The organism is Profundicola chukchiensis, assembly GCF_029664245.1.
Lineage (GTDB): Bacteria > Bacteroidota > Bacteroidia > Flavobacteriales > Weeksellaceae > Profundicola > Profundicola chukchiensis.
On record NZ_JANAIE010000007.1, the window covers coordinates 1 to 115343 of the forward strand.

General features: G+C 33.8%; 104 protein-coding genes and 2 tRNA genes (1 of these 106 running past the window's edge). 45 read left to right on the plus strand and 61 right to left on the minus strand.

Annotated features, from left to right (window positions below; translation table 11 throughout):
* Window positions 1–80: 80 nt before the first annotated feature.
* From NLM59_RS09415 to NLM59_RS09430, 4 genes are all read left to right on the plus strand, one after another.
* Window positions 81–1475: a leucine-rich repeat domain-containing protein gene (locus tag NLM59_RS09415; protein WP_304417529.1), complete on the plus strand. Its 1395-nt coding sequence runs from the start codon at window positions 81–83 to the stop codon at window positions 1473–1475.
* 194 nt (window positions 1476–1669) lie between these two features.
* A complete protein-coding gene (locus tag NLM59_RS09420) occupies window positions 1670–2716 on the plus strand; it encodes a DUF4932 domain-containing protein (protein ID WP_304417530.1) in 1047 nt (348 codons plus the stop codon).
* A gap of 155 nt (window positions 2717–2871) precedes the next feature.
* Window positions 2872–3261: a hypothetical protein gene (locus tag NLM59_RS09425; RefSeq protein WP_304417531.1), complete on the plus strand. Its 390-nt coding sequence runs from the start codon at window positions 2872–2874 to the stop codon at window positions 3259–3261.
* A gap of 140 nt (window positions 3262–3401) precedes the next feature.
* Complete coding sequence (locus NLM59_RS09430) at window positions 3402–4232, plus strand: DUF5694 domain-containing protein (protein WP_304417532.1); 831 nt, start codon at window positions 3402–3404, stop codon at window positions 4230–4232.
* Between the two features lie 1497 nt (window positions 4233–5729).
* Here NLM59_RS09430 and NLM59_RS09435 read toward each other — a convergent pair.
* From NLM59_RS09435 to NLM59_RS09475, 9 genes are all read right to left on the minus strand, one after another.
* A complete protein-coding gene (locus NLM59_RS09435) occupies window positions 5730–6383 on the minus strand; it encodes a TlpA family protein disulfide reductase (RefSeq protein ID WP_304417533.1) in 654 nt (217 codons plus the stop codon).
* 21 nt (window positions 6384–6404) lie between these two features.
* Window positions 6405–9062, minus strand: a complete 2658-nt coding sequence (locus NLM59_RS09440) for a peptidase associated domain and porin domain-containing protein (RefSeq protein ID WP_304417534.1) — start codon at window positions 9060–9062, stop codon at window positions 6405–6407.
* Between the two features lie 219 nt (window positions 9063–9281).
* Window positions 9282–10043: a GLPGLI family protein gene (locus NLM59_RS09445; protein WP_304417535.1), complete on the minus strand. Its 762-nt coding sequence runs from the start codon at window positions 10041–10043 to the stop codon at window positions 9282–9284.
* Between the two features lie 72 nt (window positions 10044–10115).
* Complete coding sequence (locus tag NLM59_RS09450; RefSeq protein ID WP_304417536.1) at window positions 10116–10268, minus strand: hypothetical protein; 153 nt, start codon at window positions 10266–10268, stop codon at window positions 10116–10118.
* A gap of 15 nt (window positions 10269–10283) precedes the next feature.
* A complete protein-coding gene (locus tag NLM59_RS09455; RefSeq protein ID WP_369426793.1) occupies window positions 10284–10820 on the minus strand; it encodes a GLPGLI family protein in 537 nt (178 codons plus the stop codon).
* On the minus strand, window positions 10799–11029 hold the full coding sequence (locus tag NLM59_RS09460; RefSeq protein ID WP_304417537.1) for a hypothetical protein: 231 nt from the start codon (window positions 11027–11029) through the stop codon (window positions 10799–10801). Before NLM59_RS09460 ends, NLM59_RS09455 begins: the two co-directional genes overlap by 22 nt.
* An 11-nt stretch (window positions 11030–11040) precedes the next feature.
* Window positions 11041–11793: a GLPGLI family protein gene (locus tag NLM59_RS09465; RefSeq protein WP_304417538.1), complete on the minus strand. Its 753-nt coding sequence runs from the start codon at window positions 11791–11793 to the stop codon at window positions 11041–11043.
* 59 nt (window positions 11794–11852) lie between these two features.
* Window positions 11853–12836 carry a glycosyltransferase family 2 protein gene (locus tag NLM59_RS09470; protein WP_304417539.1) on the minus strand — a complete coding sequence of 328 codons (984 nt, stop codon included), beginning with the start codon at window positions 12834–12836 and terminating at the stop codon, window positions 11853–11855.
* A complete protein-coding gene (locus NLM59_RS09475) occupies window positions 12833–13702 on the minus strand; it encodes a lysophospholipid acyltransferase family protein (protein WP_304417540.1) in 870 nt (289 codons plus the stop codon). The genes NLM59_RS09470 and NLM59_RS09475 overlap by 4 nt, the downstream gene beginning before the upstream one ends.
* 120 nt (window positions 13703–13822) lie before the next feature.
* Between NLM59_RS09475 and NLM59_RS09480 the strand changes: the two genes are divergently transcribed.
* Window positions 13823–15379, plus strand: a complete 1557-nt coding sequence (locus NLM59_RS09480) for an OmpA family protein (RefSeq protein ID WP_304417541.1) — start codon at window positions 13823–13825, stop codon at window positions 15377–15379.
* A gap of 123 nt (window positions 15380–15502) precedes the next feature.
* Complete coding sequence (locus tag NLM59_RS09485; RefSeq protein ID WP_304417542.1) at window positions 15503–16939, plus strand: MFS transporter; 1437 nt, start codon at window positions 15503–15505, stop codon at window positions 16937–16939.
* On the opposite strand, the gene NLM59_RS09490 is transcribed toward NLM59_RS09485, so the two are convergent.
* On the minus strand, window positions 16925–17326 hold the full coding sequence (locus NLM59_RS09490; RefSeq protein WP_304417543.1) for a type I restriction enzyme HsdR N-terminal domain-containing protein: 402 nt from the start codon (window positions 17324–17326) through the stop codon (window positions 16925–16927). The genes NLM59_RS09485 and NLM59_RS09490 overlap by 15 nt on opposite strands.
* A 43-nt stretch (window positions 17327–17369) precedes the next feature.
* Here NLM59_RS09490 and holA point away from each other — a divergent pair, with 43 nt between their 5' ends.
* Window positions 17370–18380: a DNA polymerase III subunit delta gene (gene holA, locus NLM59_RS09495; protein ID WP_304417544.1), complete on the plus strand. Its 1011-nt coding sequence runs from the start codon at window positions 17370–17372 to the stop codon at window positions 18378–18380.
* 115 nt (window positions 18381–18495) lie between these two features.
* Here holA and NLM59_RS09500 read toward each other — a convergent pair whose 3' ends face one another.
* Window positions 18496–19236, minus strand: coding sequence for a hypothetical protein (locus tag NLM59_RS09500; protein WP_304417545.1), 741 nt, complete (start codon window positions 19234–19236; stop codon window positions 18496–18498).
* 73 nt (window positions 19237–19309) lie between these two features.
* On the opposite strand from NLM59_RS09500, the gene lysS reads away from it, so the two are divergent.
* The 4 genes from lysS to obgE are packed head-to-tail and all read left to right on the plus strand — an operon-like array spanning window position 19310 to window position 23494.
* Complete coding sequence (lysS, locus tag NLM59_RS09505) at window positions 19310–20998, plus strand: lysine--tRNA ligase (protein ID WP_304417546.1); 1689 nt, start codon at window positions 19310–19312, stop codon at window positions 20996–20998.
* A 30-nt stretch (window positions 20999–21028) separates the two neighbouring features.
* A complete protein-coding gene (recF, locus tag NLM59_RS09510; protein ID WP_304417547.1) occupies window positions 21029–22105 on the plus strand; it encodes a DNA replication/repair protein RecF in 1077 nt (358 codons plus the stop codon).
* A 55-nt stretch (window positions 22106–22160) separates the two neighbouring features.
* Window positions 22161–22451, plus strand: a complete 291-nt coding sequence (locus NLM59_RS09515) for a DUF721 domain-containing protein (RefSeq protein ID WP_304417548.1) — start codon at window positions 22161–22163, stop codon at window positions 22449–22451.
* Between the two features lie 53 nt (window positions 22452–22504).
* Entirely contained in the window at window positions 22505–23494 is a 990-nt protein-coding gene (obgE, locus tag NLM59_RS09520) for a GTPase ObgE (RefSeq protein ID WP_304417549.1), read from the plus strand.
* Here the strand turns inward: obgE and NLM59_RS09525 are convergent.
* Both NLM59_RS09525 and NLM59_RS09530 read right to left on the minus strand, forming a co-directional pair.
* Complete coding sequence (locus NLM59_RS09525; protein WP_304417550.1) at window positions 23482–23904, minus strand: hypothetical protein; 423 nt, start codon at window positions 23902–23904, stop codon at window positions 23482–23484. The two genes, obgE and NLM59_RS09525, sit on opposite strands and share 13 nt — an antisense overlap.
* A 2-nt stretch (window positions 23905–23906) precedes the next feature.
* Window positions 23907–24455: a hypothetical protein gene (locus NLM59_RS09530; protein ID WP_304417551.1), complete on the minus strand. Its 549-nt coding sequence runs from the start codon at window positions 24453–24455 to the stop codon at window positions 23907–23909.
* A 94-nt stretch (window positions 24456–24549) separates the two neighbouring features.
* On the opposite strand from NLM59_RS09530, the gene NLM59_RS09535 reads away from it, so the two are divergent.
* Window positions 24550–24861: a YbaB/EbfC family nucleoid-associated protein gene (locus NLM59_RS09535; RefSeq protein ID WP_369426792.1), complete on the plus strand. Its 312-nt coding sequence runs from the start codon at window positions 24550–24552 to the stop codon at window positions 24859–24861.
* A gap of 107 nt (window positions 24862–24968) precedes the next feature.
* On the opposite strand, the gene NLM59_RS09540 is transcribed toward NLM59_RS09535, so the two are convergent.
* The 3 genes from NLM59_RS09540 to NLM59_RS09550 all read right to left on the minus strand — a co-directional run bounded on the left by NLM59_RS09540 (window position 24969) and on the right by NLM59_RS09550 (window position 27227).
* Window positions 24969–25625: a rhomboid family intramembrane serine protease gene (locus tag NLM59_RS09540; protein ID WP_304417552.1), complete on the minus strand. Its 657-nt coding sequence runs from the start codon at window positions 25623–25625 to the stop codon at window positions 24969–24971.
* A gap of 154 nt (window positions 25626–25779) precedes the next feature.
* Window positions 25780–26778 (minus strand): hypothetical protein, encoded by a 999-nt coding sequence (locus NLM59_RS09545; RefSeq protein WP_304417553.1) that lies wholly within the window; start codon window positions 26776–26778, stop codon window positions 25780–25782.
* Window positions 26775–27227, minus strand: a complete 453-nt coding sequence (locus NLM59_RS09550) for a DinB family protein (protein ID WP_304417554.1) — start codon at window positions 27225–27227, stop codon at window positions 26775–26777. Before NLM59_RS09550 ends, NLM59_RS09545 begins: the two co-directional genes overlap by 4 nt.
* An 80-nt stretch (window positions 27228–27307) precedes the next feature.
* Here NLM59_RS09550 and NLM59_RS09555 point away from each other — a divergent pair, with 80 nt between their 5' ends.
* Together NLM59_RS09555 and NLM59_RS09560 are read left to right on the plus strand one after the other, a co-directional pair.
* Window positions 27308–27958: an NRDE family protein gene (locus NLM59_RS09555; protein WP_304417555.1), complete on the plus strand. Its 651-nt coding sequence runs from the start codon at window positions 27308–27310 to the stop codon at window positions 27956–27958.
* A gap of 97 nt (window positions 27959–28055) precedes the next feature.
* Window positions 28056–30599: an ATP-dependent Clp protease ATP-binding subunit gene (locus NLM59_RS09560; RefSeq protein WP_304417556.1), complete on the plus strand. Its 2544-nt coding sequence runs from the start codon at window positions 28056–28058 to the stop codon at window positions 30597–30599.
* 54 nt (window positions 30600–30653) lie between these two features.
* Here the strand turns inward: NLM59_RS09560 and NLM59_RS09565 are convergent, their stop codons facing one another.
* Entirely contained in the window at window positions 30654–31475 is an 822-nt protein-coding gene (locus NLM59_RS09565; protein WP_304417557.1) for a UDP-2,3-diacylglucosamine diphosphatase, read from the minus strand.
* A 62-nt stretch (window positions 31476–31537) separates the two neighbouring features.
* On the opposite strand from NLM59_RS09565, the gene NLM59_RS09570 reads away from it, so the two are divergent.
* Entirely contained in the window at window positions 31538–32200 is a 663-nt protein-coding gene (locus NLM59_RS09570; protein WP_304417558.1) for a Smr/MutS family protein, read from the plus strand.
* Between the two features lie 315 nt (window positions 32201–32515).
* Here the strand turns inward: NLM59_RS09570 and lpdA are convergent, their stop codons facing one another.
* The 3 genes from lpdA to panB form a co-directional block, all read right to left on the minus strand.
* Window positions 32516–33916: a dihydrolipoyl dehydrogenase gene (lpdA, locus tag NLM59_RS09575; RefSeq protein WP_304417559.1), complete on the minus strand. Its 1401-nt coding sequence runs from the start codon at window positions 33914–33916 to the stop codon at window positions 32516–32518.
* A 653-nt stretch (window positions 33917–34569) separates the two neighbouring features.
* Entirely contained in the window at window positions 34570–35250 is a 681-nt protein-coding gene (locus NLM59_RS09580; RefSeq protein ID WP_304417560.1) for an RluA family pseudouridine synthase, read from the minus strand.
* Between the two features lie 45 nt (window positions 35251–35295).
* Window positions 35296–36111, minus strand: a complete 816-nt coding sequence (gene panB, locus NLM59_RS09585) for a 3-methyl-2-oxobutanoate hydroxymethyltransferase (RefSeq protein WP_304417561.1) — start codon at window positions 36109–36111, stop codon at window positions 35296–35298.
* 52 nt (window positions 36112–36163) lie between these two features.
* On the opposite strand from panB, the gene NLM59_RS09590 reads away from it, so the two are divergent.
* Window positions 36164–37267 carry a DUF3810 domain-containing protein gene (locus tag NLM59_RS09590; RefSeq protein ID WP_304417562.1) on the plus strand — a complete coding sequence of 368 codons (1104 nt, stop codon included), beginning with the start codon at window positions 36164–36166 and terminating at the stop codon, window positions 37265–37267.
* 2 nt (window positions 37268–37269) lie between these two features.
* On the opposite strand, the gene NLM59_RS09595 is transcribed toward NLM59_RS09590, so the two are convergent.
* The gene (locus NLM59_RS09595) at window positions 37270–37611 is read right to left on the minus strand and encodes a MerR family transcriptional regulator (RefSeq protein ID WP_304417563.1); all 342 of its coding nucleotides are present in this window, start codon (window positions 37609–37611) and stop codon (window positions 37270–37272) included.
* Window positions 37611–38642: a M23 family metallopeptidase gene (locus NLM59_RS09600; RefSeq protein WP_304417564.1), complete on the minus strand. Its 1032-nt coding sequence runs from the start codon at window positions 38640–38642 to the stop codon at window positions 37611–37613. The genes NLM59_RS09595 and NLM59_RS09600 overlap by 1 nt, the downstream gene beginning before the upstream one ends.
* Before the next feature lie 60 nt (window positions 38643–38702).
* On the opposite strand from NLM59_RS09600, the gene alaS reads away from it, so the two are divergent.
* The 5 genes from alaS to htpG all read left to right on the plus strand — a co-directional run bounded on the left by alaS (window position 38703) and on the right by htpG (window position 45007).
* Entirely contained in the window at window positions 38703–41306 is a 2604-nt protein-coding gene (gene alaS / locus NLM59_RS09605) for an alanine--tRNA ligase (RefSeq protein ID WP_304417565.1), read from the plus strand.
* Window positions 41307–41380: 74 nt separating this feature from the next.
* Entirely contained in the window at window positions 41381–41809 is a 429-nt protein-coding gene (locus NLM59_RS09610) for a DoxX family protein (RefSeq protein ID WP_304417566.1), read from the plus strand.
* A 139-nt stretch (window positions 41810–41948) separates the two neighbouring features.
* On the plus strand, window positions 41949–42509 hold the full coding sequence (locus NLM59_RS09615; RefSeq protein WP_304417567.1) for a hypothetical protein: 561 nt from the start codon (window positions 41949–41951) through the stop codon (window positions 42507–42509).
* Entirely contained in the window at window positions 42506–42940 is a 435-nt protein-coding gene (locus tag NLM59_RS09620) for a hypothetical protein (RefSeq protein WP_304417568.1), read from the plus strand. Before NLM59_RS09615 ends, NLM59_RS09620 begins: the two co-directional genes overlap by 4 nt.
* 180 nt (window positions 42941–43120) lie before the next feature.
* On the plus strand, window positions 43121–45007 hold the full coding sequence (gene htpG, locus NLM59_RS09625; protein WP_304417569.1) for a molecular chaperone HtpG: 1887 nt from the start codon (window positions 43121–43123) through the stop codon (window positions 45005–45007).
* Between the two features lie 105 nt (window positions 45008–45112).
* Here htpG and NLM59_RS09630 read toward each other — a convergent pair whose 3' ends face one another.
* Together NLM59_RS09630 and NLM59_RS09635 are read right to left on the minus strand one after the other, a co-directional pair.
* Entirely contained in the window at window positions 45113–45883 is a 771-nt protein-coding gene (locus NLM59_RS09630; protein ID WP_304417570.1) for a 3'-5' exonuclease, read from the minus strand.
* Entirely contained in the window at window positions 45876–46616 is a 741-nt protein-coding gene (locus NLM59_RS09635) for a CDP-alcohol phosphatidyltransferase family protein (RefSeq protein WP_304417571.1), read from the minus strand. Before NLM59_RS09635 ends, NLM59_RS09630 begins: the two co-directional genes overlap by 8 nt.
* Before the next feature lie 89 nt (window positions 46617–46705).
* Here NLM59_RS09635 and NLM59_RS09640 point away from each other — a divergent pair, with 89 nt between their 5' ends.
* The 3 genes from NLM59_RS09640 to NLM59_RS09650 all read left to right on the plus strand — a co-directional run bounded on the left by NLM59_RS09640 (window position 46706) and on the right by NLM59_RS09650 (window position 49519).
* Entirely contained in the window at window positions 46706–47776 is a 1071-nt protein-coding gene (locus NLM59_RS09640; protein ID WP_304417572.1) for a putative type IX sorting system protein PorV2, read from the plus strand.
* Between the two features lie 76 nt (window positions 47777–47852).
* Entirely contained in the window at window positions 47853–48887 is a 1035-nt protein-coding gene (locus tag NLM59_RS09645) for a GDP-mannose 4,6-dehydratase (protein WP_304417573.1), read from the plus strand.
* Window positions 48887–49519, plus strand: a complete 633-nt coding sequence (locus NLM59_RS09650; RefSeq protein ID WP_304417574.1) for a hypothetical protein — start codon at window positions 48887–48889, stop codon at window positions 49517–49519. The genes NLM59_RS09645 and NLM59_RS09650 overlap by 1 nt, the downstream gene beginning before the upstream one ends.
* A 7-nt stretch (window positions 49520–49526) precedes the next feature.
* Here NLM59_RS09650 and NLM59_RS09655 read toward each other — a convergent pair whose 3' ends face one another.
* The 4 genes from NLM59_RS09655 to NLM59_RS09670 form a co-directional block, all read right to left on the minus strand.
* A complete protein-coding gene (locus tag NLM59_RS09655; RefSeq protein ID WP_304417575.1) occupies window positions 49527–50807 on the minus strand; it encodes a Glu/Leu/Phe/Val family dehydrogenase in 1281 nt (426 codons plus the stop codon).
* A gap of 584 nt (window positions 50808–51391) precedes the next feature.
* Window positions 51392–52843, minus strand: coding sequence for a Fe-S cluster assembly protein SufB (gene sufB, locus NLM59_RS09660; protein WP_304417576.1), 1452 nt, complete (start codon window positions 52841–52843; stop codon window positions 51392–51394).
* 147 nt (window positions 52844–52990) lie between these two features.
* Complete coding sequence (locus NLM59_RS09665) at window positions 52991–53320, minus strand: HesB/IscA family protein (RefSeq protein ID WP_304417577.1); 330 nt, start codon at window positions 53318–53320, stop codon at window positions 52991–52993.
* A 163-nt stretch (window positions 53321–53483) separates the two neighbouring features.
* Window positions 53484–54425 (minus strand): NAD(P)H-dependent flavin oxidoreductase, encoded by a 942-nt coding sequence (locus NLM59_RS09670; protein ID WP_304417578.1) that lies wholly within the window; start codon window positions 54423–54425, stop codon window positions 53484–53486.
* Window positions 54426–54588: 163 nt separating this feature from the next.
* Between NLM59_RS09670 and NLM59_RS09675 the strand changes: the two genes are divergently transcribed.
* On the plus strand, window positions 54589–54810 hold the full coding sequence (locus tag NLM59_RS09675; protein ID WP_304417579.1) for a DUF2795 domain-containing protein: 222 nt from the start codon (window positions 54589–54591) through the stop codon (window positions 54808–54810).
* Window positions 54811–55104: 294 nt separating this feature from the next.
* Window positions 55105–58464 (plus strand): preprotein translocase subunit SecA, encoded by a 3360-nt coding sequence (gene secA / locus NLM59_RS09680; protein ID WP_304417580.1) that lies wholly within the window; start codon window positions 55105–55107, stop codon window positions 58462–58464.
* A gap of 89 nt (window positions 58465–58553) precedes the next feature.
* On the opposite strand, the gene NLM59_RS09685 is transcribed toward secA, so the two are convergent.
* On the minus strand, window positions 58554–59144 hold the full coding sequence (locus NLM59_RS09685; RefSeq protein WP_304417581.1) for a CHAP domain-containing protein: 591 nt from the start codon (window positions 59142–59144) through the stop codon (window positions 58554–58556).
* 286 nt (window positions 59145–59430) lie between these two features.
* Between NLM59_RS09685 and msrA the strand changes: the two genes are divergently transcribed.
* The 4 genes from msrA to NLM59_RS09705 all read left to right on the plus strand — a co-directional run bounded on the left by msrA (window position 59431) and on the right by NLM59_RS09705 (window position 64857).
* Window positions 59431–60099, plus strand: a complete 669-nt coding sequence (gene msrA, locus NLM59_RS09690; RefSeq protein ID WP_407986236.1) for a peptide-methionine (S)-S-oxide reductase MsrA — start codon at window positions 59431–59433, stop codon at window positions 60097–60099.
* A gap of 129 nt (window positions 60100–60228) precedes the next feature.
* Complete coding sequence (locus NLM59_RS09695) at window positions 60229–61395, plus strand: proline dehydrogenase family protein (protein ID WP_304417583.1); 1167 nt, start codon at window positions 60229–60231, stop codon at window positions 61393–61395.
* Window positions 61396–61530: 135 nt separating this feature from the next.
* Window positions 61531–63984 carry a replication restart helicase PriA gene (gene priA / locus NLM59_RS09700; RefSeq protein WP_304417584.1) on the plus strand — a complete coding sequence of 818 codons (2454 nt, stop codon included), beginning with the start codon at window positions 61531–61533 and terminating at the stop codon, window positions 63982–63984.
* Window positions 63985–64104: 120 nt separating this feature from the next.
* Complete coding sequence (locus NLM59_RS09705) at window positions 64105–64857, plus strand: hypothetical protein (RefSeq protein WP_304417585.1); 753 nt, start codon at window positions 64105–64107, stop codon at window positions 64855–64857.
* Window positions 64858–64909: 52 nt separating this feature from the next.
* Here the strand turns inward: NLM59_RS09705 and NLM59_RS09710 are convergent, their stop codons facing one another.
* From NLM59_RS09710 to NLM59_RS09720, 3 genes are all read right to left on the minus strand, one after another.
* On the minus strand, window positions 64910–66265 hold the full coding sequence (locus tag NLM59_RS09710) for an NAD-dependent succinate-semialdehyde dehydrogenase (RefSeq protein ID WP_304417586.1): 1356 nt from the start codon (window positions 66263–66265) through the stop codon (window positions 64910–64912).
* Window positions 66266–66406: 141 nt separating this feature from the next.
* Window positions 66407–67768 carry a tetratricopeptide repeat protein gene (locus tag NLM59_RS09715; protein ID WP_304417587.1) on the minus strand — a complete coding sequence of 454 codons (1362 nt, stop codon included), beginning with the start codon at window positions 67766–67768 and terminating at the stop codon, window positions 66407–66409.
* Between the two features lie 198 nt (window positions 67769–67966).
* Complete coding sequence (locus tag NLM59_RS09720; RefSeq protein WP_407986237.1) at window positions 67967–70093, minus strand: S9 family peptidase; 2127 nt, start codon at window positions 70091–70093, stop codon at window positions 67967–67969.
* Window positions 70094–70158: 65 nt separating this feature from the next.
* On the opposite strand from NLM59_RS09720, the gene NLM59_RS09725 reads away from it, so the two are divergent.
* The 4 genes from NLM59_RS09725 to NLM59_RS09740 all read left to right on the plus strand — a co-directional run bounded on the left by NLM59_RS09725 (window position 70159) and on the right by NLM59_RS09740 (window position 74491).
* Window positions 70159–70656: a TrmH family RNA methyltransferase gene (locus NLM59_RS09725; protein WP_304417589.1), complete on the plus strand. Its 498-nt coding sequence runs from the start codon at window positions 70159–70161 to the stop codon at window positions 70654–70656.
* Window positions 70657–70683: 27 nt separating this feature from the next.
* A complete protein-coding gene (locus NLM59_RS09730) occupies window positions 70684–71598 on the plus strand; it encodes a TIGR01777 family oxidoreductase (protein WP_304417590.1) in 915 nt (304 codons plus the stop codon).
* Between the two features lie 155 nt (window positions 71599–71753).
* The gene (locus NLM59_RS09735) at window positions 71754–72263 is read left to right on the plus strand and encodes a pyridoxamine 5'-phosphate oxidase family protein (protein ID WP_304417591.1); all 510 of its coding nucleotides are present in this window, start codon (window positions 71754–71756) and stop codon (window positions 72261–72263) included.
* Window positions 72264–72364: 101 nt separating this feature from the next.
* Window positions 72365–74491 (plus strand): catalase, encoded by a 2127-nt coding sequence (locus NLM59_RS09740; protein ID WP_304417592.1) that lies wholly within the window; start codon window positions 72365–72367, stop codon window positions 74489–74491.
* Window positions 74492–74542: 51 nt separating this feature from the next.
* Here NLM59_RS09740 and pdeM read toward each other — a convergent pair whose 3' ends face one another.
* From pdeM to NLM59_RS09790, 10 genes are all read right to left on the minus strand, one after another.
* The gene (gene pdeM, locus NLM59_RS09745; protein ID WP_304417593.1) at window positions 74543–75172 is read right to left on the minus strand and encodes a ligase-associated DNA damage response endonuclease PdeM; all 630 of its coding nucleotides are present in this window, start codon (window positions 75170–75172) and stop codon (window positions 74543–74545) included.
* A gap of 27 nt (window positions 75173–75199) precedes the next feature.
* The gene (locus tag NLM59_RS09750; RefSeq protein ID WP_304417594.1) at window positions 75200–77638 is read right to left on the minus strand and encodes a ligase-associated DNA damage response DEXH box helicase; all 2439 of its coding nucleotides are present in this window, start codon (window positions 77636–77638) and stop codon (window positions 75200–75202) included.
* A gap of 17 nt (window positions 77639–77655) precedes the next feature.
* Window positions 77656–79251 carry an ATP-dependent DNA ligase gene (locus NLM59_RS09755; RefSeq protein WP_304417595.1) on the minus strand — a complete coding sequence of 532 codons (1596 nt, stop codon included), beginning with the start codon at window positions 79249–79251 and terminating at the stop codon, window positions 77656–77658.
* Window positions 79252–79254: 3 nt separating this feature from the next.
* Complete coding sequence (locus tag NLM59_RS09760; protein WP_304417596.1) at window positions 79255–80262, minus strand: ligase-associated DNA damage response exonuclease; 1008 nt, start codon at window positions 80260–80262, stop codon at window positions 79255–79257.
* A 168-nt stretch (window positions 80263–80430) separates the two neighbouring features.
* Window positions 80431–80504: transfer RNA gene (locus NLM59_RS09765), tRNA-Asp, on the minus strand.
* Between the two features lie 330 nt (window positions 80505–80834).
* A tRNA-Asp gene (locus NLM59_RS09770) sits at window positions 80835–80908 on the minus strand.
* 186 nt (window positions 80909–81094) lie between these two features.
* Window positions 81095–82012, minus strand: a complete 918-nt coding sequence (locus NLM59_RS09775; RefSeq protein WP_304417597.1) for a T9SS type A sorting domain-containing protein — start codon at window positions 82010–82012, stop codon at window positions 81095–81097.
* A gap of 79 nt (window positions 82013–82091) precedes the next feature.
* A complete protein-coding gene (trxA, locus tag NLM59_RS09780) occupies window positions 82092–82406 on the minus strand; it encodes a thioredoxin (RefSeq protein WP_304417598.1) in 315 nt (104 codons plus the stop codon).
* 95 nt (window positions 82407–82501) lie between these two features.
* Window positions 82502–86854: a DNA polymerase III subunit alpha gene (gene dnaE / locus NLM59_RS09785; RefSeq protein WP_304417599.1), complete on the minus strand. Its 4353-nt coding sequence runs from the start codon at window positions 86852–86854 to the stop codon at window positions 82502–82504.
* Between the two features lie 250 nt (window positions 86855–87104).
* Complete coding sequence (locus NLM59_RS09790) at window positions 87105–88085, minus strand: amidohydrolase family protein (protein WP_304417600.1); 981 nt, start codon at window positions 88083–88085, stop codon at window positions 87105–87107.
* A gap of 411 nt (window positions 88086–88496) precedes the next feature.
* Here NLM59_RS09790 and NLM59_RS09795 point away from each other — a divergent pair, with 411 nt between their 5' ends.
* The 4 genes from NLM59_RS09795 to NLM59_RS09810 all read left to right on the plus strand — a co-directional run bounded on the left by NLM59_RS09795 (window position 88497) and on the right by NLM59_RS09810 (window position 93406).
* Window positions 88497–88829, plus strand: coding sequence for a PadR family transcriptional regulator (locus NLM59_RS09795; RefSeq protein ID WP_304417601.1), 333 nt, complete (start codon window positions 88497–88499; stop codon window positions 88827–88829).
* On the plus strand, window positions 88822–90513 hold the full coding sequence (locus NLM59_RS09800) for a PspC domain-containing protein (protein ID WP_304417602.1): 1692 nt from the start codon (window positions 88822–88824) through the stop codon (window positions 90511–90513). The genes NLM59_RS09795 and NLM59_RS09800 overlap by 8 nt, the downstream gene beginning before the upstream one ends.
* Before the next feature lie 187 nt (window positions 90514–90700).
* Window positions 90701–91546 carry a 1,4-dihydroxy-2-naphthoyl-CoA synthase gene (locus NLM59_RS09805; RefSeq protein WP_304417603.1) on the plus strand — a complete coding sequence of 282 codons (846 nt, stop codon included), beginning with the start codon at window positions 90701–90703 and terminating at the stop codon, window positions 91544–91546.
* 720 nt (window positions 91547–92266) lie between these two features.
* Complete coding sequence (locus NLM59_RS09810; RefSeq protein ID WP_304417604.1) at window positions 92267–93406, plus strand: acyl-CoA dehydrogenase; 1140 nt, start codon at window positions 92267–92269, stop codon at window positions 93404–93406.
* Between the two features lie 120 nt (window positions 93407–93526).
* Here the strand turns inward: NLM59_RS09810 and NLM59_RS09815 are convergent, their stop codons facing one another.
* From NLM59_RS09815 to folP, 11 genes are all read right to left on the minus strand, one after another.
* Window positions 93527–94135: a fumarylacetoacetate hydrolase family protein gene (locus NLM59_RS09815; RefSeq protein WP_304417605.1), complete on the minus strand. Its 609-nt coding sequence runs from the start codon at window positions 94133–94135 to the stop codon at window positions 93527–93529.
* 108 nt (window positions 94136–94243) lie between these two features.
* A complete protein-coding gene (mazG, locus tag NLM59_RS09820) occupies window positions 94244–95014 on the minus strand; it encodes a nucleoside triphosphate pyrophosphohydrolase (RefSeq protein ID WP_304417606.1) in 771 nt (256 codons plus the stop codon).
* Window positions 95015–95434, minus strand: coding sequence for a DUF5606 family protein (locus NLM59_RS09825; protein WP_304417607.1), 420 nt, complete (start codon window positions 95432–95434; stop codon window positions 95015–95017).
* A 15-nt stretch (window positions 95435–95449) separates the two neighbouring features.
* Window positions 95450–96022, minus strand: a complete 573-nt coding sequence (gene def / locus NLM59_RS09830; RefSeq protein WP_304417608.1) for a peptide deformylase — start codon at window positions 96020–96022, stop codon at window positions 95450–95452.
* 134 nt (window positions 96023–96156) lie between these two features.
* The gene (ruvX, locus tag NLM59_RS09835) at window positions 96157–96570 is read right to left on the minus strand and encodes a Holliday junction resolvase RuvX (protein WP_304417609.1); all 414 of its coding nucleotides are present in this window, start codon (window positions 96568–96570) and stop codon (window positions 96157–96159) included.
* A gap of 93 nt (window positions 96571–96663) precedes the next feature.
* A complete protein-coding gene (locus NLM59_RS09840; RefSeq protein ID WP_304417610.1) occupies window positions 96664–96969 on the minus strand; it encodes an ATP-dependent Clp protease adaptor ClpS in 306 nt (101 codons plus the stop codon).
* A 33-nt stretch (window positions 96970–97002) separates the two neighbouring features.
* A complete protein-coding gene (gene prmA, locus NLM59_RS09845; RefSeq protein ID WP_304417611.1) occupies window positions 97003–97830 on the minus strand; it encodes a 50S ribosomal protein L11 methyltransferase in 828 nt (275 codons plus the stop codon).
* Between the two features lie 3 nt (window positions 97831–97833).
* Window positions 97834–98598, minus strand: coding sequence for a triose-phosphate isomerase (gene tpiA, locus NLM59_RS09850; protein ID WP_304417612.1), 765 nt, complete (start codon window positions 98596–98598; stop codon window positions 97834–97836).
* An 88-nt stretch (window positions 98599–98686) separates the two neighbouring features.
* Entirely contained in the window at window positions 98687–98953 is a 267-nt protein-coding gene (locus NLM59_RS09855) for a hypothetical protein (RefSeq protein WP_304417613.1), read from the minus strand.
* 45 nt (window positions 98954–98998) lie between these two features.
* Entirely contained in the window at window positions 98999–99727 is a 729-nt protein-coding gene (rlmB, locus tag NLM59_RS09860) for a 23S rRNA (guanosine(2251)-2'-O)-methyltransferase RlmB (protein WP_304417614.1), read from the minus strand.
* A gap of 9 nt (window positions 99728–99736) precedes the next feature.
* Window positions 99737–100573 carry a dihydropteroate synthase gene (folP, locus tag NLM59_RS09865; RefSeq protein ID WP_304417615.1) on the minus strand — a complete coding sequence of 279 codons (837 nt, stop codon included), beginning with the start codon at window positions 100571–100573 and terminating at the stop codon, window positions 99737–99739.
* Between the two features lie 79 nt (window positions 100574–100652).
* Here folP and NLM59_RS09870 point away from each other — a divergent pair, with 79 nt between their 5' ends.
* The 3 genes from NLM59_RS09870 to NLM59_RS09880 are packed head-to-tail and all read left to right on the plus strand — an operon-like array spanning window position 100653 to window position 103401.
* Window positions 100653–101204, plus strand: coding sequence for a DUF1599 domain-containing protein (locus tag NLM59_RS09870; protein WP_304417616.1), 552 nt, complete (start codon window positions 100653–100655; stop codon window positions 101202–101204).
* Window positions 101205–101206: 2 nt separating this feature from the next.
* Entirely contained in the window at window positions 101207–102328 is a 1122-nt protein-coding gene (locus NLM59_RS09875) for a BT_3928 family protein (protein ID WP_304417617.1), read from the plus strand.
* Complete coding sequence (locus NLM59_RS09880; RefSeq protein WP_304417618.1) at window positions 102325–103401, plus strand: ABC transporter permease; 1077 nt, start codon at window positions 102325–102327, stop codon at window positions 103399–103401. The genes NLM59_RS09875 and NLM59_RS09880 overlap by 4 nt, the downstream gene beginning before the upstream one ends.
* 73 nt (window positions 103402–103474) lie before the next feature.
* Here the strand turns inward: NLM59_RS09880 and NLM59_RS09885 are convergent, their stop codons facing one another.
* From NLM59_RS09885 to NLM59_RS09900, 4 genes are all read right to left on the minus strand, one after another.
* Window positions 103475–103954 carry an inorganic diphosphatase gene (locus NLM59_RS09885; RefSeq protein WP_304417619.1) on the minus strand — a complete coding sequence of 160 codons (480 nt, stop codon included), beginning with the start codon at window positions 103952–103954 and terminating at the stop codon, window positions 103475–103477.
* Window positions 103955–103965: 11 nt separating this feature from the next.
* Entirely contained in the window at window positions 103966–104943 is a 978-nt protein-coding gene (locus NLM59_RS09890; protein WP_304417620.1) for a pyruvate dehydrogenase complex E1 component subunit beta, read from the minus strand.
* Between the two features lie 99 nt (window positions 104944–105042).
* Window positions 105043–106071, minus strand: a complete 1029-nt coding sequence (locus NLM59_RS09895; RefSeq protein ID WP_304417621.1) for a TlpA family protein disulfide reductase — start codon at window positions 106069–106071, stop codon at window positions 105043–105045.
* A 22-nt stretch (window positions 106072–106093) separates the two neighbouring features.
* Window positions 106094–106951, minus strand: a complete 858-nt coding sequence (locus NLM59_RS09900; RefSeq protein ID WP_304417622.1) for an acyl-CoA thioesterase — start codon at window positions 106949–106951, stop codon at window positions 106094–106096.
* 202 nt (window positions 106952–107153) lie between these two features.
* Here NLM59_RS09900 and NLM59_RS09905 point away from each other — a divergent pair, with 202 nt between their 5' ends.
* On the plus strand, window positions 107154–107636 hold the full coding sequence (locus tag NLM59_RS09905) for a hypothetical protein (protein WP_304417623.1): 483 nt from the start codon (window positions 107154–107156) through the stop codon (window positions 107634–107636).
* 35 nt (window positions 107637–107671) lie between these two features.
* Here the strand turns inward: NLM59_RS09905 and ung are convergent, their stop codons facing one another.
* A complete protein-coding gene (gene ung, locus NLM59_RS09910; protein WP_304417624.1) occupies window positions 107672–108331 on the minus strand; it encodes a uracil-DNA glycosylase in 660 nt (219 codons plus the stop codon).
* A gap of 85 nt (window positions 108332–108416) precedes the next feature.
* Here ung and NLM59_RS09915 point away from each other — a divergent pair, with 85 nt between their 5' ends.
* Together NLM59_RS09915 and NLM59_RS09920 are read left to right on the plus strand one after the other, a co-directional pair.
* Window positions 108417–110567, plus strand: a complete 2151-nt coding sequence (locus NLM59_RS09915; RefSeq protein WP_304417625.1) for an endonuclease MutS2 — start codon at window positions 108417–108419, stop codon at window positions 110565–110567.
* A gap of 6 nt (window positions 110568–110573) precedes the next feature.
* Window positions 110574–112550 (plus strand): S8 family peptidase, encoded by a 1977-nt coding sequence (locus tag NLM59_RS09920; RefSeq protein ID WP_304417626.1) that lies wholly within the window; start codon window positions 110574–110576, stop codon window positions 112548–112550.
* 88 nt (window positions 112551–112638) lie between these two features.
* On the opposite strand, the gene NLM59_RS09925 is transcribed toward NLM59_RS09920, so the two are convergent.
* From NLM59_RS09925 to NLM59_RS09935, 3 genes are all read right to left on the minus strand, one after another.
* Entirely contained in the window at window positions 112639–113808 is a 1170-nt protein-coding gene (locus tag NLM59_RS09925; protein WP_304417627.1) for a hypothetical protein, read from the minus strand.
* A gap of 207 nt (window positions 113809–114015) precedes the next feature.
* Window positions 114016–114456 carry a hypothetical protein gene (locus NLM59_RS09930; protein ID WP_304417628.1) on the minus strand — a complete coding sequence of 147 codons (441 nt, stop codon included), beginning with the start codon at window positions 114454–114456 and terminating at the stop codon, window positions 114016–114018.
* 117 nt (window positions 114457–114573) lie between these two features.
* Window positions 114574–115074 carry a hypothetical protein gene (locus NLM59_RS09935; protein WP_304417629.1) on the minus strand — a complete coding sequence of 167 codons (501 nt, stop codon included), beginning with the start codon at window positions 115072–115074 and terminating at the stop codon, window positions 114574–114576.
* Between the two features lie 145 nt (window positions 115075–115219).
* On the opposite strand from NLM59_RS09935, the gene NLM59_RS09940 reads away from it, so the two are divergent.
* On the plus strand, window positions 115220–115343 hold the 5' end (the start) of the coding sequence (locus NLM59_RS09940; protein ID WP_304417630.1) for a sigma-54-dependent transcriptional regulator. The gene runs 1061 nt beyond the window's last position; only the first 124 of its 1185 coding nucleotides appear in the window; it begins with the start codon at window positions 115220–115222; its stop codon lies off the right edge, out of view.

Genomic DNA, 115343 nt, shown 5'->3' on the forward strand with positions numbered 1-115343 from the left:
TTGTCGTACAAGGTGAATATAACAGCCATAATTCCATTAAGACTTCGTTTATAACTATGTTGTAGTGCATTAAAAAAATCGTGAAAAGAATATTATCAACACCATTAAAAATTTGTGGATTTCTAACAATCTTACTTGGAATTGCAGTTGCGATTCTGACTTTAGGGTATTTAATAATTCTTGCTTTATATTTTATTGGAATTGGACTTCTTCTTTACTTAATTGACTTTGTTCTTAAACGTAATATAAGCAACAAACAGATTTTTAAAATCAGTCAAACCAGTTTAACAATTGTTTATCTGTTATTTTCAGCTTGGACTTATTTAAAATGGCAAGAACATAATGAAATTACATTTCCAAAAGAATTTAGTGGAGAAGCAGGAATTATTTTTGGAATTGAGAATTATCCACAACTTCCTGAAACTGAATTTTGGACTAAAAAAATTACAATTCCAAAAAACGGAATTTTAATTACTTCAACAAAAATCGAAGAAATACCTAACAGATTGCAATTCTATATTGGAAATGAGAAAATAAGAGACTTTAAGCAAGTAGATTGGAATCCAAATTTTGAATTTGATTGTATCGTTAGTGACGCTAAAATTAAAGCGTGGTTATTTACAATTAACGGTTCAAAACAAAAAGGCGCAAGAGAAAAAATTACAGAACTTTGTAATGAAATTGGAGGTAATAAAATTTCAAGTAGTTACAAAAGTGATAATTCAGTTATTTCGACAGACAAAAAAGGTAAATACTTATGGCTTCAAAATAAGGACTTGACTTCATTGCCAAATGGTTTAGAGAAACTTGACATTTATAAAGCTATTCTCACGGGAAATGATTTAACAGAAATCCCAAGCCAAGTTTTAGAAATAAGTTCCTTACAGAATTTGATTGTTGCAGGAAATCCCATTAAAGAATTTCCTTGTAAACTAAACAAACTTGAAAAACTAAAAAGTATTTCTATTGCAGAAACAAAAATTTCAGAAATCAATTGCGACTTATCTAAATTAGATAGTTTAGAACATTTTGATATATCAAAGAACAATTTGAATAGTTTACCTGATGAGATTAAAAATGTACCGAATTTAAAATGGCTTTCTTTAAATGATAATTCATTTACTAATTTATCATTTATAGATAAACGCCTTGAAAATTTAGAAACACTTTATTTGTACACAAACAAGGTAAGTGAGTTAGGAACTGAAACTAAATATTTAACTAATCTAAAAGAGCTTTTGATTTTTGACAATCAAATTGAGAGTATTCCAAAGAATATTGGAGATTTAATTAATTTACAAAAATTGGAAATATGGAACAATCCGATTAAATCAATTTCGCCAAATATTAGCAAGTTGACCAACTTAAGAACATTAAGAATTGATGATGATTATCTAACTGAAAAAGACAAAGAAAACCTGAAGAGTTGGTTGCCGAATTGTGGAATAAAATATCAAACAAGAAGTGAAAAATAACGCACTACAACACCGTATATAAGCTATGGCTCGGTCTGTTCTCATTTGGAAAATCTTTGGATTTCCCAAAGTTAGTTTATATTTAGAGAGGTTCGTGCTAAAACACGCCACAGCTCATACACGAAAGCTTATTATCACCAATTTGAACTGTAATAAATTAAACAAAAAAGTGTCCTTATCTGAAAACAAGTTGAATGAATAAAGTAATACTACAAATCTTGCTTTTAGTCTCTTTAAATTGTTTAGGTCAAGAATCAAAACTGAACATCACAATAGACGAAAGAATTGAAACATTATATTCTGTAGCATATTTTAATGATTATTTTTTGGTTAATAATCACGAAAACCTTTACAAAAACACTTTAAAAAATAAACTACAGGGATTAAAAGAGCATAAGGCTGTTCAACTATTTGACAGTTTATCTACAAAATATAATTTTTCATATTATAGAACTGTAGAATGGATACTTCAATTTTCAAATTTTCCTGAATTGCAAAAAATCAAAGAAAAAGCAGATGATTATTCAACCGTTCCTGAAAACAAAAAATACTTACTTGAAGAATTCAGAAAAGAACTGATTAAATTTAATCAAGATACCCTTTTTCAAAAATACTTAATGGCTATAAAACCTTTAAATAAAAAAGTGATTACACAAGTAAGAAACTCTGAAACCATCGACAAATTACCAACATATTTAGAGGAATACTATGGCAAAAAACTAAACTCATATAATCTAATTCTTTCACCATTAATTCACGCAGGAGGCTTTAATTCGGAAATAATAAATGAAAAAGGAGAAAGAGAAGTTTATGCGCTTTTAGGTCCAAATGGAGAAATTGATTTTGTTCCGTATTTTGATAAAGACTTTATAGAAACTGACTTAATTCTTCACGAATTTGGTCATTCATTTGTCAATCCGTTAGTTGAGAAATATAACAAAGAAGTAGAGGAGTTAAGTTCCAAATACTACACAGAAGAATTGAAAACAACTGGGAATAACCAAGGGTATGGTGAATGGAAATGGGTTTTCAACGAGCTTCTTTTGAGAGCAACTACGATTCATATAACCGAACAGAGGTTTGAAAAAGAAAAAGCTAAAAAATTACTGGATTTTGAAAAATCAATTGGATTTGGGTTGGTCGAAGAAATTTTGGAGATTCTAAAAGATTATGAACTAAATAGAACGAAGTACAAAACTTTTGATGAATTCTATCCAATATTAATTGAACGAATGAAATAAAAACTGCTTACAACAACGTATGTAATTTATTGCTAGTTATAGCCTACTTTTGAAAATCCTCGCGGAATTTCCAACTAGATGTGTACTTGCAAAGTTAATTGCTAAACCACGCAACTAAACATAGCTGAGACGGTTAGCCAATATTAAGAAAAACCATGAAAATACTGACTATAATAACACTTTTTCTATTTGATTTTTGTAATCTCAATGCGCAACAACTGAACTGTGAAAAGTTTAAAAATGGTGAATTTGAAATTAGAAAAGACTCAATATCCAAAGGAAGTTTTATCAGCAGAAATGATAGTATTCAAATCGAAAGAAGTAATGGATCAAAAGATGCAACCGAACTAATAGTGAATTGGATTGACAAATGTACATATACACTAAAACCAAAAGATATAAACTTGGAAGAGTTTAACGACTTACCTGAAAATGCACTTTTGAAAGTAGAAATTATTGAAGTAAAAGAGGATTCGTATATTCAAAAAAGTAGTGCAAATTTTGCCGATTACGAAATAATAAAAGAAGTATATTTAATTAAATAACAGTAGCAAAAAAGGTATGCATGGGAAGTACTATACTGAATTTTATTCCCTATTGTCTACACCGTGACTTTGCAAAGACTTCTGTATCTATCTGTCGCTGTTGAGTCTATATCCAAACGTAGCTAATTAAATCAATATCAATGAATAGAGTATTTTGTCTTTTAATCGCTTTGCTGATTTTATCTTGCCAAAATGATGATAAATATGTAAGTTCATATAATGAAACAAACATTGAGTGGAACAAGTCAGAGAAAATAAAAGTTCTAAATTTTGGAACCTTTCATTTTGGTTATACTCCAGATAAAAATAAAACAGAATTTGATGAGAATAATCAAAATAATCAAAAGCAGGCTCATGAAATTGCTCAACTTTTATCAGATTTCAAACCAACAGTTATCATTGTTGAAACAGTACCAAGTTATAATTTAGAATTGCAAGAAATTTTCAAGCAATATAAGATGAACCCAACAATGGAATTCAAAAATATCAATGAGATTCAACTTATTGCTTTTGAAGTCGGACGTCTTTCCGAATCAAAAAGAATTTATGGAATAGATCATCAGCTGGGGTATAATTATATGATTGGGGATGAGATAAAGAATAATGATATTGACTCTGTGACATATAATTATTTTAAATCAAGTGCGGAAGCCTATAATCAGATTGAGAATATGTCATTGAAGAAAGCACTAACTCTTATGAATACCAATGATTATTTAAATTGGAATATAAATGTTAATGCAGATATTCTTACTTATGTTGGAAAGAATAGCGGACATCACGGAGCAGATGAAGCTTCTGAGTTTTATAAACGGAATTTAAGGATGTTTTCAAATTTAAATAGAATTCCTCTTTCCGAAGATGATAGAGTCTTTATTCTTATGGGAGCTGGACATACAGCATTTTTCAGAGATTTCATTTCAAGAAGTCCAAAATATGAAGGTGTTCCTGTTGAACACTACTTAAAATAACTGGCTTTAACAATGTATAACCGCAGTTTCTAGTGGATTCGATTGCGTTCGAATCCACTAGGAATTGCTAACGACAGTGCTAAACCGAAAATTAACGCTTATTAACCCGTAACTAAGGGTTATACGAGATCGTTGTGCGTTATTTGAGACTCAATATGCTGAATAAAAACAACAATTAAGCCGGCTGTAAATTATGAAGATAGAATATAATAAGATCTCTGTTTTAAGCAATTTTGTGGATAAGCAATTATATCGTGAATTAATAAAATGGGAAATCTTATTCTCGACACAAATTTTGTTTATTTTAAATCATAAAATTCACCCAAATTCACGAATTTTATAAAACGTATATAATTATTTATTAGGATTACGGAATTTAAAATAAGATTATAAAATCATTAACAAGTTGAAAAGAAAATTAACGAAATCAATTGTAGCTAGTTTATTAATGTTTTTAGCTTTATATTATTTAGCAAATTTTGAAATCTATACCTCCTTGTTTGTTTCAATTGGTGCAAGTGTATTAACATTCTTCATATTCTCTTCTGAAAATCAAAATCAATAGTACTCGTGAGCCGCATAACTAAAACGCTTAAAATTACCTTATAATTTAAGTTAAAAAATCATGCATTTAGAACAGTTTTTAGAGTCAAAATTTAGTCTAAAATCATTCAAAAAAAGAATAAAATAAAGTCAATTTTAGGTATAAAAAGCTAATAAATTGAGAGAAATCTGCAACGAAATATCAATTAAAAGAGCTTGTAATTGGAGGGAAATTAGATAATTTCACTTCATCTGCATGAAAAAATATTCCGTCTAGATGAAAAAATCATTTTATGCGCATGATGTTACAACTTTATGCGCATGAAATGACTAAAAGATGCGGATGAAAAAGTCAAAAGATGCGCATGATTTTAGGCAAAAAAAAGCCTGAAACAAAATTCCAGGCTTTTTAAAATAGGTTAGTAACTATAATTTATATTAAAATGCTCAGTTTTTGCATCGAAAACTGATCTTATTTTTCTGATATTTTTTAATTAAAATTCTTGCATTATCTGACTTTAAATTAACAGTTGAAGAACATTTAGAGTAATTCTCTCGAAGTTGTTTGTTGCTAAAATTCAAAAGAGATGTAAAGTTTAAATTAAAATGTACATTATTCACGAAATGCGTGATCAAACAAATCAACAAAACAGCAAACGTATTTGAAAAGTTTATTGATAAAAGATAGCGTTCAAATAGTATCATCACTTATAAATTATAGGTTTAGAGCTAAATTAAAAAGCATTGACTGATAAAACCAGGAGAAAACATAGAGTTTACTCGCAAAAACCTTGAGTTTACTCGTCATTTTTCCTAGTGATTGAAATACAATAAGTTATGTGTGTTTGTTCTACGGAATTCTATTGAAGAGAATAAAGAGTAAAAAATGAACAAACCGAAAACAGAAAACCGAAAACTGAGAACTGTGAACGGCTAACAGCGAACCGTCAAAGCTTACTTCTTCGCCTTGATTTCCTTATCCAACAACATTTCAACCTCCCATAGGGTGTAATTCAACATGCCATCGACATAAAGAATCTTTCCGTTTTTGTCTAAAAGCATGTTCATAGGATAACTTCTTACGCCAAAACTACCTAAAGCCGATTTTTGATTGGTGATGTGATTAAAGTTAATCGGACGTGTTTCTAGAAATTTATCAACCTGTTCCTGTGTGTTGAAAGTAATCGCTACAAATTGAGCTTTATCATCGTATTTGCCGGCTAATTCATTTAAAACAGGGATTTCCTTAATGCAAGGAGGACAACTGGTAAACCAAAAGTTGACGAAAATGGGCTGACCATTAGGTTTAATATTAAATAAATCTAAGGGAAAATCCTCGCCAATCATCTGCATAAATTTAGCATATGGATTTCTCTGTTTACTATAATCTGGCTTGATACCTACACGATAGAAAACTGTGTCATTTCTTTGAATAGAATCATATAACATGATGATGCCTTTTTGCTCCACAATTTCGGTGGCGACATTCTCGTATATTTCATGAGAAATAATCTGATTACCGGGCATTTGATATAATTTAACCTCTTGACCCATCAAGGGCAAAGCAAAAATAGCCAAGGTGAAAATGTATATAATTCTAAAAGACATAACTAGTTATTTGCTTGAAAGTTAAAATTTATATCTAACACTCGCAATAAAATATCTCCCCAAAGTATTGCGGGTATTGATGCTCGTATAGAAATCATTGAAACTATTACTCACAATTTTGTTATTGTCTAACAAGTTTCCAGCCATCAGATAAGTATATATTTTCCTAGCTGGTTTGTATCTAACACTAAAACCTAAATCATGGTTTTCGTTGATCTTTCCACCATTAGAAAATTGGTTATTAAAGTCATAATCAGCCTGTAATAAAATCGCATCCGAAAGCATCCAAGCCGTTTTTAAGAAAGGCTTCCAATTCACAAATTGATTTTCGTTTAATTGGTTGCTATAGTCGTTTCTAGCATAGTTTAATCCTGCATCAAGCTCAAATTTCTTTCTAAATTTAAAAGAGTTAGTTAGTGTTCCAGAATAAAAATCAGACTTATTCTCTAGTGTAATGTTGTTGTTTCTTGACTCAAAATCAGCAAAGCTTAAACTTCCATTTACTTTTAAGGTATAAACTTTATTGAATCTTTTAGAAGCATAAATAGAGTAGGACCAAGTGTTCTCAGGCGTTTCTGAGTTAAATGGTGTACTAAATTGAATTTGATCAGCGAAAAATCCTTCGGTTCTAATGTTGTCTGACTTTTTAGAATAACTAAGACTCGTCCAAAGGTTGAAGAATTTAAAATAATTAAATATGTTATAGCTCAAATTCACCTTTTGATATCTGGTTTCTCTTAAGTTGGCAGAACCTCTGTAAATATCAAAGTAACCTTGAATGTCATAAGCCTCCGTTAATTCTTTTATTTGTGGAATTTCATAGGTATGTTCGTAATTAAGCCTTAGCGAACTAGCATTACTAAATTTATATTCTCCATTAAAATGTGGTAGAACTCGTGTTAAATCAAGGGAACTATAGGTCTGTGTACCCATGTTTTCTGTTTTGAATTTGTGGATTCCAGCACCTAAATCAAATTTAAATTTATCGATTTTACGAGTATAAGTTGCGTCTGCATAGAGTTCGGTAAAGTCGAATTCCATTTGGGTTGGCGTAAATTCATTTTGAATTAACTCCGTATGGTTAAACAATGAATTCTCTAATTTCTGATCATTTTTATTTAAACCTAACTTAATTCTAATATTACTTAAATTGGTAATTAAATGATTGTAAATCGCCAATCCTTGAAACGTATTTGAAACTAATTCTTGGTTTTCGTTTAAAGTATATAAATCATTTATGGGAGTAAACTCAAAGAATCCAGCGAAGGGTTCTTCGGTAGCTGTTAATTGCAAATCAGGAGATTCTTTTTGGTGTGAATGTGTAAAATACAACCCAAAGTTATCATCTTTTCCGACTTTTCGGATATAGCTCAATCGCTGACTCACATTGGTGTTGTCCCTTCTTTGTTTTGTTTTTCTGATGATGCTTGGCTCGCTGTCATCATTCATAAAACTATTGATATCGCTTAAATTATCTTGGTTCTGCTCATTGAAGTTAATACGATATTTTAAATTTGAATTTGGGTTGATATTATAGTCTACTCTTAATCTAGAGATAAAAGAAAAAATATCTTGATTATTGGTCTTTTCGTCACGTTGGGTGAAGTCAGAATATATTCTTTCGGTACTGGATTCATAATTCAAGTTATTATCTGTTGCCAAGGCAAAAGCCGTAATATTTAATTTCTTGATGGGTTCATATCCAAAGTGAAAAGCACCCAAATGATTGCTCATGCTTGTGGCTTTTTGTCCCGAACCGAACATCACGCTCGTCATACTAGAACGCAAAGCATTAGAACCTCCTTCTTCCATAAACTCAGAGATTCCACCCAAGAATTGAAAGTAATCTTCGTTAGAGAAAACTGTTTTGCCGTAGGTATTGAAATCCGAAATCAATGTAGCATCTGTCTTGCGGCTAAACCTAAAGAGTTTCTCTTGTAAATCGTAATGCTTATCGGCATCTCCACCCATAGAGACATTCCCAAAAATGAGATTTTTCTTATCTTCCTTTAATACAATATTCAGCTCTGGTTGCTCTTCGTCTTGCATGGAATTAGCAAAAGGATTCGCCTTAAACTTTTTATTCAACTGTATTTTATCCACGGCATCTGAAGGTAGGTTTTTAGTTAAAAGCTTGGTGTTTCCCCCAAAGATTTCTCGGCCCTCTACTTTAATAGAATGAATTTGCTTTCCTTGATAAAATACATTTCCATCTTCTATTTGAATACCAGGTAATTTTTTTAAAACATCTTCTAAAGTTTCTTCGCTACCGGTTTTAAATGAATCTGCATCAAATTCTATGGTGTCGCCTTTCATTTTAATAGGAATTCTACCTTGTGCCACAATATCTTGCAGCTTTACGCTAGAGCTTTGGAGTATAATCTCCTCACGCATATTTTTGTTTAAAGAAATTTTCTTTAAAAGTGGCGCGTAGTTCACATGCTCAATCTCGATTTCATAATCTTTACCACAATCCATTTCTAGTTTAAATTCTCCCTCTTTATCAGAAAAGGTAAATCCAGCGCTTTTGTTATTTTCATCAAATGCCGAAATAGAGGCATCATATACCGGAAATTGTAATGAGTCTAAAACCATTCCGCGGTAGTTGCATTTCTCTTGTGCGGATAAAAAACTAAAAGATAATATTAGAAGTAGGAAGTAAAAATGAGTCTTTTGCATGTTTCTTTTTTTATAAAGCTAACCAACTATTTGATAAGACGAACACAAAATAATTCTGTTACATAAATCATCCTAAAATAGGAGGGAAGAAGTTCATTGGGTTTTAATTCGTTTATCCATGGAGTTGGATTTAAAAAAGTGAGTAAATCTCCCTTCGAAAATTTACTCATTCTATTGGTTTCTTTTAATTAAAATAATCTTTTGAATGCTTAATATATATTATTCGGTGTCAACGCCGCCACCCATCATTTCTTGAATTTTCTTTTGTATTTCTAGCATTTCCTTTTCAAAAGCTTCTTGGCTAAGCTGCTTGCCACCTGCAGGTTTAGTAATTTTAATTTCTTCATTTTTAACGGCTACCGAAAGAGCAGTAACATTAATATCTACACCATTGGTGTTGAATTCGGCTTTTAGGATTAAGCCTGGTAGTCCCCAAGTTCTATCCGGACCATCTTTAATAGTGATTTTCGGCGCAAACCAAGCTCTTGCAGAAATAGTATCGTTATATTGTCCCATAGCTTTTCTGGTGCTAAAACCAGCAATCTCTTCGTTCTCACGCGTGATTTCCCAAGTATATTCTGGTAATTTATCTTTTACCAAATATTTAGTTCCCATGATATCATAGGGTTTCAAGAAAGTCCCTTCTTTTAGGTCTTTGTAAAAAACACCTTTGTCCTGACTCATCATTTGTTGAGTAATCATTCCAACTGGAGATTGTGCATTGCTAATTTTTTCAACCATCTCATAAGTCGACTCCTGACCATTGGTTTTTAAGATATAATTGATTTTGATACCGTCGGCTAATTCTTGTCTAATCTGATCGGCTACCTGTGCACGATATTGCTGTGGAATACTTTGAATTACGGTTTCGGCATCCATGTCCATGCGCAATTCGTAGGTAACTTCTACAAATTCTGTAGATTTTTGTGCTTGGATAGTAATTGCTAAACAAGCAAATAAGAGTAGGAATATGTTTTTCATGATAGTAATTTTATACATAAGACGAACAAAACATTTTTATGTTACAACCCTGTATGTTAAATAAAACTCGAATTAATCGAGGTTTTTAGGTTTGCCAGAAAACAGAAGAGCAATCCCACCACCAATTAAAAATCCTAGCAAAAAATCATACTCACTATCCCAAGTAAACATAATTACAGCTCCAATAATGGCTATAATGAGCCCAATAATTCTATAAATATTCATGATTTGTTTTAGTGGTTAATCAGAAGTGTCAACCCCTTGAGAGTACATTTCTTCCATTTTTTTTGCTTCCTCCATGATTTGTTTTTGATATTCCTCTTGTGAGATAGCTTCAGAATCATCTGGGAATTTAATTTTAACATTATTACCTTCTAAATAATCTAGCTCTTTCGCAAAAACATGAATCTCATAATCATTATTATTTAACTTATATTCTAAAATTAACCCTGGAAGCCCCCAAACATCTTCTGGTCCAGCTTTGTATGGGATTTTAGGAGCATACCATGCTATAATTGAATTATTATCCAATTTCGCTGTTGCCTTTCTTACCTCAAGTCCTAGTATCTTTTTAGTATCCCTTGTTAATTGCCAGTCATAAGTAGGAAGGTCTTTTTTAACAGTTCTACTCGTTGAGAACATTGTATAAGTTATATACTGGATGCCAGTATCATAATCTGAGTAATGTTTGTTATCATCACTTCCAAAAGAAACGATGATGGGGGGCGGGCCATCTTTATCATATTGCTGATTATCTATTTTTTTACAAAACTGTATTCAGCTTGATTCCCTAATAGAATCAATTCGACATTTCTAACTTCCTCCATGGCTCTGAGTTCAGCTTCTGCTAACCTTGGGTCTTTTGCGGACTCTTCATTCATTTCCCATTTCTCTTGCTTACCATACTTAACCTTCAATGCATCTTGGGCAAAGAATGGACTTGATAGTAAAAGTATAAATGAGAGTAGCGTGATTTTGATTTTCATAGTTCTTAGATTTAATCAGAAGTGTCAACCCCTTGAGAGTACATTTCTTTTAGCTTTTTCATATATGCTTCAGTTTCTTCTTTATATTGCTCTGGAGAAATAGCTTTGCTTTCATCGGGTTTTTCTATGTTAACTAAGTTGGCATCCAATTGCTCTATTTCTTGCGCGAAAATATGAGTAGTTCTAATTCCTTTAGATGTTTTTCTATCAACCTGATATTCTAAGATTAAACCAGGTAAACCCCAAACATCTTCTGGACCTGCTTTATAGGTGATTTGTGGAGCATACCAGGCTGTTTCTTCTTTGTTTTCACTTTTTATAATAGCTTTTCTCACTTTAATCCCCAAAATCTCTTTGGTTTCTCGTGTTAATTCCCATTCATAGGTGGGTAATTCACTTTTGATAAGGGTATATTTACCATTAGCAGTAAAAGATCTGAAAGTTATCCCCGTATTATAATTGGAATATACCTTTTCGTCGGGCATACCAAAAGTTACAATTATAGATGAGCCTTCACTCATTTCAGTTTGATCATTTTTTATTTTTTCAACAAAAACGAATTGAGCTTCATTGTTATAGACGACCAGTTCATAATCTGTAATATCTTGCATGGCTTTTCTTAAAGCCTCAGCAAGGTCTTTATTTGTTTCTATGATTTTTTGAGAAATGTCGTATTTAGTTTGTTTCCCATATTTAATCTTCAATGCATCTTGGGCAAACAAACCTGTGCAAAGAATTAAACAGATAAAAGTAAGTACACGCATAAATGTATTTTTTTAATATTCAAGCGGTAAGTTACAATTTTTCAATAAATAAAGGAAAACTAATCTAAGTCTGTGATTTTTTTTCGGCCTAATATGAAATATTGCCAAGGAACAAATTTGTGCTTCCAAAAGCTTTTACCGGGGCTTCTTCTTGATTTTAGATAATGTCCCACTTTAGCATAAAAACTAAAATGAGCTTTTAAAATCGCCATAAAGTGTCCAAAACCTTCATATCGCCAAAACACAAATGCAGTTACGCCATCCAATACCATTCGAGAAAAAACAACCGGTAGAATTTTATAGGTTGGAAGATTTCTGACCAACATCCATAAACTGTTTCTGAAGTTAAGATAAGTTTTATTTGGACTATTGCTTAAAGTTCCTCCACCCACATGATACACAGAAGATTTTCCGGTGTAATATATTTTTCTATCGGCGTTGTTGAGTCGCCAACACAAATCGATTTCTTCCATGTGAGCAAAGAAAGCTTCGTCAAAACCACCTTGTTCCCAAAAATCTTTGGATCGAATAAACATACAAGCGCCAGTTGCCCAAAATATCTGAATTTCGTCGTCATACTGACCTTTGTCTTCTTCTAAAGTCCAAAACACACGTCCTCTACAATATGGATATCCAAAATTATCTAGAAAACCACCTGCCGCACCAGCGTATTCAAATTTGTTTTTATGATGAAAGTCTAAAATCTTAGGCTGTGCAGCAGCAATTTCTTCATTTTTAAATAAATCAAACATAGGAGCAAGCCAATTCGCCGTAACTTCTACATCTGAATTCAATAAACAATAAATATCCGCATCAATGTTTTTTAAACCTTGATTATACCCACCAGCAAAACCATAGTTTTCTGGATTTTGAACAATACGAACCTCTGGAAAATTTTGTTCAACATAGTTAATAGAATCATCGGTAGAAGCATTATCTATAATATATACATCAGCATCTTTAGAATGCTCGCAAACGGTCCCCAAAAACTGTTCTAGAAGTTTTCTTCCGTTCCAATTAAGTATTACAACAGCTATTTTCAATAGTGAATTCCTTTTTTGTATTTCCACCTTTTGTGTGTCCACATGTAATTGGCTGGGTCTTGCTGAATGTTTTTCTCTAATAAATCAAAGAATTTATGAACGACTTCATTCTCTTTAAAATCATCGCCATCGGGTGTGATTTCTATGACTTCGTATTCATATTTACCACGTTTGGGTTTGCTGATGTTTAAGTAAACAATTCCCATATTTTTTCGTCTGGCCAATTTATCAAAACCTTGAAATACGGGTGTGGTTTGATTTAAGAATTGTAAATCATATCTAATGGCTTTCTTATAAGGGCTCTGATCTGCTACCATTAAAAATAGAGAATCTCCATCATTTGGGATTCTTAGAATTCCTTCGGTTGCCTTTTGCATTGGAATGGTTTCGCCGTTGAATTTTTCTCTACTTTTCTTAATGATTTCGTTTACCAATTCATTTTTAGCAACATGATATACCGCAAAAATATTTGGTGTTGGAAGATGTACACCTAAACCTTTTAGCCATTCCCAATTAAAAACATGACCACACAAAACCATCACGTTTCGCTTTTCATCATAAATACGTTGCATCACCTCTATATTCTTCACAGAGATTCGCTGGTCTATTTCTTCTTGAGAAATAGTGATACCTTTTAAGGTTTCAACCGTAAAATCACAAAAGTTTTTATTAAACTGCTTAGAAATCTGTTGAATTTCCTTGTCTGACTTCTCAGGAAATGAGTTTTTTAAATTCTCAATAACTACTTTTTTTCTATACTTAATCACGTAGTTTTGAAGAAAATACAAAAAATCAGATAATTTATATAAGACTCCTAAAGGTAGAGCCGATAAACCGTAAAGTAGCTTCTTGTAGATTGTATTCATAGTGCTCAACAAAGGTATGATTTCTTTTATAATCAGCGATTTCAGAAGATGGAAAATTAGATTAAAAACGCATCAATTAAAATAACTATATTTGTTTTAGTTAATTAAAACCAAGAAACTATGAGTTTGAATTTATTAGACAGGGTTAAAAACGAAATTACCACCACGGTAATTGATAAAATTAGTAATTATGTTGGTGAGAGTAGAGGTAATACCTCTAATGCAGTTACGGGAGCTATTCCAACCATTTTAGGATTTATTACAGAGAAATCTAAAGTGGACAGCAGCGCCAATACTTTGATAAACTTAGCAACAAAAGGTGACTTAACCGACTTGTTTAAGGATAGTAATTTCACAGATGTTTATGAGCGTAATAGAGATTCGCTTATGGTGCAAGGAAAAACTTTGCTTACAGGTTTGTTTGGAGATAAAGAAGCTAAATTGAGTCAAGAAATTGCTAATTATGCTAGAATTGAAAAAGATGCCTCTTCTAATATATTAGCTGCTATCCTTCCGTTGATTATGAATGTGTTGGGTGGAGAGATTTCTAAACAAGGTTTAACCGCTGAAAGTTTATCAGGTTTATTTGCTGAGCAAAAAGAATCTATTTTCGCAGCTATTCCTTCTGGTTTAGAATCTTTGGTTGGAGCTTTAGGTCTAGGTAAAATGGGAAGTGTAGTTAGCGAAACTACTACGCGTGTTGCGCCTAGCATTCAAGGGAAAACTATGGAAACACAAGCAGAAGCGACTAAAAGAGTAAATGATAATATTGACCTTTCTGATGACGACGATGACAATGAAGCAAGTGGATTCACTAAGTGGTTATTCCCACTTCTTGGAATTATTGTAGCGCTTGGGTTGTTGTGGTTGTTAATGAAACAATGTAATGACGATACAACCGCAGATGCTGCAAAAACTGAAATTAATACAAGTGAAATTCAAAACTTCGCGACTTATACATTAAATGAAAATCAAGAAGTTGTAAACGCGCAAGCTTCTCCTTTATTAAATGCTGATAGCAATCCTATTGTTATAGATAATGATAATTATAAACTTATCGAAGATGGTTTTGTAGTAGACGCAAATGGTGATCTTGTTTATGATATGGATGGTGCAGCTATTAAAATCGTAGATAAAATAGCCATAGTTTCAAACGAAGTAAGTGGAGATTATGACGAGGCTAAGAATAGATTTGTATATGATATTGGAGAAACGACTGAAATTACATTAGCAGATGGAACAAAATTAAATGTAGGTAATAAGTCTACCGAATGGAAATTGTATGATTTCATCACAAATGAGTCGAATACAGTATCGGATGACAAAACACAAGGTTGGATCACTATGGACAGAGTTTATTTTGAAACTAATCTGAACACCTTAGATGCTGAATCTAGACAACAATTAGATAATATTGCTGCCATTTTAAAAGCATATCCAAATGCTCAAGCTAAATTTGGTGGGTATACAGATAATGCTGGTGCAGACGATGTGAATGTACCTTTATCAGAAGCTAGGGCTAAAGCTGTAATGGCAGATGTTGTAAATGCTGGAATTGATGCAGGAAGATTAACTGCAGATGGATATGGATCTCAACATCCAATTTGTCCTGCCAATGATACACCAGCTTGTATGGCACAAAACAGAAGAGTTGATATTAGAGTTACTGCAAAGTAATTTTGAAATAATTAAATCACAGCCCCGAATTTTCGGGGCTTTTTTTTAGGAATAAATTTAAAGTGTATTCAAAACACTTGCTTTAATTATTTAACTATATTTGTTAGACTTAACACGTTTTTCATGTCAGATTCAATACATACAACATCAAGCAATTCTAAGAAATTACCAAAGCCGGAACTTTCTATTTCTACCATTATCAATATGAGCATGGGGTTTATGGGAATTCAGATGGCGTTTGGTTTACAAAATGGAAATGCCAGTAGAATATTGGCCAACTTTGGAGCAGATGTGGGGCAATTATCTTGGTTTTGGTTGGTCGCACCTATTACAGGTTTATTAGTACAGCCATTAATCGGGCATTTTGGTGATCATACCTGGACATGGTTGGGTAGAAGAAAGCCTTATATTCTAGTGGGCGCAATTTTATGTGCTATTGGATTAATCTTTTTACCAAATGCGGCTTCGGTGACTCAATTTTTTGGAGCAAGTGTATTGTTGTTAGCCGTTGTCTTTTTAGCTTTAATGGATGCCTCAGTGAATGTAGCGATGGAACCTTTTAGAGCTTTGGTGGGGGATATGCTACCCAAAACTCAAGGTACAATCGGTTTCTCTGTTCAAACGATTTTAATTTGTATTGGTGCAGTGATTGGGTCTTTTTTGCCATGGGCAATGACCAATTGGTTTGGAGTATCTAATGTCGCTCCAGAAGGTTTTGTGGCTGATAATGTGATATGGTCATTTTATGTAGGTGCAGCTGTTTTGTTGCTAACGATTATTTACACCATTGTTACCATCAAGGAATATTCACCTAAGGAATTTGAGTTATATGCTGACGATGATAAAGAAGTTGAAAGCATTGAAAATAAAAATTTAAGCGCAATTTGGGATGACTTTAAAGCTATGCCCAATCGAATGAAAAAGCTTGGTGCAGTGCAGTTTTTCTCGTGGTTTGCTTTATTTACGATGTGGGTGTATACTACATCGGCTTTGGCTACACATCATTATGGGTTATTACCGTCAGATACTAATTCAGAGACCTTTAATATAGCAGGTGATTGGGTAGGTATATTGTTCGCAATTTATAATTTCGTGGCACTAGGATGGGCGTTTGTTATTCCCGCTTTTGTGAAAGCTACGAGTAGAAAGTTCGTTCATGCTTTCTCTTTAGTCATGGGTGCATTAGGATTATTTTCGATGTACTTCATTGCAAATCCGGACTTATTATGGATTAGTATGATTGGTATTGGTATCGCTTGGGCAAGTATTTTAGCATTGCCTTATGCTTTATTAATAGATAAATTACCATTAAAGAAAATGGGGGTTTATATGGGTATTTTCAATTTCTTTATTGTAATACCTCAAATTATAAATGGAATTGCGGGAGGCCCAATCGTGAAAAGCTTTTTTGATGATTATGCTATTCTATACTTGTGTCTAGGAGGGGTCTTCTTTTTAATTGCGGCCTATTTCACGATTCGCGTGGACGAGCCTTTGTTTGGAGAATATGAATATCTACAAGCTCAAAAAGAAGAAGCAGATAAATCAATAATGGGGTAGTTCATCAATGAATTCTACTTTGCGTTGATTGAAATCAATCTGTACAAAAAGATGTTGAATACCATTGGTTAGATAAATGAATGTAGTTTTAAGGACTTGTGCATAACGCATAGCTTGATCTAAAGTTTTTTGATCTATTTCTACTCTAGGTTCTTTGCATTCGCATAAAATAAAAGGTTGAGTATTTTTATAAACCAAAATATCTGCACGCTGATTAGATTGATTTATATTCACTGGATATTCAGCAACTAAATTGTTTAAAGGATAACCAAAAGATTTATGAATGAACTGAGCTGCATGTTGTCTAACCCATTCTTCGGGTGTGTTGACAAACCACTTTTTGCGCAAGGGGCAAAAGATTTGAACGCCATTTTCGGACTTTCTCAAACGAAATTGGTATTTTTCGGGAAAATTTAACGCTGCAATCTGAATGAAGGAATTCGAATCCATACGCAAAGATATTAAAAACCGGAAGTTCGCACCTATTTACTTTTTGTGGGGTGATGAGCCTTATTTTATTGATGCTATTACCGAGGATTTACAGAAATATGTATTGAAAGAAGAAGAAAAAGCTTTTAATGAACATATTTTCTACGGAAATGAAATTGAAATGAAAGATATTGTTTTGCAGGCAAGACAATATCCAATGATGTCTGATTATCAGTTAATCATTGTAAAGGAAGCACAAAATCTACGAAAGCAATTAGATCATTTAAGCGCTTATGCGAATGATGCACTGGCTTCTACGATCTTAGTTTTCAACTTTAAATTTGCCAAGCCAGACGGACGAAATAGTGCGATTAAAGCTATTAAGAAAAACCATATTTTGGCAGAGTCTGCTAAAATTAGAGATTATCAACTTCCTCCATATATTGCTAAGTTAGCTAAATCCAAAGGTTTTGATTTAGAAGAAAAAGCCAAAATGTTATTGGCTGAAAACATCGGTCAAGATCTTTCTCGAATTCATAATGAGATTGATAAGCTAGCAGTTTTATTAAAGAATGAAAAGAAAATTACTTCTGAGCTAGTAGAGAAATACATTGGTATCAGTAAGGATTATAATAATTTTGAGTTAACGAAATCCTTTTCAGAAGGAAACATCAAACGTTCATTTGAAATTATTGAATACTTCGGTAAGAATCCAAAAGATAATTCAATTTTTGCAACATTGGCGGTGATGTTTAGGTATTTTACTCATGTTATGATTTACCACGCCCTACCGGACAAGAATCCTGCAAAAGTAGCTGCTAAACTTAAAATCAATCCCTATTTCGTAAATGAATATCAAACTGCAGCAAAAAGATATCCCTTGAGAAAAGTAACTCAAATCATAGGATTCTTAAGAGAAGCCGACGTAAAAGCTAAAGGTGTTGGTGCTTCGGGTTCAGTTACCGAAGAGGATTTAATGCGTGAGTTGGTTTACAAAATTTATAGACTTTAATTTAAAATATAAGGGGCAATAAATAAATGCAATTGTGCTTTAATCAGTTGATAAAAAAATGGCAAAGTAAAAAGGTTTAACTTAATTACTTTGCCATTTTTTATTTTAAAATTTATCACTTAAACTTAACTTCAAAATCAAATGCTTTGGGGTCGTCTACAGCTATTGACATCGGTTTTTCGATGTAAACTGTTTTACCATTTGGGCTCAATCTTGCTGATTTATCCGAAACAGATTTAATAGGTCGTTCAAAGTGATATTCCAGTTTGAATCTAACCATATCCTTCAGACCTTCCATGCCTTTCATTTGTTCATTCTTAGAAGACTCTGTTATACTCTTAATAGGACCAGTTCGCTTAAAAGACTTTTTATTATAGCTTAACTTAGGCATTGAAAAAATAGGAATATCAATTAAATCTAGTTGAGCTGAGTCTGGTAATTTTTCATTTTGCTTCAATCGTTTGGTATTGATTCGCTCGATATCACTCGAAAGATTAGACATAAATGAATTAAATTCATTTAAGTTTTTCTTATCCAAAATCATATTCATGAAACTTTCGTCATCATCTAATTTTACATGAATTTTGAAGTTTTTCATGAGTTCTTTTTCTTCATCACCTTCGAAGCCTTTAGAAAACTCTGTTTGTGATTTGGCAATACCATCCACCGTAAAAATGGAATCTATAGGGTAATCATTTTCTTTGAGCTCATCCTTGGGGACCATTTCCATCATTTGAGTCAGGTCCATATTAGATGAATAGCTTACATTACCCTGTTTGTCGATGTAGACTTTTTCTGTAATTTCACAGGAAGTCAATAGGAAAAATCCTAAAAGAAGTATACTTAATTGTTTCATAATAGTAGTTTTGACTAATTTAAGCAAAATTCCCTATAAATTGTAGTAAATTTGCAGACTTAAAGATTTTTATATGGCATTATCGGAGCAGGAACAAATTAGAAGACAAAAATTAGCCGAGCTAAGAAAATTAAATATAAACCCATATCCAGCAGAAGGATTCGATGTGGACGCAACTACGGCATCTATAAAATCGAATTTTGAGGAAGGTAAACAAGTGAATATAGCCGGGAGATTAATGGCTAGAAGAATTCAAGGAAAAGCCTCATTTGCTGAATTGCAAGATAGTGAAGGTAGAATCCAGGTTTACTTTAACCGTGACGAAATGTGTCCGGGTGAAGACAAAACTTTATATAACGAGGTTTATAAGAAATTAATGGACATCGGTGATTTTGTCGGAATTAAAGGTGAATTATTCAAAACCAAAGTGGGCGAGATGACCGTTATGGTAAAGGATATGCAACTTTTAAGTAAATCTTTAAAACCATTGCCATTACCAAAAACAGATGCCGACGGAAATGTTCATGATGGATTTACAGATCCAGAGCAAAGATACCGTCAGCGTTATGCTGATTTGGTGGTTAATCCACATGTAAAAGAAGTTTTCAAGAAGAGAACTAAATTATATACAGCCATGAGAACTTTCTTTAACGATCGTGGCTATTTTGAGGTTGAAACTCCAATTTTACAAGCTATTCCTGGTGGAGCTGCGGCAAAACCATTCATTACGCAACACAATGCATTAGGTATTCCATTATATTTAAGAATTGCTAATGAGTTATATCTTAAAAGATTGATTGTTGGTGGATTAGATGGAGTTTATGAATTTTCTAAGAACTTTAGAAATGAAGGAATGGACAGAACGCATAATCCAGAGTTTACAGCGATGGAAATCTATGTGGCTTACAAAGACTACAATTGGATGATGGAGTTCACAGAGCAGCTTCTAGAGTATTCTGCTAAAGAAGTGAACGGAACTACCAAAGCGACTTTTGGTGAGCACGAAATCGACTTTAAAGCTCCTTATGCACGTGTAACTATGCGCGATGCTATTTTAGAGCATACAGGATTTGATATTAATGGAAAATCTGAAGAGGAATTACGTGCGGCTGCCTTAGAAATGGAAATCGAGGTTGATGAAACCATGGGGAAAGGAAAGTTGATTGACGAAATTTTTGGTGAGAAATGTGAGGCTAAATATATTCAGCCAACTTTCATTACAGATTATCCAAAATCAATGAGTCCGTTAACTAAAGAGCACAGAGATAACCCAGAACTTACAGAACGTTTTGAGTTAATCGTTTGTGGTAAAGAGGTTGCCAATGCTTATTCTGAGTTAAATGATCCAATCGATCAGCGTGAGCGTTTTGAAGAGCAAATGGCCTTGTTGGACAAAGGTGATGACGAAGCTATGTTCATTGATCAAGACTTCTTAAGAGCGCTAGAATACGGAATGCCACCTACTGCAGGATTAGGAATTGGAATGGACCGTTTGATTATGTACTTAACCAATCAGCAGTCGATTCAGGAAGTTTTATTCTTCCCTCAAATGAAGCCAGAGAAGAAAGCTCCAGAAGTTTCTGAAGATGCTAAAACAGTTTTAGATTTATTGAAGTCAGCAGAGAAAATTGAATTATCAGCTTTAAAAGATCAATCGGGTCTATCTAATAAAAAGTGGGATAAAGCTATTAAGGAGTTGACTAAAAATGAGTTAGCTAAAGTAGAAAAAACAGAAGATGGACTTTGGGTTAATTTAATTTAATCAGTCAAAGCCAAATTCAAGAATATATAAATGTATTTAAATCGCATCCATTTTAATAATTTCAAGAATTTTGAAGAGAAGACTTTTGACTTTTCTCCAAAGATCAATGCCTTCGTTGGAAACAACGGTAGAGGCAAGACTAATATCTTGGATGCGATTTATTATTTAAGTCATTTAAAATCTTATTTCAACCATTCAGATAAGCTGAACATTCGTTTTGGTGAGGAATTCTTTATGGTGGAAGGATGGTTTAATAAAGACGGCGAAGAAGACCATATTCAATGTGGGGTTCATGTAGCTCAAAAAAAAACAGCCAAAAGAAACCTAAAGGCTTACGACAGACTCTCGGATCATGTTGGGAAGTTTCCCGCCGTTATAATTTCCCCTTACGATAGAGATTTAATTAGCGAAGGAAGCGATGTTCGAAGAAAGTTTATAGACAGTATAATTTCGCAATCAGGCGCTACTTATTTGGCGAATTTAATTCGCTATAATAAAGTACTTCAACAGCGAAATGCCTTGTTGAAATACTTTGCAGCCAATCGAACTTTTGATGCTGTTCAGCTGGATATTTTTGATCAAGAAATATTGCAATTAGGTGAGAAAATCTATCATAAAAGAAAATATTTTGTCGAGGACTTCAAACCTATTTTCCAGAATTATTATGAATATATTTCTACAGGAAAAGAAATAGTTGAAATTGAGTATAAATCTGATTTAGATGAAACAACAACGGATTACTTAAAGCATAACTTAGCTAAAGATAAAGTTTTGCAATACACATCTTCTGGGATTCACAAAGATGATTTAAAGTTTAAGATATCAGATCATCCGATTAAAAAATTTGGTTCTCAAGGTCAACAAAAATCCTTTTTGATTTCATTGAAATTAGCTCAATTAGAAATCATAAAAACTCAATTGAAGGTAACTCCAATTTTGCTTTTAGATGATATTTTTGATAAATTAGATGAAAGCAGAGTAGAGCAGTTAATTAAGTTGGTAAACGAAGAGCATTTCGGTCAGATTTTCTTATCGGACACACATCCAGAAAGAACTCAAAATGTTTTGTCTAAAATCAACGAGAAACACGCTATCTTTGAGCTCTAAAATGAATTACTCAAAGAGCTTTTGCTCTATTCAAATGGTGTAATTTAAAGGCTAAATGAAAAAGAAAAACGAAGTAACCATATCAGAAGCGATTCGCTATTTCATTAAAGAACATGGAATGGAGGATAAAATTCTGCAAAGTATGGCGATAGATGCTTGGCATGATCAGATGGGTGATTTTTTGAAAAATTATACCGATCAGTTATTTGTGCGCAATCAAGTTTTGTTCGTTAAACTGAACTCACCAGCTTTAAAATCAGAATTATCCTACGGGAAATCAAAAATTCTGAATCATATTAATCAGTACATAGGGGAAGAATATATAAAAGAGGTAAAGTTTTTGTGAGTAAAACCACCGATTAACTGTATTCAACCTAAAATTTTTACTAAAAGAAATCCATGAACAACTTTATAGATCACGTTAAAATTAATGTAACATCCGGTAAAGGAGGAGCAGGCTCGGCTCATTTAAGAAGAGAAAAATATGTAGATAAAGGAGGTCCCGACGGAGGTGATGGTGGTCGTGGTGGTCATATTATTGTTAGAGCTGATCCTAATAAATGGACTTTATTTCATTTAAGATTTACACGACATTTAAAAGCCGAAAAAGGTGGAAATGGTGGTAAACAAAGGTCTACTGGTAAGGATGGAAAAGACGTAATTATCGAGGTTCCTTTAGGAACTGTAGTGAATGATGAACATGGAAATTTCTTAGGAGAAATCACTAATATAGGTGATGAGTTTGTCGTTTTAGAAGGTGGTAGAGGTGGTTTAGGTAACTGGCATTTTAAGACAGCAACCAAACAGACTCCTCGTTATGCACAACCTGGTGAACCTGCTAAACAAATGGATATCGTATTTGAGTTGAAAATTTTGGCTGATGTGGGGCTAGTAGGGTTTCCAAATGCTGGAAAATCAACTTTATTGTCTGTGATTACGGCAGCAAAACCAAAGATTGGTGATTATGAATTTACTACGCTAACACCCAATTTAGGGATTGTAGATTACAGAGGATTTGGGTCTTTTGTAATGGCTGATATTCCTGGAATTATTGAGGGAGCGAGTGATGGTAAAGGTTTAGGAATTAGGTTCTTGCGTCACATTGAGCGAAATGCAGCCTTATTATTTATAATTCCTGCCGATAGCGAAGATCACAAGAAAGAGTATGATATTTTACTTAATGAACTTGAGCAGTATAATAAAGAATTATTGGATAAAGATCGTGTTTTAGCAATTTCTAAAAGCGATATGCTAGACGAAGAGCTAAAAGCTTTAATCCAAAAACAACTTCCTACAGATCTTCCAACTGTGTTTATTTCATCAGTGGCTCAAACAGGACTTAGTGAGTTAAAAGATATTCTTTGGGAAAAGTTGAATCAAGAAGTATGAAGAAATTCATGAATATGGATATCTAAAATGGCATCCAAACGCTTGATATCCTTTTCATCTAAAAACATTAAATTAAATTTCTCCTCAGACTCATCTCTGAAGGATATTTTTAATTTATTATCGTCAATTTTATACTCTTGAATAGAGCTAAATGAAAATTCACGACTCTTTATCTTATTAATTTTTAAGGCTAAATGATCATGGTCATACTTTATGAAGTTATGGCTTAAATGTCTGCAAATTAAGCTGAAAACTAATAAAGATAGTCCAATTTCATTGGCTTTATCAATTGAGAAACCTAAACGAAATATTCTTCCGTTTAAGAAATGATATGTGATAAATAAAAATGCTACTACAGCAAGGAATGAAAATAGGTAAAGTTGGATGTTTTTAAAAGTAATCTTTGTCATTCTTAGTTTAGTTTCTCGATCATTTTAGACCAATATTTCTTGTACTTTTTATCTTTTTCTTGAGGATAGGTGAATTGTAGTGAATAGATAATATTCATAGGAGTTCCGTCGGTATATTTACCTGCCGTAGTGTCAGGTTTAATGAAGATTCTCTCCTTGTGTATAAAGCCAGTTTCTAGATCTTTACCTAAGATTTCGTAACCATTATCAATTTTGTTTTGATTTTCAATCTCTAAAAACTCTTTGTATAAATCTAATTGAGGTTGAAGTCCTTGGTTAGTTTGATCGATAAAACCATATAAAACTATCTCAGCCGAGTCTATTTCATTTCTAAAAGTACGACCATCTCCATTGGCAGGCTCGAGTTGAGCACTAAAGTTGCTTGGATAAATCATACATACATCAAATCTATCATTACAATAAGTGATGTAATTAATGATTTCATTCCCCGAAATTTCTAAGGGTTTAGATTCAATAACTTCTTGGGGGCCTTTATTTTCCGATTTACAGCCGATAATTGCAAGTAAAAGGACGAATATAGCTAAGCGCATGTTTATTTAATTATGAATTTACAAAGTTAATAAAACCACGCAAATTTAGATTGACATTTTTTTTATTTATCTTTAACTCCTTAAAACAACGAATATGGATATGATGAAAATGTTGGGGCAACTACAGGAGTCTCAACGCAAAGTAGAAGAGGCCAAGACTAGATTGGCGAATGAATATTTGACAGAAGCTACCTCTGATAAATTGTTAACGACCAAAGTTTCCAAAAATGGTAGAATCAAAGAATTAAATATTGAGGATGAGCTTTTAGAGGATAAAGAGCAGTTGGTTGATTATTTAATTTTAACTCTTAACAAAGCCTTAGATAAAGCACAAAATGAGTTTGATACTGAAATAGAAAATGTAGCTAAACAAGGAATGCCTAAGATTCCAGGAATGGGCTTTTAGTCTTTATTATATTTATTAAACACAAAGTTTAAATAAAAACCTGTAAGTATTTTTAATACAAAAATTTACGGGTTTTATTGTTTGTTTTAATCAAGTAGTTTTTCTAACTAAAATAAATCCTTGAATTTAGGCTTTTCTGGTTCTGGATCATCTTCTTCTTCCTCGGGATATTTCTCAAGATATCGCTGCCATAATTCTTCATCTTCCATAACATAATCACCACGTCGATGCCAAGAATATTTTTTATTTTGGTTACCAACGTTGCGCCAAATGAAAGCAAAGAAAACACCAACCACGGCTCCAAAGAAATGACTTTCCCATGAGATCCTCTCTTGTTCTTTGGTGTAAACAATTACTTCTTCTGGGAAGATTCCCCATAACATTCCGCCGTATAAAAATACCACGATAAGCGAAACAGCAATCAACGGAAGAGACTTACGAATGATACCACTCGCAAAAACAAAAAAGGCGAGCATATAGACAATTCCACTAGCACCAATATGACAACCAATATGGTTGTCAGAGGCAAGTATTCCTAAATCAGCAAATAGCCAAACTAAGGCCCCAGTTAATACCCAGCCAACGGTTAGGAGCAGGTAGGCTACTTTTTTGTAAAAGCTAAACACCATAAAGCCTAGCACTAGTATAGGTGCAGCATTATTAAAAAGGTGTTCCCAGCTTGAGTGGAAGAGTGGCGCTAAAAGAATTCCTTTGATACCAATTTCATAACGAGGAATAATGCCATAGCAGCCCGTAATGTTCATTAAATGAATAATAATCATTATGCTAACTAAGCCGATAGGCACGAAAATAGCCTCCTTATTGATACCTTGATTTTTCAAAAATCTATGTTTGGTTTTCAATATTCACAATTCGTTCCACAAGATTTTAACTGACAAACTTGCCGAAAGAGTTTGTTTAAGCTTTGAATAAGAAGTTAGCTAATTTAGGAATGAAATGTTTTAAACTCTCTGGTTTATGTCCAGCTTTTATGTTTTCTAATGCAATTTTATGCTGAACTTTCAGATGTCGGTAAACTTCTTTATATGCATCGATTAGGCTATAATTCTCATCAAATACATGGGTTGCTTCAGAGTTAGAGCCATTAATCTCGAGAATTTTAAAGTTTCCTTTTTCTAACTCCTCTAAACTTTGTGTCTTAATATCTACACGTCCAAAATAAAAGCCATCGATAGGTTTTAAGACCTCATTCAATTTCTGTTCGAGTATAGGTGAATTTAAATCACTTCCATCATAAAAATAGGTTCCTCTATTATGGTTTCCAATTTCTTCTAAAATGATTTTTTCTCCCTCTGGAAGTACTAATTCTTGCTTGTCATGAAACTTCATGTACAAATAAGATTTATTAAAATAAGCTCTAGAATCAGATTCAATAAACTCTCTTAAACTTGTTTTGCCATCTCCTACAAAATATAAAAATTTCTTAGCTGTAATAGAGATAATTTTTCCTTGTTCCTCATGAGGAAATCGAGCATAGAATAGGCCTAATTCTAAGGGTAATTCAATGTATTCTTGAAAAAGAATATCCTTTAAGTTGTAATTTAAGTAAGCATCTAATTGCTTTTGGTTTTCAATGATATCTACGTATTTACCTCTTTCGCCAAAGTCAGGTTTAGCAATGAAAGGAAACTCAAATTTAACTTTAAAGTTTTCTCTATCCTTTTGACCTAAAAATTGATGTTCGGGCCGATTTTTTAAAGGGATTTGTTCTTGTAGTTTAAACTTAGAATAATTGAATAAACCACCATGTTCTAACCCAGGATTTGTAGAAGTAAAGTATAACAAGCTTCTAGCTCTTAAACTCATCCACAAATAGATTGGAATCATAGGAATGTAAAACACCCAAAATGACCAATATTCATAATGTGTGATCTTTTTTATCTCGTGTTTAATCATGAATTCTGAAGATTTGGAGTAGAATAGGCAACACCTAATTCTTGTAGACTATTGAAGTCGGGATTGAGATTAGAAACACCGATTCTAATACTCGCTAAATGATGGGTTGTATGCTCTAATAAATATAAAAGTTCCCTAGAAACGGATGTTTTTAAATTATGTTTCTCACCTAAAATACAAGTTTTAAGCTGAAGTTCTTTATCCTCTAAATTGGAATCAAGTTGTTGGATAATTTCATCTAGGGCGAAAAGAGCATCATTTATACTGGTTTCTACGTTGATATTTCTACTTCTTTCGTCATAGCATAAATGTAGGCTATCATAAGCCTTAAGAAATAATTGGTAAAACTCTATGATGTGGCGGGTATGTTTGCCAATCGTACTATTAAAAACTTTTTCCATTGGGGTGCAATAGTCCTCCTCATTTAATTGATTTAACAATTCCCTCAAATCACTTAGTTGTTTAATAGCAAACTTTTGCAGCATATATTCTCTTTGCTACAAAGATATAATTTTATGACATTTGCCCTATGTGTATTCTGAGTATTATAAGAACCGACAATAAGTTCACGCTTACCCATAATAGGGACGAAGACGTGGCGCGTATAACGTCACAAACTTTAATTACCAAAGAGATCAATAATCAGCTTGCTACCTTTCCTATGGATATACAATCACAAGGAACCTGGATTTTGACTTCTTCAACTTGGTCCACCGCTATTTTAAATGGAGGATTCAAATTGCATCAAAGAAAACCGCCTTACAAACATAGTAGGGGATTGTTTCCTTATATGTTGCTAGCCCATGAAAACGCACTAGAATATGTAGAAAGTTTAGATTTAAATAAAATAGAACCTTTTACCCAGGTGATGTATAATCATAAAACCAAACAATTGCACCGTTTAGTTTGGGATGGAATTGAGAAGCATTTAAGTGAAATTCAAGATGATGTATTCGTGATTAGTTCTTCAACCTTATATGATAGAGAGGAGAAAAAATCACATGAAAGCGCCATTAAGGCTTTAAAATCACCTTCATCTGACGAATTGGCACGTTTGCACAAAGGGCTATCTTGGTCACACAATCCTGATATACCTATGCTAAAAACGACCTCCCAAGTGCAAATAATATCAAATAATGAAAATAAGAGCATGAAGTTTACGAAGTTCGTAAATGATTAGGATTATTAATAAAATGTTGAAAGATTGTCTTTATTCATGGCATAATTACTGCTTAATGTAGAGCAATACCATTATATTTGTTAGAGAGAGATACATTATGAACGATAATTTTTCACAAAGAGTAAAAGATGTCATTGCGTACAGCAAAGAAGAAGCCTTGCGCTTAGGCCACGATAATATTGGCACTGAGCATTTGGTTTTGGGCATTTTGCGCGATGGCGAAGGAAAAGCCGTAAAACTTTTGAAGTCTTTAAACGTAGATTTACAAGAGGTAAGACAGAAAATAGAAGTTTTATCGCCGCCAAAAGAGAAAATTGATACAACCAATAAAAATTTACAATTAACCAAACAAGCAGAAAGAGCTTTGAAAACTACCTTTTTGGAGGCTAAGTTATTTCATAGCCAATCTGTGAATACGGTTCACTTGCTGTTGTGTATTTTACGCAACGAGGGTGATCCGGTTACCAAACTGATCAATAAATTTGATGTGGATTATGATACCTTAAAAGATGAATTTAAATTTCATTTTCAAGAGGATACAACGCCACAAAGCCCAAGTATGGATGCATCTTATTCAGAAGATGATGATGACACGCCTAGACGTCCTGGTAGCGGAAGCACAGGAAAAGGTGGTGCAGCAGGTGCTCCTAAATCTAAGACACCAGTTTTAGATAACTTTGGTAGAGATTTAACCCAATTAGCCCACGAGGGTAAAATGGATCCTGTTGTTGGACGTGAAAAAGAAATCGAGAGAGTTTCTCAGATTTTGAGTAGACGTAAGAAAAACAATCCATTGTTAATTGGTGAGCCAGGTGTTGGTAAATCTGCGATAGCTGAAGGTTTAGCTTTAAGAATTATTCAAAGAAAGGTGTCACGTGTTTTATACAACAAGCGTGTGATAACTCTTGATTTGGCTAGTTTGGTAGCAGGAACTAAATATCGTGGTCAGTTTGAGGAAAGAATGAAAGCCATCATGAATGAGCTTGAAAAGAATGATGATATTATTCTTTTCATTGACGAGTTACATACGATTGTTGGTGCAGGTGGAGCAACAGGAAGCTTGGATGCTTCTAATATGTTCAAACCAGCCTTAGCGCGTGGAGAAATCCAATGTGTGGGTGCAACAACATTAGATGAGTACCGTCAGTACATTGAGAAAGATGGAGCTTTAGAAAGACGTTTCCAGAAAGTGATGGTTGAACCAACTTCACCAGAAGAAACGCTAGAAATCTTAAATCAAATTAAAGATAAATACGAAAATCACCATAACGTTACCTATACAGATGATGCTCTAAAAGCTTGTGTGAATCTTACGGCACGTTATATTACTGATAGATATCTTCCGGACAAGGCGATTGATGCTTTAGACGAGGCTGGTTCTCGTGTGCACATCAAGAACATTAAAGTTCCTCAAGAGATTTTAGACTTAGAAGCTAAACTAGAAGAAGTTAGAGAAGCTAAGGCTAAAGCTGTAAAAGGACAGAAATACGAAGAAGCTGCACGTTTACGCGATGATGAAAAGCAAGTTGAAAGCGATTTAAGCATTGAACAAGATAAATGGCAAGCAGATGCTAAGGAAAATAGAGAAATCGTTTCTGAGGAGAATGTTGCTGAAGTAGTTTCTATGATGAGTGGAATTCCTGTTCATAGAGTTGCTGAAGGCGAGATGAAAAAACTTGCTCACATGGCGAAGTCTATGAAGACCAAGTTAATTGGACAAGATACTGCTGTAGAGAAAGTTGTTAAGGCGATTCAAAGAAATAGAGCCGGATTGAAAGATCCAATGAGACCAATTGGTTCGTTTATCTTCTTAGGTACAACAGGTGTGGGTAAAACACAGTTGGCAAAAGTTCTTGCAAAAGAATTATTTGATACCGAAGATGCATTAATTAGAATCGATATGTCTGAATACATGGAGAAATTCGCGGTTTCTAGATTAGTTGGAGCACCTCCGGGATACGTTGGATACGAGGAAGGTGGACAATTAACAGAGCAGGTTAGAAGAAAACCATATTCAGTTGTATTGTTAGACGAGATAGAAAAAGCGCATCCAGATGTGTTTAATATCTTGCTTCAAGTATTAGATGATGGTCATATCACCGACAGTTTAGGTCGCAAGATTGATTTTAGAAATGCAATCATTGTATTGACTTCTAATATTGGTACAAGACAATTAAAAGACTTCGGAGATGGCGTTGGATTCGGTACTTCTGCTAAGTTAGGTTCTACAGATGAAAGAGCTAAATCTACAATTGAGAATGCATTGAAGAAAACATTCGCGCCAGAATTCTTGAACAGAATTGATGATGTGATTATTTTCAACGCACTTGAGAAAGAAGATATCTTAAAGATTATAGATATCGAATTGAACAAGTTATACGAAAGGTTAGAAGCTTTAGGTTATTATCTAGACTTAACTGAGGAAGCGAAGAGCTTTATTGCGGACAAAGGTTATGATAAGAACTATGGTGCAAGACCGCTTAAGCGTGCTATCCAGAAGTATATTGAAGATCCAATGGCAGAGGAAATTATTAACTCTGAAATCCACGAAGGAGATCGTTTATTGTTAGAATTAAACGAAGCTAAAGATGGAATTAGCATCTCTGTTAAGCAGAAATCATCTGCAGAAGAAGAGAACTAATAAGTTTTACATAAATAGATTAAAATCGGTTAGGAGCAGTCTTAACCGATTTTTTTATGATAGCATATCTTGCATAAAGTCTCTATAATCGAAATCGGTGAGAGAGGTAGGAGTTTCTTCTTCCTGAATTTTATCTTGCATAGTATCATAGAGAAATAATTTCCACTCACCTAGATCATATTCCAAAGCCGAAAGACTTTCTATCCAATCTCCAGAATTTAAATATAGAGTTGAACCATTTTTGGTAACAACTTCTCTTTTTTGTGGTTGATGAATATGTCCGCAGATTACATAATCATATCCATTTTCAATGGCTAAGTTAGAAGCCGTAATTTCAAAATCAGTAATGTATTTCACTGCATTTTTTACAGAAGATTTAATTTTTTTGGCTAAGGAATACTTTTCTCTTCCCATTTTAACCAAAGCCCAGTTGGTAACCGTATTAATGCGGATTAAAGTATCATAACCCCAACCACCAAGTCGTGCAAGCCATTTAGAATGCTGTATAGATGCATCAAACACATCTCCATGGAATATCCAGGCTTTCTTGCCATCAAGCTCTAAAACTACTTTATTGACCAATGAAAAATCCTTCAATTGGAAGTCTGTAAACTTTCTCAATAGCTCATCATGATTTCCTGTAATATAAATTACTTCAGTTCCTTCTGAAATGAAATTACTTAACTTTTTTAATACTTTGTGATGAGATTCAGGGAAATAACTTTTCTTGAATTGCCACATATCTATAATGTCTCCATTCAATACCAAGGTTTTGGGTTCTATACTGTCTAAATACTTTAGTAATTCACTTGCTCGGCAACCATAAGTTCCTAAATGTAAGTCAGAAACCACTACTAATTCTACTTTTCTTTTCATATGTTTCTTGTTGTGCTAATTTATCCATATTTTATTTTAAATTTGGAAGTATAGATTAAGTTATGATTAAATATAAGATAGGCGACAAGGTGAAGGTTATTGACGACAATACCCATGGCGTTATTAGAGAGATTAAAGAGAATGAAGTAATCATAGAAAGCGAGGATGGTTTTGATTTCACCTTTTATTTCCACGAAATTCTACCCGATATTGGAATGGAAGAGGAGATAGAGGAATCGCAAGCCGTAGAAGAGACTAAGAAGCCAAAAAAGAAGAAAAAGAAATCGACGAAGTTCAAAGAGTTCGAAACAAAAGGCGAGAAGGAAGATAGACTTCATCAAGAAGAGCTCGAGAAACTTATAAATGAAAATTTTGCTAAAAACAGCGATATCTATCGCGAGAAATTAGAAGCTAAGTACAAGAAAGAAATAAAGGTAAGCAAGAAACGAAAAGGAACTTTTGTACTAGACCTACACTACGGACAATTAGAAAATTATAGCTCGCAATTGCCTACGAATCATATTCTTAAACGTCAGCTAAATGCTGCCATCAATGGTATTGAAAAAGCTAAGAATGAGAATTATAAGAAAGTGATTTTAATCCATGGAAAGGGTAAAGGTGTACTTGAAGCTGAAGTTAAGAAATACTTAGACAGCGAAAATTATACACATTATGATGCCGATTTTAGGCAATATAAGCTAGGTGCAACTGAGATAGAATTATAAAAAGAAAGCCATTCAATTTGAATGGCTTTTTGTTTACCGTAAGTTATGTATTAAAATCTCTTACCAATATTGATTCCCATATGGGGGTAGGCTTCGATGTTAGAGTTCGAACCAAAGTTTTTACCTCCTCCTAAATAGATAGAACCTATCCAGTTTGAAGAACTAATTTGCTTATAACCAATGCCTAATCCTAAGGTCTTGCTTTAAATTAGGCTGACAGTCTACTTTTCAATATTTAATAAAAAAAACCTTGAAGAATTAAGTCCTTCAAGGTTTTGTAATATTTAAAAAAGTATAAAACTTTAGTTAATCATCTTATGCGTGTAATGCACGTTTATCCGTTGCATCAAGCGCAGCTTCTTTCACAGCTTCCATATAAGTTGGGTGAGCATGTGAAATTCTAGCGATGTCTTCAGCAGAAGCGCGGAATTCCATTGCCGTAACAGCCTCAGCAATCATATCAGCAGCTCTAGCAGAAACCATATGAACTCCTAATACTTCGTCGGTTTTAGCATCAGATAATACTTTAACCATACCGTCGATGTCTCCACTCGCACGAGCTCTACCTAATGCTCTAACAGAGAATTGACCTGATTTGTACTCAACACCTTCTTCTTTTAATTGCTCTTCAGTCTTACCAACTCCAGCAGCTTCTGGCCAAGTATAAACAACACCTGGAATCAAGTTGTAGTTGATATGTGGTTTTTGACCTACTAATTGCTCCGCAACTAAAACACCTTCCTCTTCAGCTTTGTGAGCCAACATAGCCCCACGAATTACGTCTCCAATAGCATAGATGTTGTCAACGTTAGTTTTTAAGTGATCATCAACTTTAATACGACCTCTCTCGTCAACTTCAACACCAGCATTCTCTAAACCTAATCCTTCTGTATAAGGTTTTCTACCGATAGCTACTAAACAGTAATCTCCTGTAATAGTTTCTAATTCACCTTTTTTATTCTCGAAAGTAACTTCAACTTCGTCACCTTTTCTTTCAACCTTAGTTACTTTAGAAGATAAGTTGAATTTCATTTTTTGTTTCTTCATCACTTTTAATAGCTCTTTAGAAACTGCTCCGTCCATTCCAGGAACGATTTTATCCATAAACTCAACTACAGTTACATCAGCACCAAGTCTTTTGTAAACTGAACCTAACTCTAATCCAATAACACCACCACCAATTACGATCATGTGTTTTGGAACTTCTTTTAAGTTTAAAGCTTCCGTAGAAGTAATAACTCTTTCTTTGTCTAACTCAATAAATGGTAAGTTAGCAGGTTTAGAACCTGTTGCGATAATGATATTTTTAGATTCAATCTCTACATCACCCTCAGCAGTTGCGATAGAAATGTGAGTTTTATCTTTTAAAGTACCTAATCCGTGAAAAACAGTAATTTTGTTTTTATCCATTAAGAAATCGATACCCTTAGTAGTTGTTTCAACCACACTGTTTTTACGCTCGATCATTTTAGATAAATCAACCTTAAGGTTATCTAAAGTGATTCCGTGATCTTCAAAATTTTTCTGTGCATTATGAAAATGTTCAGAGGAGTCTAATAATGCCTTTGATGGGATACATCCTACATTTAAACAAGTACCACCAAGGGTGTCATATTTTTCAATTAAGGCAGTTTTCAAGCCTAATTGCGCACATCTAATCGCGCTAACGTAGCCTCCAGGACCAGATCCAATTATAGTAACATCAAAATTTTGCATATTTCTTTATTTTGCGTCCAAATTTAAGGAATTCGAACTTAATTGCCTAAAAGAGATGAGAGAAAGATTTTAGAAAAAAATGGAAAGAAGAGTAATGAACTAAAAGTAAAGAAATGAAGAATTCTAAATTCTAAATTTTGAATCGGGTTAAAGTGAAAGGAGAAAGTATATAATATTTCAAGTTCTAAATGTGCAATTATTCTAGTCGCTAAAGATCTGAAAATCGCGGACCGTTAACTGTGCGTAATTAACCTAGAGCTTTCAACGCTTTACCAAATGGTCTCATACAATTATGCGTATAATTAGAAAAAAAGCTCTTGTACTTTTATAAAAAACCTCTTGAGCTTTTCGGAAAAAGCTTTTGAACTTTTTTGAAAAAGCTTTTGAGCTTTTATTTAGAAGATGCGCATGTTTAAACAAAAAGCTTTTGAGCTTTTTTCTTAAAGATCTAGATCTTTAAAATGATTTATTAGGATAATGAAATATTACATCTAGATAATAACTCGTAAAGTAAAGGAAATGATGAATTTTAAATTTAGAAATCTGAATTATTGAGAACCGCAAACCGTAAACGTAGAACGGAAAACTAAGAACTAAGAACTGAGAACTGAGAACTGAGAACTCTGAACCCTATACTCTACACCCTAAACCAACTACCCGCAGGCATTCCAAATAGGATCATCTGGAGTTGGAGCAGTTACATCTACAATTTCTTTGGTAGTTGGATGTTCAAAAACAACTTTTCTAGCATGTAAATGAATTCCGCCATCTGGATTAGAACGTTTAGCGCCATATTTTAAATCTCCTTTAATCACAGCTCCAATCTTCGCCATTTGTGTGCGAATTTGATGGGACCTACCAGTTTCTAAATTAATTTCAAACAACCAATAATTATCTAATTGTTGAATTAATTTATAATGTAAAATTGCTTTTTTAGCTCCATCCGTTGGTTTGGTATAAACCGTTACCAGATTTTTCTTCGCATTCTTTTTTAAATAATGCTCTAGCGTATCTATCGTAGGAACATTTTTAGGCAGTGGGGTAGTCACTGCCCAATAAGTTTTGTCTACTTCTCTTTTTTTGAACTTTTCGTTCATGCGTGTCAAGGCCTTACTCGTTTTTGCAAAAATTACGATACCACTTGTTGGGCGGTCTAAACGATGCGTTAAACCTAGATAGACATTACCCGGCTTATTATCTCTAACTTTAATGAAAGCTTTGATATCATCCATCAGGGTTTTATCCCCAGTTTTATCACCTTGAACCAATTCCCCACATTTCTTATTTACAATCATTAAATGATTGTCCTCATATAAAATATCAGGTGATGTCATAGTAGTATTGATTTTTTTAACTTTTAAGGATATCGAAACTCGATTTTAGTATTGCTCCTTTTTATTCGGGAAATCTAATGTTTTTACATCCTCCACATATTTAGCTACAGCTCCCGTGATTTGGCTATGAAGTGATAGATATTGTCTTAAGAACCTTGGGTGGAATTCATGTGTCATACCTAACATATCATGTACCACTAAGATTTGTCCATCTACTTCAGAACCTGCACCAATTCCGATAGTTGGAATGCTCACAGCAGCAGTAACTTTAGCAGCTAACTTAGCAGGGATTTTTTCTAAAACAATCGCAAAACATCCTAACTTTTCTAAAAGTTTGGCGTCTTCTATTAGTTTTTGAGCTTCTTCCTCTTCTTTAGCTCTTACTTTATAGGTTCCGAATTGATAAATACTTTGAGGTGTTAAACCTAAATGTCCCATCACTGGAATTCCTGCATTTACAATTTTAGAAATTGATTTTTTAACTTCAGAACCACCTTCTAATTTAATGGCATGAGCACCACTTTCTTTCATGATTCTAACGGCAGAATCCAAAGCTTTTTGAGGATCTGATTGATAAGAACCAAAAGGTAAATCAACTACCACCAAAGCTCTCTCTACACCACGAACTACAGATTGTGCATGGTAAATCATTTGATCTAATGTGATTGGAAGTGTGGTTTCATGTCCTGCCATAACATTAGAAGCTGAATCACCTACCAATATGGCATCGATACCGCCTTTGTCCACCATTTGAGCAATCGTAAAGTCATAAGCCGTAAGCATTGCAATCTTTCGATTTTCAAATTTCATCAATCTTAAGGTCTCTGTAGTGATTCGTTTTATATCTTTGTTTATGGACATGTTTTGTGTTTTAAAGACGTAAAGATAATAAATATAGATATAAGGATAGGAAATGCAGAAACAAATTAATAGCTATAAACCATTAGTGTTCGCTGGTGTTTTTGTCTTATCCGCTTGGATTTTGGTAAATGCTCTAAGTAATTGGACCTACTTTACCCATGAATTTTACCCCGCTTTCTATAAAATGTTCTATCCATTATATTCTTTTTTATTCGGATGGATTCCTTTCTCAATAGGTGATATATTCTATGCTTTGCTCTTTATTATTCTCATTGCTTCTTTAGTCATTATGATAAGATGCTTTCTGTTAGGTCAGAAATGGAGGGGCATTCGCGTTTTGGCTAGGTTAATTAAGTTTATCTCTTTTCTCTATTTTTTCTTTCATCTAGTTTGGGGATTTAATTATTACAAACCCAACTTAAGTGAAAAATTAAAAGGTCAGAAATATACTATCGAAGAACTAAAAAGCATTGCCGAGTATAGTTTAGAAAATAGTATAGCCCTAAGAGGGAATTTAGAAGAGAATAGGGAAGGAGTACTTAAATTTAATAGAAAAGAATTTTATAATCAATTACCTTCTGACTTAGCCTTAAAGCAAACTAACTTGGACTATGCTAGGATACCCGCTAGGAGTTTAAAGAAATATTCACTCTATAGTTTTATGATGAGATATTTTGGAGTGAGTGGTTATTACAATCCATTTTCGGGAGAAGCTCAGGTAACAAGACTTACGCCAACTACTAACTTGCCAGTAACTATGGCTCATGAGCAGGCGCATCAAATGGGTTATGCTACAGAATATGAGGCTAATTTTATTGGTTATTTAACATGTATTCAAAGTTCGGATGATAAACTGAAATACACAGCTAATTTCAAGGCATTAAAATATACTCTAATTGAAATTTACCCTAAAGATTCATTGTTTGTACGTGAAAAACTGGATGCATTTAGCGATGCAATGAAAAGGGATTATAAAGCTGAAAGAGATTTTTATGATAAATATTCGGGTAGAGCAGATAGAATGTTTTCAGCGATGAATAATGCTTACTTAAAAGCAAATAATCAAGAAGAAGGAATAGAGAGCTACAATCGTTTTGTAGAACTTTTGGTTGGGTACTTTAGAACTGAACAAGCTTTTGTTTTGGATAAAGATTAAAATTAATCTTCTACATCATCAAAGTATGACTTTAGAGAAAGAATCTCAGCTTTGATTTTCTCTAATCTAAAAACCAATTCTATCTCATCTTCTAAATTCTGATCTTCTTCTAACGCAATACGAGCACCCTCTAAAGTATAGCCACGTTCTTTCACAAGATGATAGATGATTTTTAAGTTTTTAATGTCGGTAGGCGTAAACAGACGATTCCCTTTCTTGTTTTTCTTGGGTTGAATAATGTCAAACTCTTTTTCCCAAAAACGGATTAGCGAAGCATTCACGTCAAAAGCACGTGCTACCTCGCCAATCGAATAATATAACTTATCTGGTAAATTAATCTGCATCAATCCAAAGATACAGTCATTTTTTGAGATTTTTCAAATAATACTTTAAATTCATCTGGATTTACATCATCATAGAAAAAACTAATCGGATCAATCTTCTCTCCATCCTTGTGAACTTCGTAATGTAAGTGTGGTCCAGAAGATAACCCTGTGCTTCCTACATATCCGATTACATCACCACGTTGAACCTTTTGTCCTTTGCGTGTTTTGATTCGGCTCATGTGACCATAAAGCGTTTCGTACCCATATCCGTGGTCTAAAACAACTACGTTTCCATATCCACCCATGTTACCTGCTACTTTAACTCTAGCGTTTCCGGTAGCATAAATAGGAGTACCTGTTGGCGCAGCGAAGTCTGTTCCCCAGTGCATTTTTCCAATCTTAAGAATTGGGTGTAAACGCATTCCATATCCTGAAGCCATTCTGTTCAATTGTTTGTTAGAAACAGGTTGAATTGCTGGAATGTGTTTAAACATTTCTTCTTTATCCTTAGCCGCAACCAATACATCATCTAATGATTTTGATTGAACAACTAAACGTTTATTGATGATATCTAAATTCTTAGAAGTCTCTGTTACTAAATCTGAATAAGTCAAATCCGAGAAATTAGCATAGCGATCTGTACCACCAAAACCAGCTTTTCTAACTTCGTTAGGAACTGGTGCTAATTCAAAAAAGGAACGATAAATATTATCATCTCTTTCCTCTAAATCTGATAAAACGCTCTGAGTTTGCTCGAATTTTTTATTAAGTAATCTATACTGTAACTCCATTTTCTCTAACTCGTTGGCCAACTTTGCTTGACCATAAGTTTTGGGTTTTACTAAATAATGATAGCCTAAAGCTGTACCAATAGCTGAGAAAAATAAAGTTAAGAAAACCACTGATAGAATCAGTTTTGCAGTGTTTCTTTTAGATTTTTTGACCGGAATTAAATCCCCCGTATCTTTGTCGAAATAGAATTTCTTTTTCTTCATATTGAATGCTGAAATTGTAGCAACATCCGTATATTTGCGTCCGTTGCGATGCAAAATAATAGAATTTCTATTTAAATGATAGTTAAAAAAATCCTAAATCATTATTAAGTGTTTATGAAGTCGAATGAAATAAGAGCCAAATTTTTAAATTTCTTTCAATCAAAAGAGCATAAAATTGTGCCATCCGCACCTTTAGTCTTGAAAGATGATCCTACCTTAATGTTCAGTAATTCAGGTATGACTCAGTTCAAGGATTACTTTTTAGGATATCAAACGCCGGTTGCTAATCGAATCGCCGATACACAAAAATGTTTGCGTGTTTCGGGTAAGCATAATGATTTAGATGATGTTGGTAAAGATACTTACCACCACACCATGTTCGAAATGTTAGGGAACTGGTCTTTTGGTGATTATTTTAAGAAAGAAGCTATTGAATGGTCTTGGGAATTATTGACCAAGGAATTCGGTATCTCCAAAGACAATATATATGTAACTATTTTTGAAGGCGACAAGTCTGAAAATTTAGAAAGAGATCAAGAGGCTTATGATTTTTGGAAAGAACATATTTCTGAAGATAGAATCTTAAACGGTAACAAAGACGATAATTTCTGGGAAATGGGAGAGCAAGGACCTTGTGGGCCATGTTCAGAAATACATATAGATATTCGTTCGGATCAGGAGAAAGCAGAAGTGGATGGGAAATCTTTGGTAAACATGGACCATCCCCAAGTAATAGAGATTTGGAATCTTGTATTTATGGAGTTTAACCGTAAAGCGAATGGTAGTTTAGAAAAACTTCCACAACAACACGTTGATACAGGAATGGGCTTTGAGCGTCTTTGTATGGTATTACAAGGAAAAACTTCTAACTATGATACGGATGTTTTTACTGATTTAATTGCTGAGTTAGAGTCAATTTCAAATAAAAAATACGGAAGTAGCCAACCTATAGATATGGCGATTCGCGTGGTGGTTGATCATGTTAGAGCAGTTGCTTTTGCTATTGCCGATGGGCAATTACCATCTAATAATGGTGCTGGTTATGTAATTCGTCGAATTTTGCGTCGTGCGATTAGCTATGGTTATAGAAACTTAGGAATGAACGAACCATTTATTCATAAGTTAATTCCAGTTTTAGCTAAACAAATGGGTGAGGCATTCCCAGAATTGCCAATACAACAGAAATTAATCAATGATGTAATTTTTGAGGAAGAAAGAAGTTTCTTGCGTACGATTGAACAAGGATTGGTTCGTTTAGATAATTTAATTTCTAATTCAGAAGGAAAAGTATTGAGCGGAGCTGCAGTGTTTGAATTATATGACACTTTTGGTTTTCCACCAGATTTATCGAGAATTATAGCTGAAGAAAAAGGTTTTTCTATCGATGAAAAAGGCTATGAAGAAGAAATGGCGAAACAGAAAAAGCGCTCACAAAAAGCTTCAGCTACAGCCACATCGGATTGGGTAGTTGTAGATGCTAATGCCAGCGAATCTTTTGTTGGATACGACCGCACAGATGGTGAAGTGAACATTACTCGTTATAGAAAAGTTGAAAATAATAAAGGTGAGTTTTATCAAATCGTATTAGACCAAACTCCTTTCTATGCAGAGAGTGGTGGGCAAATAGGAGATAGTGGTTTCTTAATCGCAGGAGATGAAAAAGTTGAAGTTCTTGATACCAAAAAGGAGAACAACTTAATTATTCATATTACTAAAGATTTACCTGAGGTAAAAGAAGGTTTAACGGCGAAAGTGAATGTTAAGCGCAGAAATGATATCATGAAAAATCACTCTGCAACTCACTTATTACACCAAGCGCTTAGAACAGTTTTAGGTGAACATGTTCAGCAGAAAGGAAGTTTCGTTGGTCCAGATTATTTAAGATTCGATTTTTCACATTTTTCAAAGTTGACCGAAGAAGAATTAAAACAAGTTAACGACTTTGTTAATAATAAGATTAAAGAACATTTAGACTTAATCGAGGATCGCGCGATGGCATTTAATGATGCTATTGATGCGGGTGCTATCGCTCTTTTCGGTGAGAAATATGGCGATGTAGTTCGAATGATTAAGTTTGGTGATTCTGTTGAGCTATGTGGTGGAACTCACGTTGTAAATACAAGTGATATTTACTTATTCCAAATTGTTTCTGAAAGTTCATCAGCTGCTGGAATTCGTAGAATTGAGGCGATTACAGGAGATAAAGCTTTAGCTTATTTCAAAAACTTCGAACAACAATTCAGACAGGTTGAAGATAAATTAGGCAAGCCAAAAGATGTTTTAGCTTCTTTAGAAAAACTTCAGAATGAAAATGATGCGCTGAAAAAAGAAATTGAAAATTATAAATTACAAGAAGCTAAAAACCAAAAACAAGTTTGGAAAAATCAAGTTCAAACTTATGGTGATGTGAACGCTATTTTGGTTGAGACTTCTATGGACAATGCTTTAATTAAAGATTTAGTATTCCAATTAAAAGCTGAGATCGATAATTTATTTATTGTCGTAGCTAATTCATTCCAGGATAAACCAACGATTTCTGTTGGAATGTCTGATAATGTAGTTAAAGATAAATCTTGGAACGCTGGAAACCTTGTTAGAGAGTGGGCTAAAGAAATTAAAGGTGGCGGTGGAGGCCAGCCTGTCTTTGCAACTGCAGGAGGTAAGGATGTTAATGGTTTGTCTAAAGTATTAGAGCTTGCCAAAGAATTATTAGATTAAAATATTGTTTAAGTTAAATAAAGAAAATGCAGTTTTCTACGGAGAAGACTGCATTTTTATTTCAAATAAATTACATGAAAATAAATACCAATAGAGTTGTAGCAGTATGGCTTCTTAGACTTGTTTTAGGCTTTATATTCCTAATGCAAGGCTATGGAAAAGTCTTTACTTGGGGAATGGAAAACGTAATCAACGCTGAGTTTTTCAATGGTACTTTTAAGGGGATGCTACCTGACTTCGTTATACAAGCAACTGCCTATTACACCTCCTATATTGAACTAATCGGCGGTCTCATGTTGGTCTTAGGATTGCGGGTTAATTATGCATTATATGCCTTAGGATCTGTATTGGTGGTTGTAACTTTTGGTCATGGATTAGCTGAACCTATTTGGAATTTATCACATGTTTTTCCTAGAACGGTATTATTAATTGCTTTACTAATTCTACCTCGAGAGTGGGATAAGATTTCATTAGATTCAATTCTTAATAGAAATAAGACTTAATAGAATCATAAGCTTTCTCATTCTCAAAATAACTGACTTTAATTATTTTTGCCAAGTTTAATTATAATAGATTCCTCTTATTTTAACGGGTCTTCATAAGGTTTAGAAAAATTATTTAGCGTAAAGGAAAACTTTAAAAATGCGAAAACATAAGACCATTAGGTTTTTTACATTAATCTTTGTTTTAGTCATCCAAGTTTGTTTTTTGGTTTTAACCATACTAGAAAATTATGAAGCAAATGTTTGGTCGGTGAGTATTTTAGCTTCCATCGTTACTTTTCTAATTATTTTGGCTACAAGGTTTTTAGATTTACATCACGAGGAATATGATTATGAGAAATTATCGGTAGCCTTATGGGTGCCTGTCGGAGGGCTTATGTGTTATCAATTGCACACAACTACAGATTTGTCCAATGTAGTTTCTTCGGCTTTGGTTGGCCTAGGAGCATCTTTTTTACCCAATATTAAATCTAGCTCTGAATATTTAAAGAAAATCCCTGCAGCCATTTATTGTGGAACATTTATAGGAATGACAAGCATGGCAGTACAAGCCTCTATTCTTATGATACTAGTTGCGGGATTAGTTTCTGGTTTGCTATATATTTTGTCTAAAAACATATTTGTGGGCGTGGGTGGTAAATTAGGTACTATTGCATTTGTTGGTGTGGTTGTTTTAGTAATAATTAATCGTTTTCTATGAATATTTTAATATTAATCATATTTGGAATTCTAGGGGCAGTCTTAACTTTCTATGTGAGCGAAAAGTTCAAGATAAGCGCCGTTAAATCTTCGGCTTTATTATCCTTGGTGTTAGCTTTATTTTTTTATTTCTTTCCTAGTGTTGTAAATTCATTCTTAAGCAAAAATATTCCATTAGTTTTCTTCGGAACTTCATTTATAGGTATGGTTTCACCACAAATAAAAGTAGGCTATAAACGCTTGGCCATAGCAGGGGCTATTTTTCCTTTATTATTCATTTTTAAAAGTGATTTTTTCGAAGGATTTGGTGGAGCCCTAGGAGCATTAGCATTTATTTCTTTGTTGGCTACCTTAGGTTTTTCTGATTTATTAATGAACAAGAGAAATATTTTAAGGAGTATCGTTTATGTTAAAAATAAAGTGAATAAGTAGTTAAGCCTCAATGATGGTCACAATTATCATCTACTTTTAGCTCATTTATCCTGACGCCCATTTATCGTTATTCTTTATTCCTTTTTACTTATTCAATTTATACTCGTCCATCCGACATTTTGTCATATTTTCTTGGATTGGTGTTTTATTTGAACTTAGGCCAATCAAATTAGATTTAATATGAAAAAAGGAAATATTAATGTTTCGGTGGAGAATATTTTCCCACTCATTAAAAAGTTTTTATACAGCGATCACGAGATATTCTTAAGAGAGTTAATTTCGAACGCAACCGATGCAACGCTTAAATTAAAACACCTTAACAATATTGGAGAGGCTCAAGTTGAGTACGGAAATCCAATCATTGAAGTTAAATTAAATAAAGAAGACAAAACTCTTCACATTATCGACCAAGGTATTGGTATGACTGCTGAAGAGGTTGAAAAATATATTAACCAAGTTGCTTTTTCAGGGGCTGAAGAGTTCTTAAATAAATATAAAGATTCTGCAAGCGACTCAGGAATCATTGGACACTTTGGTCTTGGTTTCTATTCTGCGTTTATGGTGGCAGAAAGAGTAGACATCATTACGAAATCTTACCAAGATGGTGCGCAAGCAGTAAAATGGAGCTGTGATGGAAGTCCTGAATTCACGATTGAGGAAACTGAAAAAGAAGATAGAGGAACAGAAATCGTTCTACATATTGCAGAGGATTCTACAGAATTCTTAGAAGAAGCAAGAATCAGAGAGCTTCTAATGAAGTATAATAAGTTTATGCCGATTCCGATTAAATTTGGAACTAAAACAGAAACTTTACCACTTCCAGAAGATGCTGCTGAAGATGCAACACCAGAAACTAAAGAAGTTGATAATATTATTAATAATCCTACGCCAGCTTGGACTAAGACTCCAACTGACTTAACAGATGAGGATTATTTAAATTTCTATAGAGAATTATATCCTACACAGTTTGAAGAACCACTTTTCTGGATTCACTTGAATGTAGATTATCCGTTTAATTTAACCGGAGTGTTATTCTTCCCTCGTTTAGGAAACAACATCAATATCGATCAAGACAAGATCCAATTATACCAAAATCAAGTTTTCGTAACCGATGAAGTGAAAGGAATTGTACCTGATTTCTTGATGTTACTTAGAGGTGTAATTGATTCTCCAGATATTCCATTAAACGTTTCTAGATCATACTTACAAGCTGATGGAGCGGTTAAGAAAATCTCGCAATACATCACGCGTAAAGTGGCTGATAAGTTAACTTCATTATTAAAAGAAGACCGAGAAGGTTTTGAGCAAAAATGGAATGACATTAAAGTTGTTTTAGAGTATGGAGTAGTTTCAGAAGAGAAATTCGCTGATAAATCAGACAAATTTATGCTTTACCCAACGGTGGATGAAACTTATTTCACTTGGGAAGAGTTAAACGAAAAGATCAAGGATAACCAAACAGATAAAGATGGAAACTTGGTGATTTTATATGCTTCTGATAAAGACAGCCAGGATACCTATATTTCTACGGCTAAAGAAAAAGGATACGAAGTATTGTTGTTAGACTCTCCGATTGCATCACACTTTATTCAAAAATTAGAACAAACTAATGAGAAAGTTCAATTGGTGCGCGTGGATGCAGATCACATCAATAATTTAATCAAGAAAGATGAAGTAGTAGTTTCAAGATTAACGGATGAGCAAAAAGAAAACTTAAAAGCTACTCTTGAAAACACGATCGACAAGGAGAAATATTCAGTTCAACTAGAAGATTTAGATAGTTCAGATGCTCCGTTTGTAATTACTCAACCAGAGTTTATACGCAGAATGAAAGACATGCAAAAAACTGGCGGCGGAGGAATGTTCGGTATGGGTAATTTCCCAGAAATGTACAATCTTGTGGTAAACGCGAACAGTAATTTAGCAAGCGAAATCTTAGATAAACCTGAAGAACAAAAGGCAGAAGTTATTAATCAAGCCTTGGATTTAGCTAAACTTTCTCAGAATTTATTAAAAGGAAAAGAGCTAACAGACTTCATTAATAGAAGCTTTGCTTTATTGAAATAATTCTCTGAAGTTCCTATAACTTTTAGATAAAAATAAAACCTGCTTATTATTAAATGAGCAGGTTTTTTTATGAGTTAATTTCAAGATTATTTAATTTTAAATCAATTAAAGTGATAATTTTCTCAACTGGATGGCTGTTAGAACTTTCTTCGTATATAATGGGAAATCAGCGTTTTGAAGCCAACCAAAATAACCTTTATCTTTCTCTAATATATCTTCGACTTTTTTGCCTTTATATTTACCAAACTTAAATATTTCGTGGCCTTCGTCGTCATATCCAATAAAACCTGCAAAATCAGCATTTTCGAAATGTTGAGAATATTCACTCAAGAAATCGATACTGTTTTCAAGTTCTTCATATTTAGCAATCTGAGCTTTTAAAATTTCATAAGTAGCTAAAGTATCAGCTTCTGCGCTATGAGCATTTACCAAATCCTTCTCACAATAGAATTTATATGCTGCTGATAAATTTCTTGGTTCCATTTTATGGAAAATAACCTGAACATCAATAGGTCTACACTTCTTTAAGTCAAGATCTTGACCCACACGAAGTAATTCTTCCGCCAATAATGGAATATCAAATCGATTGGAGTTAAATCCAGCCACATCCGATCCTTCAATCATTTGCACCACTTGTGGAGCAAGTTCTTTGAAAGTTGGCTTATCTTCTACATCTTCATCTGTAATGCCGTGTATAGCTGTTGTTTCAGGTGGAATAGGCATCTCTGGATTTACAAGCCAAGTTCTGCTTTCTTTTTCACCCGACGGATACACTTTTAAAATAGCAATTTCAACAATGCGGTCTTTACTCACATTAATTCCAGTGGTTTCTAGATCGAAAAAGCAAATAGGTTTAGTTAGGTTTAATTTACGCATGTACAAAGGTTTTTTTGAAGATAATAGATAGAATAATATAGATTAAAATAATAGGAGCAAGGGCTGATAATCCCATGAATATCAATAATAATATAGCCGATGCTAATAAAATGATTTGTGGAAAAATGTCCTTCAATTTCATTGATTTCATTTTGAAAGAAAACAATGGAATATCTGCCACTAATATGAAACTTGAAATAATGGTTAATGCGATTAAAGAATTAAAGGCATAAGTATCCATGAAATCATTAGATAAGGTTTGAGTTAAAATAAATAAACCAAATATTAATATGGTATTCGCTGGTGTTGCTAATCCTTTAAAATAAGTGGTTTGGGTAGTGTCAACATTAAATTTTGCTAATCTTAATGCTGAAAATAAGGTGATTAATAATCCAAAAAATGCCACTAGCGGAAACATCACGGAAGTACTTTGACTTGCATCAGCCAACATTTTGGTCATTAAAAAACCTGGGAAAACCCCAAAGGTCACCATGTCGGCCAATGAATCGAGCTGCAAACCAATAGGAGAAGCCACATTGAGCCAACGAGCGACCATTCCATCAAGCAAATCAGCTACTAAGGAAATGCCTAATAAAATCATAACGATTTCATTGAAATTGAAATCCTCCTTAAACTCAAAAACACTGTAAAATACAGTGAGATAGACCAGTATACATCCACTAAATAGATTAATTAGCGTAAGTAGGTTAGGAATATGTCTTTTTATACTCATATATGCGAAGATAAGAGTTTTAGGCAATATTAGTTAGAATTTGGTGTTTAATACAAAAGCAACGATTTTTGTGCTTTATTAATCACCATATGCAAAAGTTTAGTTTATTAATTCTACTCATGTGCGCTACTCAGGTGGCAGCACAATTTCGCTCGTATTCAAACGAATTCTTGAACATTGGAGTAGATGCACGGGCTTTTGGAATGGGAAACGCCGTTGTGGCTAATATTGGTGATGTAAATTCAACTTATTGGAACCCTGCGGGTTTAGCGCAAATGGGAGATAGGTGGCAAGGTGCTGCCATGCATGCCGAATATTTTCAATCCATTGCAAAATATGACTACTTAGCAGCAGCAATTCCATTGGATAACAGAAATGCAATCGGGGTTTCTTTGTATCGTTTTGGGGTGGATAATATACTGAACACGACAGAGTTGATTGATAATCAAGGAAATATTGATTATGATAGAATTTCAACTTTTTCGGCAGCAGATTATGCATTACAAATGTCTTATGGTGGAAATTTCTTTAACATAGAAGATGTGAATTTTGGTTTAAATGCCAAGTTGGTATATCGAAATGTTGGAAAATTCGCGAATGCCTTTGGTTTTGGATTAGACGCTGGTGCACAGTATAGAAAAGGTGATTTTGCAGCGGGAATTATGGTGAGAGATATTACTTCAACTTTTAATGTTTGGAGTGTCAACCAAGACGAATTAAATCAATTAACCATCGATGGAATTGTTTTAAATGAACCACCAGAAGAAACCATGGAGCTTACTTTGCCTAAAATTCAATTAGGTGTAAGTCAAAAAGTGCATTTTTCCGATAAATTCACTGGTTTGGGTGAGTTAGACTTAAATTTTAAATTAAGAGAAACCAATGATTTAGTTTCTGCATCTAATTTAAGTTTTTCTCCAGCAGCAGGTATTGAGGTAGCATATGATGAAATGATTTTTATTCGTGCGGGTGTAAATAATTTCCAGAAAGTTGAAAACTTTGATGGAAACCAAGAGTTTCAATTTCAACCTAATATTGGTTTAGGTTTTAAATATAATGGAATCTCAATCGATTATGCCTTGACTGATATTGGAGATCAAAGTATCGCGCTTTATTCGAATATTTTCTCTGTTAAAATTGATATGGCAGAGTTCTATTAAGCTATTTAACATCTTATTTTATTAGTTTCAATCTGTTTCAGAACGTAGGTTCTGTGATTTTATTTATCTTTAAATCATGAAAAAATTTCTCATAACGGGCGGCGCAGGATTTATAGGCTCACATTTGGTAGAAAATTTATTAAATAAGGGTCATCAAGTAGTTGTAGTAGATAATTTCCACGACTTTTATAATTATAAAATTAAGCTCAAAAATTTATCTGAAGCCGTTGGTGTTTCCTTGAAATTAAGTCATAATAACAAGATTGATGATGTAGCAGAATTTACAAAAGATAGTACATCTGCTAACTTTAAATTAATTTATGGAGATATTAGGGATGAAGGAATTTTAGGCGATTTATTCGAAACTGAAAACTTTGATATGGTGGTTCACTTAGCTGCCTTGGCCGGAGTTCGTCCTTCTATTGAAAATCCAATTGCTTATGAATCTGTGAATGTGAAAGGAAGCATGCTCTTGTTCGAAATGTGCAAAAAGTGGAATGTTAAGAAATTTGTTTGTGCTTCGTCGTCATCAGTTTATGGGAATAATGCGAAAGTTCCATTTGAAGAAACAGATATTGTAGATTTTGCAATTTCTCCTTATGCTGCCACGAAGAAGTCTGTGGAAGTTTTAGGACATGTTTACCATTCTTTATACGAGATAGATATGTTTCAACTAAGATTTTTCACCGTTTATGGCCCTAGACAACGACCAGATTTAGCTATACACAAGTTTACCAGATTGATTGACCACGGAGAGCCTATTCCGTTTTTTGGCGATGGAAGTACAGCGAGAGATTATACCTATGTAGATGATATCATGGATGGTGTATTGAAATCTATAGATTATTTATTTGAAAATGAAAAAGTCTATGAGATTGTAAATCTAGGTGAAAGTCAGGTGATTAACTTAAAACAAATGTTGAGCACCATTGAAACTACTTTGGGTAAAAAAGCAATAATCAATCATTTACCCATGCAGCCAGGTGATGTAAACATTACTAACGCAGATATTTCTAAAGCTAAAAAACTCATCAATTATCAACCAACAACGACTTTCGACGAGGGAATTAAAAAGTTTGTAGATTGGTATAACTCAGAAACTATTTCTTAATGAAAAATTTATTTAGTGTATCGCTTTTAGCTCTTGTTGGATTTATCTCTGCACAGGAATATTATTTTAATCGCTTGATTCAATATGAGCAAAATGGTAAAGATAAAATTCAGTTGTTGTTTAACTCAGAGAACAAGGATTACTTCTTATTCTTAAATGATTCTAGTGAAGATGTTTCAGCAGATTTGTTTGATAAAGCTTCAAAGAAAATACATACTTATACGGTAAAACGTCCTCAGGAAGAAAACGGATTGATTTATTCCTATGTTTATGATTCTTCTGATAAGCTATTAAAGTCAACGCCGAATGAGAATTTGGTATATGATTTTAAGACCAAAAGAGATGATGGTTATTATAGGTTTACGGATTTAAAGATATATGATGGAGAAAAGGGAACTCAGCCCATTATTTCTGCTGACTTAACCATGCGCTATACCCACGAAAGTAAATTTGAGATTTTTAACTTATGTTGTTTATTGGGCGCTGATTATTATGACCTGCTTAGGCCAGATGATAAATTTGTAGTTGTGCAGGCGAAAATTACAGACCGCTTAAACCAAACTCACGACTACAAATTAATAAGTGAACAGGTTATTCAATTTACATTGAAAGCTCCTGAGAAGAGAAAATAATCCTTTTTTAAGGGAAGACACCTCTTTCTATATAGGTTTGCTCAAGTCTCTTTAAAGCTACCACATAAGCTGCTGTACGCATATCGGTATCATATTCTTCCATGACAGAAATTACCTTATCAAAAGAAGTTTCAACCTTGTCTTCTAGCTTAACTAAAACATCGCTAATCTTCCAGATTTCAGATCTTCTATTTTGAAGCCATTCAAAATAGCTTCCAATCACTCCTCCGCTATTGCAAAGAATATCTGGAATAATTGTAATTCCTTTATCGATTAAAATTTGCTCAGCATCTGATTGAGTAGGTCCATTTGCTCCTTCAGCAATTAGAGGAGCTTTTATGCTGTTTACATTTTCCATGTTGATTTGATTTCCAAGAGCTGCTGGAATTAGAATATCGCAATCGATTCCAAAAAAGTCTTCATCACTAAACTTGTCCGCACCAGGAAAACCATCGATGCCTTGGTTTTGTTGATTGTATTCAGTTAATTCTTCTGGATTGATTCCATTTTCATTGTAGATAGTTCCAGTATGATCCTGAACACCGACTAGTATAGCGCCTGTTTTGGCCATAAAATGAGAAGCCCAATAACCTACATTTCCAAAACCTTGAACTATATATTTCTTACCAATAAGATTGATGTCTTTTAGTTTTGCCCATTTTTTAATGGTAACGACCACTCCAAAACCTGTAGCGCGATCTCTTCCTTCTAGACCACCTGAAACAACAGGTTTACCTGTAACAACATGATAGTTAGAAAATCTTTGACTTGGTGCTTTATTAGAAGAAAAAGTATCTGCAATCCATGCCATGATTTGAGAATTAGTTCCCACATCAGGCGCAGGAATATCATAATCTGGTCCAATATTATCTCCCAAAGCATAAGTAAACCTTCGTGTAATTCTCTCTAATTCTGATTGAGAATAAGCTTTGGGATCGATTTCAATTCCACCTTTTCCACCGCCATAGGGTAGGCCAGCTAAGGCAGTTTTCCATGTCATCCATGTGGCTAATGCTCGAGCAGAATCAATGTCTAACGTTGGATGATATCTTAGTCCACCTTTGTAAGGACCTAATGCATTGTTGTGTTGAACTCGATAGCCCGTAAAAACTTCTATACTTCCGTCGTCTAATCTGGCTGGAAAATGTACTACAATTTCGTTTTGAGTAGTTGCGAGTATTTTTCTAACCCCAGGGTTTAATTGTATAGTGTCCGCTGCTTTATTAAACTCGGCCATAACGTTTTCGTACATACCGGTTTTTTTCTGGATGGCAGTTTTGCTTGTCATTGATGATAGTTTTAAAATAATATGATATAAATTTAGTTAAAGTTCTAAAGACTATCATTAATATTAATTCATTATTTTAAATAAATTTTATATAAACCTAAATTTTATACTATTAAAAATATCGAAAATAAATTAAATGGATGCTTAAAATTGATTTTTGAAAATTAAAGTCGACTAAAGTTTTAAGTAAAAACGATTTTTTACTCCAAAAAATGGTGGATGCACTTAATCAGCCAAAAAATGCAGTTTATACAGGAAATCGTGCACTTTATACAATAATTCCTACCGTTCATACATTTCTTGATACAAGCAAGACTTTATTGCAATACATTTGTTCTAAGAAATAAAAGGAATAACAGAATTACTAATTAACCATAATTCCTATTTTTAAAGAACTAAAAGTCCTTTCATTAGAGAATAATAAACTCAACTTTTATTATTAACATTCTAACTATTCTAATGATTTTGATTACCTCTTCTGAAAGGCTTTAGTTTAAAATAAAACTCAATTTTTTCATAAAAAAAATCTGCTTGTCATTGACAAGCAGATTTTTGATTTTATTAAGCTTTGTTAATCTTAAAAATTAACCAACACTTCCTTCTAAACTAATTTCTAGTAATTTTTGAGCTTCAATGGCAAACTCCATTGGAAGTTTATTTAAAACCTCTTTACTAAATCCGTTTACGATTAAAGCAATAGCTTTCTCATCGTCGATACCTCTTTGGTTACAATAGAACATTTGATCTTCACCAATCTTAGATGTAGTAGCCTCGTGTTCTAATTGTGCTGTGTCATTATGAATCTCAATATATGGGAAAGTGTGTGCACCACATTTGTTACCCATTAATAAAGAGTCACACTGAGAGAAGTTTCTCGCTCCGTGAGCATTTTTAGTCACTTTCACTAATCCTCTATATGAGTTTTGTGAGTAACCAGCAGAAATACCTTTAGAAATAATGGTTGACTTGGTGTTCTTACCTAAGTGAATCATTTTAGTTCCTGTATCTGCTTGTTGATAGTTATTGGTAACAGCCACAGAATAGAATTCTCCAACTGAGTTATCACCTTTTAAAATACAGCTAGGGTACTTCCATGTTACAGCTGATCCAGTTTCAACTTGAGTCCAAGAAATTTTAGAGTTAGTGTATGCAATTCCTCTTTTCGTTACAAAGTTATATACACCACCTTTTCCTTCACTGTTTCCAGGATACCAGTTTTGAACTGTAGAATATTTAATTTCAGCACCGTCTAAAGCGATTAATTCAACCACAGCAGCGTGTAATTGATTTTCGTCTCTAGATGGAGCAGTACATCCTTCTAAGTAAGAAACGTAAGAATCTTCATCAGCAATTAATAAGGTTCTCTCGAACTGTCCTGTTCCAGCCTGGTTAATTCTGAAATAGGTAGAAAGCTCCATTGGACATCTTACGCCTTTTGGAATATAACAGAAACTACCATCTGAGAATACAGCTGAGTTAAGTGCTGCATAGAAGTTATCACCTCTAGGAACAACTGTTCCAATATATTTTTTTACTAAATCTGGATGTTTTTGAATAGCATCCGAGATAGACATAAATATAATTCCTTTTTCTTTTAAAGTCTCTTGAAACGAAGTAGCAACAGAAACAGAGTCTACAACCACATCCATGGCAACACCCGTTAAACGTTTTTGCTCGTTCATAGAAATTCCAAGACGCTCAAAAGTTCGAAGTAACTCTGGGTCAACTTGATCTAAAGATTCAAGTTCCGGTTTTTTCTTCGGCGCTGCAAAGTATTTAATAGCGTTAAAATCAGGCTTCTCATACTTAACATTCGCCCAATCCGGCTCTTCCATGTTTTGCCAAATCTCAAATGACTTCAGTCTCCATTCAGTCATCCATTCTGGCTCATTCTTTCTTGCCGAAATCATACGAATAATTTCCTCATTTAATCCGATGGGGAAATCCTCATACTCAATATCGGTCGTGAACCCATATTCATATTCTTTATTAGAACTAAGTTCTTCTCTTAAATCGTCTTCTGTATATTTACTCATTTCTATCTTCTTATTTAAGATTTAAATACAATCCATTCAATTTTTAAAACTTATACAATTCTTATGGATTGTTTATTCTTAAATCTTCTTTTCGAATCGTATTTATAATTATTATTTAACCAAACTAAATTGGTTCTATTCTTTGCTTTATAGTGCAAATGACTCACCACAACCGCAAGTTCTATTTGCGTTTGGATTATTAAAAACAAATCCCTTTCCGTTTAGTCCACCTGAAAATTCTAAGGTAGTACCCGCTAGATAAAGGAATGAACTTTTATCAACCAAGATGCGAACACCATTATCTTCAAACAATTGATCCTCTTCATTACGATTTTTATCAAAGTTTAAATTATAAGATAAACCACTGCATCCGCCACTTGTTACACTCACTCTTACATAACTTGTATCTAAAGAAGTTCCTTCTTCAGCAAGTAGTTGTTCTATTTTGGTTTTAGCCTGTTCAGAAACTTTAATCATCTTATTTAGATTTATTCTACAAAAATACAAATTTACTAGGGATTTCAAGGTATTGTCCAAACATTGTATGAATTAGTCTATAGATAAAATTTATTAATTAGCTAAAACCTATTGATTATAGTCGGTTAGAACTCTGATTGTGCTTGGTTTAAGATGTTGTATTTTAAATGTTTACCAAGTTGTTTTTAGCTTCATTGAACTCTTTCATCATAGAGTTTACAACTTCCTCAGCAGAGATGATTTCATTAATTAAAGAAGAACCTTGTCCAATTTCTAATTCACCTTCAATCAAATCTCCTTCAAACATTCCTTTTTTAGCACGACCACGACCTAATAAAGCTTGTAATTCCTCTTTAGTAGCGCCTTCTGCATAAGCCTGCTGAACTTGTTGCCAGAAATTATTTTTAATTAATCTTACAGGAGCTAATTCTTTGAGTGTAAGATGTGTATCTCCCTCATTGGCTTTAATGATTTCCTGCTTAAATGCATCATGAGAAGAGGCTTCGTGTGTTGCGGCGAATCTAGATCCAACTTGAACTCCGTCTGCTCCCAATACCATACAAGCCAACATTTGTTTTCCAGTAGAAATTCCTCCAGCTGCTAATAAAGGTATATCTATATGTTTAGCAACATCAGGTATTAGACAAAGCGTAGTTGTTTCTTCTCTGCCATTATGACCACCTGCTTCAAATCCTTCTGCCACGATGGCGTCTACTCCAGCTTCTTGAGATTTTAATGCAAATTTTACACTGCTTACTACATGGACAACGGTTATTCCTTCCTTTTGTAGGGTAGAAGTCCATGCTTTTGGGTTCCCAGCGGATGTGAAAACAATTTTAACTCCTAATTTAATAATGTTTTCCATGTGTTCTTCAATCGATGGATACATTAAAGGAACGTTAACCCCGAAAGGTTTATCTGTAGCTGCCTGACATTTTTTGATATGTTCAACCAATACATCTGGATACATACTTCCAGAGCCAATTAAGCCAAGACCACCTGCGTTTGAAACTGCGGAAGCTAGCTTCCAGCCACTATTCCAGATCATTCCACCTTGTATGATAGGATACTTTATATTAAAAAGAGAGTTAATTCTATTTGCCATTAATTCTATAATTTGATTCAAAAATAACTTAATTTTTAGGAATCAAAAAGTTAGGTTAAAATTTGAATTTGAATATGGCAATGAATTTGCTATTTTTGGGAAATAAATAAATTAATTTGAAAATCGAAAGTACTTTGATACTTTTGCAAAAAATAAGAAGATTATGTATTGGACACTAGAATTAGCATCATACCTAAGTGACGCACCATGGCCAGCGACAAAAGACGAGTTAATCGACTACGCTATTAGAACTGGAGCTCCTTTAGAAGTTGTAGAAAATCTTCAGTCAATCGAGGATGAAGGAGATTCATATGAATCTATCCAAGAAATCTGGTCGGATTACCCGACAGACGAGGATTTTTTATGGAACGAAGACGAATATTAAAAATCACATTTTAAATAACTTAAAACCCTTATATCAAGGGTTTTTTATTTTTATAAATATAAGTAACTAGACTAGGTCGTTAGACTATGAATAGTACTTGTATGCTTCTCTTTGATTTAAATTTCATATGTTTTTAAGTATAACTTTGCTTGAATTATTAAATTTAAAAATTAGTTTCTAAGATCAACTTTATAATTCATTTCGTATTATAAACTGCAAAAGTGTCATAATTTGTAACTTTGCACGACATTTGAATAAAATCAAACACTTAAACAAAATACACCTACAAAAAATATGGGTTTTTTAGATAAAATTTTAAAAGGATTTCTTGGAGATAAGAATGAAAAAGACGTAAAAGAATTACGTAAATATGTTGACCAAGTCCTTCAAGCTGAGCACGAAAAAATAGAAAAACTTTCTATAGATGAATTAAGAGCAAAAACCGATGAGTTCAAGCAAAAGATTAAAGATGCTGTAAAAGAGCAAGATGATCAAATTGCTGACTTAAAAGCAAAAGTTGAAGCTTCTGAACAAATTGAGGAAAAGGATGAGTTCTTCCACCAAATTGATCAGTTAAATAAAGCAAAATACGAAATCGAAGAAAAAGTTTTATCGGAATTGCTTCCGGAAGCTTTTGCGGTGGTTAAAGAAACGGCTAAGAGATTCTATCATAATTCAGAAATTGAAGTAGAAGCAAAACCTTTTGATAGAGAATTAGCTGGACAAAAAGATTATGTTCAACTTGTAGGTGATACCAAAGCTATTTGGAAAAATTCTTGGGATGCTGCCGGTAAGGAAGTGATTTGGGACATGATCCACTATGATGTTCAGTTGATTGGTGGTACGGTTTTACATCAAGGTAAGATTGCCGAGATGCAAACGGGTGAGGGTAAAACCTTGGTAGCTACACTTCCAATTTATCTAAATGCTTTAACTGGACGAGGAGTTCACGTAATTACGGTTAACAACTACTTAGCACGTCGTGATGCTACTTGGATTGGACCTATTATGGAGTTCCATGGATTGAGTATTGATTGTATCGATAATCACCAGCCTAACTCTGAAGGTAGAAGACAAGCCTATAAAAAAGATATTGTTTACGGAACTAACAACGAATTTGGTTTCGATTACTTGCGTGATAATATGGCAACTTCAATGGATAATTTAGTTCAACAAGAATTAAATTATGCTATTATTGACGAGGTCGATTCAGTTTTAATTGATGACGCAAGAACGCCTTTGATTATTTCTGGACCTGTTCCTCAAGGAGATCGCCAAGAATATGATGCTTTAAAACCAACTATTGATAAATTAGTTAGAGTTCAACGTGAAGAGTTATCTAAAACATTGAACGATGCTAAGAGATTTTGGAAAGAAGGTAAATCTAAGGAAGCCGGATTTGAATTATTAAAAGTATTCCGTGGTTTACCTAAATACAAGCCATTAATTAAGTTCCTATCTGAAGACGGTACGCGTACTTTGTTACAGAAAACAGAGTCACATTATATGCAGGACAACAACCGTGAAATGCATAAAATTGATGACCATTTGTACTTCGTGATTGACGAAAAACAAAATCAAATCAACCTTACAGATAAAGGAATTGAATATTTATCTAAAGATAATCAAGACCCTGATTTCTTTGTGTTGCCTGAGATTGGAGAAGAAGTTGCTAAAATTGAGCAATTAGATCTTCCAAAAGAAGAAGAATACTCTAAGAAAGAAGAGTTTTTCCGTGAGTTCTCTGTTAAGTCAGAGCGTATTCACAGTATGAACCAATTATTAAAGGCATATACTTTATTCGAAAAGGATGTGGAGTATGTTGTAATGGATGGTCAAGTGAAAATCGTTGATGAGCAAACAGGACGTATCATGGATGGTCGTCGTTACTCTGATGGATTACACCAATCTATTGAGGCGAAAGAAAATGTGAAAATTGAAGCCGCTACGCAAACATTTGCTACGGTTACTTTACAGAACTACTTCCGTATGTATAACAAGTTATCGGGGATGACCGGTACTGCGGAGACGGAAGCAGGTGAATTCTGGGAAATCTATAACCTAGATGTGGTTGTAATTCCAACTAACAGACCTATTGCACGTCACGATAAAGAAGACAAGATTTACAAAACCAATCGTGAGAAATTTAATGCAGTAATTGAAGAAGTTACGCGTTTATCTAGAGACGAAAAACGTCCGGTATTGGTGGGAACAACTTCTGTGGAGGTTTCTGAGCTATTATCAAGAGCCTTACAAATGCGTAAGATTGAACACAACGTACTGAACGCTAAATTGCATAAGCGCGAGGCAGATGTTGTTGCTGAAGCTGGACAAAGTGGAAGAGTAACCATTGCTACCAACATGGCGGGTCGTGGTACGGATATTAAGTTATCAGAAGAAGTTAAAGCTGCAGGAGGTTTAGCAATTATTGGTACAGAACGACATGATTCTCGTCGTGTAGATAGACAGTTGAGAGGTCGTGCGGGACGTCAAGGAGATCCAGGAAGTTCTCAATTCTTTGTTTCTTTAGAAGATAGTTTGATGCGTTTATTCGGATCAGAAAAAATTTCTAAATTAATGGATAGAATGGGCCATAAAGAGGGTGATGTTTTACAACATTCTATGGTTTCTAAATCTATTGAGAGAGCTCAGAAAAAAGTTGAGGAAAATAACTTCGGAATCAGAAAGAGATTACTTGAGTATGATGACGTAATGAACAAACAGCGTGAAGTAATTTATACTCGTCGTAGAAACGCATTGAATGGTGAAAGATTAGATACGGATATCGCTAACATGATTTATGATACGGTATTCTCTATTGTGAACATTCATAAATCTACTAATAAGTTCAAGGACTTTGAGATGGATTTAATTAAGCATTTCACGATGGATTCGCCGGTTACACCTAAAGAATTCGAAAGTAAATCTGAAAATGATTTAGTGAAACTTGTTTTCAAGGCTGCTATGGCAGATTACAAGATGAAGGTGAAATCAACGGCAGAAAAAGTTTATCCTGTTGTAGCGAATATCTTCGAAAATAATACTCAGAATTTCCAAAGAATTCAGGTTCCATTTACTGATGGAGCTAAAACGCTAACGGTAGTTTCTGATTTAGAAAAAGCTTACAATACCGAAGGAAGACAATTAATTAAGGATTTCGAAAAGGGTATTACTTTAGCTTTAATTGATGAGCATTGGAAGGAGCATTTACGTGATATGGATGATTTACGTCGTTCGGTTCAAAACGTAACTTATGAGCAAAAAGATCCATTGGTTGTTTATAAAGAGGAATCATTCTACATGTTCAGAAACATGTTAGATGAAGTGAATAGAGAAACAATTTCATTCTTATTCAAAGGTGAATTACCTGCTCCAGATCCTCGTCAGATTCAACAAGCTCGTCAGCAAAGAGAGGAGAAAGTTGAAACCAATAGAGGTGAAGACATGAGTCAAAGTTCTCAAGCTAATCAGCAAGCTGCTAATCAACAACGTGGTGAGCAAGTAGAAGTTACGGCTCCTAGACAAGTGGTTAAAATTGGAAGAAACGAACGAGTGAACATTAGAAATGTAAATTCTGGAGAGAAACAAGAATTAAAATACAAACAAGCAGAACCTATGATCGAATCAGGTGAGTGGGTTTTAGTTGAAGATTAATTCATTAAGTTTTAATAATATAAAAAGGTCAGAGTTTTTAATTCTGACCTTTTTTTTTATTTCTTCAATTGAAATAAGTTAGAGGTTTCTTATTTCCTCAACCATCCTATTATTCTTGAGTTCTTAATGTTCCAAAGTCCATTTACTTTTTTCAACTTAAACTTCTCTCTAGAAGATCCCATCGGACCAGGATTTTGTTGAATAATTTCAATCTCTTTATCCGACACTTTTGAAACAATAGCCACATGCCCAAATTTATTGAATAGGGTTGGCTTATAAATCAGTAAATCATTCACTTTTGGTTTTGATTGACTCGGGTTGGTAAATTGTATTAAATTTCGTTGTTTATTAATTTGTCCATCTTTGACAGACTTATCAAAGAAATCCTTAGCATGGCCATAGCTGTTCGGCATTTTATGATTTAAGTGTTCATAATAATACCTTTTAACAAACTCTACGCATTGGTATTTTAAACCTAAGTTATATCCATCTGCAGTCGTATTTCTTCCCGTTACAGTCCTAACACCACCATTGTAATATACATTCACGCCATTAAATTGATCAATTTCTTGTCCGATTTCCAAATTAGGTTTTACATTAACTCGCTGCATTGACCATAGGCCGACAAATAGAGCAATATGTAGCCCTATGATTATAAATATCCAATGTTTTAATTTCAATTGATGTGTGTTTAGGAGTGAATTATGCTAAAATCGGCATTTTTGGTAAATACATTTTAATTTTCTTTATTGAATCTAAGTTAGATAAAATTGTTAGAACTCAATATCTCTATATTTAATCTTATGTCGAAAATTAAATTATAATAAATTGAAATCCATATGAAAGCTAGTATTAATTCCAGTTTAACTCCTCCGGTATTAAAGTTTTTCATAAAAATTAGTTCATTGCATGATATTTGACACATTTAAGATTCAATAAGAAGTTTAAAGAAATACATCAATCAAAATGAGTAATTTTACATTAAGAATCCTTAGTTTTCTTTGTTGTATTCCCATGTTGCTGAATTGTCAGCAAGCACAAAAACCAGAAAAGATTATAAAACAAAATATGAGTCAAATAGATAACAGTAATTTAGAAGTAGCCACTTTTGGTGCAGGATGTTTTTGGTGTATTGAAGCTGCTTTTGATCAATTAGAAGGAGTTTCTAAGGTTCAATCAGGATATGCAGGTGGTCACCAAGAAAACCCAACTTATAAAGAGGTTTGTACAGGAGAGACAGGTCATGCAGAAGTAATTCAAGTTTATTTCGACCCTAAAGTTATTTCATATCAAAAATTGTTAGATGCATTTTGGGTGATTCACGATCCAACGCAACTAAACAGACAAGGAAATGACGTAGGAACTCAATATAGATCAGAGATTTTCTATCATAATGAGGCTCAAAAAGAATTAGCTGAAAAAGCGATTGCTGCAGAGTCAGCTTCAGGAAAGTATGACAAAGCTATTGTAACAAAAATATCTGCCTTAGATGATAACTTTTATCCAGCAGAAGATTACCACACCGATTATTATGAGTTAAACAAAACTCAACCTTATTGTAGTGCGGTAGTTGCTCCAAAATTGCAGAAATTTTATAAAGTTTTTCAAGCTGATTTGAAGCCAGAATTCCAATAAATATCTTTAATAATTTCAGAAGGTGTTCATTGCACAAGAAACTTATTATATCTAAAGATTTAAGTAAATAAATTGAATTGTTATTAAGAGGTTTTGCAGTAAATTTACGCCTTCAAAAATCATTCGTTTATGTCCATATTTGAGAATACAGAAGTAGCTTTTAAATTAAAATCAAACAATGAGCTACGTAAAGCACATGCCATGTTTGTGGCGGTTGACAAAAACTGGTTGACCGATTTTGGTGCTTGGAGTTTGCCTTGGGCAATTCATATTCCTGGTGTGAAATCATTGATTAAAAACACTGTTTTTGCACATTTTTGTGGTGGAGAGACTAGAAAAGAATCTATGTTAACCATCGATAAGTTATATTCTCAAAATGTAAAAAGCATCTTGGATTATTCTGTTGAAGGAAAAGAAGATGAAGCTGAATACGAAAACTGCTTTAATGAAATTATGGCGGTTATTGACGATGCGACAGGAAATCCAAAAATTCCTTTTGTTGTTTTTAAACCAACCGGTTTTGGTAGTATTAAAATATTTACCAAAGTTGGTGCAGGTGAAACGCTGAATGAAAAAGAACAAAAACAATGGGATAATATTCGTCGTCGTTTTGATGAAGTTTGTAAGAAATCTTATGAAAACGATGTTACGATTATGATTGATGCAGAGCATTCTTGGATGCAAGATGCAGCCGACGATCTAGCCGTGGAATTAATGGAGAAATACAACAAAAAACGTTGTATTGTAGTGAATACATTACAAATGTATCGCCATGATAGATTAGCTTATCTGAAAGAGCAATATGCTAAAGCAGAAAAAGAAAACTATTTTATTGGGTACAAAGTTGTTCGCGGTGCTTATATGGAAATTGAGCGCGAAAGAGCGGCCGAAAATGGTTATGAATCACCAATTCAACCTGATAAAGCCTCTACAGATAGAGATTATAATGCCGCGATAGAATTTATCTTTCAACATAGAGATAGAATTTCATTATTTGCTGGAACGCATAATGAATTGAGCTGTAAATTGGTGATGGATAAAATCGAATCTAATAATTTAGAAAAGGACGTTCACAATATTTGGTTTGGTCAGTTATTAGGAATGAGTGATAACATTAGTTTCTTGCTTGGATCTAAAGGTTATAACGTTGCCAAATATGTTCCTTATGGTCCTGTGAAAGACGTGATGCCATATTTAATTCGTCGAGCACAAGAAAATACATCTGTAGCTGGTCAGTCTTCTAGAGAGCTTGGCTTAATTCAAAAAGAGCTTGAAAGAAGAAAATTAGAGAAATAGACAGGTAATTTATACTTGAAAATATTGAGTTTTGATTTAAATTCTGTATTTTCAAATCTTGATAATAATGATTTAGCTTTTTATTAAGTTAAATCATTATTGTCTTTATAAAAACATCTAAAATACACTTCTAATTTGTCTGATAAACAAACATTTGCCGAGATTATTTTACCCTTACCATTAGATGGAACTTTTACTTATGAAGTTCCCTTAGGTTGGGATTTAAAGGTGGGGCAACGTGTGGCGGTGCAGTTTGGTAAAAGAAAGATTTATACTGGAATCATTCACTCTTTTCATCATAACAAGCCAGAATTATATAAGACAAAGTTCATAGAATCCATTTTAGAGGAAGAAGTTTTTGTTCTGCCGCAACAAATTAAACTTTGGGAATGGATAGCGGATTATTACATGTGTTCGCTAGGAGATGTATTTAAAAATGCTTTCCCTACGGCCTTAAAACTTGAGAGTGATACTTTCGTAAAGTTGGTAAAGGGAAAAGAATTCCCTGCAGAAGAAGGAATATCAAAAAATGCTTATTTAATTTGGGAAGCTTTACATCACAGGTCCTTAATTTCTGTAGATGAAGCCGCAGATATTTTAGATTTAAAATCTGTAATTCCTGTATTAAAAGAGCTTTTAGATTATGGTTTAATTGAGCTTGATGAAAGGCTGATAGAGAAATATACACCCAAAATTGAATATTATATTCAAACAGAAATTTCTCTTCAAGATGATTCGTTGCAAGATGTTTTATCTGAATTAGAAAAAGCACCTAAACAAAGAGAATTATTCTTTCAATTGGTGATGCGTCAGCAGCAATCTTCTAAACCGGTTTTGGCTTCTAAGTTTATAAAAGAATTCGGAGGTTCATACGCCATTTTACGTTCTTTAGCTGACAAAGGAATAATTAAATTCTTCGAAGATACTTCAGATCGAATTCAAGAATTTGATGAAGATTTACATGATATTCATGCTTTATCTGAACATCAACAAAAAGCAATTTACGAAATTAGAACGAACCTAAAAGAGCACGATACAGTTCTTTTGCATGGCGTTACTTCCTCTGGGAAAACCGAGATTTATATTAAGTTAATTGAAAGGGTATTGGCTAAGGGCAAAAAAGTTCTATATCTCTTACCAGAAATTTCGCTTACTACTCAATTAACTCAAAGACTTCAGAAGCATTTTGGAAATCAAATTGGAATTTATCATTCTAAATTTAACCAAAATGAACGAGTTGAATTGTGGCAAAAGACCATCAACAATGACTATCAGATTTTGATAGGAGCGAGGTCGAGTATGTTTTTGCCGATACAAGATTTAGGTTTAATCATTGTGGATGAAGAACACGAAACTTCCTTAAAACAAAATGATTCAAAACCTAATTTTCATGCTCGTGACACAGCCTTGGTTTTAGCTAAATTGGAAGGCGCAAAAACTATTTTGGGTTCAGCTACACCTTCGTTGGAAATGTATTTTGCAGCCAAACAAGGAAAAATTGGCTATGTAGAGTTATCACACCGATTTGGTGGAGTTCAGCCTCCTGTAATGGAAATTATTGATTTAAGACGCGCTCAGAAAAAGAAAGAATTGAATGGTGATATTTCTATGCGTTTAGAAAATCAGATTCGCGATACTTTCAAGAATGATAAACAGGTTATTATATTTCAAAACCGACGCGGTTATGCACCCGTTATGGAATGCAAAAGTTGTGGACATACGCCATATTGCCCCAACTGCGATGTTGCTTTGACTTATCATAGATTGTCTCATCAGCTTAAATGTCATTATTGCGGACATTCCCAGGCGAAACCGAATAAATGTTATCAGTGTAAAAGCGTTGAGTTAGAAACAAAAGGGATTGGAACTGAGCAAATTGAAGAAGATTTATTGCGAATTTTCCCAAATAATAGCATTGCACGGATGGATGTTGACAGTATGCGAAAGAAATTTGCTTTCGAAAAGCTAATTAAAGCTTTTGAAAATAGGGAAGTGGACATGCTGGTCGGAACACAAATGGTCACCAAAGGTTTAGACTTTGAGCATGTAAATTTGGTCGGTATTATACGTGCGGATAGTTTGCTGAATTTCCCTGATTTTAGAGCCCACGAAAGAGCTTTTCAACGTATTGTACAAGTGGCAGGTCGCGCTGGCAGACGAAAGGATAGAGGTTTGGTTTTAATTCAGGCTTTTTCTGCAGATCATAAGATTTTACAATATGCTTCTCAGTTTAAATATCATGAGATGGCACAGGAAATCTTGTACGAAAGACGTGATTTTTTATATCCACCTTTTGTGAAAATGATTGAAATTACTTTTCGTCATAAAAATAGAGATAGATGCTACAAAACAGCCAATTATTACGCTGAATCTCTTAGAAAATATTTTGATGAAAAAACTTTGTTAGGTCCAGAAGCGCCAAGTATCGCAAGAATGAATAACAATTATTACTTCAAAGTTTTGGTCAAAATTCTCCCAAATCAATCGGCGAAAAAAGTAAAGATTTTATTGAAAGATGCATTAGAAAATCTTCACCAAGTTAAAAGCTTTAGATCAGTAAGAATCGACTTTGATGTAGATCCTTATTAAAAATTGGCTACTTACATCATTTGAGAAATTTTCTATAAAAGACTTTTATCATGGTCTAAATATATGAATATCATAATTTTTCATGCTATATTCGGCTTTTATTTTTTAAAATCTTAACATATGAAACTAAGTAGACTTTTTCTTTTGACATCTGTCGTTGGGGCAGGATTAGTTAATGCACAAGAATCGCAATGTAACAATCAAACCGTAATTCAATTAAAAGAAGCAGGGTTAAGCGATGAGATTATTATGTCTAAAGTAGCATCAGAGGACTGTGAATTTGATACTTCTACAGATGCTTTATTACATCTAAAAGAAAATAATTTATCAGATGAAATAATCAGCATGATGATTCAAAATAACTCTAATAATTCTGATGATAATGAAGCTTTTGATTACCTTACTATGGCTAAGGTGGTAGAAAAAGATAAGAAATTATTGATTAATAATAAGGTTTGGTTAGCTAAAGGAGACTTTGTTCAAATCTATTTACCAGCTTATGGTAGAGATTATTATTTTGTAAACAAGAAGCAATCAAAATTTGGAGCTAAATTAATTGGAGGCGTTGCAGATGTCGTGGGTACAGGAGCTGCAGCTGTTGGTTTTGGTACTAACAATATCCAGGTGATGAGTGGCGCAATCAAAGTAATGAGAGGGGCGACTGCTGTTAGATATGGTGCAAATGCATTAGAGAAAATTAATGATTTAGACATTTCCAAAGATGCTAAGAGAATTGCGGGTAAAGACGCAGAAGTTTTAGGATGGGATTTAACTGAAGATGGTTATTTAGTTGAAGTTAAAATTGACAAGAAAAAATACGAAATTAACCTAGAACAGGCTTTAACTGTAAAGGAAATTAATTTAATTAAATAATATATACAGTAATTTATAATAAAAAATCCCGCCTTATAAGCGGGATTTTTCTTTAAAGTCCTTTGATGTAGACCGTCTTTTTATTGACAAATGCTTTAATTCCTTCTTCGGATAATTCTCTTCCATAACCAGAAATCTTAGTGCCACCAAAAGGTAATCTTGGATCACTTTTTACTAAATCATTTACAAACACAGCTCCGTCTTCGAATAATGGAATTAAATTCTCAACTCGTTTTTTATTTGTAGTAAATAAACTCACACCCAATCCATAATCAGAAGAATTGACCATTTCAAGCATCTCATCTTCGCTCTCGAATGTAGAACAAGCTAGGAGAGGACCAAAGGTCTCTTCTTTATAAATTTTCATATCTGGTGTAACGTTTTTCACTAAAGTTGGCTCAAAATAAGCTTGATTATAATTTCCACCTATAACAACTTCAGCGCCTTTCTCGATTGCATCTTGTAACTGCTCATTCAGAGTCTCGGCAGCTTCTTTGTTTACCATGGTTCCAATGTAGGTCTCTTCGTCTAATGGATCACCAGATTTAAGAGCAACAATTTTCTGCGTTATTTTTTCTATAAATTCGTCTGCGATATTTTTATGAACAAAAAGTCTTTTTCCTGCTATGCAACTCTGTCCCGTATTTTGGAATCTCGCATGAACACAAGTATTCAACGTAGCTTCTAAATCACAATCTTCAAAAACTACCAATGCGTTATTTCCGCCTAATTCTAATAATGAAGGTTTGATTTCTTCGCTGGCAACTTTAGCCACAGCCGCACCTGCAGCATTGCTTCCTGTGAGGGAAACAGCTTTAACTATAGGGTTTCTAATGATTTTCTCTACTTTATCACTTTTGATAATTAAACTTTGAAAAACATCTTTTGGAAATCCAGCTTCAATAAAACTCTGTTCAATCATTTTTGCAGATTCCATCACGTTGCTAGCATGTTTTAATAAGCCCGTGTTTCCGGCAGATAGACTTGGGACAGCAAACCTAAACACTTGCCAAAATGGGAAATTCCAAGGCATTACAGCTAGTAGAACACCCAATGGATCAAATCGAACATAAGATTCTTGCGCATCCGTAGAAACCTTATTTGCAGATAATTGTTTTTCTGCGTTTTCAGCATAATATTTACAAACCCATGCACATTTTTCAATTTCGGCAATTCCTTGAGAAATAGGCTTCCCGATTTCTAAAGTCATTACTTCAGCATATTTCGCTTTGTTTTTCTCTAGTACATCGGCTAAGGCAAAGAAAAGTTTTGCGCGTTCTTCAAAACTTGTTTTTCGCCATTCTTTAAAGGCATTTTGAGACTTATCAATCGCCTCTTCAACTTGTTTTACAGTGAATTCTTTGTGTTCAAAAACAACTTCTTGATTATATGGATTGATGGATTTCATGTTCAAAATATTTATTTAACAAGATACTAAAAACCTATAAAAACGAAGGAGAAGCCTATGTAAATCTTTAGTTAAAATCGCTTAACTTTAATTAAGACTTAATAGATTTAATTAATACTTAAAATAGGAGAGGATTGAACTTTAGCTCATTCCAAAAGACTTCAGCTTAAGAATTGGATATTTAGCAAACATTTCGTCCACTAACTTTGGATTCAACTCTATAGCTTTGGTTAAAGTTTTTGCGGCTGTGGTATTATCATTTAATAAAAACTGACAACAGCTAACTTGATAGTACAATTCAGCACGCTCAAATTTCTTCAGACCACGGTTCGCTATTTCAATCGCTTTTTGGTATTCACCTAAAACAATCAATAACTCCGTAAAACCTAACCAATTTAAAAAATGACTTGGTTCTAGCTTAATAATTTTCTCGTAATTGATTTCAGCTTCCTCGTATTTACCCATTTGGATATTTAGATAAGCCAAACGTTTCCAATAATTAATCTGCATAGAATCAAGTTCTACAGCACGATTTAAATAATGAATTGACTCTTCAATATTTCCAATAGATTCATAAATGTCTGCCGTTGCCGACCAAGCTTTATCTAATTGCGGATCCTCGTGAATGGCTTTGTGATAATAAGCTAAAGCTTTAGAAACATCATCAGTTTCTAAATAACACTTACCAATTTTCATTAAAGTATAAGCAGGAGAATCATCTTCTTCCAAAGCTTCTAAATAAGTTTCAACAGCCTTAGGATAATCGTTTAATTCTTCATAACACAAGGCTAATTGCATTAAATTATTAATCCCACTTGGGTTGATACATACGGCATAATCAAAAGCTTCTGCAGCGTTTTGATAGTCTTTTAATTGAATATATTTTGAACCTAATTGATACCAAGCAAAGTCGGCATAAGGTCTTAAATCAATATATTGTTTTAGAAAATCTATACAATCTTTAGGACGACGAATTTCATCAAAACATTGAACACAAGCATAGAATGCGATTTCATCATCTAAATCTAAATCCAAAGCGGCTTTATAATGAAACAAAGCTTGTCCAATTTCATTCAGGTTCATGTACTCAGCACCAAGACAATGGTTGATGTAATCTTCCTCCATACCAAAATCCAACGCTTTTCGGTAAAAACCAATAGCGCGTCTGTGCTGACCCTTAATCGACCAATATTTAGCTTGAGCAATAATGAAATCTATTTCATTTGACATTACTTCTTTTAGCTCTTCGATCAATTCACCAGCTTCTTTTAGCATATCCACCTCTAGCATATACTCCAAGACTTTTACACGCATTTCTACGCTGCCTGGATGCAATTCTAGTGCATATTCTATCGCCTTATAAGCAAAGGGTAAATCGCCTACATCTAAGTAATAGCCAATGATTTCGTTTAATTCTTCGCCATCGAAATAATAACGTTCATTCTCCTCCAGCATCTCTTCAAAGCGATCAATCAAATCGTTATTGAGCAAATCATCATTCATATGTTAAAGATAGAGGTTATTTAATAACCTTTAATGACTTGCAAAATTAGGTTATAAACAAATCTTAAACAATAATTTGGCTCATTTTGGGAGTTTGTTTAACTTTTGATGCTCATCGTATTATAAAGAAAAATTCGACTTTAAATCCAACTATTGTAGATTCAAAATCGAATTTTATTTATTAAGTGAAAGAAAATTCTATTTCGTAATGCCTTCTAACTTAAATAAAAATGCATGCTCTAGAGCGATTTCTTTTAAATAATCAAATCTACCTGAAGCTCCTCCGTGTCCGTATTCCATATCGGTTTTGAAAAGAATTACATTTTTACTTGTGTTAAAATCCCTTAACCTCGCTACCCATTTGGCTGGTTCAAAATATTGAACTTGAGAGTCGTGTAATCCTGTTGTAACCAACATGTTTGGATAATCCATGGCCTTTACATTCTCATAAGGCGAGTAAGATTTCATATATTGATAAGCCTCCTCAAAATTTGGATTTCCCCATTCATCATATTCATTGGTTGTTAATGGAATCGTGGTATCTAACATTGTATTAACCACGTCTACAAAAGGAACTTGAGCAATGATTCCATTCCATAAATCTGGACGCATGTTAGCAATTGCTCCAACTAATAATCCTCCAGCTGATCCACCTTGTGCGTAAAGATGTTCTTTAGAAGTAAAGTTTTCTTTAATTAAAAATTCCCCACAGTCGATGAAATCAGTGAAAGTATTGATCTTTTTCATTAATTTTCCATCTTCATACCATTTTCTTCCCATTTCCTCACCTCCACGAATGTGTGCAATGGCAAATACAAAACCTCTGTCTAATAAAGAAAGTCGTGTCGTAGAAAATGTCGCATCCATCGAGCTTCCGTAAGAGCCATATCCATATAATACCAATGGATTTTTACCATCTTTTTTCAGCCCTTTTTTGTAAACCAAAGAAATTGGAATTTGTGTTCCGTCATTGGCAGTCGCAAATAATCTTTCAGAAACATAATTCGTCTTATCAAAGTCACCTAAAACAATTTGTTGTTTCATTAAAGTTCTGACACCTGTTTGCATATTTTCTTCGTAGATAGAAGCAGGCGTAACCATTGAAATGTAGGCAAACCTTAAGTTGTCCGTAAAATATTCAGCATTTCCAGTAGGATAAACCACATAGGTTGGCTCGTCGAATTGTAATTTCTTTTCTTGGCCAGTTTCTCGGTTTTTAATAATCAATCTCGTCAGGCCATTAAACCTTTCTGTAATTACTAAATAGCGATTAAACTCATCAACTCCTTCAATTAAAACATCTTCTCTATGTGGAATAACTTCTGTCCAGTTTTCTATTTCAGTAGCATGTAATGGACATTCCATGAGTTTGAAATTAAGAGCGTCCTTATTGGTTAGAATTAAAAATCTATCCTCTAAAGGTACAATGCTGTAAAGAACATCTTTCATTCTTGGTTGAAAGACTTTAAATTCTCCTAACGGCTGATTTGCATCTAAAATTCTCTCTTCTGAACTTGTCGTAGAAGAGGAGTAAATCATTAAATATTGCTGATTTTTGGATTTATAAACCCCGATATAGTTCGTATTATCTTCTTCTTGATAAACAACTACATCATTTTTTACGTCTGTATTAATCTCATGACGCATAATTTTCTCACTCAAAAGCGTTTCTGGATTATTGGCCGTATAAAAGAAAGTTTTATTGTCATTCGCCCATGCAGTTCCACCTGAGGTGTTTTCAATTCCTTGATAAGTAACTTCACCCGTGGTTAAGTCTTTCAAATATAATTTATACTGTCTCCTTGAAACATTATCTACCGCAAACAAAAGCAGATTATTGTTAGGACTAATATTAAATCCTCTCGCCGAATAATAAGAATGACCTTCTGCCATTTCATCTATATCCAACAACACTTCCTCTGGTGCATCTAGTGAACCTTTTTTGCGACAATATTTAAAATACTGCTTTCCGTCATCGGTACGAGTATAGTAATAGTAACCATCGACAAACATAGGAACGCTTTCGTCTTTTTCTTTGATTCTCGACTTCATTTCATTGAATAATTCCTCTTGGAACTTGTCTGTGTCGGCCATCATTTGGTCCACATAAGAGTTTTCTTGATTTAAATAATCAATGATTTGGGTGCTATCTTTTGTCTTCTTGAAAAACGCATTCATCCAATAATAAGGATCGTTAACTTTTTCGCCGTGAATATCTCTAATGTGTTCTTTTTGTTGAGCATCTGGTGCTACTATATCTGGCCACTTTTGTGCGTTCATAAATATAAAATTGAATGAAAATAATATTAAAATTGAGTATTTCATAAGAGTAGAATTTTTCTCAAAATTAAATTAAATAACTAAGTTAGCGCACAACAAAAGAAAACATTTTGGAATATCAATTAGAGCATCAAGAAATCACCACCCAAAAGCATCCTTTAAGGTTAAAATTATTGGTAGATAATTTACAAAGCCCAGCCAATTACGGAATGATGATTCGGATGGCAGAAGCTATGGGCGTAGAGGAGATTATCTTTTTAAGTGATCAATTTAGCGAGCTTACTTCCAAAATGAAAAGAAGCAGTCGTGCAGCTGAAAAGAATTTAAATGTTCGCTTTGTTCAGGATTTAATTTCTGAAATTGAGGTATTAAAAAAGGAAGATTTCGAGATTATTGGTTTAGAATATACTTCTGAAAGTAAGGATATTACAAAACTAGAATTTAATCAAAAAGCCAAAGCACTCATCTGTGGAAATGAAGCTTTTGGTATTTCTCCAGAATTAATAAAAGAAAGTGATTATTGTGTTCATTTACCTATGTATGGCAAAAACACAAGTATGAATGTTGTGATGGCGACTTCAATTGCACTTTGGGAAATGATTCATTAAAATTAAAAACCATTATATTTACTAGGTATGAAAAATGAACAAAATTCTGCTATGAAGAAAATGGTTTTATCAGGAGGAACGGGATATTTAGGTGGTCTAATCCAAGATTATTTTAAAAATGAATATGAGATTTATATTCTAACACGTTCTGAAAGAGAAAGTAAAGGAAACATTCATTATGTACAATGGGATAGTAAGAATTTAGGTGATTGGACCACAGTATTGGAAAATGCAGATGTTCTAATCAATCTTGCCGGTATGAACATCAATACTCGTTTTACGGAAGAAAATAAAAAGAAACTTCTTTCTTCTCGTATTAATAGTACCGAAGCTTTGGGTAAAGCAATCGAACAATGTGAAGTGCCTCCAAAAATGTGGTTGAATGCGTCTTCTGCAGCTATTTATGAGGAAAGTGTAGAAGTAGCAAGAACGGAAGATGATACAACAAGAGATGACGATTTTCTGTCTTTTTTAAGTCAGAAATGGGAAGAAGCTTTCTATAAATATGCTAATGATAAAACTAAAAAAACTGTCTTTAGGATTTCATTGATTTTAGGTGAAAGCGAAGAAAGTGCATTACACATGCTTAAGAAGTTAGTGAAACTAGGTGGAGGCGGAGCAGCAGGTTCTGGCGATCAAATGGTTAGCTGGATGGGTGAAAAAGATTTGCCAAGAGCTTTAGATTTTATCATTAAAAACGAATTGACGGGAGCTTTTAATTTTAGTAATGGTAATGTCTTAAGCAATGCGGATTTCATGAAAGAATTGAGAAAGAAATATAAGATGCCAATTGGTTTACCTGCTCCTGAATTTTTAATCAATATTGGAACTAAAATAATTGGAACTTCACCAGATTTGGTTTTAAGAAGTCAGAATATTGCTCCAAAGAATTTAAAAGAGGCTGGCTTTAAATTTGAACAACTTCAATTATCAGATATATAAAATACTACTTTGTAAATTATAAATAAACGCTCTTGAGAATCTTCTTAAGGGCGTTTTTCTTTTTAAATTAATGTTATTATTCAATAAAGTTTAGTTAAAGCCTTGGTTTAACAAATCACGGAATAACAATTGATGCATACTATAGAAAATATACTATGTCTGAGAAAAATTATTTCAATAAAGAAGCTATTGATAAATTAAAGGAATTAGCCGAGAGTGCAAGGATATGCATGATGACAACCAAATTAGATGAGCGTCCGAGCCCATCGCGACCTATGACTTTGCAGGAGGTGGATGAAAATGGAATTCTATGGTTTTTGAGTGGTAGAGATAGCGACAAAAACTATGAACTGAAAAAGGATACCAAAACGCAATTATATTTTATGAATAATTCCAAGTCTGAATACCTTTCAGTGTATGGAACGGCTGAAATTTATTTAGATCAAAATACCATTGACGAACATTGGTCGGTTGCGGCAAATGCTTGGTTTAAGGAAGGAAAAGAAGATCCAAATGTTTCTGTTATTGGTATTAAACCCTTAGATATGAAATATTGGGGAACCAAACACGGAAAATTTGTAGATATAGCTTTAATGGCTTATTCAGCCTTAACGGGCGCCGATAAAGGAAGCGATGGCGGAGAGGAAGGAAAATTAGAAGTTTAGGGAAATATCTTATTAAAAGCGTTTAGTCTTGTGACTAGGCGCTTTTATTATTTTAAAATATTTAAACCATAAAAATATATTAATTATCAATCTTAATCAATATGAAAAAAGACAACAAACCAACTTCAAAAAAAATTCAGGATTTAGAAAAGGACATGAAATGTCCGATTGATCACACAATGACGACCAACGACGGCGTTAAAATTAATGACGACAATAATTCGTTAAAAGCGGGAGAAAGAGGTCCTTCTTTGTTAGAAGATTTTATTCATCGTGAGAAAATGTCTCATTTTGATCGTGAGAGAATTCCAGAAAGAGTTGTTCACGCTAGAGGTAGCGCGGCGCATGGAATTTTTGAACTTTATGAAAGTTTAGAAGAATATACCAAAGCTGGATTCTTGACTGATACAAGTCGTAAAACGCCAGTTTTTGTTAGATTCTCCACCGTGGCTGGATTTAGAGGTTCACCCGATTTAGCGAGAGATATTAGAGGTTTTTCAGTAAAGTTTTACACTGAGGAAGGTAATTATGATTTGATTGGAAATAATACACCGGTTTTCTTCATTCAAGATGGAATGAAATTCCCTGATTTAGTTCATTCGGTGAAGCCTGAGCCAGATAATCAAATTCCACAGGCGGCATCTGCGCATGACACTTTCTATGATTTTGTATCGCATGCAACCGAAACATTACACAATCATATGTGGGCGATGAGCGATAGAGCCATTCCTAGAAGTTTGCGAATGATGGAAGGTTTTGGTATCCATACTTTTAGATTGGTTAATGCCGAAGGGAAATCTTGTTTCGTTAGGTTTCACTGGAAACCATTGTTAGGAATTCACGGAGTAACCTGGGAAGAAGCAGTTAAAATCAATGGAGCTGATTCAGATTATCACCGAAGAGATTTATGGGATGCGATCGAAGCAGGACACTATCCAGAGTGGGAATTAGGTTTGCAAATCATTCCAGAAGAAGATGAAATGAAATTCGATTTTGATATTTTGGATGCGACTAAATTAATTCCAGAGGAAATAGTTCCGGTTAAGATTGTAGGTAAAATGACCTTAAATCGAAATCCTGAAAATTTCTTTGCAGAAACGGAACAAGCGGCTTTTCATCCAGGTAGAGTAGTGCCAGGAATTGATTTTTCTGATGATCCATTGTTACAAAGTAGATTATTCTCTTATCATGACACCCAAATTTACCGATTAGGTGGTGCGAATTTTAATCAAATTCCGATTAATCGACCAATTAATGAAGTTCATAATAATCAACGAGATGGGCAGTTTCAAACACAGATTCACAAAGGAAAATCATCTTATTTCCCAAATAGTTTAGCAGATGGATGTCCGCACTTGGCTAAAATGGCGGAAGGAGGATTTACTTCTGTTCCAGCTCCGGTAGCGGCGCACAAAGTACGAGCGAGAAGTGAAAGTTTTTCTGATCATTATTCTCAGCCTGCATTACTATTCAGAAGTTTGCAGCCTTGGGAGCAAAATCACATGGTAAATGCTTATTCATTTGAATTAGGAAAATGTACGCAGCAACATATTCAAGAGAGAATGTTGTTTCAGATAAATAAGATTAATCAAGATTTAGCGAGTAAAGTAGCTAAGAATTTAGGTTTAAAAGTTCCTAACTCTATCGATATGCCAATCAATCAAGCGATTGGTGCAGATGCCGATGGTTCTGATCAACCTGGAGATGTTAAGGTGTATTTAGAAAAATCGCCAGCCTTGAGCATGACGCATATTAAGTCGGATAGAATTGATGCTCGAATGATTGCTGTTTTGGCTGCTGATGGATTTAACATGAAAGATTATCAGTCTATGAAAGATCACTTGGAGTCTAAAAATGCGATGGTGAAATTAATTGCTCCACATGGAGGAACGATTAAGTGCGATGAGGGTATGGAACATAAGGTAGATGCAGCTTTAATGACGACGGAATCGGTGTTGTATGATGCTTTGTTTATTCCAGGTGGTAAGAGTGTAGATGCTTTAATGAAAGAGGCGAAAGTCTTTAAATTCATCGATGAATCATACAAATATTGTAAAGCCATTGCAGTTACAGAAAATGCAGAAGACTTATTAAAGAATAGTCAAGCAAAGGATTACAAAGAAGATAAATTTATTTTTATTGATGGAGAACCTAGCGATTTTTCGGCTGCGATTGCAAAACATAGGAATTGGGATCGAGAAGAAAAAGCTAAAATGATTTCTGTTTAATTTATTTCAACATTAAAAATTCAAACTCCTTTTCATTAGAAAGGGAGTTTTTTATATCTCTAAAATGCTGTTATCTGCAATTACAAAATTCCTTCCAGTGGATTGTAAAGAAGTGTCTAATCCTGTAAACTCACTAAACGCAGGTAAAATGATTTGATTTTTTTGAAGAAGAAAACTTGCTAATCTAATTTTTTGTCGAGCGTTTAATTTTAAATACACACCAGGATGTATATGTCCACAAATACTTGGTTTATTCGGCTTTTCTTGTGGATGATGTGTTATGATAAAATTTTCAAATTCTAAGTTTTGATGAACTAATTCGATGCCTAGTTCTTCATAAACTGAAGCTTTTAATCGGTCATGATTACCTTTAACCAATATGAATTTTAAGTCTAAATAATTCGCTTTCCAGGTTTTGAAAATTTCAATTTCTGAATTGGCAGACGCATGAAAGAAATCACCTGCGATAATAACTTGATTAGGAGCGTGTTTTTTAATTAAATCAGCCAAACGACTTAAGTCACTTTCGGCGATATTACTAGGAATGGCAATTCCGTTTTTTCTAAAATGAGTGGATTTCCCTAAATGAACATCGGCAATGATTAGACTTTTGGAATCAACATGAAACAAGGCTTTTCCCGCATCTAAAATAAATTTTTCTCCACTAAATTGAATCTCCAAACCTTTCTATCTTTTGAGTTTATAAAACTACTTCAACTTTTGCATTTTTTCAATTCTTTTCACCAAATCTTCGTTACTCATACTCGCACGAAGGCTATCCACTTTTATTGGAAAACTAAGCGGTGTAAATGCTGTAGCTCTTTTGAAAATTAATCTACTATGCGCAATTCTATTAAATGCTTTCTTCAAACGAACTTCTTCGAATTGTTGGTCGAAAACCTCGGTATAAGCTTGTTTTAATAATAAATTATTGGGTTCATAATCTTCTAAAACTCTAAAGATTAAACCTGAAGAACTTTGCAAACTCTTGTGATTCTTACTTTTACCATAATAATTCTGCAAGACTAAGCCTGAAATCACTGCAATATCTCTGAATTTTCTAGAAGCCATTTCTGTTGCATTTACACTCCCCACAGCATCTTGCATTAGATTTTCTAAACTTAAAATTTTAAATAAACTCTCTTCATCTAATGGAATTTCTTGATCGCTTAAAAGTTCAAAACCATAATCATTCATAGCGATAGTGAAGCTAATGGGTTTAATCAAACTAATACGATAGGCGATTATCGATGCGAAAATTTCGTGAACTAATCTTCCCTCAAAAGGATACATAAAGAGATGATGCCCATCGCGGGTTTTTATCATTTCAACCAAAAATTCATCCGATTTTGGAATATGAGAGCGTTCGTCTTGGCGGATCAGCAAAGGATTTAAAAACTTTAATTCTTTTTCTTTTGGTGCTGGTTGCAAGGCATCGGCCAACTTAGTTCTCATAAAATGACTTAAATCCGAAGATAGCGGCAAACGACCACCCAGCCAACTGGGCGTAATTGCTTTTCCGCTAGAAGATTTCACATAGGCGATGGTATCTTTTATGTTTAAAAGCTCTAAAGTTCGTCCAGCTAAAATAAATTTATCTCCAATTTTCATTTTTGAGATGAAATATTCCTCGACCATTCCGATGTATCCTCCACTTCTGAATTTAACTTTCATCATGACATCACTCACAATCACGCCCATGTTCATGCGATGTAGCGACGCAATTCTCCTATTGGTAACTTTATAAAGTCCATCCTCTTGAATTTCAACTTTATGATACTCTTCATAACGTTTTAATGCAGTCCCACCTTGGGTAATAAAATTAAATGCCCAAGCCCAATCTTCTTTACTTAAATATTTAAAGGCATGTATTCTTTCTACAATTTCTTTGACTTCATCTTCTCTAAAACCATCTCCAACAGCCAAAGTCACTAAAAATTGGATTAAGACATCATAGGTTAAAACCATGGGAGTTCTAACTTCAATCACCTTTTGTTTAACCGCTTCTTTTATCGCTGAAATTTCAATTAATTCTAACGAATGTGTCGGAACAAAATAGATTTTTGAGGTTTCAAAAGGAGAATGGCCACTTCTACCAGCCCTTTGTAAAAACCTTGCAACGCCTTTCACAGAACCAATTTGAATGACGGTGTCTACAGGTTTAAAATCAACTCCTAAATCCAATGAGGAAGTAGCAATAACAGCTTTTAATCTCCCTGAGGATAAATTATCTTCAATCCATTCTCTAAGGTTTTTGTCAATCGAGCCGTGATGAATGGCAATTAATCCCGCCAAAGATGGATCGCCAGCTAAAATCAGTTGATACCATATCTCAGATTGACTTCTTGTATTTGTGAAAATAAGAGCAGTTTCAGCTTGATTGATAATTGGAAGAATCTTATCCACCATTTTAGAACCCAAATGTCCAGCCCAAGGTAAAACCTCAATTTCATCAGGAAATACAGTTTCAATTTCTGTCTTTTTCTTTAACTTGGTTTCAACAGAAGTTTTTTTGATGTCATATGGAATTAAAACTTCCATAGCTTCTTCTAGATTTCCAATGGTTGCTGTAATTCCCCAAATTTTAAGTTGAGCGTTAAATTTTTGAAGGTAAGAAATCGCTAATTCAGTAAGAACGCCACGTTTGCTGCCTAAGAGTTCGTGCCATTCATCGACTGCAATACATTGAATATTTTTGAAAAATCGTTGATGATTTTTCATAGCGAACAACAAATGAAGTGTTTCTGGTGTTACGATTAATATCTCCGGCATCGATCGCGCTTGTCGTTGTTTGATTTTTGCAGGCGTATCTCCGTTTCTAGTTTCAACCAACCAGTCGAGTCCGATTTCATTAATAACTTCTTGCATCGCACGCTGTAAATCCTTGGCCAAAGAGCGTAGAGGAGAAACCCAAATGAGTTTAATTCCTTTACCAGCGTATTTTTTTGGGTGATTTAAATAGTCGGTTAGAACGGCCAAGAATACAGAAAAAGTCTTACCATAGCCCGTTGGTGCAACGACCATTCCGCTATGGCCTGTGCTGAATTTCGCCCAAGTTTTTTCTTGAAATGGAAAAGCCTCATTGCCTTTGGAATGCATCCAGTCAGAAAAGATCTGATATCCTTCACTATTTTTAAATTTAGACACTCGCTTAATCCTTTAAATTATTCAATAGATAGTGAGTCAATTAAAGCTTTGACGCTTTCAATCGTATCAATTTCATCGACTGTTTTATCTTTTCTCCATCTTTTAATTCTTGGAAATCTTAAAGCCACGCCAGATTTATGGCGATTACTTAATGCAATTCCTTCAAAAGCGATTTCAAACACAAGCTCAGGTTTAACAGTTCTAACAGGCCCGAATTTTTCAATCTCATTTTTACGAACAAATCGACTAACTTCTTGAATTTCTTTATCAGTTAATCCAGAATAGGCCTTGGCAATGGTAACCAATTTCTCACCATCTCTCACAGCAAAAGTATAATCACTATAGTGACCACTTCGTCTTCCAGAGCCACGTTGAGCATAAATCATAACAGCATCTATCGTTAGTGGATCGACCTTCCACTTCCACCAATCGCCTCTTTTCCTTCCGGTATGGTAGGGTGAAGCTTTTTGTTTCAGCATCAATCCTTCTGAATTGATAGATCTAGCATCTTCTCTAATTTTTCTTAGTTTCTCCCAATTTTCAAATGGTATAATTTCTGAAAGTTTGATGAGCTCACTTTGTATATCTGCAGTTAATTCTTCTAATTTTTCTCTTCTAAATTGCAAAGTTTTTTCACGAATGTCAGTTTCATTCCATTCCATACAATCGTACATATAAAAACCAATCGGAACCTCTTCTAAAAGCTTTTTGGTAACATTTTTACGATTTAATCTTTTTTGTAAATCATTAAAAAGTAAAACATTTCCGTCTTTCAGTGGTAGAATCTCGCCATCGATAACGAAATCTTCTTTTATATTTTTAAAAACCTCGACTAATTCAGGAAATTGAGTGGTTACCAATTCCTCACCACGCGACCAAATGAAGATTTTGTCGTTTCGCTTTACAATTTGACCTCGAATTCCGTCCCATTTATATTCTACCTGCCATTCTTTAGGTGAGCCAAGCTCGTTTAAATCCTTTTCAAGTGCATAGGCCAAACAGAAAGGATACGGCTTGGAATCATCATAATTAATGTGTTCTCCAGAAATTAATTCATCAAAACTAATGGAATTCATATCCCAGTTACCAATGATACTATGCATGAGTTGATTCGCATCTCGACCGGAAAATTTAGACAAACCATTCACCAATGTTTTCTTAGAAACGCCTATTCTAAAACTTCCACCAATTAATTTATTAAAAATCAATCTGTCCTGTTGAGATAATCCCTGCCAAGCTTTAGTTACATAATTTTTTTTGTCCTCATCTGATTTAGATTTAAGTTTTTTTAATTCATTCATCCAAACATGAAGCGGTTTGTTGATTTCATTTTGAGGCTCTGGTAAAATGAGGGAAATAGTTTCTGCTAAATCTCCCACAGCTGAATAACTTTCTAAAAATAACCATTCCGGAATGTTGGCGATTTCCATTGCCCATTCTTTCATGAGTGTGGTTTTGACAGGACGTTTTGGTCTTTTTCCAGTAAAAAGAGCAATTAACCATAATTTATCGCGGTCCTCGGCCGTCTCAAAATAGTTAGCCAATGCAGCAATCTTTGCATTGGTCTTATTAGTCATTTCGACGGTTGATATGAGTTCAGAGAAGTGTTTCATGGCCTAGGACTTTAACTCGGTTTCAGATTTTTCTTCTTCGCCATATTCAGTTTTTAGTTCATAAGCTTCGATGCCAATTTCATTTAAATATTTAGCAAAAGTGGCCTGAGAACCATGTGTAACATAAACTTTTTCGGCTTCAGTTGCTTTTACAACAGAAATTAATCCATCCCAATCCGCGTGATCGCTGATAGGAAAGCCAGCATCAACAGATTTCCATCTTCTATTTCCACGAATTTGCATCCAACCCGAACAAATTGCTGTAGCTGCATTGGGAACTTTTTTAATCATATTTGAGCCTAATAGAGCAGGAGGAACGATAACGATTTTGCCATCCATTTGCTTTCTGTTGTCCCAATCGATTCTATGATAATTTGGAATTTCATAACCCGTACTTTCTATAGCTTTGTTTAAATTATCAATCGCCGAATGAACATAAATTTCATCAACACCTTCAATTAATTTCATAATGCGTTGTGCCTTTCCGAGCGAATACCCAAAAAAGACACTGGTTTTATTATTTTCTTGATTGCGACGAACCCAGTTCGTTAATTGCTCTTTGTAGACATCGTTTTTCTGCCATTTATAAATAGGTAAGCCAAAAGTTGATTCTGTAACGAAGGTGTGACACTTTACAGGCTCAAAGGGAGTGCTGATTTTATCTTCATCTACTTTATAATCTCCTGAGAACACAAAAACGTAACTTTTCCATTCAAGTCTAATTTGAGCAGAACCAATTAAATGTCCTGCCGGATGAAGAGATACTTTAACGCCATTGATGTGAATAGGATCATTATAGCCAATACTTTCAACGGATATGTCTTTACCAATTCTATGTTGAATAATAGGTTTGGTGTAGTGATGACATAAATAATGTTTCATTCCGGAACGTGCATGATCTGCGTGTCCGTGAGAAATTATAGCATAGTCTACCGGCTTCCATGGATCTAAATAGAATTTTCCTGGAATGCAATAAATGCCTTTAGGTGAAAATTGAATAAAATTCTTCAATTACAAGATTTGAATTATTGAAATTTAATGATTTATATGTCAATGATTCTAATGCAAAAATGTTTCCATAAATAATTGTGGAGGATAGTGTTGCAATAAAGAAGAAAAGAGGAGAGGAATTTTGAGGCATAAAAAAAGCCTCAAGAAAAATCTTAAGGCTTTAAAATGCGATCCGGACGGGATTCGAACCCGCGACCACTTGCGTGACAGGCAAGTATTCTAACCAGCTGAACTACCGGATCAGTATTTTTAATTTTTAGCTTTTCAGTAGTAATTTCTTCTCTTAACTACCATTGTTCTGAAATGCGATTGCAAATATAGAATTAAAATTTAAACTAACAAACAATATTCCATAGAAAAATGCTCTTCTTTTCAGCTATAGCTTCGAACTCATTCGTTTTGTGAATGTTAAAACTTTAAAAATAATTTAATTTTAATTGTAATTAAAGCTAAGTGATTGATAAATGGCTTTAAGGTAAGATTACTACCATTTTAAATGAACGGAATAGGGGAGTTAGCGTTAATTTTAAGACATAAAAAAAGCCTCAAGAAAAATCTTAAGGCTTAAAAAGCGATCCGGACGGGATTCGAACCCGCGACCACTTGCGTGACAGGCAAGTATTCTAACCAGCTGAACTACCGGATCAAAGTTTTTGTTTGTTTGCTAATCAGTAGTAGTTTCTTCTTGTAACCACCGTTCCTCTGAATTGCGATTGCAAAAATAGAATAAAATTTTTAACAACCAAACAAAAACTACAAGAAAATTTAACTTTATAATGAGCTAGGATTCGCTATTAGATTTAATAAGTTGAATTTCAATCAATTTTAAGACTTATTTTTTAATAAATTTTCTTTGATATTTTTTGCCATCTGCTGTTGTCACATGAATTACATAGTTTCCAGCTGCTAATTTCTCTAGGTTCATGCTTTTTTGACCAAAGTATTTAGCGACGATTTTTCCTGACATATCATAAACATAAACCGAATCGATCTGTCCACTGTCAATAGAAACATTTAATTCGTTCAACACAGGGTTAGGATAGATATTAAATTTAGAGTTTGTTACTACATCATTAGTGTTTAAAACCTCATGATTAATTTCAATGTTGTCATAATAAGCATCATGACCATAATTGTTGTGTAGGAAGTTAATTCCTAGCGCGTCGATTTCATTAAATCTTGGAACACTAGCTATTAATTCATCATTTAAATAATAGAGTAAGTCATTCATAGTTACCTCTACCATAACCGTATTCCATTCGTTGATTTCCCAGTTAGCTTCGGTATATTGTGAGGCATATTCACCAGAGTTGATTACATAAATTAAACCTCTGTTTTCGATTCCAACTCCGGCAATGGGTTCGTATTCTTCGTTATCATTGATTCCAAACACAGTGAATTCAAAGTCGGCTCCTTGTTGTCCAGTTACTAAAATGTCATAACTAATGCTAAATACTAAATTGCTAGAAATAGCTTCACTAAAAGATAATGAACCACCAAAAATTGGAAACCATTGAAAGTCATAATCTGGTTCGTGCCCATTTTTAAATGAAAAAACACCTTCAGAGGCTTGTTCGTCTGAAATCGTTTGGTATTGTACAATTCCGTCGCTACTTTCTGTTACTTCCCAGCTGTTTTGTGCGTGTAAATTTCCTAAACTATATCCTTCTTCTGCTTCAAACGAAATATTAGTTTGAGCTGAAATAAAAGCAGTTAATAGTAGGAGAGGTAGTGAATAAATTTTTCTCATAACTTTTATTTTAAGTATTAATATAAAAAAACCATTCTATTAAAAGAATGGTTTTGTTAAAATTCTATTTTAATAGAGCTTACATTAAAGCCTCTAATTTATTTGATAACTGATCTTTAGGAACAACTCCAACAACTTTGTCAGCAACTTCTCCGTTCTTAAAGTATAAAATTGTAGGGATATTTCTAATTCCAAATTCAGCAGCCGTATCAGGGTTGTTGTCAACATCAACCTTACCAATAACAGCTTTTCCTTCGAATTCCTCAGCTAACGCTTCTACAGAAGGACCTACCATTCTACATGGACCACACCAAGCTGCCCAAAAATCAATCATTACAGGTAAATCTGTGTCTAAAATTTCTTTGATGTTGCCATCTGTAATTTCTAATGCCATAATTTTTTATTTGTAAATGTAAATTTAGTTATTATTTCTAATGTTTCTAATTCTAGCTATAAAGATAATTAATAATCTTATATAAATTTTTAAACCTAATTCAATGAGAAATTAATTAAATCAATATCACTCAGAGCATCTAGAAACTCTCTTTGAATGTCAACTTTTGTACCAAGTGCCTGTGCTTTAAAAGTTTTTCTCATTTCTTTGTCTCGTAAATTCACCGTTAATTTTTGATGTCCTTTATGCTCGGAAACAACTTTCATTAATTGTTGAAGTAAATCTTCATTTAAATCATTGATATCTAGGTTCAAAATTACTTCTCTGGCGTTTTTCTCAATTACTTCAGAAAGTAATTCTACATCTTTAATATTGACAAATATTTTCTTGCTCCATTTATTTTCGGATATCTCTAACCTGACAAGAACCATTTGATTGACATCTAAGAAAGGCCTTAACTTAAGATATTCTGCGCCAAACACTCTGAACTCATAACTATCTGTGTAGTCATTTAAAGTGATGATACCGAACTTACTACCATCTTTGTTAGAGGTGAATTCTTTGGCATCTGTAATTATGGCACCTACTTTTACACTTTTGTTAACCATTCTTTTTAGATCACCATTTAAACGGTTGAGTTCGAAATTGGTAAAAAACTTAATTTCATTTTTAAACTTATCTAAGGGATGTGCCGAAATATAAACTCCAACCACTTCCTTTTCTTTATTCAGGGCATAAACCTCTGGCCATTTTTGACAGAATGGCACTTCTGGAGATTGAATTGTGTCTTGCATGGTTTCTTCCCCAAATAATGAAATTTGATTTTCATTTCCTCCTTTTTGTGTGGCTTGACCAAATTTTACGATTTTCTCTAAAACAGTCACACCATTTTCGTCTTCGAAGAAATATTGACCACGATGATATTTATCCACTTCGTCAAATGCTCCTGCAAGAATTAGATTCTCTAAGGTTCTCTTATTTACCTGGCTTAAATCAACTCGTTTAACAAAATCAAAAATACTTTCGAATCTTCCGTTTTCTCTTCTTTCCTGAACAATAGATTCTACTGCACCAGCACCAACTCCTTTTACAGCAGCCAATCCGAAACGAATCGCTCCCTGTTTGTTAACATTAAAAAATAAATTACTCTCATTCACATCAGGACTTAATACAGGAATTTCCAAGCGGTTACATTCCTCCATAAAGAAAGATATCTGCTTGATATTATTCATGTTATTACTCAATACAGCCGCCATAAACTCCGCTGGATAATGAGCTTTTAAATAAGCAGTTTGAAAGGCTACATAAGCATAACAAGTCGAGTGAGATTTATTGAAAGCATATTGCGTAAATGCAATCCAGTCCTTCCAAATTTTATCTAATACTTTCTCTGGATGGCCGTTTTCTTTTGCTTGTTTCTTGAATTTAGGTTCAAGTTCAGCCAGTGGACCTAATAGCTTTTTACCCATCGCTTTACGCAATGAATCGGCTTCACCTTTAGTAAAGTTGGCCAACTTCTGCGAAAGCAACATTACTTGCTCCTGATAAACGGTAATTCCATAAGTTTCAGATAGATATTCTTCCATTTCTGGTAAGTCATACTGAATCTCCTCACGACCATGTTTCCTGTCAATAAAGTTCGGGATATAGGCCATAGGACCTGGACGGTATAAAGCGTTCATCGCAATTAAGTCATCAAACTTATCGGGTTTTAATAACTTAAGGTTACTCTGCATCCCAGGTGACTCATATTGGAACACTCCAGTAGTTTTTCCTTTTTGGAAAATCTCTTGATAGGTTTTTGGGTCATCTAATGGGAAATCGTCTGGAATCAATTCAACACCTGAAGTTTCTTTAATTAGTTCCACCGCATCCATAATAATGGTTAGCGTTTTTAGACCTAAGAAATCCATTTTCAATAATCCTGCGTTTTCCACAACAGAGTTATCGAACTGAGTTACAATTTGATTTTCAGATTTTTCTTTAGAATCTCCACTTTTCTCCTTAGCAACAGCCACCGGAATTAACTCTCTAATATCGGTAGGCGTAATAATTACACCACAAGCATGTACACCAGTATTTCTAATACTTCCTTCAATTACTTTGGCTTGCTGAATAATTCTAGATTCCTCGGTGTTGTCTTTGTAGATTTTAATTAAATCCATTACATCACCAATCTGATCGTTATTGAATTTTTTCTTTACTTCGTTTTCATCCAAATCTAACATCTTGTTTAATTTGGCGTGAACTTTCTTGGCGATTCTATCCGTGTCGGATAAAGGTAAATCCAACACACGACCGGTATCTCTAACAGCAGATTTTCCGGCCATCGTACCATATGTAATAATTTGAGCTACCTGAGAGCTTCCGTATTTATCCACTACCCATTGAATAATAACATCACGACCACGGTCATCAAAGTCAATATCGATATCGGGAAGTGAAACCCTATCTGGATTTAAGAAACGCTCAAATAGTAAGTCATATTTAATAGGGTCAATATTGGTAATCCCAACACAATAAGCCACGGCAGAACCAGCAGCAGAACCACGACCCGGACCAACAGAAACGCCCATTTTTCTAGCTTGTGAGGTAAAGTCTTGTACAATTAAGAAATAACCAGGATATCCCGTTTTTTCAATGGTTTCAAGTTCGAAATCTAGTCTTTCAGAAATTTCTGGCGTAATTTCTCCATAGCGTGCTTTGGCACCTTCATAAGTTAAATGGCGTAAATAATTATTTTCACCTCTTACACCGCCATCAACTTCATCTTGTGAATCTTTAAATTCATCTGGAATATCGAATTTAGGAAGTAATACTTCATGTTGAAGTGTATATGGTTCAAACTTTTTAATAAAGTCCTCAAAATTACTAATGGATTCTGGGATGTCTTCAAAAAGCTTCTCCATTTGAGCTTGAGACTTAAAGTAAAACTCATTATTAGGGAAACCAAACCTGAAATCTCTACCTCTTCCGATAGGTGTATATTGTTTTTCACCATCACGAACACATAATAAAATATCGTGTGCTTCTGATTCAGATTGATCTAGGTAAAATGTATTGTTCTGCGCTAATACTTTAACATCGTGCTTACGCGCAAATTCTAATAGGACATTGTTTACGTGATTTTCTTCCTCTAGTCCATGACGAATGAGCTCAACATAAAAATCTTCTCCAAAATGTTCTTTCCACCATAAAAATGCTTCTTCGGCTTGAGTTTCACCAACATTCAAGATTAAATTTGGAATTTCACTCGTTAATGCGCCAGTAGTGGCAATTAAATTTTCTTTAAACTTTAAAATCACCTCTTTACCAACACGCGGAAAGCCCATATAGTAACCGTCCGTGTAACCTGTTGAAGAGATTTTAGCTAAATTATGATATCCAGCCTTGTTTTTGGCCAATAGAACTTGTGTAAATCTTCGATCTGGATTGTCTTTGGTAAACTTCGTTTGTTGATATCTTTCAGAAACATAAACCTCACATCCAACTATAGGAATGATTGGGTTTTCTCTGTCTTTATTCAATTTTTCTGCTGCTGCAATAAAATGAAATGCACCCATCATATTCCCCATATCGGTCATTCCAACTGCAGGCATATTTTCTTTTATAGCACGTTCTACAAGTTCATCCACTTTAGTTGTAGCAGATAGAATAGAGAAGGAGCTATGGTTATGGAAATGGAAGAATGGTGAGTCAATATCAGACTTTAAATCTTCTTTTGATTCAAGATTTAAAGAAATATCAGTTTCTGCAAGACTATCAGCGATTTGAGTTCCTACCTCAATATCATAAGGTTGTATTACATCCGGAAAATGCTCTTTGAAAGCAGCATAATTTTCTGGTGTAAATTTAGTTAAGGAAAAAGGTATTACTTCTAATCTTACGAGTTCAAAGAAACAACGTGCGGTTGCATTAACATCGGCTGCTGCGTTGTGGGCTTCATCGAAAGGAGTTCCAAAAAGTTTGTTGTGTAATTCTGAAAGCGTTGGCCATTTATATCCACCACCTCGTCCTCCAGGAATCTGACAGTAATTGGTACCTTCATCTTTGGTATCGATGATAGGAAGACTTGTTAGATTCTCGGTAGGTAAATCTTTCCTAAACATTTCTGCACCCGCAATATTGATATCAAATTCAATATTGTGACCAATGATGATGGTATCTGGCGTAAGATGACTTTCGAATTTATTGATGATTTCAACCAAATCTTCACCTTCTGCAATAGCTTTTTCGGTGGAAATACCATGAATCTTTGCCGCATTAAAAGGAATGGTGTATCCTTCGGGTTTAATTATATGGTTGTGGTTTTCTATCAGCCTACCTTGTTCATCGTGAATTTGCCATGCCAATTGTACCATTCTTGGCCAGTTTTCACTGTCTGATAAAGGAGCATTAAAATTCTTAGGTAATCCAGTTGTCTCAGTATCAAAAATTAGGTAACGCATAGTATTGTTAGTAGGTAAGGAGTGGTTATTAATGGGTGTGATTTTAATTTAAAAATTGCAACTAAAGTTAATCAATTAAATTTAAAATTGGGGGCAACCAATTCTTCAATCTAATTAAGAAATAGTTGAATATTATTATGTGTAATAAAAAAAGGAAAACTCTAAAAAGAGCGATTTATTTAATTATTAAAGCCTAAAAAATGCAAACCCATCCAAAAACTTGAATGGATTTGCATTGAAGTTTAATGTTTTATTTTTGAATACCTAATACCTTCAAACCGTTTACGGTAGCGATATCAGATAATTTTTCTACATCGTAGTAGTGGCAAGATTCTAACATTACTCTTAACTCAGTCCATAAATCTCCATCAGAGAATGGCTTGTAAATATCGTTGATGTTGTCTGTACCAAACGCAACATTAATTCCATGAGGAATCATTTCGTCAACTGGCGTTACAGAGTTATGACTTGGAGCTAATCTTTCTGTACGATTATGATCAATCCATGCAGTAGGACAAGAAATAACATGTAAATCTGCCTCTTTCATTAGATCATATAACTCGTATCTATATTTTTTTGGATGAGCAGCAACTGAAATAGAGTGAACAGCTGTCACTTTTCCTTGCATTCCGTGCTCAATAGTTTTACGTGCTAATAACTCAGTTTCTTTTTCTTCGTCTGTGTTAAACTGATCCACGTGAACGTGAACTAATTTACCTTTGTTTTTAGCTGTTTCCATCAAGATGTCTAAGTGCTCTTCTTCTTGACCAAAGTCTTTAGCTGGTAAACCACCAATAATGTCAACAAAGTCAGAAGATAAATCGAACCACTCTTTTGCTTTTGGATCGATTACTCCTTTCAATACTTGGTTCGCAAAACGAATCTCGATGTCTGAACCAAAGTCTTCTTTAATTCTTCTTGCTGCAATCATACTTTTGTCTTCCATTACGTCGTCAACGTCGATGAAAGTACCTACAGCTTGCGCGCCTTGACTTAGGAAAAGCTCAATTGCTCTCGCCATACGGTCATAAATAGTCTGAACTGAAGAGTTTTTCTTCATTTCATCAACTAAATGCCATTTTTCTTTTAAGTAAGAATTGGTGAAAGAGAAGGTGTCTTGCTGAAGTGAAAACGCTCTGTCTAAGTGTGCGTGACAATTCACCCAACCGCCTTTTTCTTTAATTCGTTGGATTACTGCTTCTTGTGGATTAAAATAATGTAAATCGCTCATATTATGCTTTGAAATTAAAATCAACCAAATTTACGGCTTTGTATCTGTTTAGAAAAATTAGTTGGAACTATTATTTAACCCGTTTTCAACAAAGAATTAATAGTTTAATTCTCAACGCTTTTCTGAAAAGTAGGCTTCTTAATTGTCAGAATGTACTTAAAAGCGATTTTACCAATTGATAAGTTTAGATTTAGCTGAAAATCACCTTAGCTCAATTCTACGCTGAGAACTGGTCCATTTTTGAATAAAATTTTATATAAATCTGAAACAAAACAATGTTAAACTTAAGTTAAATTTGTTACTCATAAGGTACTTTGTTTTGCAAAGTACTGTCTATTGTTTGTATGTTTGCATTAGATAGTTCTATATAGCTATTGAAATAAGTTTAAATAACCATTAAAAATTCAATTCATGAATGCAGAAAAAGCTAAAATACAGATGAGAAAAGGCATCTTAGAGCTTTGCATTTTGAGTATCATCAAACGAGGAGATTTGTATGCATCTGATATAATAGAGGAGCTAAAATCTGCAGAGATGATTGTGGTAGAAGGGACATTGTACCCTTTGCTCACCCGACTTAAAAATGCCGATTTACTCAATTACAGATGGGAAGAATCCACTTCTGGACCGCCTAGAAAGTACTATTCTCTGACCGAAAAAGGTCAAGATTTTTTAAATGATTTAAAACACACTTGGAATCAACTACAAAACACCGTTAACCAAATAACTCAAGAAAATGGATAAGACATATAACATAAGTTTAGGAGGCTTTGCTTTTATGATTGACGAAGTAGCCTACAACATTCTTAAAAAATATTTAAGTGACATTAAAGTCTCTTTGCGTAATTCGCCAGGGGTTGACGAAATCATTTATGATGTAGAATATAGAATGGCCGAATTATTAAGAGAAAAAATGATGGGACGCGAGGTTGTGAATCCATCTGATGTATCTTATCTCGTAGAAACCATGGGGCAACCTGAGGATTTTTATAACGAAGAATTTTTAGATGATGAGCCAAGCGCAAGTTCTGGAGGGAGAACCTATACCAAACCCGGAATTGGTGTCAAAAAACTGTTTCGTGATCCGGATGATAAAATGTTGGGTGGAGTATGCTCTGGTATTGCACATTACATAGGCGTAGATGCTGTTTGGGTAAGGTTATTCTTGGTGTTAATGCCATTCTTAGATTTTATTTTTCTTGGAGTTTCAACTGGAATGTTAATTTTCACCTACATTATATTATGGTTGATTATTCCGTTGGCAAAAACTACCTCTGACAAATTACAGATGCGTGGAGAGCCTGTTAACGTAGATTCGATTAAGGATTTTTTTGGCAACAGCCCGGAAAGCATTCGTGAGAATGTAAAAGAATTTGGAAATGATGCTCGCCGGGTGGCACAAAACTCTGGAAGTGTAATTGGTGATGTTCTAAAGCTTCTTGTAAAGATTATGGCTGCTATATTTATATTCTTCTTGTTTATGATAGCGCTTACTTTGTTAATAGCTTTTATGGTTGCCATATTTGGAATTGGGATTGCTGGTTTTAGTTTAAATTCGTATTTACCTTATCTGTTTGAAGGAAGTTGGGAGCAAATTGTTGCCTATATAAGTTTTGCTTTGGTGATGATCATTCCAGCCGTAGTATTGGTTTTAATTGCCGTAAGATTAATTTCTTCGCGATATAAAGTGCCTAGATTCATTGCTTTCACGTTACCTACTTTATGGATACTTGGTGTATTCGGTTTAATTGGGGTTAGTGTTTATACTTTGACAGAATTTCAACGTACAAGTTCTATCACAGAGACTGTAAATATTCCAACCAATGCTAATACGATTATCGTTCAGCGTGATGATGATTATGGTGACTTCGATTTTGATGATACTTTTCAAATAAAAGATGGACATTTTGCGGTGCCAGTGGATGATGATTTAACTTTGAAAAAGTCTACTACAGGTCATGCTTATGTTGAATTAAAGATTTCGGGTAAAGGAAGAACTGAAGCTAGGGCTGCTAATAATTTAAAAGGAGCTAATTACAATTATACAGTTGAAGATAGTTTAATTAGATTGGATAATTTCTTATTCTTAAAAGAAGGGCAACGTTGGAGAAAGCAAGATGTAAAAACTACTTTATTCTTACCAGAAGGAAAGAACGTTATCTTTAGAAATGTCGATGATGTAGAGAGTTACGAAAATGGAAGTTATACATGGCATGATGTAGATTCGGAAAATATTTATACCTTTGAGAATAACTTATTGAAGTGTATAAATTGTCCGGGTAAAACCAATTTAGACAAGTCCAACAATTTGAATTCCGAAAGGGAGTTAAAAATTAAAAGTGGTGAAGACTCAATAATTATAAAAACCAATAAAAATGATACAAGTAATCTTATTATTTCTAGCGAAGCTGATTCAATTGTTGATTGATATCATCGTTTAAATAAGGACTAACATATAAAAATAACTGCTTATTCTCTTAGAGGATAGGCAGTTTTGTTTTTTTAATGTTAGCAATTAAATTGCTTAGGTATTCATATCAAATCTCAGTAAGCAAAAGAATCTTAAATCGATTATATTTGCTTAATTGTCAAATTGAATAATAAAAATAAACATAATGGGAAAAATAAACTGGAAGGAGGTCGAAGGTTTCGACTTTACAGATATTACGTATAAAAAATGTGATGGAGTAGCACGTATTGCCTTTAATCGTCCGGAAGTAAGAAACGCTTTCCGTCCTAAAACTACCTCTGAATTATTGAGAGCATTTCATGATGCCCAAGAAGATACATCTGTAGGAGTGGTTTTATTAAGTTCAGAAGGACCATCGCCAAAAGATGGAGGTTGGGCTTTTTGTAGTGGAGGAGATCAAGCCGCTCGAGGTAAAGAAGGATATGTTGGTGAAGATGGTTATCATAGACTGAATATCCTAGAGGTTCAGCGTTTGATTAGATTTATGCCGAAGGCAGTTATTTGTGTTGTCAATGGATGGGCAGTAGGAGGAGGACATAGTTTACACGTAGTTTGTGATATGACTTTAGCTAGTAAAGAACATGCTATTTTTAAGCAAACGGATGCTGATGTAACGAGCTTTGATGGAGGTTATGGATCTGCTTATTTAGCAAAAATGGTTGGTCAGAAAAAAGCGAGAGAAATATTCTTTTTAGGTAGAAATTATTCTGCTCAAGAAGCTTATGAAATGGGAATGGTAAATGCTGTAGTTCCTCATGATGAATTAGAAGAAACTGCTTTTGAATGGGCTCAAGAAGTCTTAGCTAAATCACCAATTTCAATTAAAATGTTGAAGTTTGCTATGAACCTAACAGATGATGGTATGGTAGGACAACAAGTTTTTGCTGGAGAAGCTACAAGATTAGCTTACATGACAGATGAAGCAGTGGAAGGAAGAAACGCATTTTTAGAAAAACGTAAGCCTAATTTTGAGAAAAAATGGATTCCATAGACCTTAAAAATTGAATCTTATAATTAAATAACTGTTTTGCTAACTGTTAATAAGTTGTGTTGAGTAAAAGAATTTTTATTTTAATCAACTGTATATCATTTAATTAATATTTATTAACAATTGTTTATAAATGATGTTGATAAGTGGTTTAAATCTTTGAGCAACAATTATTTGTAGGAATCAAATTCTTGATCTATATTTGTTATACAATCAATTCAAGATATGACTTGATTGCAGAGGAGTTCTTAGACATACATTTTGTTAAAACAAAATACCAAATAATTTTCGAGCATATGATTTTTTTAAATCTTGCGCTCAGTAATTCAAATGAGTGGAGTTAGAAAACTAACAAGTTTTAATTTCGAGTTGAATTTAATTATCGTCATCAATTAGTTTTGATAGAAATAATACAAAACGAATTCAGCAATCTCACACTAGGTTTGTAGTATAAAAGGAAAATTGAATTTTATTTAAACATCTTTTTTATAGCATTTAATCAAGTTTGTAATTAATGTAAGAAGCGATATACTCAGAAGAAAATTATTTATTCTATGACTAAGTAACAATTCTATAATGAAAGCCTCATAACTGCGTACGATGTACAACGTTAGGAGGCTTTCTCATTTTATTTAAAATCTATATAAATCTTTCATTTTATAGGTGTTAATAAGTGAAATGTTACACAGAATTTTGTTAATTTGCATTCTTAAATTTTAATTCATGGATTTTAAATTAACAGAAGAGCAGCAAATGATTAAGCAAGCAGCTCGTGATTTTGCACAAACTGACTGCTTACCAGGCGTTATAGAAAGAGATGATCAACAGAAATTCCCTCAGGACCAAATCAAGAAAATGGGTGAGTTAGGATTCATGGGGATGATGGTGAGCCCAGAATACGGTGGAAGTGGTATGGATACCTTGTCTTACGTATTGGCAATGGAGGAAATCTCTAAAATTGACGCATCATGTTCAGTTGCTATGTCAGTAAATAACTCACTTGTTTGTTGGGGATTGGAGAAATTCGGTACCGAAGAACAAAAGCAGAAATATTTAAAACCATTAGCTTCAGGTGAGAAAATTGGAGCATTCTGTTTATCTGAGCCAGAAGCTGGTTCTGATGCTACTTCTCAAAGAACTACAGCAGAGGATAAGGGTGATTACTATTTATTAAACGGTACTAAAAACTGGATTACTAATGGTAACTCAGCTTCTATTTATTTAGTAATTGCACAAACAGATCCAGAAAAAGGACACAGAGGAATCAATGCTTTAATCGTTGAGAAAGGTATGGATGGTTTCGTTGTGGGTAAAAAAGAGGATAAATTAGGAATTAGAGGTTCAGATACACATTCATTAATGTTTACGGACGTTAAAGTTCCAAAAGAAAACAGAATTGGTGAGGATGGATTTGGATTCAAATTCGCAATGAAAACTTTATCTGGTGGACGAATTGGTATCGCTGCCCAAGCTTTAGGTATTGCTGCAGGAGCTTATGAATTAGCTTTAAAATATGCACAAGAAAGAAAAGCATTTGGTAAAGAAATCATGCGTCACCAAGCTATCGCATTTAAATTAGCAGATATGCACACCGAAATTGAAGCAGCTAGAATGTTGGTTTACCGTGCCGCTTTAGATAAAGACAATGGAGAAAGTTTTGACTTGTCTAGTGCTATGGCTAAATTAAAAGCATCTCAAGTAGCTATGGACGTTACTGTTGAAGCTGTTCAAATTCACGGTGGTTATGGATACGTAAAAGAATACCACGTAGAAAGATTGATGCGTGATGCTAAAATTACACAGATCTACGAAGGAACTTCTGAAATTCAGAAAATTGTAATTTCTAGAGCTATCGCTGATTAATTAAATTACATTCCAATATAAATTAAAAAGACACCTAATTCAGGTGTCTTTTTTTATTTAATCTTTTTGAATTGTCTTTAAGCAAAGAATAATAAGTAGTATTATCCTCAAATAAAGATATTACTTAACATTAACCTCTAGTAATTTTTTTCCTTCTAAACTTCCTATCAATACATCACCTGAGTTAACTTTCCCTACACCTTTAGGCGTTCCTGTGAAAATTAAATCTCCTTTTTCTAAAGTAAAGTATTGTGATGCATGAGCTATAATTTGATGGAAATTAAAAAGCATATTTTTTGAGTTTCCAGCTTGTTTTAATTCTTCATTCTGATGGAGTTCAAATTGAATTTCCTGCTTGTTTTTAAGCTCATTCAACGAAACAAAATCGGATACCGCGGCAGATGCATCAAATGCTTTAGCTTTTTCCCAGGGAAGTCCTTTTTCCTTTAGTTTAGATTGAACATCTCTAGCTGTAAAGTCAATGCCTAAACCAATTTCATTAAAATAATACTGTGCATCTTCTTCAGATATTTTCTTACCTGTTTTAGAGATTTTAAGCACTAATTCCAATTCAAAATGAATATCCTCGCTAAAAGATGGAAGTTCAATTGAAGAGCTTGTATTAAGCGACGTTGATGGCTTTATAAATAGAACAGGTTCTTCAGGAATTGCATTTCCTAATTCCTTGGCATGTTCTGTATAATTTCTTCCGATGCAAATAATTTTCATAGGATAAAGATAGGTTTTAAGCTTGATTTATTCATTAGGCTAAATTAAAAATTCCACTTTCTCTGATGAAAAAGTGGAATCTATATTTTTAAAATTCAATCTAGAAGTTTAGTTAATGTCTTTCTTGGTTTCGTTCCAAAGAGCATCTTGTTCAGCTAAGCTTAGCTCATTAAAAACAAGATTTCTTTCTTTCGAAAGTTCTTCCATTTTCTGAAAGCGCTTAATGAATTTTTGATTTGTTCTTTCTAATGCATTTTCAGGATTGATACCGATATATCTGGCGTAATTAATCAATGAGAAAAATACATCTCCCATTTCTTTTTCCATTAAATCGGAGTCCTTTTCAGCTTCAAATTCAGAAATTTCTTCTTTTACTTTAGCTAAAACATCCTCTACATTATCAAATTCAAATCCAACGCCTTTGGCTTTCTCTTGCATTCTAAACGCTTTAACCATAGCTGGTAAACCTTTGGGAACACCTTCTAGAACAGATTTCTTTCCTTCTTTCAGTTTTAGTTTTTCCCAATTACGTTTTACTTCATCTTCATCGGCCACTTCCACATCTGAATAGATATGAGGATGACGATGAATCAATTTTTCGCAAACGGAATTTAAAACGTCAGCAATATCAAAAGCTTTCTTCTCAGAACCGATTTTACTATAGAAGACAAGATGTAAGAAAACGTCGCCTAATTCCTTTTTAACCTCTTCTAAATCTTCATCAAGAATAGCATCGCCCAATTCATAGACTTCTTCTATGGTAAGATGACGAAGACTTTCCATGGTTTGTTTTCTATCCCACGGACATTGCTCACGCAATTCGTCCATAATCGTCAACAATCTATCAAATGCCTGTAATTGGGCTTCGCGTGAATTCATTTATTCCTCTTCTTCAGATGCAACTGTTTCTTCCTCAGTACTTTCTAACATATTATTTCTATGTAAGATGTTGTACCATTGGAAAAGTTTTTTCAAATCTGATTTGTAAACTCTATCCTCGTCATAATCTGGAAGAACTTCAGACATATAAGCTCTCAACTCAGCTTCAGAAGACTTGTGATTAATTGCTTGACCACCGTTTTCTTTATCATAGATTTTTTGGAAAACTTCTACTAAAGGAACTTCCTCGTTTAAAGTATAAATAGCAATGTTATTCAATAAACTCACGTTCGCAGAAGCTGGAACCGCAGTTTTCTTATTGTTATCTAGGTTTTCTGCAATAAAACCATTAGCTGCTTGGGTAACTAGGGTAAATAAGCCCGGTTTACCGGAAATCGAAATTACTTTATCTATATTCATATTATTCTTTAATTCTTATTTTGGAAATCTCATTTTATAATCAACACTTACATCGCCGGTTGAAATATTTTTAAGTTTCTTTTTAATTAATCTCTTTTTAAAAACGCTTAAATAATCGGTAAATAGTATACCATCTATATGATCGTATTCATGCTGAATAACACGAGCTGGCAATCCTGTAAAAGTAGTGGTATGCTTTTCAAAGTTTTCATCATAGTACTCCAAAGTCACGTTTTCTAATCTAGAAACATCTTCTCTAACACCAGGAATACTCAGGCATCCTTCGTTGAATTTCCAAGACTCACCTGTTTCTTCAACAACTTTGGCATTAATAAATACTTTTTTGAAATCTTTAAGCTCAGCAATTAATTCCTCGTCTTCTTCATCTTCCGCAAAAGGTGAAACATCAACAATAAAAAGTCGGATAGGTAAACCAATTTGAGGAGCTGCCAAACCAACACCGTGAGATGCATACATGGTTTCGAACATATTTTCTAATAGAGTATCCAATTCAGGATAATCCTTATCTATGTCCTTGCACATGGCTCGTAAAACCGGGTCGCCATAAGCGCGAACTGGTAATATCATAGGCTAAAAAATTTAGGGCTCAAAGTTAAACAATTTTTGATGAATAGAAATATTCTAACGGAATTAGAAGCAAATTGTTTTATGATAGACTAGATTCTTAATTTAAAGCTCAAAATAAAATAATTAAAGCCAATTTAGGAAGACCGATCCATGAATTGTTGAAGAATTAAGGTGGCACTTACACGGTCAATTAAACCTTTTTCGCGACGTTTTTTCTTTTTTGTACCTGCTGCGAAAATAGCTTCAGATGCTCGAATAGAGGTGTAGCTTTCGTCTTCTCTATGAATCTCAATATTAGGATATTTCTTAGTGAATTTTTTAATAAACTTTTGAATATCTTCTTCAATTTCGCCAGGCACCCCATGGGCTCTCATAGGCAAACCAACCACCACATCCTTAACGTCATTTTCTGCTAAGTACTTCTCTAAATATTTGTTTAATTCCTTGGTTGCAACTGTTTCTAAAGCTGACGCAATTATCTGCATAGGATCAGTTTCTGCTAATCCTGTTCGTACTTTACCGTAATCTATTGCAAGAATCTTTGACATATTATTTTAAGTAAATAAGGGTTATGATTTACTTAAAAATACATAACCCTAGGTTTATTCTGGGAGACTGAAAATGTCTCTCCTGATTTAATTTTATACAATCTCTGCGCTTAAGCCTCTATCCAATAATGCTTCGCATTTTGGTTTTAAATCCTTAAGATCACCAGATTTAACATCGCATTTACCGTTATAGTGTACTATCATTGCACATTGTTCGGCTTGCATAGGGACATGATCACAAATATCGATTAGGCATTTAATTACCCAATCAAATGTATTCACATCATCATTATGCAAAATAATCTGATGCTTAATTGTTTCTTCTTCTAAAACAAGTACCTCTTCTTTTTCCTTGATTTTAGTCTGAAAATGAATTGATTCTTCCTTTAAATATTTCATAATTATAATCTTACTGACTACTTTAAAATCAATTTAATAATTAAATTTTAAAGCTATCCACTCATTTCTTATTCTTTTAGCCTCAAAAGTTAAGCCATATTTCTCGGTTTCTTTTCTGATATCATCTTCATCAAAATTATATAAACCACTCAAAAACAGCGTTCCACCTTTCTTTAATTGATTTACATAAAATGGCATATCCTCAATTAAAACATTCTTGTTGATATTGGCTAAAATAATATCATACTCTGTAGAAGATGGAATAGACTCAGCACCACCTTTCATCACTTGAATATCAACCTTATTACGCTCTGCATTTTCAATAGCGTTTTCGTACGACCATTCATCGATATCAATGGCATCAACGGATTTGGCTCCTCTCATTTTAGCTAAAATCCCCAAAATCCCAGTTCCAGTTCCCATATCGAGAACCACTTTATCATCAAATTCTGTATCTAGAATAAATTCTATTAATAAATGAGTTGTTTCGTGATGCCCTGTACCAAAAGACATTTTGGGTTGAATCACAATGTCATATTTAACGTTCGGTTTCTCTTCATGAAACTCGGCTCTAATATAGCATCGATCATCTACAGAAATCGGTTGAAAGTTTTTCTCCCATTCCTCATTCCAATTCACCTGCTGAATGTTTTGCTTCTCGTAGGTGATTTGTGCACCTTCCATTTCTCCAATTTGTTCTTGGACAAATTCCTCGTCGTCGAAATCTCTTTTTATGTAGCCTTTTAGACCTGTGTCATTTTCTTCAAATGAATCAAATTCAATCTGGGAAAGTTTGGCTAATAATATCTCCGACCATGGAGTAGGAGGTGAAATAGTAAAATTATATTCTATGAAATCCATTGATTAATTTCTTTCTGCTGCGTGTATAATTGAAGTAAAGTCATCTAATTTAAGAGAAGCTCCACCGATTAATCCACCATCAATATCAGGTTGTGAGAATAAATCATCTGCATTACCAGAGTTTACACTACCACCATATAAAATTCTAACCTCGTTGGCTACGTCGGCTCCAAATAATGGCTCTAAAACTTCGTTTCTAATAAAGGCGTGCATCTCTTGAGCTTGACTTGGAGAAGCAGTTTGACCAGTTCCAATGGCCCATACTGGTTCATAAGCAATAATCTGGCGAACCATATCTTCAGGAGAAATATTTTTTAAAGCAACATCTAGTTGTTCTTTAACCACATTGTTTTGGTTTCCACTTTCTCTTTCTTCTCCGGTTTCTCCACAACAAACAATTGTTTTAATTCCTTTTTTGATAGCCATGGCAACTTTTTCACCAATTTGCTCATTAGTTTCGTGGAAATATTTACGTCTTTCTGAGTGACCAACAATGGTGTAGTGAACTCCAATGGAATTTAAAATACTTCCTGAGATTTCTCCGGTATATGCACCGTTTTCGAATTCAGAAATATTTTGAGCACCTACCGATGCATGTCCAATAAAAATATCATTAGCTCTATCTAAAAATGGGAAAGGAGGACAAACAATTACTTTAGACTCTGGTTTGTGTCTATTTACAAAGTTATTGATTCCAAGTAGAAGCGATTTAGCCTCATCCCAAGATAAGTTCATTTTCCAGTTACCTGCTACAATTTTTCTTCTCATAATATTAGAATTTGAAATAAAGTTAAGAAAATAAAGCCAATATCAACCAATGTTATTTAAGCTAATAGGGCAGAATTTAATATTTTAATTAGAGATTTAAACCGCTCTCATCATCTATCTTATTGATAGGCTCATTTTTAAAACTAGCTTCTGTTTTAGACTCAAACTTTGGTTCAATGATTTTCTTACGTTTTTTCTGTGCATAACCTAAGAAACCACCAATTAATAAACCTATTCCAGCGCCTAACATAGCTGCAATATAGAATTCTTTATAAGTATAATCCGGCTCTTGAATGATGTATAAAAACAAACCAATCGCTGTAAGGAGTAAACCAATGATAGATGAATAAGTCATAATTTTTATGTTTTAATTAAAAGATGAATTTAAGTTTCATGCTAATTAGAGTCTTTGTCTAATTACCTCATATAGAAATGCACCACAAGCCACAGATACGTTCAGCGATCCGATTTCACCATACATAGGTAACTTAGCTAAATTATCAGAAATCCTGATTAACTCATTTGAAACTCCGTCATCTTCACTACCCATTACAATGGCTGTCGGTAAACTAAAGTCCATGTCGTAAATGGTGTCGCTTGTTTTCTCAGATGCACAAGTGATAGAAATTCCCGAAAGTTGTAAAAATTTAATCGTTTCCTTCAATGATTTTACTTTACACACAGGAATTTGATAAAGTGCTCCCGCCGAAGTTTTTATAGCGTCTTCGTTAACAGAAGCAGAACCTTTCTCTGGAATAATGATAACATCTACACCCGTACACTCTGCGGTTCTAGCGATAGCTCCAAAATTACGAACATCGCTTACGCGGTCTAAAATTAAAATTAAAGGATTTTTACCTGCTTCGTAAATGCTTGGTAATACATTTTCAATTTTATAAAAATCAATTGGCGAAATAAAAGCAAATACACCTTGGTGATTTTTACCTGTTAATCGATTAAGTTTTTGTATTGGAACCTGTTGCATCGGAATTCCGTATTCCGTGGCTTTATCTAATAATTCATGGTATAGGTCGCCTTGCAATCCTTTCTGAATCATTAATTTATCTATGGTTTTTCCAGCTTCTATAGCTTCTAAAACAGGTCTAAGACCGAAAATTCTATCCTTCATGCGGTAAAATTACAATATTTGTACGGATTGATAGGAATCAAAAATTTTAATACACTCTTTAGCCTCCTTAACATCGTGAACACGCAAAATTTTAGCGCCATGTTGCAAAGCCAACATATTGACAGCGGTAGTTCCATTGAGCGCATCTTTTGGGTTTACGCCTAAGGTCTTGCAAATCATTGATTTTCTAGAGACTCCTGCCAAGATAGGGTAGTCATTAAAGCCTAATAATTCTTGATTTCTTAGTAATTCAAAGTTATGTTCTAAAGATTTTCCAAATCCATATCCAGGATCTAAAATGATATCATTTATATGCAGCTCTTTTAATGTTTTAATTTTCTCAGCAAAAAATAAATTAATCTCTGTTATGATGTTATCATAGTGCGGCTCGGCTTGCATATCTTTTGGCATTCCTTGCATGTGCATCAGGATATAGGGAACCTTTAGTTCAGCGACTGTTTTAAACAACTCATCATCAATTCTTCCAGCTGAAATATCATTGATGATAGCAGCTCCCATTTCCACACCATGTTGAGCAACTTTGCTGTAAAATGTATCCAATGAAACAATGAGCTCTGGAAAATTTTTAAGAATTAAATCTAAAAAAGGTTCAACCCTCTGTAATTCTTCGTCAGCGGAAATAACTTCTGATCCTGGTTTCGTGGTTTGTCCGCCAATATCCAAGATATCCAAACCATCCTCAAGCATTTGCTCAACCGTTTTCAGAATATTGTCTTGGTTTTGGTGTTTACCACCATCAAAGAAAGAGTCGGGGGTAAGATTAAGAATACCCATCACTTTTGGAGAGCTTAAATCGAGTAATTTACCTTTACAGTTGATAGTCATGCGTGGAATCTTGTTTGTTTTATTATTTTTGTAGATTAATCACTAAAATCGTTACCAAAAACGAGTGCATTGCGAAAATATGGAAAAAACATTACACCAATATGACGAAGTAATAAAAGAATGTCGAGAGTTGTTTGCAAATAAATTGCAAGATTATGGAACAGCTTGGAGGATTCTTAGATTATCGTCTGTAACGGATCAAATTTATATTAAGGCCAACCGAATTAGAAGTATTCAGGAGAATGAAGTTAAGAAAGTTGACGAAGGTGAAAAAAGTGAATTCATTGGTATTCTTAATTACTCTATTATTGCATTGATTCAATTAGAGTTAGGTGTTGTTGATTCTCCAGATTTAGAAAATGAGAAAGCCTTAGAATTATATGATGTTCAGGCTAAGGAGGCTAGGGATTTAATGGAAAGAAAGAATCACGATTATGGTGAGGCTTGGCGTGATATGCGAGTTTCGTCTATTACAGATTTAATTTTACAAAAGATTTTAAGAATAAAGCAAATTGAGGACAACCAAGGAAAGACTTTGGTTTCAGAAGGTTTAAAGGCAAATTATTTAGATATGTTGAATTATGCTGTCTTTTCTTTAATTCATATTGCAGAACAAGATTCAAATCAATAATTATGAAGTATTTAATTTTACTTTTACGTTGGGTAGTAGGTGTGCTATTCATTTTTTCTGGCTTAGTTAAAACCATTGATCCTATTGGGTTCTCTATTAAATTAGAAGAGTATTTTTCTGCTTCTGTTTTTAATATGCCTTTTTTAGAAGCATATGCTTTACCCATTGCAACATTCTTCGTGATATTTGAAATTGTTTTAGGAGTTCTTTTAATCTTGGGAATTTATAGAAAATTCACTTTATGGAGCTTACTAGGTTTGATCATATTCTTCACCTTTTTAACTTTCTATTCGGCGTACTTTAATAAAGTAACTGACTGTGGATGTTTTGGAGATGCAATTTCGTTAGAGCCTTGGGAATCATTTACTAAGGATGTGATACTTCTAGTTTTAATTTTAATACTTTGGGCAGGTAGAAAACACATAAAACCAATGTTGGCTAAGCCTCTTGGAAAATATGTTACGGCAGCTGCTTTGATTGCCTCTATATTTATTGCCTACCAAGGAATCTTCCATTTACCTATTAAAGATTTTAGAGCCTATGCGGTTGGAAATAATATTACCGAAGGAATGAAATCAGCGGAAGAATTAGGCTTAGAAACCACTCAAATTCAAATGATTTATCATCTTAGAAACAAATTGAATAAACAAAAGGTAAGATTAACCGAGGAGGAATATTTAGGAAATAAAAATTATTGGTCGGGTGGTACACCTTGGGAAATAGAAAAGACAGAAGATAGAATTGTAAAAAAAGGTTATGAACCACCTATCTCTGATTTTATGATTGATTGCGGTGATGAGGGAGATAAAACCGAACATTATCTTGAAGTGGATAAATTAATGTTTGTAGTAACTTCAATTCCGGCAAAAGCATCTGAAAAAGGAACAGATAGAATCAATGCATTGGTTGATAATTTAAAAGGTAGCGATATAGATGTTTTAAGTTTATCACCTTATGCTATTGAAACTAATGGTGTTCCAAACTGTTTTATGGACCCAGTGACATTGAAAACCATGATTCGTGCAAATCCTGGAATTTTATTACTTAAAAAGGGAACTGTGGTTGGAAAATATAACTGGAATGATATTCCAAATGCTGCAGAAGTTCAAAAAATATTGAATTGATAAATTATATTCTAGGTAGAATCGGTTATGGCTTTCTCACTCTTCTTGGGGTGATTACGGTAATTTTCATTTTGTTTAATGTCATGCAAGGAGATCCTGCAAGAATGATGTTAGACCAAAATGAAGATCCAGCACAACTAGCTGCTATTCGTAAGTATTTAGGTTTAGATCAACCTATCATGACGCAGTATTTCTACTATTTAAATGATTTATCACCTATATCATTACATTCTCAGAATTCGGAGGATTACACTTATTTTAGTGAGAATAAGCACACCGGAAATAAGCTTTTTTCGGTAGGTGGATATGATTTAGCCTTAAAAGCACCTTATTTAAGAGAGTCATTTCAACAACAAGGGAAACCCGTATTACAAATCATAAAAGAAACCTTGCCTAATACCATGTTATTAGCGTTTTTTGCTATTATCATAGCCTTTGTATTAGGGATTGTACTGGGAATTGTTTCAGCTTTAAATAAAGGAGGTTGGATTGATAAATTCCTATTGGTGATAACTTCTATTGGAATGAGTTTGCCATCATTTTTCTCTGCGATTTTAATGGCTTGGTTTTTTGCCTATGTCTTAGCAGATTGGACGCATCTGAATATGACCGGAAGTTTATACGAAGTAGATGACTATGGAATCGGAAAGCATTTAACGCTTAAAAATTTAATTTTACCTTCATTAACTCTAGGTATTCGTCCATTGGCTGTTATCACACAATTGACAAGAAATTCCTTGTTAGAGATAATGAGCAAAGATTACATTAGAACTGCTTTTGCTAAAGGATTGAGTAAACGCCAGGTGATTCAGAGACATGCTCTTAAAAACGCTTTAAACCCAGTAATTACAGCAGCATCAGGTTGGTTTGCTGGTATGTTAGCAGGAGCTGTATTTGTAGAGTTCATATTCGGCTGGAATGGTTTAGGGAAAGAAATCGTAAATGCTTTAAACACCTTAGATCAGCCGGTAATTATGGGCGCTGTATTGGTGATTGCCATTTCATTTATTATTATCAATATTTTGGTGGATATAATATATGGCTTTTTAGACCCGAGAGTAAGAAAATATTAGAGAATATTAGAAATAGAAAAAGCCGCAAAATTTGCGGCTTTTTTTATATCGGTTGATATTCTAAAATATCATTTTATCCTTTGTAACGAGCAAAACAATCTTTTACAATTTTGATTGCTTCTTCTTTAGTTCCCCAACCTTGTGTATCAACTTTCTTATCTTCTAAGTCTTTGTACACTCTAAAGAAGTGTTCGATTTCACTTAAAAGGTGTGGGTTAAGGTCTTCTAAAGAATTCATTTTATTCCAAACTGGATCACCTAAAGGTACACAAATTACTTTTTCGTCTGGACCTTTTTCATCCTCCATGTGGAACACTCCAATTGGTTTAACCTCGATAATACAACCTGGGAAAGTTGGTTCAGTTACTAAAACTAAAACGTCTAACGGGTCATCATCTAGGGCTAAGGTGTCTGGAATAAATCCATAATCCGCTGGATAGTGCATAGACGAGAAGATGGTTCTATCCAAACGGATTTTACCAGTTTCTTTGTCCATTTCGTATTTATTTCTACTACCCTTAGGGATTTCTACAATTACATCAAATTTCTCCATGTGAGATTTTATTATTTATACATTACTTTTTTTACTGCTTCTACTACTTGGTTAGGAGTAGGGTACCAATTTTTTAATAAAGCTGGTGAATATGGCGCTGGTACATCTGGTGTAGAAATACGCTCAATTGGCGCATCTAAATAATCAAATGCTTTTTGCTGAACCATATAAGTGATTTCAGATGAAACTGAACCAAATGGCCAAGCTTCTTCTAAAATTACCAAACGATTTGTTTTTCTTACAGACTTCAAGATTGTCTCATAATCTAATGGACGAACTGTTCTAATGTCGATAATTTCAACATTAACTCCGTCTTTAGCTAACTCATCAGCTGCTTTATAAGCCTCTTTTATTACTTTTCCAAAAGAAACGATGGTACAATCTGTTCCTTCTCTCTTAACATCTGCAACTCCAATAGGAATCAAGTATTCGCTATCTGGAATCTCCATTTTGTCACCATACATTTGCTCAGATTCCATAAAGATGACAGGATCGTTGTCACGAATCGCTGACTTCAATAAACCTTTTGCATCATATGGGTTAGAAGGTACAACTACTTTTAGTCCCGGACAGTTGGCATACCAGCTCTCAAATGCTTGTGAGTGAGTAGCACCTAATTGTCCAGCAGAAGCTGTTGGTCCTCTAAATACGATTGGAATATTCCATTGACCACCCGACATCTGTCTCATTTTTGCCGCGTTGTTGATTACTTGGTCAATTGCAACTAATGAAAAGTTGAAAGTCATATATTCAACAATCGGACGGTTTCCGTTCATGGCAGAACCAATAGCAATTCCAGAAAAACCTAATTCCGAAATAGGCGTGTCAATGACACGCTTAGGTCCAAATTCATCTAACATTCCTTTAGACGCTTTATAGGCACCATTATATTCAGCAACTTCTTCTCCCATTAAATATATAGATTCATCGCGTCGCATCTCTTCGCTCATAGCTTCTGCGATCACTTCTCTAAATGTCTTTTCGGTCATATTAAATTTTTAAGATGTACAAAATTATTAAAATTTAATGTAAGTAAAGGCAAACTGAATGAAATTCACACCTTATACATTAATTTTGTGTGTTGGGAATTAGATTTTTAAATCCTTAAATAATTCAATTAAAGCGGGATCACTCGGTCTTGGAGCATCTGGATCAATTACCAATCCGTCTGGGCCGATTAAGATAAATCTTGGAATAGATCTAATCTCAAATTCTGTTACAAAGCTAGACTTCCAAGCATTTTCAGCAAAAATCTGAACACCTTGTAAGTTTTCTTCTTTTACGAATTTTTGCCATTTTTCCTTGTCTTTTGCTTCATCAATCGACATACTTACTACGACAAGATTTTTGTCCTTATACTGCTCTTCGATTTTCTTTAAAGAAGGAATTTCTCTTTTACAAGGTCCACACCAAGTAGCCCAAACATCAACATAAACATATTTTCCTGCAAAGTCTTCTAACTTAATAGTTTCTCCGTCTATGCTTTCCATCGCAAAGCTAGGTGACTTAATACCAGTGAACTTTTCTGCAATAGCGATTTTATTAGCTCTATATTCTCTAAACCCTTCAATGCCCTTTTCAACACCTTCGTCTGACTCTTTCCAAAATGATGGATCTAAATCTTTATATTCAGATTTTAATTTATCATAATTGGTTTTAAAATCAGCCATTTTTTGCTCAAAAGCTTCTTCTTCCAAAGCAGCAACCTCTGCACTGAATGTATTTAAATTCAAGTGTAATAACTTAGTTTCGGCTTGAGTTTTCTTAAGAATTCCTCCCTGACCTGTGAATTTTAAAGCTTTATCAAAATCCTTATAATCGGTAGTTAAATGCAATGATTCATTATTCTTTAAGTACATAGCACCATACTCATCACCAATCTTAAAACGATATTTACCTTCTTCTACTTTTAATGTATCACTAAAAGTTCCGTCATCTTTTAATACGATAGCTTTTCTATATCCATTAGGAATGAATACAATTACACTATCCATATCTGCAGTAATGTTAGCCACTTCACCTGAGAAAGTCGCATAATTTTTTGGTTCTTTTTCACATGACGTTAAAATAAACATCGTCGCTAATAAAGCACCTAATGAATTCTTTAAAATTTTCATTTATTTATATAATTTGAATTAATTAATTTTTTGGACGCATTAAACCTTCCTGCGACACACTTGCAATTAGTTGACCAGACTCCGAGAAAATATTTCCTCGTGCAAAACCTCTTGCACCCGAAGCGCTTGGTGATTCAATACTAAACAACATCCACTCGTTGATATCACATTCTCTGAAAAACCACATAGAGTGGTCTAAAGTCGCCATTTGGGTATTACCAAAATGAGCAATATCAGCATGTGGATGCAACGCAGTGGTCAATATATTATAATCAGAAATATAGGAAAGAATACTTCTGTTAAAAATAGGATCATTTTCCATTTCTCCTTTTATCTTAAACCAAATACTTTGAAATGGATCTAATTTCTTTCTCTCAACCGGATTAGTAACAACCGTTGGTTTAAATGTAATCGGACGTTCGATGGAAAAGAATTTCTCAATAGATTTTGGTAAAAAGCCTTTTAACTGTTCATACATCTGATCCCAACTATACAAACCTTCATGATGCGGAACTTTTGGCATTTCTAATTGATGATCATAACCATCTTCCATACCTTGAAAGCTCGCTCCCATAAAGAAAATTACTTTATCTTTTTGTTTGGCCTTAACACGTCTAACAGAAAAACTACCACCATCGCGAATTGTCTCAACCTCATAATAAACAGGTTCGTTTAAATCACCAGGTAAAATAAAATAACAATGATAAGAATTGCAATATCTTCCCTCTGGCACAGATTGACTCATTGCATAAATGGCTTGAGCAATAACTTGCCCACCAAAAATAGATGGACTGCCAATGGGTTCATTTCTACCCTTGAAAATATGATCTTCTAGTTGTTCTAGACGAATTAAATCTACTAATTGTGAAATGTGAGTCATTGAAATTTTTAAGCAATATTGGTTCAAAGATAATTCAAACCGATTATTATGTCAGTATATAAAAGATTTATTTATTAACCTTATAATTTATAGAAAATTGTAATTGATTTTTAAATTCAAAAAGCTATGCTGTTAAATTTTAATTAAACGAACTACTTTGGATTGCTTATTGACTATATACTTAATACAAAATTAAATTATTATGAAAAATCTATTTTTAACAGCAGTGATTTCATTTTCTTTTTTGAATGTTGCTTGTGAAAGAAAAGCAGAAAATATTCAAGAGAATGACACTACTTCAGAGCAAGTGCTAGAGGGTGAACAAACTCCAGAGCAATACCAAGGTAGCACAGGGGTTGACGACGAAAATAACAACATGGTAGCGAATGAAAATATTGAACTTAAAAAACAAGAATTTAGAGGTTCATTTTCTTCACCAAAAACACAGAGTTTTACTTTTAATGTTTTAAACGAAGCCAAAGAATATAGTTTTAGACTAGAGTCTTCTAATTCAGGGGTAAAATATTTAGTTAAACAAAAAGACGGAAAAGTTGTGCAAGAAGCCACTTCAGATACAACCAGAATGTCTTTAAATCCAGGTGAATATGAAGTTGTTGGTTTATTAGACACAGAAGGATCTAACCAAGAAGCTTCCAAAACAGACTTCGTTATTTATATTGAATGATTAAGAAAACCATAAAAACTCATGAGAGCCAATTCTTACCAAAGGATTGGCTTTTTTTGATTTTGCTCTAAATACGCATTCGCTTTAGAAAAATGTCCACAACCGAAAAATCCTCTATAAGCCGAAAGTGGTGATGGGTGTGGAGCTGTTAAGATTAAATGTTTATTCTCATCAATCAAAGCACTTTTACTTTGTGCAAACTTTCCCCAAAGCATAAAAACCACATTTTCACAATTTTCAGATACAATAGAAATCACTTTATCTGTAAATTCCAGCCAACCTTTATTTTGATGGGAGAGTGGTTTTGCCTCTTCAACACTCAGCGCTGCATTTAATAAAAAGACTCCTTGTTCCACCCAATGCTCTAAATTTCCATGGTTGGGTTGGTTTATATTTAAGTCAGAATTCAATTCTTTATAGATATTTTGTAAACTCTTTGGGATTTTAATTCCTTCGGGTACCGAAAAGCTATAGCCATGTGCTTGACCTTCTCCATGATATGGATCTTGCCCTAAAATGACAACACGAATATCTTGAGGTTCTAAATTGAATGCATTAAACAATTGATGATGAGGAGGATAGATTGTTTTAGTTTGATATTCCTCCCCCAAAAAGCCTTTTAATTGTTTGAAATAATCAGATTCTATTTCTGATTTAAGAAGGTTTAACCAATTTTCTGAAAGTTGTTTTTCCAAGTTCTAAGTTCTATGAATTCAAAACTATAAAAATATATTCCATAATAAATAATTAAAGCTCGATTTTCATTGTATTTTTGTCACAATGAACATTCCTGATAAAACATTAGAAGATTTAGAATTTCATAAGGTTTTAGCCGAAATAGAGAAGTACGCAAAGACCCAACGAGTTAAACGTGTGATTCAACAAATTCGTCCGCTTGAATCTAAAAAAGCTATTGAATTTAGATTAAATGCAACCAATGAATTCCTTTCTGGATTACAAGGAAACAATAGATTTCCATTTGGTGACTACGAAGATATTCGCGAGGATTTAGAAAAATTAGAGGTTGAAAATTATCGAATGCCATCTTCATCATTTTTGGCTATTAGAACTCATATGCTTCAAATTATGGAGCTTAAAAAGTTCTTGTCAAATTTTGAAGAGTATTTTCCTGTCTTTCATAATAGAATTCAAAGAATTGACCTTCAAAAAGAAATCTTAAAACAGATTGAGAAGGTTTTTGATAAACACGGTGAAATAAAAGATGATGCGAGTTCTGAGTTAAAAGAAGTTAGAAAAAACATTAAGGCTACCTCTAGTAAACTAAGTGCCACTTTTAATGGTGCTATGCGAGCGCATCGCGAGTTTTTAGATGATATTGGAGAGTCTGTAGTAGACGGAAGACGTGTGTTGGCGGTGTCTGCTATGTATCGCAAAAAAGTAGCGGGTAGATTTGTAGGGTCAAGTAAGACGGGATCTATTTCCTACATTGAGCCAGAATCTGTTCTAAAAATTCAAAGAGAGCTAGATGAGCTTAAAGAAGATGAGAAGAAAATTATAGATGTTATTTTATTGGATTTAACCAATTTGATGAAGGAATTTCAACCTGAATTAATTTCTTATCAGAATTTTCTTTTTCAATTAGACTTAATTGCTTCTCAAGCCAAATATGCCTACGAAATTAATGCTGTTTTGCCGACTATTAATTATGAGAAATCTACTCACTTAATAGATGCTTATCATCCAATTTTATGGTTAAAACATAATAAAGAAGGTAAAAAGATTATTCCACAGACGATTAGCTTAAATGATGAGCAAAGAATATTGGTGATCTCTGGACCTAATGCGGGTGGTAAAAGTATCACCTTGAAAACTATTGGTTTATTGCAAGTTATGATTCAAAGTGGAATCCTGGTGAGTGTACATCCTAAAAGTAAAATGGGATTCTATGATGCTATTTTTACAGATATTGGTGACCATCAATCCATAGAGAATCAATTAAGTACCTATTCTTATCGGTTAAAGCAGATGCGTTATTTCTTGCGAAAATCCAATGAGAATACCTTGCTTTTAATTGATGAATTCGGAACTGGATCAGATCCAGAATTGGGAGGAGCTTTGGCAGAAGTTTTCTTAGAAGAATTCTATGATATGGAAGCCTTTGGGATTTTCACTACGCATTACACCAATATTAAAATTCTTGTTGAGCAAATGGAAGCAGCTAAAAACGCTTCTATGTTATTCGATGAGAGGTCATTAGAGCCACTATATTTATTAGAGATTGGGCAGGCGGGTAGTTCATTCACCTTTGAAGTAGCTCAGAAAAACAAAATACCTTTTAGGTTAATCAACCGTGCTAAAAAGAAAATTGAACGCAATAAAATCCGCTTAGATAAAACCATTTTAAAACTTCAGCAAGAGAAGTTTGATGTTCAAAAGACGAAGCAGCAATTAAAGGAACTTCAATCCAAATCTGAAGAGAAAAATGAAGCTTTAGATCAAACGCAAGATAAAATACAGTCAAAACTTGTTGATTTTCAACGTTTATATGAAAATGAGCAAAAGATGATGCAGCTGGGGAAAAAGGTAGATGAAATGGCCGATGAATATCTCAAAAAGCGCAGTCGTAAAAAGCTGATTGGAGAGTTCTTGAAATTAATTGAGATGGAAAATGCTTCAAAAAAGCCAAAAGAGCATTTTAAAATTAAAAAGAAGCAAGAAGCCATTAAGAAGAAACTGAAAAATGACTTAAATAAAAATAAAGGCAAGCTTCAAGAGGTTAAACAAAAGATTGAGAAAAAACAAAAAGAGGAGACGGCAACCAAAATTGCATCACTGAAAATAGGAGATAGGGTAAGGATTAAAGATAGTACCAGTGTGGGCACTATCGACAAGATAGAGAATGAGACCATTACCATCAACTATGGAAGTTTTAGGACAAAAATAAGTATCTTTGAAATTCAAAAAATATAATAAAGGATGAAGAAATATGTATTTCTTTTAGGCGTGGGCTTGATGAGCTTGACGTATGGACAAGAAACTAATGTGGAAGAACTAAAAAAGCTGGGAGATCAATTTCAAATTGAGCATGAAGCGAATTTAAAGTTCATTTCAGAATTAGCTGCTAAAAAAGGTTGGGACGAGGCACAACTTAAAAAACATTTCTTAGGAAAATACGGTGATTATTTAGTGTATATTGATAACACAGATATTGATCAGATTAAAGTAGCAGATGTTGATAAACTATATGATAATACTATTTCTGGAGTTGCAGTTACAGGTGAAGGAATGACGGTTTATCAATGGGATGGTGGACGTATTGATACAGCACATACCGAGTTTACGGATGATAGAGCAAGCAATATGGAATCTGCTGATTCGCCAATTTCTGATCACGCAACAGGTGTAGCCGGAATTATGGTCGCAGCTGGAGTTTCTCCTGCAGCAAAAGGAATGGCGCCTAGTGCTAATGTTGTTGGTTACGATTTTTATAACAACTTAAACGAGATTGTTACAGAGTCTGCAAATAATTTAGAATACATGATTTCTAACCACTCTTATGGTTACCAAGCAGGGTGGAAATATGGTGAATATGACCAGAGTTTAGGAGAAGGTTGGTATTGGTTTGGATATCCTTCAATGGATGAAAACGAATCAGCTTACCACGGAATCTATTCCACTTTAGATAGTTACATCGATAATATTGCTAGAAATGCTCCACAGCATTTAATGATTAAATCGGCTGGAAATGATAGAAATACAGGTCCAGGTACAGCTGTTGAACATGCGGTTTTAGGCGATAATGATGAGTGGGAAATTTCCTCAACCTTTCGACCAGTAAACTGTGGTACTACAGGATACGACTGTTTGCCATATGGTGCAATCGCTAAGAATATTTTATTAGTTGGTTCTACCAATCAAGTGGCTGGAAACGGAAGATACAACGGACCTTCAAGCGTTTCTCCTTCTGTATTTACAAGCTTTGGACCAACAGATGATGGTCGAATCAAGCCAGACGTAGTTACTCAAGGTTCATCTGTGGTTGTTCCAACTGCGAACAATGGATATTGGAGTCAAGGTAATGGAACTTCTTTCTCTTCACCAAGTGTGACAGGAATTGCTGTTTTATTACAACAACTTTATCATGAGTTAAATACAGAATATTTAAATGCAGCTGAGTTAAAAGCATTAATTATTAATACAACCAACGAAACTGGTGATTACCCTGGACCAGATTATAAATATGGATTTGGTTTAGTGAATGCATTCAATGCAGCAAACTTAATCGTTGATGAAACTAACAATGATGCTATTATCATTAATGATGTTAAAGCTATCGCTGAAAAATCTTATGCTTTAACAGCTATAGGAGATGAGCCAATCAGAGCAACTTTAGTGTGGATCGATCCAGCGAAGAATCCAGGTTCTTTATCATTTGAGTTAAACGGTAGAACGCCGATGTTGATAAATGATTTAGATATGAGAATCATTGAAGATAGTTCTTTAACTGAATATATGCCGTGGACTCTAGATGTTGAAAATCCTTCAGCAGCAGCCGTTCCTGGTGATAATGTGTTAGACAATGTTGAGCAAATTTTAGTTCCAAGTCCATCTGCTGGTTCTTATACTTTAACAGTAAACCATAAAAATGGAATTTCAGGAATTACACAAGCTTATGCACTTGTAGTTTCTGGAGCAAAACTTTCTACTCAGTCTACAAATGATTTACAAGCTAAGAAAGTTGGAATTTACCCGAACCCAGTTCGTGATATCTTGAACCTTTCTGGTTTAGAAGGCGACGCTCAAGTTCAAATCATTAGCGCTAATGGTCAAATCGTTAAGAGCGAGAAAGTAAGCAACAAGCAAGTTAACGTGAATTCTTTACCTGCAGGAGCTTATATAATTACTATTAAAGATGAAACGGGTGCAACTGCCCATAAATTTATCAAGAAGTAATTCAGGATAAATCTTTAATAAAAACTAAAAGCTAGTTGTCTCCTTGGAAACAGCTAGCTTTTTTTATACTACCTACTCAGTTTTTAGCCTATTTAAAGCGCCGTTTTAAAAGACGTTTTAATTGAGCTTTAATTTCTTCTCCACTATCAAAAACCATTTGTTCATGAGAAGGGAAGGGGATGAATTGATTGTAGGTTAGTTTTTGCATATGATCATCTAAAGCTCTTCGATCTCCAAAAAACTTAGCGAAATGATTCTTAAATCCAAATTCACTATTTAGTTTTTGAGTATCAATAATTTGATTGTTTGCAAGATTAATTAAATCTACCTTACCTTGTACCAAAGCATCCTTTTCTTGAATAACTTCTTCTACACGTGCGCTAACCAGAATGACTTTATCCACTTTTATGGGTTTGCCTAAACTGTCTAACACCTTTCTACCATTTTCATAAAGATATTCCCAGCCATCGACAATCTCTCTCTCAAACTCATGTTGTCTAGAGTTCATTCTTTCAGGAGAAACCATGATGTGTTCAATATCCATTCTAATCAAATAATCATATTGATAATCATTTTGCTTTTTTTGGTGGTATTCAGTCCAAAAGTTATTTAAACCATAGGTGCTAATTTGAGTTAAATCATCTTCCAAACGTTGTGGTAAGAGTTGATTCGATCTATTCTCAATTTGAATTAAAACGAAATCTGTTCCTAGATAATGAGCTTCATCCAATAGATTTTCGACATCTCTAAATCCTGGAGATAAAGACTGTATCTTTCTCAAATCGCCATGAGCACTACGAATCTCTTGCTTATTATTAGAATCTAACTTTTTAAGACTAGCTTGATATAAATATTCTACATAATCATTTTTAGCTTGATTAATAGCAGGTAAATAATTTTTAGTTTTAAAAAGCATTTCCTTTCCTTTATGATAAACAGGTAAGAATGGTCTTAACTGCTCTTGTCGATGATGTAAGCCTACCAAAGTATTATAAATATCACCTGTATAAGCAGGATTTTTAGCAGATTTCAAATGTTCAATCTTAGCTTCTTGAGAAGCCACCATTTTCATATAGGCATTCTGAAAAATAGGTAGAAATTTTTCTTTTTTCTTAGCCGATAATCCTTTTTGATATTCATCAATCAATAAGTCATAGGCTTTTACATAGTCTCCGGAATTCATTGATTTCTCTGCTTGTTTAAGAGAACTACAAGATGCGAGAATCAGAAATGAAAGTAAGTAGTAAAACTGTTTCATGAGTAAGGTTTTTAGAGTTATATAGCATAAAAGCCAAAGTATGTGCCAAATGTTAATGAAAAGCTAATATAATTAAAGAATATTTATTTTAAGGAACAGATCAGTTAATTATTAAGAACTATTTACTTATCAATAAATAGCTGAGAAACAATTAGAAATAAAAAAACCATCTATTTCAGATGGTTAAGCTAATTAGTATTTAAAATTTTAATAAATATTTAAAATCTTTTGTTCTTTATCGCCTAAAACAAGTTTATCACCTTTCTTTTTGCCTTCGTTGTTCATAAAAACTGGAGCTTCTAGTGATACACCAAAGATTGTTTTATTATCAGTTTTAATAGGAGCGAAGGTAAACCCAATAAAATACACGGCTTCTTCAGTTTCTATCACCGCACCATTTTGTACCTCCGATGATTCTCTTAGTCTTAATGATTTGATATGTTTCAAATCATTTTGCTCCATTTGTAACTTCTGATTCATCTCCAATTTTAGCTCCTGTGCATTGGCCTGATGAGATTGATCGTCCAAATCTATCGTAGATTCTTCATCTAAATCAGTAGTAGTTTCATAGGTTTCTAAAGCCTTATGTAAATTATCTACTAATTGTTGTTGATGCTGAACGATGGTGTTCAAAATTTCCTCTCGCATAATATTTCTTATTTAAAATAAAGATATTAAATATTATCAAAAGCACAACCCGAAAGTAGGGATATAAAAAAAGTCTCGCTATTGCGAGACTTTCATATTAAAAATTTATTGATCTAATTACTTAGTAATAGCGTCTTCTAATTTCTTAGCACCGTCTTTTACAGCGTTAGCTGTGTTTTCAGCACCTTCTTTAACTGCATTAGCTGCATCTTCAGCACCTTCTTTTGCGTCATTAGCAGCATTTTCAGCTCCGTCTTTTACAGACTCGATAGTGTTAGCAGCTCCATCAACAGTGTTGTCAATAGTTGCTTCGATATCTTCACCTAATTTTTCAATAGAAGATTTTGCATTTTCGTAAGAAGCGTTTGCAGCGTCTAATTCAGCTTGTGCAGCATCGATAGCATCTTGCTCTCCTGCTTCAATAGCAGCATCTAATTTAGCTTGTGCAGCTTCAACTTCAGCTTGTGCATCAACTAATGCAGCCTCAGCAGCTTCTGCTACTTCGTTAGACTCTTCAACAACTGTAGTTTCTTCAACAGTTATGTCTTTGTTTTCTTCTTTACAAGATGTTGTGAATAATAAACCTACAACTCCTAATGTTAAAAATACCTTTTTCATAGTTTAATTAATTTTAATTTCGTGCAAATGTACATATAATTTGCATTTGATACAATATTTATTTTTATCTCAAGTATTCATTTATTAATTTCACGCGTCAATGTTTTGCAATAAGCTTATCTTTGCAACTTAATATTAGAATACTATGCCAAATATATTAATCATCGAAGATGAACCAGCTATCCGTAATGTGTTGAGAGACATACTAACAGATGAGGATAAAACCTTTAAAGTAGAAGAGGCGGGTGATGGTGAAGAAGGGTTAGAAT

What these genes read in the sequence shown, in the direction of transcription:
- NLM59_RS09635 (WP_304417571.1), bottom strand. Translation starts at nt 46,616, where the DNA reads ATGAGTATAAAAAGACATATTCCTAACCTACTTACGCTAATTAATCTA.
- NLM59_RS09445 (WP_304417535.1), bottom strand. Translation starts at nt 10,043, where the DNA reads ATGAAAAACATATTCCTACTCTTATTTGCTTGTTTAGCAATTACTATC.
- NLM59_RS09855 (WP_304417613.1), bottom strand. Translation starts at nt 98,953, where the DNA reads ATGACTTATTCATCTATCATTGGTTTACTCCTTACAGCGATTGGTTTG.
- NLM59_RS09670 (WP_304417578.1), bottom strand. Translation starts at nt 54,425, where the DNA reads ATGGCAAATAGAATTAACTCTCTTTTTAATATAAAGTATCCTATCATA.
- NLM59_RS09885 (WP_304417619.1), bottom strand. Translation starts at nt 103,954, where the DNA reads ATGGAGAAATTTGATGTAATTGTAGAAATCCCTAAGGGTAGTAGAAAT.
- NLM59_RS09515 (WP_304417548.1), top strand. Translation starts at nt 22,161, where the DNA reads ATGAAAAAGAAAAACGAAGTAACCATATCAGAAGCGATTCGCTATTTC.
- NLM59_RS09800 (WP_304417602.1), top strand. Translation starts at nt 88,822, where the DNA reads ATGGATAAGACATATAACATAAGTTTAGGAGGCTTTGCTTTTATGATT.
- trxA (WP_304417598.1), bottom strand. Translation starts at nt 82,406, where the DNA reads ATGGCATTAGAAATTACAGATGGCAACATCAAAGAAATTTTAGACACA.
- NLM59_RS09465 (WP_304417538.1), bottom strand. Translation starts at nt 11,793, where the DNA reads ATGCGTGTACTTACTTTTATCTGTTTAATTCTTTGCACAGGTTTGTTT.
- NLM59_RS09480 (WP_304417541.1), top strand. Translation starts at nt 13,823, where the DNA reads ATGAGTTTGAATTTATTAGACAGGGTTAAAAACGAAATTACCACCACG.
- NLM59_RS09450 (WP_304417536.1), bottom strand. Translation starts at nt 10,268, where the DNA reads ATGAATATTTATAGAATTATTGGGCTCATTATAGCCATTATTGGAGCT.
- obgE (WP_304417549.1), top strand. Translation starts at nt 22,505, where the DNA reads ATGAACAACTTTATAGATCACGTTAAAATTAATGTAACATCCGGTAAA.
- NLM59_RS09545 (WP_304417553.1), bottom strand. Translation starts at nt 26,778, where the DNA reads ATGATTAAACACGAGATAAAAAAGATCACACATTATGAATATTGGTCA.
- NLM59_RS09655 (WP_304417575.1), bottom strand. Translation starts at nt 50,807, where the DNA reads ATGACAAGCAAAACTGCCATCCAGAAAAAAACCGGTATGTACGAAAAC.
- NLM59_RS09570 (WP_304417558.1), top strand. Translation starts at nt 31,538, where the DNA reads ATGATTAAATATAAGATAGGCGACAAGGTGAAGGTTATTGACGACAAT.
- NLM59_RS09435 (WP_304417533.1), bottom strand. Translation starts at nt 6,383, where the DNA reads ATGTCTTTTAGAATTATATACATTTTCACCTTGGCTATTTTTGCTTTG.
- NLM59_RS09560 (WP_304417556.1), top strand. Translation starts at nt 28,056, where the DNA reads ATGAACGATAATTTTTCACAAAGAGTAAAAGATGTCATTGCGTACAGC.
- NLM59_RS09730 (WP_304417590.1), top strand. Translation starts at nt 70,684, where the DNA reads ATGAAAAATGAACAAAATTCTGCTATGAAGAAAATGGTTTTATCAGGA.
- tpiA (WP_304417612.1), bottom strand. Translation starts at nt 98,598, where the DNA reads ATGAGAAGAAAAATTGTAGCAGGTAACTGGAAAATGAACTTATCTTGG.
- NLM59_RS09650 (WP_304417574.1), top strand. Translation starts at nt 48,887, where the DNA reads ATGAAAAATTTATTTAGTGTATCGCTTTTAGCTCTTGTTGGATTTATC.
- NLM59_RS09645 (WP_304417573.1), top strand. Translation starts at nt 47,853, where the DNA reads ATGAAAAAATTTCTCATAACGGGCGGCGCAGGATTTATAGGCTCACAT.
- NLM59_RS09565 (WP_304417557.1), bottom strand. Translation starts at nt 31,475, where the DNA reads ATGAAAAGAAAAGTAGAATTAGTAGTGGTTTCTGACTTACATTTAGGA.
- NLM59_RS09890 (WP_304417620.1), bottom strand. Translation starts at nt 104,943, where the DNA reads ATGACCGAAAAGACATTTAGAGAAGTGATCGCAGAAGCTATGAGCGAA.
- NLM59_RS09540 (WP_304417552.1), bottom strand. Translation starts at nt 25,625, where the DNA reads ATGAACATTACGGGCTGCTATGGCATTATTCCTCGTTATGAAATTGGT.
- sufB (WP_304417576.1), bottom strand. Translation starts at nt 52,843, where the DNA reads ATGAGTAAATATACAGAAGACGATTTAAGAGAAGAACTTAGTTCTAAT.
- NLM59_RS09900 (WP_304417622.1), bottom strand. Translation starts at nt 106,951, where the DNA reads ATGACTCACATTTCACAATTAGTAGATTTAATTCGTCTAGAACAACTA.
- ruvX (WP_304417609.1), bottom strand. Translation starts at nt 96,570, where the DNA reads ATGTCAAAGATTCTTGCAATAGATTACGGTAAAGTACGAACAGGATTA.
- NLM59_RS09790 (WP_304417600.1), bottom strand. Translation starts at nt 88,085, where the DNA reads ATGAGCGATTTACATTATTTTAATCCACAAGAAGCAGTAATCCAACGA.
- NLM59_RS09500 (WP_304417545.1), bottom strand. Translation starts at nt 19,236, where the DNA reads ATGAAACAATTAAGTATACTTCTTTTAGGATTTTTCCTATTGACTTCC.
- NLM59_RS09620 (WP_304417568.1), top strand. Translation starts at nt 42,506, where the DNA reads ATGAATATTTTAATATTAATCATATTTGGAATTCTAGGGGCAGTCTTA.
- NLM59_RS09705 (WP_304417585.1), top strand. Translation starts at nt 64,105, where the DNA reads ATGAAACTAAGTAGACTTTTTCTTTTGACATCTGTCGTTGGGGCAGGA.
- NLM59_RS09590 (WP_304417562.1), top strand. Translation starts at nt 36,164, where the DNA reads ATGCAGAAACAAATTAATAGCTATAAACCATTAGTGTTCGCTGGTGTT.
- NLM59_RS09755 (WP_304417595.1), bottom strand. Translation starts at nt 79,251, where the DNA reads ATGAAACACTTCTCTGAACTCATATCAACCGTCGAAATGACTAATAAG.
- NLM59_RS09475 (WP_304417540.1), bottom strand. Translation starts at nt 13,702, where the DNA reads ATGAATACAATCTACAAGAAGCTACTTTACGGTTTATCGGCTCTACCT.
- NLM59_RS09805 (WP_304417603.1), top strand. Translation starts at nt 90,701, where the DNA reads ATGGGAAAAATAAACTGGAAGGAGGTCGAAGGTTTCGACTTTACAGAT.
- prmA (WP_304417611.1), bottom strand. Translation starts at nt 97,830, where the DNA reads ATGGATTTCATAGAATATAATTTTACTATTTCACCTCCTACTCCATGG.
- NLM59_RS09630 (WP_304417570.1), bottom strand. Translation starts at nt 45,883, where the DNA reads ATGCGTAAATTAAACCTAACTAAACCTATTTGCTTTTTCGATCTAGAA.
- folP (WP_304417615.1), bottom strand. Translation starts at nt 100,573, where the DNA reads ATGACTATCAACTGTAAAGGTAAATTACTCGATTTAAGCTCTCCAAAA.
- NLM59_RS09720 (WP_407986237.1), bottom strand. Translation starts at nt 70,093, where the DNA reads ATGAAATACTCAATTTTAATATTATTTTCATTCAATTTTATATTTATG.
- NLM59_RS09440 (WP_304417534.1), bottom strand. Translation starts at nt 9,062, where the DNA reads ATGCAAAAGACTCATTTTTACTTCCTACTTCTAATATTATCTTTTAGT.
- NLM59_RS09815 (WP_304417605.1), bottom strand. Translation starts at nt 94,135, where the DNA reads ATGAAAATTATTTGCATCGGAAGAAATTATACAGAACATGCCAAGGAA.
- secA (WP_304417580.1), top strand. Translation starts at nt 55,105, where the DNA reads ATGGGTTTTTTAGATAAAATTTTAAAAGGATTTCTTGGAGATAAGAAT.
- NLM59_RS09895 (WP_304417621.1), bottom strand. Translation starts at nt 106,071, where the DNA reads ATGAAAATTTTAAAGAATTCATTAGGTGCTTTATTAGCGACGATGTTT.
- NLM59_RS09935 (WP_304417629.1), bottom strand. Translation starts at nt 115,074, where the DNA reads ATGAAAAAGGTATTTTTAACATTAGGAGTTGTAGGTTTATTATTCACA.
- NLM59_RS09675 (WP_304417579.1), top strand. Translation starts at nt 54,589, where the DNA reads ATGTATTGGACACTAGAATTAGCATCATACCTAAGTGACGCACCATGG.
- NLM59_RS09775 (WP_304417597.1), bottom strand. Translation starts at nt 82,012, where the DNA reads ATGAGAAAAATTTATTCACTACCTCTCCTACTATTAACTGCTTTTATT.
- NLM59_RS09915 (WP_304417625.1), top strand. Translation starts at nt 108,417, where the DNA reads ATGAACATTCCTGATAAAACATTAGAAGATTTAGAATTTCATAAGGTT.
- NLM59_RS09695 (WP_304417583.1), top strand. Translation starts at nt 60,229, where the DNA reads ATGTCCATATTTGAGAATACAGAAGTAGCTTTTAAATTAAAATCAAAC.
- alaS (WP_304417565.1), top strand. Translation starts at nt 38,703, where the DNA reads ATGAAGTCGAATGAAATAAGAGCCAAATTTTTAAATTTCTTTCAATCA.
- def (WP_304417608.1), bottom strand. Translation starts at nt 96,022, where the DNA reads ATGATATTACCAGTTCGCGCTTATGGCGACCCGGTTTTACGAGCCATG.
- NLM59_RS09875 (WP_304417617.1), top strand. Translation starts at nt 101,207, where the DNA reads ATGAAGTATTTAATTTTACTTTTACGTTGGGTAGTAGGTGTGCTATTC.
- NLM59_RS09715 (WP_304417587.1), bottom strand. Translation starts at nt 67,768, where the DNA reads ATGAATGATGATTTGCTCAATAACGATTTGATTGATCGCTTTGAAGAG.
- NLM59_RS09870 (WP_304417616.1), top strand. Translation starts at nt 100,653, where the DNA reads ATGGAAAAAACATTACACCAATATGACGAAGTAATAAAAGAATGTCGA.
- lpdA (WP_304417559.1), bottom strand. Translation starts at nt 33,916, where the DNA reads ATGCAAAATTTTGATGTTACTATAATTGGATCTGGTCCTGGAGGCTAC.
- NLM59_RS09460 (WP_304417537.1), bottom strand. Translation starts at nt 11,029, where the DNA reads ATGAAAATCAAAATCACGCTACTCTCATTTATACTTTTACTATCAAGT.
- NLM59_RS09615 (WP_304417567.1), top strand. Translation starts at nt 41,949, where the DNA reads ATGCGAAAACATAAGACCATTAGGTTTTTTACATTAATCTTTGTTTTA.
- NLM59_RS09795 (WP_304417601.1), top strand. Translation starts at nt 88,497, where the DNA reads ATGAATGCAGAAAAAGCTAAAATACAGATGAGAAAAGGCATCTTAGAG.
- NLM59_RS09610 (WP_304417566.1), top strand. Translation starts at nt 41,381, where the DNA reads ATGAAAATAAATACCAATAGAGTTGTAGCAGTATGGCTTCTTAGACTT.
- mazG (WP_304417606.1), bottom strand. Translation starts at nt 95,014, where the DNA reads ATGAATTCACGCGAAGCCCAATTACAGGCATTTGATAGATTGTTGACG.
- NLM59_RS09825 (WP_304417607.1), bottom strand. Translation starts at nt 95,434, where the DNA reads ATGAATATAGATAAAGTAATTTCGATTTCCGGTAAACCGGGCTTATTT.
- NLM59_RS09640 (WP_304417572.1), top strand. Translation starts at nt 46,706, where the DNA reads ATGCAAAAGTTTAGTTTATTAATTCTACTCATGTGCGCTACTCAGGTG.
- NLM59_RS09710 (WP_304417586.1), bottom strand. Translation starts at nt 66,265, where the DNA reads ATGAAATCCATCAATCCATATAATCAAGAAGTTGTTTTTGAACACAAA.
- NLM59_RS09525 (WP_304417550.1), bottom strand. Translation starts at nt 23,904, where the DNA reads ATGACAAAGATTACTTTTAAAAACATCCAACTTTACCTATTTTCATTC.
- recF (WP_304417547.1), top strand. Translation starts at nt 21,029, where the DNA reads ATGTATTTAAATCGCATCCATTTTAATAATTTCAAGAATTTTGAAGAG.
- lysS (WP_304417546.1), top strand. Translation starts at nt 19,310, where the DNA reads ATGGCATTATCGGAGCAGGAACAAATTAGAAGACAAAAATTAGCCGAG.
- NLM59_RS09925 (WP_304417627.1), bottom strand. Translation starts at nt 113,808, where the DNA reads ATGAAACAGTTTTACTACTTACTTTCATTTCTGATTCTCGCATCTTGT.
- NLM59_RS09905 (WP_304417623.1), top strand. Translation starts at nt 107,154, where the DNA reads ATGAAAAATCTATTTTTAACAGCAGTGATTTCATTTTCTTTTTTGAAT.
- NLM59_RS09485 (WP_304417542.1), top strand. Translation starts at nt 15,503, where the DNA reads ATGTCAGATTCAATACATACAACATCAAGCAATTCTAAGAAATTACCA.
- NLM59_RS09555 (WP_304417555.1), top strand. Translation starts at nt 27,308, where the DNA reads ATGTGTATTCTGAGTATTATAAGAACCGACAATAAGTTCACGCTTACC.
- NLM59_RS09430 (WP_304417532.1), top strand. Translation starts at nt 3,402, where the DNA reads ATGAATAGAGTATTTTGTCTTTTAATCGCTTTGCTGATTTTATCTTGC.
- NLM59_RS09810 (WP_304417604.1), top strand. Translation starts at nt 92,267, where the DNA reads ATGGATTTTAAATTAACAGAAGAGCAGCAAATGATTAAGCAAGCAGCT.
- msrA (WP_407986236.1), top strand. Translation starts at nt 59,431, where the DNA reads ATGAGTAATTTTACATTAAGAATCCTTAGTTTTCTTTGTTGTATTCCC.
- NLM59_RS09595 (WP_304417563.1), bottom strand. Translation starts at nt 37,611, where the DNA reads ATGCAGATTAATTTACCAGATAAGTTATATTATTCGATTGGCGAGGTA.
- NLM59_RS09535 (WP_369426792.1), top strand. Translation starts at nt 24,550, where the DNA reads ATGGATATGATGAAAATGTTGGGGCAACTACAGGAGTCTCAACGCAAA.
- NLM59_RS09580 (WP_304417560.1), bottom strand. Translation starts at nt 35,250, where the DNA reads ATGACATCACCTGATATTTTATATGAGGACAATCATTTAATGATTGTA.
- NLM59_RS09735 (WP_304417591.1), top strand. Translation starts at nt 71,754, where the DNA reads ATGTCTGAGAAAAATTATTTCAATAAAGAAGCTATTGATAAATTAAAG.
- htpG (WP_304417569.1), top strand. Translation starts at nt 43,121, where the DNA reads ATGAAAAAAGGAAATATTAATGTTTCGGTGGAGAATATTTTCCCACTC.
- NLM59_RS09740 (WP_304417592.1), top strand. Translation starts at nt 72,365, where the DNA reads ATGAAAAAAGACAACAAACCAACTTCAAAAAAAATTCAGGATTTAGAA.
- NLM59_RS09840 (WP_304417610.1), bottom strand. Translation starts at nt 96,969, where the DNA reads ATGAAATATTTAAAGGAAGAATCAATTCATTTTCAGACTAAAATCAAG.
- holA (WP_304417544.1), top strand. Translation starts at nt 17,370, where the DNA reads ATGAAGGAATTCGAATCCATACGCAAAGATATTAAAAACCGGAAGTTC.
- NLM59_RS09420 (WP_304417530.1), top strand. Translation starts at nt 1,670, where the DNA reads ATGAATAAAGTAATACTACAAATCTTGCTTTTAGTCTCTTTAAATTGT.
- NLM59_RS09665 (WP_304417577.1), bottom strand. Translation starts at nt 53,320, where the DNA reads ATGATTAAAGTTTCTGAACAGGCTAAAACCAAAATAGAACAACTACTT.
- dnaE (WP_304417599.1), bottom strand. Translation starts at nt 86,854, where the DNA reads ATGCGTTACCTAATTTTTGATACTGAGACAACTGGATTACCTAAGAAT.
- NLM59_RS09930 (WP_304417628.1), bottom strand. Translation starts at nt 114,456, where the DNA reads ATGCGAGAGGAAATTTTGAACACCATCGTTCAGCATCAACAACAATTA.
- NLM59_RS09530 (WP_304417551.1), bottom strand. Translation starts at nt 24,455, where the DNA reads ATGCGCTTAGCTATATTCGTCCTTTTACTTGCAATTATCGGCTGTAAA.
- panB (WP_304417561.1), bottom strand. Translation starts at nt 36,111, where the DNA reads ATGTCCATAAACAAAGATATAAAACGAATCACTACAGAGACCTTAAGA.
- NLM59_RS09920 (WP_304417626.1), top strand. Translation starts at nt 110,574, where the DNA reads ATGAAGAAATATGTATTTCTTTTAGGCGTGGGCTTGATGAGCTTGACG.
- rlmB (WP_304417614.1), bottom strand. Translation starts at nt 99,727, where the DNA reads ATGAAGGATAGAATTTTCGGTCTTAGACCTGTTTTAGAAGCTATAGAA.
- NLM59_RS09425 (WP_304417531.1), top strand. Translation starts at nt 2,872, where the DNA reads ATGAAAATACTGACTATAATAACACTTTTTCTATTTGATTTTTGTAAT.